The sequence below is a fragment of the Nucisporomicrobium flavum genome (assembly GCF_016464385.1).
Lineage (GTDB): Bacteria > Actinomycetota > Actinomycetes > Mycobacteriales > Micromonosporaceae > Actinoplanes > Actinoplanes flavus_A.
Window position 1 is genome coordinate 169,346 of the sequence record NZ_JADMLH010000007.1, and the last position, 114,729, is coordinate 284,074.

The window sequence follows — 114,729 nt, forward strand, 5'->3', positions numbered from 1 at the left end:
CGCGACCGCTCGCCCCGGTCGGATCTCGCGCATTGGAAACCCGCGGCCGGCCGGGCCGACCCCGTGGCTCAGATCATGGAGGCGCACGAGGGGCGCCTGGAGTGGCTCATTCCCGTACGGGTCGGGCGCATGATCGCTTCGCCGTACGCGTTCCTGCGCGGGTCGGCGAACATCATGGCGGACGACTTCGCGAGCCTGCCGCGTACCGGGATCACGCCGGTCATCTGCGGCGACGCCCACCTGGGGAACTTCGGGTTCTACGCCTCCCCGGAGCGGGAGCTGGTCTTCGACCTGAACGACTTCGACGAGGCGCACCCGGGCGCCTGGGAGTGGGACCTGCGCCGCCTCGTGACCAGCGTGTACGTGGCCGGGCGGCAGAACGGCTTCCGGGAGCACGACTGCGCCGACGCCGTGCAGCACTGCGTGCAGGAGTACCGCGAGCAGATCGGTCACCTCGCCGAGATGCCGCTGCTGGCCCGCTCGTTCGAGACGATCGACGTCGACGACCTGCGCAAGGCCGCCAGCAAGGCGAACTTCAAGGACGAGATCGAACGCGCCGCGCGGCGGGCACGCCGCCGGACCAGCGACCGGGCGCTGCCGCGCTTCACCGAGCAGCGGGACGGGACCGTACGCCTGGTCGAGGAGCCGCCGCTGATCACGCGCCCGACCGACGCCGACCTGGAACACCTGGCCGCGGCGCTGGACGGGTACCTGAACACGCTGCCGCCGCACTGGGCGCGGATCCTCGCCGGTTACCGGATCGTCGACATCGCGCACAAGGTCGTCGGTGTGGGTTCGGTGGGGCTGCGCGCGTACGTTGCCCTGTGCGAGGGCAGCAGCCCCGACGACGTGGTGTTCCTGCAGCTCAAGCAGGCCCGCCGCTCGGTGGTCGCGAAACACCAGCACGGCGCCGCCGCGTGGCACCGGCACCAGGGGCAGCGGGTGGTGGAGTATCAGCAGGCCCTGCAGACGGTCAGCGACCCGCTGCTCGGCTGGACCACGGTGGGTGATGTGCAGTACTACGTCCGGCAGTTCCGCGACATGAAGGGGGCGATCCTCGTCGAGGACATCAACGCCTCGGCGCTCGAGGACTACGCGGGGATCTGCGGCTATCTGCTGGCGAAGAGCCACGCCCGGACCAGCGGCGCGTCGATGATCGCCGGGTACATCGGGGGCAGCGACAAGCTCGACGAGGTGCTGTGCAAGTTCGCCCGCGCGTACGCCGACCAGGTCGAGAGCGACCACCACCGGCTGGTGGCGGCCGTCCGCGCCGGCGTGCTGCCCGCGGAGACGGTCCGATGAGCGCAATCCGGCACCGACGCACGGCGCGGGCGGGCGCGGAGGGAGTTCGATGAGCGGGCCGGTGGATCTGCACTCCCCCGCGCTGCTGGAATTCTGGACCGCGCGGCACCTGTGCACGCTGACCACGCTGCGCAAGGACGGCTCGCCGCACGTCGTGCCGGTCGGCGCGACGCTCGACGTTCCCGCCGGGCTGGTCCGGGTGACGGCGTCGCGCACCTCGGCGAAGGTGCGGCACGTTCTCGCCGGCAGCGGGCGCGTGGCGATCTGCCAGGTCGACGGCCGGCACTGGAGCACGATCGAGGGCGAGGCCGTCGTCCGCGACGATCCCGCGTCGATCGCCGAGGCCGAGCGCCGCTACGCCGAGCGTTACCGGCAGCCGCGCCCCAATCCGGCCCGGGTGGTCCTCGAGGTGACGATCACCAAGGTGCTCGGGTCGATCTCGCTGGGCGGAACCTGACCCAGCGGGCCTCGATCTCGCTCACTGGAAGCTGATCAACTCCGGCACGTTCTTGAACTTCAGCAGGTCCTTGGCGCCGTACCGCTTGATGTCCTCGTCGTAGAACAGCTTGTAGCCGAGGTGGAACTGCTGGGGACGGCGCAGCCTGTTCCAGGTCGCGTCCTTCTCCGAGCGGGTGCCGAAACCGTCGACGTGCTGCACCATCGCCAGGCCGGGCTGCTTCTTGATGCGGGCGACGTCGGGCAGCATCGACGAGCGGAACTGGTGCAGGACGAACAGCTTCTCGGGCAGGTTGTGCCGCTTCACGAGGCCGGCGACGTAGTCGGACACCCGGTTGACCTCGCCGGAGCCGACCTTGCCGATGGTCCTGCCGGGAACCTTGCCCTGGGGCATGCGCCACTCCGGGTCCAGGGCCAGCCCGACGTGCGGCTGGACGAGGAAGCGTTCCAGCTGTCGCGCCTGGGGCAGGAAGTCACCCCGGCCCGGCTGCAGGTCGAGGATCACCAGGACCCTGTTGCGCCTGGCCTGGTCGACGTACTGCTGGATCCTGGCCATCGGGATCATCTGGCTGTAGTCGCCGTCCCTGCCCGGGCCGGCCTGGGCGACGCTGGCGATCAGCTCGTACGCCACCTGCACCTTGCGGCCGCCGGCGAACGGTTTCGCGGCGGCACGCAGCTTGGGGAGCATCTTGTCCGGGGTGCCCTCGCCGAGCACGCCCAGCGTGGCGGTGCCGGCCGTGCCGTAGTACGCGACCACGCGATACGTCGGGAAGATCCTGGTGCCGCCCAGCGGAAGCTCGGGCGTCGATCCCGGAGCGGCGCTCGCCGAAGGCGAGGGACCGGCCGGCGCGGGAGCGGACGCCGAGGGGGACGGCGAGGTGGGAGCCGCCTGCGGGGTGGGTGACTCGTCGGTGCCGCAGGCGGTGAGGGCCGCCACGGCCAGAACGGTGACAGCACGGCGCACCAGCACATCGACCTCCTTGTCCACGGGCTCGGGCCACCCTACTGCGGGGCACCGGCAAGCCCGTCCTGCGTACCCGGGACAAGGTAGGTACTCGGGCTCATCCGCGCAGGTCGGCGCCACGAAAGAGTGGCTGCCATGACCTCCGCCACGCACCTGGCCGCCCGGACGCCGGTCACCCGGGACCGCTACGTCGACCTGCTCAGGGTCGCCTCGCTGGGCACCGTGATCGCCGGTCACTGGCTCATGGCCGTACCGGACGGGGACCGGATCACCAACGTGCTCGCCGTCGTCCCGATCCTGCAGCCGCTCACCTGGCTCCTGCAGGTGATGCCCCTGTTCTTCCTGGTCGGCGGCTTCGCGCACGCGACCGCGTGGAACTCCATCCAGCGTCGCGGCGGCGGCTACGCGGACTTCGTCCGGTCGCGGACCGCCCGGCTGCTGCGTCCCGCCGCGGTGTTCCTCGGCGTCTGGCTGGTCATCGCCCTGGGAGCAGCGCTGGCGGGACAGGACCACGGCATCGTGCGGGTCGCGCTGCGTACGGTCGTACAGCCGTTGTGGTTCCTCGGTGTCTATCTGGGACTTGTGGCACTCGCACCGGTCATGCTGCGGCTGCACCGCGCTTTCGGCGTACGCGTGCCGGTCGCATTGTTCGCCACGGCCGCCGTCGTGGACGTGCTGCGATTCGATGGGTACGCCGGAATCGCCACGCTCAACCTGCTCCTGGTCTGGGCCGCGGTGCACCAGCTGGGCTACCTGTACGCCGACGGCACGCTGCAGCGGTACGGCCTGCCCCTCGCCGTGGGCGGCATGGCGGCGCTGCTGGTGCTGACGACTGCGGGCCCGTACCCGACGTCCATGGTGGGTGTCCCCGGCGAAGCGGTGTCCAACATGTCCCCTCCCACGCTGGCCCTGGCCGCCCACGCGGTGTGGCTGACCGGCCTGGCGATGCTGCTGCGCGGCCCGGCGACGCGCTGGCTGGCGCGCGCCCGCGTGTGGCGTACGGTCGTCGCCGCCAACGGCCTGGCCATGACCGCCTTCCTGTGGCACCTCAGCGCGGCGTTTCTCCTGCTCGCCGTCTTCCGGTCGGGTATCGGCGGCGCGCCCGGCACGACGTCCTGGTGGCTGACCCGGCCCGTGTGGCTGGCGGCGGCCGGCGCGGTCACGGCGGTCCTGGTGTCGGCTTTCCGACGGTTCGACACGCTCGGACCGACGGCGATCTCGCCCGGGGCACCGGCGACGACGGCCGCGTTGGGAACGGCGTTGTGCACGCTCGGGGTGCTGGGAGTGTCCGCAGTGGGGTACGGCGGCCTGCTGACCGGCAAGACCGCGACGTTGCTGGTGGTACCGGTCACCGCGCCGATCACGCTAGCGATGATCGCGTTGGGGGCGGTTCTGCTGCGTCGTGAAAACCGTCGGAGGGCGGCGGTAGCGTCGAACGCATGAGCAACCTGCAGGCGGATCCCGAGGTCGGCGGCCAGGTCACCGAGGTGCATGTCACGACGGAGGTGCTGGAAGGCGCGCCGGTCGCGCTCGGCGGCCCCCGCGGCATGGAAGTCGTGCGCACCCTGCCGAACAAGCATCGGCGCCTGGTGGGCGCGTGGTGCTTCCTGGACGCGTACGGGCCGCACGACCTGACCACGGCCGCCGGGATGCGCGTCGGGCCGCACCCGCACATCGGCCTGCAGACCGTGAGCTGGCTGGTCCGGGGCGAGATCCTGCACCGCGACAGCCTCGGCAACCGGCAGGAGATCCGGCCCGGCAGCCTCAACCTCATGACCGCGGGACGGGGCATCTCGCACTCGGAGGAGACGCCCGGGACCCATGGGCCGGTGCTGCAGGGCGTACAGCTGTGGGTGGCGCTGCCCGCCGCCGACCGCGACGTGGCGCCCTCCTTCGACCACCACGACGACCTGCCGGTCCTGACCGGCCCGGGCCTGACCGCGACGGTCCTGATGGGCGACCTCGCCGGCGCCACGTCGCCGGCCCGCTGCCACACCCCGCTGGTGGGCGCGGAGCTCACCCTCGCCGCCGGGGCGGACACCCGGCTGCCGCTACGACCCGACTTCGAGTACGCGCTGCTCACGCTCGACGGCGAGGCGGCCGTCGCGGGCACGCCGCTGAAGCCCGGCCCGTTGCTGTATCTCGGAGCGGGACGGTCGTCGCTGTCGCTGTCGGCCGGGCCGGAGAGCCGGGTCCTGCTGCTGGGCGGGGAGCCGTTCGAGGAGAAGCTCGTGATGTGGTGGAACTTCGTCGGCAGGGAGCACGACGAGATCGTGGCGGCGCGCGAGGCCTGGGAGAGCGGCGGGGACGGGCGGTTCGGAACGGTCCGCGGGTACGACGGGCCGCCGATCCCCGCGCCGCCGATGCCGATCACCCGGCTGGTGCCGCGGGGGCGGGTCCGGCCGGTCTCCTGAAGCCGGCCGCCGGGCGCTTGCCGCCCGCGACGCGTCATCCCGCTTGCTGCCCGGGGGCGTCGCGTCCTTGCCGTTTGTGGTGGGTGCGGGTCCCGCCCTGAGGTGGGCCGGAAGTTCCACTTCGGGTCGTCGCACCAAGATGGCTTGACGGTCGTGGCGGCGCGGCGGATGGTCGGAGGAGACACCTTTCCCCGGCAGGCCGGAGGAGACGATGAGCCTGCTCGACGTGGGCAAACTCGCCCTCATCACCGTGACACCGACACTGCTCGGCGCGGCCGTGGTCTACGGGCCGCGACTGTGTTCCGCGGTCGCCCGCGCCTGGCCCGACCGCAAAGCGTCAGAGCCGCGCCCGGCCGGCCCGCCGATCGAACAACTCGCGGCCGACCTGCGCCGCCTGCTCCGCCTCCACGAGGCCCTCACCTACTCGGCCCACATCGCGATGCGCGCCCACCGGCTGTGGGCCGTCGAGGCGGCGATCGGCGTCCGCGCGGTCGAGGCCGCGCAGGCCCTCGACGTGCCGCATCGCGACCCGGAGAAACCCGGCGACCTGACCCGGGCGGAGCTTGCGGCGTTGTTGCACGGGCTGGCGGACGCGGGTCTGATGTTGCCGTCCACGGTCGGTCACTTCACGAAGGACGGCCGCCTCTGAGGACAGCTGCCGTTGTGTCTCGCGCGGAGTGCGGAGGACGGGCCGCCGTTGAGGACGGGCCGCCGCTGAGGACAACCGCCGCTGAGGACAACCGCCGCTGAGGACGACCGCCGTTGAGGACGACCGCCGTTGGGGACGGCCGCCTCCGAGCGGGGCGGTTCCGCGTTGTGGCGCGACTGAGATCGACGAGACCGACATGGGCGCGGCCGACGCCGGCCCCCACTGACGCACGCGAGGGCTGGGGTGAAACGGCGGCGGGTGCACCCGCCGCCGTTTCCGGCCCCGGCGGCGGTCAACGGGGGCGGGTTGCGCCTGCCGGGGAGTTCAGGGTGGACAGGGTCCAGGCGTCCAGCCGGCGCAGGGCCGTGCGGACGGTGGCGCGTACGGCGCCGAGGTCGAGGCGCGGCATGATCCGCTCCTTCCGATCCGTGTCGTGTATCCGTCACTTTCCGGGGCTCGATGTCCCCGGGAGGCCGGTACGGACGACCGGCGCAGGGCCGGTACGCGCGTCCGGCATCCGGGCCGGCACAGCGCCGGGCCGGCCCTTCGCCCTCCACGGTGCCACCTTCGCGGCCATGATCCGTACGCGGCCGGGGTGTCCCTCGACACGGTCACCGCGGGTAGCCGGCGACCGGACGTGGAATTCCTCAGTGGGTCATTAAGAATGGCTTAACTTCTGCGGTCGGCTACTCACCGGAAACATTCCGGGCCGTTCCTGGAATGGTCCAGCCCTCCGGCGGCCGTGGTGACTCTGCGTCAAATGCAGTGGACCTTGCGTACGTCACAGCACGGGAAATGAACCGCTCGGCGGCCGCGCCCGTACTGTGTGTCGACGGTGAACTCCCGGCGGGCCGCGGCGCCGGGCCGGCGGGCGGGCGCGAGGGGCGCCGGCCGTCGGGTGAAGCGCCTCCGCGGGCGGTAGCGCCGTACGCAAAACCGTGGTTAACCTTCCAACTCGACCGCGCGGAAGGTGCCAGGGGGCGCCCGGCGCGCGGACGCGTCGGCGAGGACGGGGGGACGGATGCGGCAACGGGCCGGCTCGGCGTACCCCGGGCCGTGGCGCGCCGGGGCGGGCCGATGAGCTACGAGGACGACGAGTACTGGGACTCCGAGTACGACGACGAGCGCCCCGTGCCGTACGCGGACACGACCGCTACGGCGCGTGATCCGTACGCGGATGCCGCCGTTCTCTCCCGCTGGGGTCCCGACACGCGGAAACCCCCGGAACCGCGCCGCGCCGCACCCCGGACGCAATACATCGAAGAAGATGACTTCGACGATTCGCCGGCCCATTCCCGTACGCCAGAACCGCCCGCCGCTGCGGCCGTCGACGAGCTGGCGGAACGCAGGCAGCGACGGCAGGCCGGTATTCAGCGTTCGCCCAACCGCGACAAGCAGATCAAGTCCGCGTTCGACGGCGAACGCCCGAGCTGGCTGGACGACCCGGACTTCGAGGAGGCGGACCTCGACGCCGCCCCCGTCTCGCCCGGCATGGACGGCTGGTCGATCCGCAGCCTCGACTTCGACGAGCTCGAGTACGACGACCGCGAATTCGACGCCTCCGACTGGGAGGCACAGCGCCGCTACGTCTCGGCCCAGCGCGCCCGCCGCATCGAGACGTCGTCGTTCTGGGACGAGGAGCAGCAGGACGAACCGGCCCGCCCCCGCCGCGGCCGCCGCAAGGCCACGCAGCCCGAGGCGCCCGTCACCGGCCGCGCCCGCGTCACCCCGCCGGAACCCGCCGAGGACGACCAGACCGAACCCCCGCGCGACGCTCGCCGCCCGCGGTCGCGCAGGCCCGAGGACATCCCGTACGCGGAAAAGCGCCCGCGCCGCCGCGACGGCTCCCGAGACGAGCACCCGCCGGCCGATCCGCCGCCCGCTCCCGGGCGTGGTACCGGCAGGCCGGCGCCTCCCCGCCGCGACGTTTCGCAGCCGGCCGCCTTCCGCCGCGAGGTGGAGCAGCCGGCCGCGTTCGGGCGCGACGTTTCGCAGCCCGCAGCCTTCCAGCACGAGGTTTCGCAACCCGCAGCTTTTCAGCACGAGGTGGAACAGCCAGCGTTCCCGCGTGAGGTCGAGCAGCCGGCCGCGTTCCGGCGGGACTTCGAGGAGCCGGGTGGGCGCCCTGCTGGTCCGCGTACCGAAGTCTGGTCGGACCTTCCCGACGAGCACGCGCCGTACCGTCCGGCCACTGAGACGCAGCCGGGCGACCGCACCGCGGAGCCCGAGGGCGACGGACCGCGCGTCCTGAGCCGGGCCACTCCCCCGGCGGCGCCGCGGATCATCAGCAAGGCGACCCCGCCCGCGGCTCCCAAGGTCATCAAGAAGGCGGACCCGCCGGCGCAGCCCCGCGTGGTCAACGCGCCGCCGCAGACCGCCCAGCCCCGCGTCGTCACCCCGGCCCAGCCCGCGGCGCCCGACCGGCCGGCCGCGGCACACGACCGCCCGGCTGCGGCGCCCGACCGGCCGGCTGCGGCGCACGACGACCAGGCCCGGCCGCCCCGCCCCGGCCGCGTCGGGTACATCACGTCCGAGGGCCCGATCATCCCGCCGGCTCACGGAGCCCGGGGTACGGCCGGAGTGCAGCCCGTCGTCCCGGAGCACGGCCCGGCCGGCGGCGAGACCTGGCCGCTCAGCCCAGCGGCGTTCACCAGGGGCGCGGACCAGCCCGTCAACCCCGCGGCGTTCGACCGAGGCCCGGGCCAGCCCGTCAACCCCGCGGCGTTCGACCGAGGCCCGGGCCAGCCCGTCAACCCCGCGGCGTTCGATCGTGGAGGCGAAGCGCCGGTCAGCCCGGCGCGGTTCGACGGGGGTGTCGGGCAGCCGGGGCCCGCCGTGCCTGCCGCCTATGCCGCGCCACCGACCGTGCCGGGCCAGCCGGGTACGGCTTGGGATGGCGACCGTTCCGGAGCTGGGCGTCCTACCGGCCCCGCCGCCTATGTGCCGCAGCCTGCCATGCCGGCCGCTGATGCTCCGCCCGTCATGCCGGCCGTTGCGCCGCCGGTCTCGCCAGCCGCCGGGCAGGGACCGGTCACACCGCCCGCCGCAGCTCCGCCCGCCGCCGCGTCGGCACCGGTCACGCCGGCCGCGGGACCGCCGGCGGTCTCTCCGGCCGCCGCGCCTCCGCGGGTCTCCCCGGTCGCCGGGCCGCCGCCGGTCATGCCGGCCTCCGCGCCGCCGGTCATGCCTGCTGCCGCGCCGCAGCCGGTGATGCCCTCGGCTCCTCCGCCCATCCGCCGTCCCGCGGCCGCCGCTCCCCCGCAGAGCCCGGTCGCGGACCGGCCCACGTTCACGCCGCCGCAGGGGTCGCCGGCGTTCAGCCCGTGGGCCGACCAGCAGCCGAGTGGCCCGCAGCCCGAGTACGAGGCGCCGGCCGCTTCAGCCGGAACGCCTTCGCAGCACGGATATGCCGCACCGCCCGCCGCAGCCGGAACGCCTTCGCAGCACGGATATGCCGCACCGCCCGCCGCGGCCGGGACAGCACCGCAGCACGGATATGCCGGGCCGGGCGCACAGCCGGGGCCGCCGGTCGGTGCGCACGGACGGTCGGCGGTCGAGGACGCCACGACGGCGGAGCGACCGATCGTGGGCGGTCCGCGTACGGCGATGATCCTGTCGACCGGCGAGCCGACTCCCGTCCCGCCCCCGCCGCGGCCGCCGTCGCGCATCGCCCCGGTCGGCGGTGCTCCCGGGCACGAGCACCCGGTCAGCGGGATGCCCGCCCACGCACGCCCGACCAGCGGCGCACCCGGCCACCAGCAGCCGGTCAGCGGGATGCCCGGACAGCAGCCGGTCAGCGGGATGCCCGCCCACGCGCGCCCGGCCAGCGGCGTGCCCGGACAGGAGCAGCCGGTCAGCGGGATGCCGGCGCAGGCGCGGCCGACCAGCGACGTACCGGCGCAGGAGCGGGCGCCCGGTCAGCACCGGCCCGTCAGCGGGACACCGGCCGTGGGTTCGGCGCCGCAGGCCGGCATGCCCGCGGTGGCGATGGGGCGGGCGGCCATCGACCCGCGCCTCGTCGGTACGCCGACCGACGAGATGCCGGCCGTCCGTCCGACCGGCCAGGCCCGGCAGGCGGAAGCGGCCCGGCAGGCGGAAGCCGCGCGCCAGGCCGAGGAGGCACGCAGAGCCGAACAAGCACGCCAGGCCGAAGAGGCGCGGCGAGCTGAAGAAGCACGCCGAGCTGCGGAAGCCCGCCAGGCACAAGAGGCACGTCGCGCAGAGGAGGCACGCCAAGCCGAGGAAGCGCGCCGCGTCGAGGAGGCCAGGCGGGCGCAGGCCACGCGCGAAGCCGAGGAAGCACGGCAGGCCGCGCAGCAGGCGGAAGCAGCCCGCCAGGCCGAAGCAGCCCGCCAGACCGAAGCGGCACGGCAGGCAGACGCAGCCCGGCAGGCAGACGCAGCGCGGCAGGCGGAAGGGGCCCGCCGGGCGCAGGAAGCGCGCCAAGCGGAAGAAGCCCGCCGCACTGAGGAAGCGCGCAGGGCCGAGGAAGCGCGGCAGGCCGAAGCGGCCCGGCAGGTGGAGGCGACCCGGGCGCTGCAGCGGGGCGGACCGGCGTCGGTTGCGCACCCCGTTTCGGTTGCTCCGCCCGCTACCCGGCCAGGTCCGAACCCGGCCGCGAACGCAGCGCCGATCGCTCGGCTGGCGACGTCCGGGCCGGACGGTCCGCGGAAGTATGCCGACTCCGATCTGGGGCCGACGTGGTTCGGGGCCCCGGCCAAGGCTCGCGATGAGCAGCCGGTACCGGCGGGCGAACAGGAGGCGGCGGGAGCGGCGGCCCCAGCCGGGGCGCAAGCCGGACCGGCGGCGACAACGCCGGCAGCGGCAGGCGGACCGGCCGGGACGCCGCCGACCGCGGCAGGTGCGCCGACTGGGACGGCGGCAGCGGAGACCGCGGCAGGTGCGCAGACTCAGACGGCGGCAGCCGAGACCGCGGCAGGTGCGCTGACTCAGACGGCGGCAGCGGAGAAGCCGACAGCGGGGACGCAAGCACCGGAAAGACCGACAACACCGCCAGGACCAGCAGCGGAGGCGGCGCCGGTAGAGCAGGCAGGACCGAGAGCCCCGGCAGAGCAGGCAACACCGGATGGGCAGGCAGCGCCGGAAGGCCTAGCAGCGGAGAAGCCGGCCGCACCCGCGGCAGAGCTCGAGACGGACGAATCGGTCGTCCGCCATCGCGAGGTCACGCCGGCGAAGGAAGCGGACCGGGGTGAGGCCGGTAACGGCGTCTCCATCGACCTGGATCTGACCGGGTTGATGAGCGGGCTCATCGGCGCCGCCACCGCCATCGCGCTGCAACCGGGCAAGGCCGCCGAGAACGCGGCTGCCGAGGCCGTACCGGCCCCGGAGGCCGACACGGACAAACGGCCGGCGGACACCCCGCAGCGCCCGAAGCCGGCCTCCAGCCGTGCTCCCGGCGTACCGAAGAAAGCGGAGAAACCGGAGCGCAAGCCGCTCGGACCGGAGGATCTCGCCGCGATCCGGTGGCGCCTGGATGGTGCGACCCTCAAGGAGGTCGTCGACGATCGGGACGCCCTGCGGGAGCTGGGTGAGCGGCTGGACGAGCCGCTGGCCGAGGAGCGGGACAACGTCGCCCGGGCCGGGCTGCTCAGTTTGCGGGCCGAGGTGTACCGGTTGCTGGACGAGCTGGGGATGGCGGCCGCTGCGAGCCGGTTGGCGCTCGCCCATGCCGAGTCCGCCGGGGATGTGCAGGCGATCGTGATCGCTCAGGCCGAGCTGGCGCACGTGCTGCGGTTGCGGGGCGATCATCAGGAGGCGGACCGGCTGTTCGAGCAGGCTGCCAGCGCGGATGTGCCCGACATGTTGCGCAGCGTCGTCCATGAGAATGCCGGGCGGAGCGCTTTCGATCAGGGGCGGCACATGGAGGCGCTCGATCATTTTGCCCGGGCCGTACGGCTGGGGTTGCCCGACGATCAGGAGCTCGTGCAGCGGATCGACGTCGCGCTCGAGGCGGTCTACATCCACGTGCTGCGGGACGGGTGGGGACCCTATCCCCGGCTGCGCCGCGAGATACTGGGGCTCGTCAGCTCGGCGGGGTGACCGGGGCGTACGCGGTCGACGTTGTGCCGGTCCGGTGCGGTGGCCGTACGGCCGCGGCCCGAGGTCTTGGCCTGGTAGAGGGCGGCGTCGGAGGCGGTGACCAGCTCGTCGACCGTGGCCGCGTCGCCGGGCAGGACGGCCACGCCGATGCTCAGCCGCGGCGGGCCGCCCGGGTGGTCCGTGGCGGCCGAGACCATCTCGCGGACCGTCTCCGCCACGCCGATCGCGGACGGGCGGTCCGTACGCAGCAGCATCACGAACTCGTCGCCGCCCAGGCGGGCCGCCACCCCGGTCTCCCCCACGGCGTGGCGCAGGGCGGCGGCGACGGTCTGCAGGGCGCGGTCACCCTCGGTGTGGCCGTACGTGTCGTTGATGGCCTTGAAGTGGTCCAGGTCGACCGTGACCAGCGCCAGGCTGCCGCCGGTGTCCGCCGCCCAGGTGCCGGCGTGGGCGAGGGACTCGGCGAAGAAGCGCCGGTTGGCCAGGCCGGTGAGCGCGTCGGCGTTGGCCTGTTCCTGCAACACCGCGCGGAGCCGGTCGGCGCGGGCGCGGAGGCTCGACACGACGATCGCCGTCATGGTCATCGCCAGGAGCATCGCGAACCAGTCGGCGAGGCCGCGGCTGACGCCGAGCAGGGTGAAGACCACCGCCGCGTGGCCGCCGAACACGAGGGCGAGGTTGAGGTGGATGAGGCGGCGGCCGAGGAAGTTCACCGCATACAGCACGGGCCACAGGTAGAACAGCTGGGAGCCGGTGCTGGCGTCGGCGGTGCCGAGGTTCAGCGCGGAGATCAGGCCGGTGGCGAGCACAGGCGCGGCGAACCAGAACGCGCGGGGCAGGGTCTCGGGGCTGCGCCAGCAGGTGATCCCGGTGACCGCCATGCCGATGGCGACCACGGTCACCGCGGCCGCGACGAACCGGGTGAGGTTCGGCGTCAGCAGGCCGGTGATCAGCGTGTAAGGGGCCGCGGCCAGGGTGAGGTACGCGACCGCGCGGGAGGCTCCGTGCAGGTCGCGCAGCTCGTATCCGGGGCGGTCCTCCCTGAGCAACACACCCCCAGATCGGCGCCCCGGCTCCGGACGTGAGCATTTGCCACCCCGGGCGACAAGATCACTCGGTGCGCAGGGCGACGACCGGGTCGAGGCGTCCGGCGCGCTGGGCGGGCACGACGCCGAAGAGGATGCCGACCGCCGCGGACACGCCGAACGCCAGGGTGAGCGACCACCAGGTCACGGCCGCGGGTACGGGCGTGAGCCGGTCCGCGAGCAGCGCGGTGCCGATCCCCAGCGCCATGCCGAGCACCCCGCCGATCGTGGTGAGCAGAACGGCCTCGAGCAGGAACTGCAGGCCGATGTCGCGGGGGCGGGCACCGACGGCCTTGCGCAGGCCGATCTCCCGGGTGCGTTCGCGTACGGACACCAGCATGATGTTGGAGACGCCGACGCCGCCGACGAGCAGGCTGATGCCGGCGATGGCGGCCAGCACGCCGGTGAGCACGCCGAGGATGTCGCCGAGCACGCCGAGGATCTGCTGCTGGGTGACCGCGCTGAAGTCGGTGTCGGGATGCCGTTCACCGAGCGCGGCCACGACGTCGGCGCCGAGCTTGTCGATGCGGTCGCGGTCGGGGGCGCGGATCGCGAGGGCGTCGATGCGGTCGGTGCCGAGCAGCCGCTGGGCGGCGGTGACCGGTACGTGCACCTCGTTGTCGCGGTCGACGCCGAGGCTCTGCCCGAGCGGCTCGAACGTGCCGATGACCCGGAACCGGACGCCGCCGATGGTGAGCTGCCGCCCGATCGGGTCGCGATCGCCGAACAGCGAGGTGGCGACCCCGGCCCCGAGCACGGCGACGCGCCGGGCGGTGTTGACGTCGGAGCGGGTCAGGTACGCGCCGCGGTCGAGGCGGCGGACGAACACCGTGGGCGTGGTCTCGAGGACGCCCTGCATGCTGGTGAAGGTCTGCCGGCTGCCGGCGCGCACGTTCTCGCCGGAGGCGACGGTGACCGCGACGCGGTTGCGGTCGCCGACGATCCGGCCCACCGCGTCGGCGTCGTCGAGCGACAGATTCGACACCGAGGGGGCGGCACCCGCCTCGAGGCGGCCCGGCACGACGATGAGCAGGTTCGAGCCGAGGCCCTCCACCTGCTGCTCGATCTGCTGCTTGGTGCCGGTGCCGATGGCGACGAGCGCGACGACGGCGGCGACGCCGATGACGACGCCGAGCATGGTGAGCACGCTGCGCAGCCGGTTGGCCCGCAACGCGTCGAGGGCGACGCGCCAGGCCTCCGCGAGCCTCACGAGCCACCGCCGGACAGGGCCGGGACCGCGCCGGGCGGGTCGGCGGAGACGATCAGGCCGTCGCGCATGACGATGCGGCGGCGGGCGCGGCCCGCCACCTCGGCGTCGTGGGTGACCAGCACCACCGCCACCCCCTCGGCGTTGAGCGACTCCAGCAGGTCCAGCACCGACTGGCCGGTGACCGAGTCGAGGTTGCCGGTCGGCTCGTCGGCCAGCAGCACGGACGGGCCGGTCACCAGGGCACGGGCGATCGCGACGCGCTGCTGCTCACCACCGGACATCTGGTTGGGCCGGTGGTCGATCCGGTGCCCGAGGCCGACGCGTTCGAGCAGCTCGGCGGCGCGGGCCCGGCGTTCCCGGCGGCCGACGCCCCGGTACACCAGGGGCAGCGCCACGTTGTCGCGGGCGGTGGTGCGGGCCAGCAGGTGGAACGACTGGAAGACGAAGCCGATGACCTCGTTGCGGAGCTTCGCCATCTCCGGCGGTGAGAGGGTGGCCACGTCGCGGCCGCCGATGACGAGCGTGCCGCCGGTGGGCCGGTCGAGGCCGCCGAGCAGGTGCATCAGCGTGGACTTACCGGAGCCGGACGTGCCGACGATGGCCACGTAGTCGCCCTGATCGACGGTCAGCGACACCCCGCGCAGGGCCGGCACGGAGACGCCGTCGAGGTCGTACGTGCGGCTCACGTCGGTGGCGACGATCGCGGGCGTGCTCACGGCAGGTCTTGCCCGGCGCTGACCTGGTCCGCGCCGGCGACGACGACCCGGTCCCCCGCGGTCAGGCCGGAGACCACCTGGACGGCGTCCTCGCCCTGCACGCCGAGCGTGACCGCGACCCGCTGGGCCTTGCCGTTCCGGACCGCCCACACGGTGTCGCGCCCGTCACTGGTGACGACCGCTCCGGCGGGCACGGTCACGGCGTCGACGGCCTGGCGTACGCGCAGCCGGACGATCGCGCTCATGCCGGGCCGCGGCGTGGGGGCGGCGCTGCCGTCGGCGTACGTGCCCTTGCCGAGCGAGAGGCGTACGCGGTACGAGACGCCGCCGCGCGCCGAGGTGGTGGGCAGCAGATCGGCGGCGCGCACCTTCGCCGGGTACGTGGCCCCGGTGGCGGCGTCGAGCTCGACGGTCCCCGTGCCGCCGGGCTTGACCAGCAGCACGTCCGTCTCGTCGACCTCGGCCGTGACCCCGAGCGCGCCGGTGTCGACCACCGTGAGGATCGGGGTGCCGGCGCTGACCGCTGCGCCCACGGGTACGGCCGCGTCGACGCCGGGCAGCGGTCCCTGGGCGGGGGCGGCGAGCGCGGACGGGTCGGCGTTGTCGATGAGGTCGGTGAGCGAGGGTGCGCTCGCGGACGCGGTGCCGCCGAGCTGGACGACTCCGGACACCGGGGCGCGTAGAGTCAGCGCGTCCACGCCCGCCGCGGCCAGGTCGTACGCCTGCTGCGCCTGGACCCGCTGGGCCGCGGTGAGCGCGTTGACCGCCTGGCTCACCCCGGCGACGCCGCGCTGCAGCGAGTCGACGGCTGCCGCGGCGGCCGAGGAGACGGCGTCGTACTGCTTCTGGGCCGCGGTGACCTGGGCGAGCAGGGCCTTGCGGAGGGTCTCGTCGGTGATCTTGCCGGCGGTCTCCCGCGCGGTGGTGAAGGCCTCGGTGGCGTCCGCGTCGGTGCGGTGGCGTACGGCGGTGAACCCGGCCGTGCCGCCGCCCGTGGGGACACTCCCGCCGGAGGTGGCGTCGAGCGCCTCGGTGGCCGCGTCGAGCCGCTGCTCGGCCGCCGGTGAGTCGACGACGGCCACGACCTGGCCCTTGCGGACCCGGTCGCCGCTCTCCACGCGCAACGCGGCGAGGGTGCCGTCGGCGGGCGAGCCGACCGTGGCGGCCGCGCGGGCGGTGACCGCGCCGGAGGCCTCGACGATCTCGGCGACGGTGCCGCGACCGGCGGAGCCGACGGTGACGCCGGAGGGTTCGTCGCTGCAGGACGCCGCGGTCAGCGGGGGCAGCAGAACGCACGCGAGCAGCAGGACCGTGGCACGCCGGGGGGATCGGGACACGCACGCCACTCTATGCCGGGCGGGCCGCGCGACGGCCGGGCCGGACGGCCGGGACCGGCGGCACCGGACGGCCCCGGCGGACCCGGCCGGGCGGCCGGTGCGGGCGACCCGAACGGCCGCCTGATCGATATCGGTCGTACGGAGCTGATACCCGTTTCGTGTCGGCTATCCGCGCCGGGGCTGGCGGACGCCCGACCGCGCGCACCACCCTGGCGTGCCAGCCTGGACGGAGCCGGAGCCCTCCGGCCGTCGCCGATGACTATCGGCCGTCGGTGTTGAACCGTGAGGCACCTCGCGCCCGTAGTGACCAGCACCGTGCCCGCCACCGTCCGAGGAACGTGACCCATGTCGCTGCATGTTCTGCCCAGCACGGCCGCCATGCTGCGCGCCGACGAACTGACGGTCGTGCACCACGACGACACAGTCAGCCGCTTCACGGACGTCTCGTACTCGCTGAGCCGCGCGGGCCTGCGGGTGCTGACCGCGGACGGCGACGAGAAGGCCTTCCCCGGCCACGACGTGCTGACCACCCACGTCCGCCTCGCCCACGGCGACCTGGCCGCCTGACACAACGACGGCCCGCCGGAGCGGGCCGTCGTTCGTCCGAGCCGGTGGGTCAGGTGCCCGGGCGGCGCCCGATGACCTTGACCCGCATGCCGATCTTGCCGATGCCGTAGTACGCCTTCGCGTCGGAGCCGAGCAGGTTCACGCAGCCGTGCGAGCCGCGCCACGCGTCGTGCAGGTACGTGGTGGTCTGGTGGAAACCGATCCCGCCGACGAAGCGCTGCCAGTACGGCATCCACACCTCGTACGGGTTCGACCACTCCTTGCGCGTCCGCTTGTTGATCTTGTAGCTGCCGGTCGGCGTCCGGTAGCCCTTCATGCCGCTGCGGATCACCGTCGGCTTCCGGTACACCCGGCCGCTGCGCATGACCCACGTGGTCTGGTGCGTGAGGTCCACGCAGAATGTGGTGCCGGTGCGCCGCGCGTGGCACGCCGACGTCTTCGTGGCGGCCAGGCGCTTGGCGACCCCGTACGTCGTGGGGCCCGCGAGCCCGGCGGCCGGCTTGATGCCGTACCGGCTCTGGAACTTCTTGATGGCCTTGCAGTCGGCGGCCGACTGCCTGCCGTCGACCGTGACGGCGCCGAAGCCCCCGAGTTTCTTGAGGTAGCCCTCGACCTGCTTCTGATACCTGCCCGTCGAGCACGAGGCCGCGGCGGCCTTCGTGACGACGACGGCTGCGACCGGCGTCGCGCCGACGGCCCGGGGTACGGCGCCCGCCGTACCCGGGGTCAGCGCGAAGGCGCCGAGGCTGCCGCCGACCGCCGTCGCCACGACGGCGGCGGCGAGGCGCGCGGAGACCCGCTGCACTCCCAAATCGTCCTCCCCAGGAGATGGTGTGACGCACATCGAAGCACACCGGTGCTCCGGGGAGGGTCGGCCGCACGACCCTGGCACGGAACCGGTACGTCGGACCCGGCCGTGCGAGGCTCGTGCGGGCGGTCACTGCGGGGTGGCGAAGTCCTGCACCCAGTACGGCGTCCGGTCGGCGGAGAACGCCAGGCCCACCCCCACCTGGTGCAGCCGGCAGTCGAGGATGTTCTCGCGGTGCTCGGGGCTGTTCATCCAGCCGTCGACGACCTCGTACACGCTGTCCTGACCGCGCGCGATGTTCTCGCCGAAGCGCGACCACTCGTAGCCCGCGGCGGCCACCCGCTCGCCGGCCCGGTCGCCGTTGGGGTCCTCGTGCGCGAAGTAGCCGCGGCGGGCCATGTCGGCCGCGTGCCGGTTGGCGGCGACGATCAGCCGGCGGTCGACCGTGACGTCGTCGCAGCCGGCCCGCCGGCGCTCCCGGTTGACCAGGTCACGGGCCTGCCGCTGCACGTCGCCGTCCGGGTCGGAGGACATCGCCTGGCTCGCCGTGACGTCGCGGTGCGCGCCGGAGACGGAGTCGGGCTGCTTGGCCGGGGTCCGCGTCGGCGACGCGGCGGGCGCGGGGTCGTCCGCGGCCGGGCGCGCCGGCGTCGGGCCGCCGGCCGCCGGCTTGGGGTCCTCGGCCGCCGGCTTCGGGTCGTCGGCCGCCGGCCCGGCGGTCACCGGACCCCCGGGCCGTGCGGGCGCCGGGCCGGTGGCGGGCTCACCCTGGTCATCTGGCTCCGCCGGATCGGGTACGGCCACAGCACCGCTGGGCAGGTCCGGGACGGCGGGACCGTCCGGCACGGCGATCGACGGCACCCCGGGCAGCTCCGGAGTCGTCTCGGCACCGGCGCTCGTGGCGACCATGATGCCGCCGGCCAGCACCGCCGACACCGCCACGGCGACCACAACAGCAGGCTTGCGCATGGGTGTCCCCCGCTCCACGGCGCCGCGCCCGGTGCACGCCGCCCTCGGGGGGTACCAACGCCGGCGTGGCCCGGGCGGTGACACGCGGCGGGTCCGGTACCGGCCGGGCGTATCCTCCCGGAAAGGACTGGGTGACCTGCGGTTTCACCGCCCCGGAGGCGGCGCGGGCGATCGCACAATCGCACGGACAAATGCGACACTTCATTCGTCCGGGGTAATCCGCGCGGGCGTACTTGCCGTCCACGCGGACGGTCCCCGCGCCCCACGGCCGTGGCTACCGTGTCGCGGTGCGCAACCGCTACCTGGATCTCCTCCGGGCCGCCGCCATCGTCCGGGTCGTCATCTACCACCTCTTCGGCTGGCCGTGGCTGTCGATCCTGCTGCCCGCCATGGGCATCATGTTCGCGCTGGCCGGATCGCTGACCGCGGCGTCGCTCGACCGCCGTTCCGCGGGCAGCGTCATCACCTCCCGGCTCCGCCGGCTCCTGCCGCCGCTGTGGCTGCTCGGCGCGATCGCCGTCCCGGCCATGCTGTACGCCGGGTGGGCGCAGCAGGACGGCGGTGACGACCCGTGGAGCTGGAAGCTGGGACTGTGGCTGCTGCCCGTCGGCGACCCACCGGGCAGCCACGCGGGCATCGACGCGTGGGAGCCGCTGTGGTACATCCGGGCGTACCTGTGGTTCGTCCTGCTGTCACCGGCGCTGTACCTGGCGTACAAGAAGGTGGGCTGGGCCGCCGTGATCGCGCCGGTGGCCCTGCTGGCGGCGCTCGACAAGACCGGTTTCTCGCTCCCCTTCGGCCGGGCCGACTCGGCGATGTGGGACTTCGCCACGTACGGCGCCTGCTGGATCGCGGGCTTCGCGCACCACGACGGCCGCCTGCACCGTCTGCGCCCGGGCCTGGTGGGCCTGGCGGCCGTCGTGCTCGGCGGCGCGGCCCTGTACTGGCTGCACGGGCACGCCGGTGACGAGGGCTGGGACCTCAACGACGTCCCGGAGGCGCAGGCACTGTGGTCGCTGGCGTTCGTGCTCGTGGCGCTGCATTGGCGGCCGGACATGACCTGGCTGGCGTACCTGCGGCCGGTCGACCGGGCGGTGAACCTGCTGAACTCCCGCGCTGTCACCGTCTACCTGTGGCACAACATCGCGATCGCGGCGATCTGGCCGGTGCTGACCTTCCTCGCCCTGGACGACCTCGGATCGATGGAGGGGCCGGTCACGCTCGGGGCGACGTTCGCGCTGACCGCGGTCGCGGTGCTGGCGTTCGGCTGGGTGGAGGACCTGGCCGCACGCCGCCGGCCGCGGCTCTGGCCCGCCACCGCCTCGCCAGGCATGCCCGCGAGTGCCGCATTGCCCGAGGCTTCCGCATCGCCAGAGGCTTCTGCGCTGCCCGACGCTTCCGGCCCGCAGCAGGGCTTCGCGTCACAGCAGGGCTTCGCGCCGCAGCAGAGGCCGTTGCGCGCTGAGATGGGGCCGCTTCCGCCGCCCGTACCGCCGCCGCCCATCCCGCCGCCCCCGGTCCCGCCGGCCCGCAGGGCGCCGGCACCGCAGGAGGAGCCGGCCGCGATCTCCTGGTTCGCCGGCGATCCCGACCCGCGCTGAGCCACCGCGGCCCGGCCTCGGCCCGCGCCGGGCCGCGGCCCGGTGGGTCACGCCGCGCCCGGTGGGGACCTTCTCTCCGGGCCGCGGCGAGACTGGAGTGAAAGGTTCTCGCCAACGGGCCCTAAATCGCCGCTAACCTGAGCGAATGGGGCAGGTCGGGCAGGCGGCGGCGGGCACGGCCGCCGGGGAGCCGTCGCTGGTGTTCCGGGCCGGCCCGCTGCTCGGTGCGCTGCGGCTGAGCGAGGTCGTCGAGACGATGCGCCCGCTGCCGGTCCACCATCTGGCCGGTACGCCGCCGTTCATCTCCGGCATCTGCGTCATGCGGGGCCTGCCGACGCTCGTGGTCGACGTCACCCGCCTGCTCAGCGGCGGTGAGACGGCCGCGGAGCGCTACGTCGCCGTACGGACCGGGCGCGGAACCGTCGCCCTCGCCACCGGCGCCGTTCTCGGGATCCACACGCTGGCCGCCGACGGCGAAGGCCGGCACGCGGGGCTGCTCGGCGAGGCACCCGCCCGCCTCATCGCCGCCGTCGGCACGGTCGACGCCCAGCCGGTCCTGCTGCTGCAGAGCCTGCACCTGGTCCCGGACGACGCGTGGGCGGCCGCGGCGGCGACCGCGGCGGCGTCATGATCACGACGGCGGGCGTGGCGAGGTTCCGCGCGGTCCTGGCCGACACCCTGGGGTGGGCCTTCGACGACAAGGACGCCGGCCAGCTCGCCCAGGTGCTGCTGCGGCGCGCCGACGCGACGGGCCTCGAGCGCGGCGAGTACCTCGCGCGGCTCGCCGCCGGGGACTGGGAGCCGGAACTCGGCACGCTCGCCGAGGAGCTCACGATCAACGAGACGTACTTCTTCCGGCACGGCGAGCAGTTCCGGGTGCTCGCCGACGTGGCGCTGCCGGAACGGGTCCGGGCGCGCAGCGCCCAACGGGTCCTGCGCCTGCTCTCGGTCGGGTGCTCGTCCGGCGAGGAGGCTTACACGCTGGCGATCGTCGCGCGGCAGGTGCAGCCGGATCCGGACTGGATCGTGTCGGTGCTCGGCGTCGACGCCAGCCTGGCGGTCCTGCGGCGGGCGCAGACGGCCCGCTACTCGGCGTGGTCGCTACGGGAGACGCCCGACGCCGTACGCGAACGGTGGTTCCACCCCCACGACGGCCAGTACGAGGTCGACGCCCGCATCCGGGCGGCCGTACGGTTCCTCCGGCACAACGTGGCCGGCGACGACGAGGACCTCTGGCGCCCGGGGCAGTACGACGTCGTCTTCTGCCGCAACCTGCTGATGTACCTGACGCCGGAGGCACGCGACACGCTGATCCGGCGCATGACCGGTGCGCTGAGCCCGGGCGGCTACCTGTTCCTCGGGCACACCGACTCGCTGGGCAGCGACCCGGACGGGCTCGAGCCGCAGCAGAGCCGGCACACGTTCTTCTACCGGCGCCAGTCGGGACACCCCGCCCCGGCCACGCCGCCGCGGATCGCCCCGCCCCGGCCCGCGCCCGCCGCCGCCCAGCCGGCTCCGCGCCGGCACGTGGACGGCCCGTACGAGCGGGCGATGCGGCTGTTGCGCGAGGAGCGGTTCGCCGAAGCGCTGACCGTCGTGGAGGCGGGACCGGCCGGCCGGGTCGTACCGCGGGAGCTGCTCCTGCACAGCGTGCTGCTCGCGCAGTCCGGGCGGCTGGAGGACGCGGAGATCGTCTGCCGGCGGCTGCTCGACGTCGACGGCCTGTACGCCGACGCCCACCACCAGCTCGCGGTCTGCCTGGAAGGCGGCGCCGCGGTCGACGTGGCGGTCGGCCACTACCGGCTCGCCGCCCACCTGGACCCCGACTTCGCGATGCCCCGGCTGCGGCTCGGGCTGCTCGCCCGCCGCCGGGGTGAGCGCGAGCGGGCCGCCGACGAGCTGGGCCGGGCGCAGGTGCTGCTCAAGTACGAGCGGGAGGACCGCATCGCGATGTTCGGCGGCGGGTTCGGCCGGGTCGCGCTGACCGCGCTGTGCCGTGCCGAGGGGGCGCCCCGATGAGCCCCGGCCGCCTGCCCGAGCTGCGGGACGCGTTCGACCGCTCGTTCAGCGAGCCCGTACGCCGCCGCAACGCCGACTTCGTGGAGCTGCTGGCCGTCCGCGCGGGCGGGCGCCCGTACGCGTTACGCCTCGCGCAGGCCTCCGGTCTGCACCCGGACCGGGCCGTCACGCCGCTGCCCGGACCCCAGCCGGCCCTGCTCGGGATCGCGGGTTTCGGCGGCGCGATCGTGCCCGTCTACGACCTCGCCGCCCTGCTGGGGCATCCGGTGCCGGAGCGGCCGCGCTGGCTCGTGCCGTGCGCGGGCGCGCCGCCGCTCGCGCTGGCCTTCCACGAGCTCGACGGCCACCTGCGGGTGCCGGCCGACGCGGTCGTGGACGAGCCCGGCGGCAACCCGGGCGAGAAGGTGCTGCGCGGGATGGTGCCGCTGCCCGGCGGCACCCGGCCCATCGTCGACCTGCCCGCGGCCCGGGCGCTGGTGCACCAGCTGACCGGCCGCCTCCAGTACGCCCACGAGGAGCAGTGATGGCCCGACGGACCTTCGGCTACAAACTCACGCTCAGCTTCGGTGTGATCCTGGCACTGGCGCTGGTCATGGGCGCCTCCTCGGTCGCCGCGCTCGCGGTCGTGGTGGACGCCAAGGACGCCGCGATCCGGGTGGCCGCCGACGACCTCGTCTCCGCGGAACACCTGCGCACGAAGGCGGAGAGCCGGATCGCCGACTATCGCGCGTACCTGCTCAACGGCAAGCAGGAGTATCTGGACGCGACGAACGCCGACCGTACGGAATTCCTCGGCCTCGTCACCCAGTTGCGCGGCACCCTGACCGACCCCACCGCGCTCACCCTGCTGCAGGCCGTCTCCGATGCGGAGGCCAAGCACGCGGCGGTGCTGGACCCGGTGGTCGAGCGCCGCAAGTCCATCGACAATCTGCAAGAGATCGGCCAGCTGCAGGCCACGGAGGTGGCGCCGGCCCGGCAGAAGCTGCAGGACTCGATCGCCGCGCTGACCACCCGGGTCCGCGCCGATGTGGAGACCGCGCGGCAGGCGGCCTCGGCCAAGGCCAACCGGGCCATCGCGGTGATCATCGGGCTCGCGGTGCTGGCGATCGTCTTCGGCATGACGGTGGCCGCGAAGCTGAGCCGCGACCTGCGGCGTGAGGTCGGCGCGGCGGTCGGGCACATCCAGAGCTCGTCGGCGCAGCTCGAGGCGGCCGCCGCGCAGCAGGCCGGGGGCAGCCGGGACCAGGCCAGCGCGATGAGCGAGATCACCACGACGATCAGCGAGCTGCTGATCACCTCGCGGCAGATCGCGGACAGCGCGCAGCGGGTGTCGAAGATCGCCGAGGAGACCGCGGAGGCGGCCGAGAGCGGCGACGCCACCATCGACCAGACCCGCGCGTCGATCGCCGCCATCCGCACCCAGGTGGACCAGATCGTGCAGCACATGCTCACCCTCGGGGAGAAGTCGCAGCAGATCGGCGGCGTCGTCGATCTGGTCTCGGAGCTGGCGGAGCAGACGAACATCCTCGCCATCAACGCGACCATCGAGGCGAGCGGGGCGGGCGAGTGGGGGCGCCGGTTCGCCGTGGTGGCCGAGGAGATCCGCAAGCTGGCCGACCGGACCGCCGGCTCGGCGAAGGAGATCCGCGCGCTCATCGACGACGTCCGGGGTGCCGTCAACACCACCGTCATGGCCACCGAGATCGGCGCGAAGTCCGTCGACGCCGGCGCCCGCAAGTTCGACGACGCCACGAGTTCGTTCCGGCGGATCGCCCAGCTGGTGGCCACGACGAACGACGCCACGCGGGAGATCGAGCTGTCCACCAAGCAGCAGACCACGGCGGTGGAACAGGTCAACGTCGCCGCCTCGGACACCGCTCGGGTCACCCGGGAGACCGAGTCGAGCGCGGTGCAGACCCGGCAGACCGCGTCCCACCTGTCCACCCTCTCCGCCGACCTGCTCGACCTGGTCGGCACCGGGCGCCGATGAGCTCGGATCCGCTGCGCTACTTCCGGGTCGAGGCCCGCGAGCTGGTCGACCAGATCAGCGCCGGCGTGCTCGACCTGGAGCAGCGGCACGGCACCGACCTGGTGGCCCGGCTGCTGCGCTTCGCCCACACGCTCAAGGGCGCCGCCCGGGTGGTCCGCCAGCAGGAGATCGCCGACCGCGCGCACGCCTTCGAGGAGGTGCTCGTCCCGCACCGCGGCGACGAGGGGGCGCTGCCCGCCGACGAGATGCGCGAGCTGCTGCGCCTCAACGACGAGATCGAGCGGTACGTGGCCGCGCTCGAGCCCCGGCCGGACCAGGCCGCCGCACCCGCGGACCGGCAGCCGCCCGAGACGGTCCCGCACCCCGAGCAGCTGCCGGCCGCGCGGGCGGCGACCGCCGACGTGGACGACCTGCTCGACGCGGTGGGCGAGACCCACGCCCGGTTCGCGCCGCTGCGGGCCGGGCGTACGTCGCTGGAGCAGTTGCGCCGGTCCGCGGAGTCGCTCGCCGACCAGCTGCGGTCCGGGCGGCCGGGCAGCGCGGACACGGCCCGGACGGCGGCCGTACGCCTCGCCGGCGACATCAGCACCCTGGCCCGGCGCCTGACCGACACGGTGGAACAGGTCGAACGCGAGCTCGACGAGGTCCGCGGCCGCGCCGAGCGGCTGCGCCTGGTGCCGGCGTCGAGCATCTTCACCGTGCTGCACCGCGCCGTACGGGACGCCGCCGACGCCCAGGGCAGACGGGTGCGCTTCGACGGGCGCGGCGGCGACCTGCGCCTCGACCCGCAGGTGCTCGCCTCCGCCACCAACGCGATGCTGCACATCGTGCGCAACGCGGTCGCGCACGGCATCGAGTCCGAACCGGACCGGGCGACGGCGGGAAAGACGCCCGAGGGCTCGGTCGTCGTCACCGTCGAGCGCCGGGGCAGCTACGCCGCCTTCCTCTGCTCCGACGACGGCCGGGGGTTCGACCTGGCCGCGGTGCGCCGGGCCGCCCGCGACCAGGGGCTGCTGGGGCCCGGGGACGCCGAGCCGGACACGCAGAGCCTGCTGGACCTGGTGCTCGCCGGGGGCATCAGCACCTCCCCCACGGTCACCGAGGTCGCCGGGCGCGGCATCGGCCTCAACGTGGCCCGCGACGTCGCCGACCAGCTCGGGGGCGAGGTGTCCGTGCGTACGGAGCCGGGCCGGGGCACCACCATCGAACTGGTGCTGCCGCTGGCGCTGCTGTCGCTGCACGGGCTCGTCGTCGAGGCGGCCGGCAGCGTCGCCACCGTGCCGCTGGACGCGGTGCTGACCTGCGTACGGTTGCCGCCCGAACAGGCCGCGGCGGCCGCGCTGACCGGCCGGCTCGCGCACGACGGCGAGGCCCTTCCGTTCCTCCCCCTGGCCCGGGCCCTGTACGCCGGCACCACCGTCCCGGAGGGCGGCGGATCCGCCGTGGCCGTCGTCGTCCGTGACGGGGACCGCGCGGTGGCGGTCGGCGTCGACCGGCTGGCCGGCACGTCCACGCTCGTGGTGCGTCCCCTGCCGGAGCTGGCCCTGGCCGCGCCGGTGATCGGCGGGGTGTCCATGGACCTCGACGGCAACCCGCAGCTCGTCCTGGACGCGCCGGGCCTGATCGCCGAGGCCGCCGTGCTCGGCGGGGGCGGCGCGGCCCCGCCGGAACCGGCCCGCCGGCTGCCGATCCTGGTCATCGACGACTCGCTGACCACGCGCATGCTGGAGCGCAGCATCCTGGAGTCGGCCGGGTACGAGGTGGACCTCGCTGCCTCCGGCGAAGAGGGCCTGGAGAAGGCGCGGTCCCGGCGGTACGGCCTTTACCTGACCGACATCGATATGCCCGGAATCGACGGATTTACATTCGTCGAGCAGACCCGGGCCGAGGCCGAGCTGGCCGAGGTGCCCGCGATCCTGGTCAGTTCGCGGGCCAGCGCCGAGGACCGGGCCCGGGGCGCGGCGGCGGGGGCGAGCGCGTACGTGGTCAAGGGCCAGTTCAACCAGGAGGAGCTGCTCGCGCACATCCGCCGGCTGGTGAACGCATGATCCGCGTCCTGGTCGTCGAGGACTCCGCGACCATGCGGCACCACCTGCGCGAGTCGCTCGCGAGCGACCCGGAGCTGCAGGTGGTGGGCGAGGCCGTGGACGGGGCCCAGGCCGTCGAGATGGTCGGCCGGCTGCGCCCGGACGTGGTCACGATGGACATGATGCTGCCCACGATGAGCGGCCTCGTCGCCACCGAGCACATCATGGCGGAGTTCCCCACCCCGATCCTCGTGGTGTCCTCGGCCGACCGTCAGGAGCTGTTCAGCACGTACAACGCGCTGGCCGCCGGGGCGGTGGACGTGCTGGAGAAGCCGCGCGGCGACGCGTCCGACGCCGGGTGGGCGCGACGGCTGTGCGCGGCCGTACGCCTGGTGTCGCGGATCCGGGTGATCACCCACCCGCGGGCACGGCTGGACGGGCGGCACCGCACCGACCGGCCGCGGCCCGCGGCGCCGGCATCGCCCGCGACGCCCAGGTCCGGTGACGATGCCGCGCTGCGGCTCGTATCGGTCGGCGCCTCCACCGGCGGACCCGGTGCGCTCACCGAGCTGCTGCGCGCCCTGCCGGCCGACTTCGGCGCCCCGGTGCTGTGCGTCCAGCACATCGCGGCGAGCGAGCCGTTCGCCGTCGCCTTCTCCGACTGGCTCGCCGGGCAGACCGGGCGCGACGTCGCGTACGCCCGGGACGGCATGCGGGTCCGCGGGCTGGCCGGGCGGGTCCTGCTCGCCCCGCCCGACCGCCACATGTACGTGGGCGACGGCCTGGTCCGGCTCAGCACCGCCCCGCCACGCCACTCCTGCCGGCCCTCGGTCGACGTGCTGTTCGAGTCCGTCGCCGCCGAGTACGGCTCGTCCGCCGCCGGCTGCCTGCTCACCGGCATGGGCCGCGACGGCGCCGGCGGGCTGCTGCGGATCCGCACGCAGGGCGGCGTCACCTTCGCCCAGGACGAGGCCAGCTGCATCGTGTACGGAATGCCGCGCGAGGCCGCCCTGCTCGGCGCCGCCGCGTACGTCCTGCCCCCGGCACGGATCGCCGCGCGGCTGGCCGATCTCGCCCGGACGGGGACCCGCCGATGAGCCCCGCCGTGCTGATCGTGGACGACAGCCTCACCGTCCGGATGGACCTGCACGAGGCGTTCGAGGCCGACGGGTTCACCACGGTGCTCTGCGCCACCGGCGAGCAGGCCCGGCGGGCGTTCCGCGAGGCCGCCTTCGACGTCGCGGTGCTCGACGTGATGCTGCCCGACGCCGACGGCGTGGACCTGCTGCGCGAGCTGCGGTCGCTGCCGGGGCGCGAGCACACCCCCACGGTGCTGCTGTCCAGCGAGGCGGACGTCGCCGACCGGCTCCTCGGCCTGCGCACCGGCGCCGACGAGTATGTGGGCAAGCCGTACGACTCCGGGTACGTCGTCGCGCGCTCGCGGCAGCTGCTGGGCGATGTCCGGGACGCGGATCCGCAGACCACGATCCTGGTCATCGACGACAGCATCACGTTCCGGGAGCGGCTGCGGCAGCTGCTGGAGCCCGAGGGGTACGCCGTGCTCACCGCGGCCTCCGGCGAGGAGGGCCTGCGTACGGCGGCGGACCGGCGCCCGCAGGCGGTGATCGTGGACGGGGTCATGCCGGGCATCGACGGCGCGACGGTGATCCGGCGGATGCGGCTGGACCCGGCGCTGCGCGACACCCCGTGCCTGCTGATGACCGCCTCGGACGACTACGCCACCGAGGTGCAGATGCTGGAGGCGGGCGCCGACGCGTTCGTCCGTAAGCAGCAGGACCTCGCCGTGGTGCTGGCCAAGCTGGCCGCGGTGCTGCGGACCAGCGCCGACCAGCTGCCCATCGAGGGGATCGGCAGCCTGCACGGGCCGGGCAAGGTCCTCGCGGTGACGGCGGAGCGGACCCGGCTCGAGGAGTGGGGCGACGTGCTGCGCACCGACGGGTACGACGTCGTCGCGGCAACCGGCCCCGACGAGGCCCTGGACCTGCTCGCCGCCCAGCCGGTCGACTGCATCGTGCTCGGCCTGGGCGACGGCGCCCACGAGACCTGCGCACGGATCAAGGAGGTGCCGCAGATCCGCGACACCCCGCTGGTGATGACCGGGGACCGGGACGACGCGCTGCTGGAGTGCCTGGCGGCGGGCGCCGACGACTACGTCCGCGAGACCGACGGGGCGGAGACGCTGCGGGCCCACGTACGCGCCCAGATCCGCCGCAAGCAGTCGCTGGACGAGAGCCGGCGCATCCGCGAGGAGCTCATGCGCCGGGAGCTGGACGCGGCCGGCGAGCGGGCCGCGCGGCAGCTCGCCGAGACGCGGGCGGCGCTCGTCGAGGAGCTGGAGTGGCGCAACCGCGAGCTGGAGGCGTTCAGCGGCTCGGTGTCGCACGACCTGCGCGGGCCGCTGCAAGTCATCAGCAGCTACGCCGAGACCGTCCTGGACGAGGACGAGCCGCTGGGCGAGCAGACCCGGCACCGGGTCGAGCGCATCCACGCCGCGGCCGGGCGGATGGCGGACCTGGTGGAGTCGCTGCTGATCCTGGCCCGGTCCAGCCGCGGGGAGCTGCGCCGCAACCGCCTCGACCTGACCGAGACGGCGTGGCAGGTGATCCGCGAGGTCGAGGCCCGCGAGCCCGGCCGCAAGATCCGCTTCACGGTCGCCGAGGCGATGACCGCGGACGCCGACGAGGGCCTCGTCCGCGTCATCCTCGAGAACCTCGTCACCAACGCCTGCAAGTTCACCAGCAAGGTCGAGGATCCGGTCGTCGAGGTGGGCTGGACGGTCACCGGCGACGACGTGCGCTACTACATCCGCGACAACGGGGCCGGCTTCCCCGAGGGCAAGGCGGGCGAGCTGTTCCGCCCGTTCGCCCGCCTGCACAGCACCGCCGACTTCCCGGGCACGGGCATCGGCCTGACCACCGTGCACCGGGCGGTGGAACGCCACGGCGGCGAGATCCACGCCGAGGGCCGCGAGGGCGAGGGCGCGATGTTCTGGTTCACCCTCCCGCCGGAGGGGCGGGCCCGCTAGGCAGCGAGGCCCAGGTGGCGTGCCACGAGCTGCTCGCATTCGGCTATCGGACGGGTGGTGTCCACGGTGAGGCGCGGGTCGCGGCGGGGCTCGTAGCCGGCCGCGGCCGCGCGGACCTCGGCCCAGGACGGGTAGCGCCATCCCGGGATGTCGGCCGGCCGTGTCGTCACGCGCCGCTCGTGCTCGGCGGCGTCGGGGCAGGTGGTCTCCACGACGACGTGCCGGGCACCGGACCCGGCTGCGAGATCCTGCCAGCCCTGCCGGGCGGCCGCCACCGGGTTGACCGCGTCCGCGATGACGGTGAGCCCGCGCCGCAGGTGGCTCGCGGCGACGTCGTGGGCGACGCTGTACGCCGTGACGCCCGTCTGTTCCGGCGTCAGCCCGTTGCGCCGCATCGCCGCCTCGATCTCGTCGATGCGCAGCCACACCGCCCCCGTACGCGCCGCCAGCCGGCCCGCCAGCGTCGACTTGCCGGTAGCGGGCAGGCCGCCGAACTCCACGAGGATCCCATTCGCCATACGAGCTGTATAGTGACTCGCTATACGCGCCGTCAAGTGAAAGGGGGTGCCATGCGCCGCGCGGAATCGACCGCCGCGACCCACCGCGCCATCGTGGCCGCCGCCCGCGAACAGCTCGCCGAGGCGCCGTGGCGCGAGTTCACCCTCGACGCCGTCGCCACCCGCGCGGGCGTCACCCGGGTCACCGTCTACAACCAGGTGCGCAACAAGGCGGGGTTGCTCGACGCGGTGCTCACCGACGTCACCGGCCGGGCCGGCATGGACCGGCTGCTCACCGCCGCCCGCGAGCTGAGCGCCGACGACGCGCTGGCGTACGTCGTACGGCAGACCTGCCTGTTCTGGGCGGCCGAGCGGCCGGTGCTGCGCAAGCTGTTCGCACTGGCCACGATGGACGACGACGTGGCGGCCGACCTGGCGCGCCGGGAGGGCTGGCGCCGCGACCAGCTCGCGACGCTGCTCGACCACGACGTCGACGCCGCGGTGGCCGTGACCTCGTTCCCCACCTACGACGCGATGGACACCGACCCGGAACGCGCGGCGACGCTGATCCTCCGCATGGTCACAGCATTACGGTGACGATCCCGGGCAGCGCGGATGCACTGCCCGGGATCGCGGGGTACGGCTCGGTCAGTCGGTGGCGAGCGCCGCGACCGGGCTGACCTTGGCGGCACGCCGGGCCGGCAGCACCCCGGCCAGGGCCGTGAACAGCACCAGCGCGGCGAAGACCGCGATCAGCTGCCCGGCCGGCAGCTCCAGCGGCGCGTTCACCCCGAGCGCCTTGAGGAACAGCCAGGCGTACGGGACGCCGAGCAGCACGCCGATCGTCGCGCCGATGACGCCGTACAGGCTGGACTCGGCCGTGAGCATGGCCCGCAGGCCGCCGCGGGAGAGCCCGACGGCGCGCAGCAGGCCGGACTCGCGGGCCCGCTCGACCACGGACAGCGCGGTCGTGGTCCCGACGCCGACGACGGCGATCAGCACGGTCAGGCCGATCAGCCCGAGGACCACGGCGAGGACGCCGTTGAGCACCGTGTTCGCCTCGTCGCGCTGGTCGGCGAGGACCTCCACGCCCAGGCCCGTACGCCCCTGGGTGAGCTGCTGCATCGCCTTCTGACCGGCCGTACGCCCGTCCTCGCCGGCTTTGGCCGCGTCGGCGAGCAGCCCGGACGCGACGGTGGGGGCACCGAGCTTCGTCAGGTCGCCCGGGTCCGCCACGACGTCCGACTGCAGCGGCCCCGAGTCGGGCAGCGTGGCCACCACCTGGACCTGCACCTTCTTCTTGCCGGCGGTGAGCGTGACGGTGTCGCCGACGCCGAGCCCGGTGCTGTCCGCGGCGAAGCCGCTGAGCGCCACCTTGCCGGGGCCGATGCCGGCCAGCGATCCGGCGTTCACGTCGATCTTGGAGAGGGCGGGCAGCGCGTCCATGTCGAGGTCACTGGCCTGCAGCGGCGTGTCGTTGCCCCCGGCCTTGACGGTGCCCAGCCGACGGTACGGCGTCACGTGCGTGAGGTCGGGGCTCGCCTTGGCCTGCTCCACCACGGCGGCGGGAACCTGCTCGTCGCCGTTGGCGGTGAGCTCGTAGTCCGCCGGCACCGCGGTGGCCATCTCCCGGTCGGCCAGCACCCGCACGGACGCGCCGGTCACCACCACCCCGGCGATCAGCGTGACGCCGAGAGCCACGACGACCGACACCGCGGCCGCCCGCCGGGGAGCCCCGCCGACCCCGCCGACGGCGAGGCGCCCGAGCGGCCCGAGCCGGCGCACCGGCCAGCCCACCGTGGCCAGGACCGGGCGGACCAGCACCGGGCCGAGCGCCATCAGCGCGAAGAACGCGAGCGCGCCCGAGGCGATGGTCGTCAGCAGCATCGGACCGGGGTCGTAGTCCTTCGTGTCCCGTCCCGGCAGGTTCGTCACCACGTACGCCGCGGCCAGGCCGGCGAGGACGGCGAGCAGGATGCCGAACGCGGCGCGCAGCTTGCCGATGTCCTTGCGTCCGGCGGTGGTGCTCGCCGCGCGCAGCGCCTCCAGGGGCGCCACCTTGGCGGCCGTGAACGCCGGGGCGATGACGGCCAGCACCGTGATGACCGTCGAGAGCAGCACGACGCCGAGTGCCGGCAGCAGAGGGAAACCCGGGGAAACGAGGTCGATGTCGAACGCCCGCAGCAGCGGCGGTACGGCGTGCCCGACCGCGAGCGCACCGAGCACCCCGACCGTGCCGACCACGAATCCGATCACGGCGCCCTCGACGGCCAGCGCCCGCCACAGCGCGCCGCGGCCCGCGCCGACCGCCCGCAGCAGGGCGAGCTGGCGCATCCGCTGGGCGAAGATGATGCGGAAGGTGGACGTGGCGACCAGCGCCGCGGCGACCACCGCGATGGCGACGAACATCCCGACCGCGACGAAGATGTCGTCGAGCTCGGAAACGGCGCGCAGCGCCTCGTCGTGGCGGACGTCGGCGCCGGTGAACACCTGGGGCCGCTCCATGCCGTCCTTGGGCGCCGGCCCGGCGGCGAGGATGTTCTCCGCGGCGGTACGCACCGAGTCGAGGTCGGTGCCGGGGTTCAGCCGCAGGTCGATCTGCTGCAGCTGGTCCTGGCCCGAGAGCGGGCTGACCAGGCTCTGCGGCGCGTACGCCAGGAAGCCGTAGTCGGCCGACGCCTCGACGATGCCGACCACCTTGGCCTTCTGGTGCTTGGTGGGCTTGCCGTTGTCGTCCCACTCGGTCGTCATGCTGACCGTGGAGCCCACGGGCAGACCCATCCGGTCCGCGGTCCGCGGGGTGACGGCGACCTCGCCGGGTGCCGACGGGTAGGTGCCCTGGGTGACGTGGACGGTCGACAGCGGGCCGCTGCCGGGGTCGGCGATGACGCTCAGGTACTGCCCGCCGACGTCACCGCCGGCCTCGACCCGACCGACCGCCTCCGCGACGCCGGGCAGGGCCTTGAGCTTCGCGAGATCGGCCGTGGTGATGAGGGCCGAGGGGCCGTCCGGACCGCTGCCCACGGCCAGGTCGACGGCGGCCGGGGTGCCGCTGAGGCCGTCCAGCACGGTGGCCTTGGTGATGTCGCGGGCCAGGACGGTCGCGTAGACGACGAAGGACGCGACGAGCACCGCCAGGCCGGTGAGCAGCAGCCGGGAGGGGCGCCGCGCGGCGCCCGCCAGCTGGGTACGCAGCACGCTCACTGGTGGCTCCCCAGGTGCTGCAGGGCCTCGGTCACGGAGGCGCGGTCCGGGCGGTCGATCTCGCCGGCGATCCGGCCGTCGGCGAGCAGGACCACGCGGTCGGCGTACGCGGCGGCGCCCGGGTCGTGGGTGACCATCACGATCGTCTGGCCGAGGTCGCGCACCGAGTTGCGCAGGAACGACAGCACCTCGGCGCCGGAGCGCGAGTCCAGGTTGCCGGTCGGCTCGTCGGCGAAGACGACCTCCGGCCGGGAGACCAGCGCGCGGGCCAGGGCGACGCGCTGCTGCTGACCGCCGGAGAGCTCGCTGGGGCGGTGGGTGAGCCGCCCGGTGAGGCCGAGCACGTCGGTCAGGTGGGCCAGCAGCCCGCGCTCGGCGGTGCGGCCGGCCAGGTCCAGCGGCAGCGTGATGTTCTGCTCGGCGGTCAGCTGCGGCAGCAGGTTGAACGACTGGAAGACGAAGCCGATCCGCTCCCGGCGCACCTTGGTCAGCACCTTGTCGGGCTGCACGGTCAGGTCGGTGCCGCCGAGCATGGCGTGCCCGGAGGTGGCCTTGTCGAGGCCGGCGAGGCAGTGCATGAGCGTCGACTTGCCGGAGCCGGACGGGCCCATGATCGCGGTGAACTGGGCGCGGGTGAAGCCGACCGTGACGCCGTCGAGGGCGCGGACGGCGGTGTCGCCGGTGCCGTACACCTTGACGAGGTCCACGGCCGCCACGGCGGTCATGCGCTCGTCCGGGCCGGCACCGGCGGGGGTCGTCGGCGCGACGGCCGGGGACTGCGGGTACATCGGATTGCCTCCGGGATGTGGATCTGTGGGAACGCTGAGAATCCTGCGGCAGACCGGGGCACGCCCACATCGGCCCGCAGCGGGGGACGGCGCGCGGCGCGGATCTGCCTTTCGGCCGATGGGAGGCCCGGGAGCAGGCATTACGCTCGAGACACGATGTTGACGCAACGTGACCTGCTGTTCCGCCTCGCCCAGTTCGCCGCCCTGTTCGTCATGGCGTGCATCGGCCTCTTCGACCTCGCCTCCGGCCTGGCGGACAGCGGTGCGCTGGTGCTGCTGCGCGTACCCATGGCGATCGCGACCGCGGCGGTGTGGCTGCCCCGGCACCGCCAGGGCTCCAAACGGCTGCCCCGGACCGCGCTGATCCTCGCCGTCTGCTCCCTGTTCCTGACCGTCGTGGTCGCGGCGTCCGCCTCCGGGTACGGCGGCGGCAGCTGGGGCCTCGCCGAAACGGTCGGGCTGATGGGCGTGCTGTTCGTCGTCTGCCGGCGGGGCGACCCGCAGTGGTCGGTCGGCGCCGTGCTGGCGCTCGGCATGGCGCTGGGCTTCCTCCCGCTGCGCAGCGGCGCCGACTACGGGATGGTCATCGCCGGCCTGGTGCAGGGCCTGGCCGCCACGGCGGTCATCGGCGCCGGCGTCTACCTGCGGATGATCGAGTCGACCCGGCACCGGGCGATGGACGCCGTCCGCGCCGAGCAGCGCGCCGAGTTCGCCCGCGATCTGCACGACTTCATCGCCCACCACGTGACCGGCATCGTCGTGCAGGCCCAGGGCGCCCGGTTCATCGCCGAGCAGGACCCGAAGCGCGCGCTGATCGCGCTGGAGCAGATCGAGGCGGCCGGCGCGGAGACGATGGCCTCGATGCGGCGCATGGTCGGTGTCCTGCGGGACCCGAACGCGTCGCCGGACGCCCCGCTCACCCCGCTGGCCGGCGTGGACGAGCTCGCGCCGCTGCTGGAGCAGTTCACCAACTCCGGCGGCCCGCTCGCCCGGTTGCACGTGGACGGCAGCACCGCGGGGGTGCCCGTCGAGGTGTCCACGTCGGCGTACCGGGTGGTGATGGAGGCGCTGACGAACATCCGGCGGCACGCGCAGGGCGTGCGGGTCGCGGACGTCTGGATCCGGCGTACGCCCGACTGGCTGCTCGTCCGGGTCGCCAACGACGGTTTGCCGCCCAAGGCCGCGGCGCCGCGGGAGGCGCCGGGGTACGGTCTCGTGGGCCTGCAGGAGCGGGTCCGCGCGGTCGGCGGGCGCATCACCGCCGGGCCGGGCATCGACGGCGGCTGGGTGGTCGACGCGGCCCTGCCGCTCGACCAGGAGGTGACGCGGTGATCCGCGTGATGATCGCCGACGATCAGGCGATGGTACGCACCGGCTTCGGCATGATCATCGGTGCGCAGCCCGACATGGAGCTGGTCGGCGAGGCGGCCGACGGCGTCGAGGCGGTCGCGATGGCGCGCAAGCTCAAGCCGGACGTGGCGCTGTTCGACATCCGCATGCCCCGCATGGACGGCCTCGAGGCGTTGCGGCTGCTGGCCGGCCCCGGCGTCGCGGACCCGATGAAGGTGGTCGTGGTGACGACCTTCGACCTCGACGAGTACGTGCACCAGGCGCTGCGCAACGGCGCGGCCGGCTTCCTGCTCAAGGACTCCGGCCCGGCGCTGCTGGTGGAGGCGGTCCGCGCGGCGGTCTCCGGCGACGCGCTGATCAGCCCGTCGATCACCGTCCGCCTGCTCGAGCACCTCTCCCCGCCCGCGCCGAGCGACGACGACGGCGGCCTGTCCCCGCGCGAGCTGGACGTGGTGAAGCTGGCCGCCCGCGGGCTCACCAACGCCGAGATCGCGACGCAGCTGTTCATCTCGGTCGGCACGGTCAAGACGCACCTGGGCAGCGTCCAGACCAAGCTGGGCGCCCGCAACCGGGTGGAGATCGCCGCCTGGGCCTGGGAACGCCGCCTGGTCAGCTGACTCATCCGCCGACGAAGCTGACCGTTTCGCTTAAGGGGCGCGCGCCCGGTGTGCAACCGCCGCGCGCCCTCCCTCTCGAAGCCCACCGCCACCCCGCAGAGCAGCACGAGCCGCGCATCGGCACCGACCGCGTCGCTGACGGTCCGGCGGTACGTCGTCCACATCACCTGCGGGCAGCTGTGCAGACCTTCGGCCCGCAGCAACAGCATGATGGTCTGCAGGTGGATCCCCGCGTCGGCCCACTGCCCCGGCCCCATCGTCCGGTCGACGTAGCAGAACAGCACGACCGGGGCCCCGAACGCCCCGGTGTTCAGCGCGGCGACCTTCCGGCGCCGGTCCGGGTCGTCCGGCTCGATGCCCAGGAAGGCGCGGCGCCGGGCCGTGGCCGCGGCGGCCCGCTCGGCATAGGGCGAGCTCAGGTCGGCCGGGTACATCGGGAATTCCCGCTCGTCGCCGGGATCGTCGGCCAGCGCCCGAGCGGTGGCCCGCCGTTTCAGGCCGGCCAGGGGCTCGCCGGTCACCACGTAAAGATGCCACGGCTGGAGGTTGCCGCTCGACGGGGCCCGCGCCGCGGCGGTCAGCACCCGGTCGAGCACCGCCCTGGGCACCGGTTCGTCGCTGAACGCCCGTACGGCCCGGCGGCTGGCGACCGCTTCGTAGACATCCATGTCGTCGCGCCGCTCAGACGCAGCGCGGCCGGGTACGGATCTGGTACGAGACCGCCGCGACGCCCAGCGCCCAGCCGTAGCCACCGAACGCGACCGACGCCGCGCCGCCCAGACTGACGACGCCGTACTCGGTGAAGAACGCGTACACCAGGCCCCCGGTCCCGTAGAGCGCCAGTGTCGGCGCGATCAGCCACACCGGAGCGAGCGGCGGGAACCGGGGTACGCGGCGACCGGCCAGCCAGAGCGTCCACCGAGGGAACACCATCCCCCACGGACGGACCAGGCCCAGGAGGAGGAAGACGGCGAGACCGACGCCCACCACCCCGGCGGCGATCATGGGCCACGACGGCCGGAAGCCGTCCGGCTCGATCCCCGACACCCCGAGCGCACCGAGGGTGTGCAGGAACAGGTACGGCAGGAAGAGCGCACAACCGGCGTACGCGATCCGGCGCACGGCGATCGGGGCAGCGTGCGGCTCGGGGTACCGCCGACCGGACAAGCCCGGCCCGTGCGCCCTGCCACACCGTACGCAGACGCCGCGGCTGCGCCGTTGCCAGGACAGCGCGGTGGCGGTGAACAACGCACCGACGCCCGCGAGGGCGAGCCGCTCCAGGAAGGCCGCCCAGTCGTGCACCGCGCCGGTCAGCGTCAGCTCGATGAGGCTCAACAGGACCCAGCAGCTGCCGGCCACCGTCAGCGCGGCCACCGTCCACAGTGCGACCGCGATCGTAGGGGCCGACACGGCCCGCTCCCCCGCGACGATGGTGGCCGTGGCGGCGGCCGCTCCGACAAGGAGCACCGCTGCGCCGGGCCACACGGCGAACCGGAAGCCGATGAAATGCTCGCTACCGGCGAACGCTGTCGTCAGCACCACCACGCCGTACAGCAACGCCGAGGCCGCGGCGAGACGCCCCACCCAGGACGGCCATCGGGACATCCATCCACGCACCGAATCGCGCCGTTGCTGTGCGATCTGCTCCATCGGCGCAGCATCCCGCGGCGTGCCTGTGAGTGCGCTGAGCGCGGAACGGGCCGGCCGGCCGGTCCACCGGCAGGCTGACCCCGAACGGGCGAATCTCGCACCGGGTCGGGCAACCCGGCCCGCGCGGGATGATCTTTGCCGACGATCGTGGCCATGCAGCTCACCCGAACCGGCCGCTTCGGCCTCGCCCTGGCGACCGTCCTCGCCGGCCTCGTCCTGCCTTCGTCACCCTCCAACGCCGCAGCGCCGACGGCGAACTGGGCCCAGGACGGCTACGGTCCCGGCCACACGTCGTACAACCCGGCCGAGTCCGTCATCAACTCGTCGACAGTGGGCAAGCTCAAGACCCGCTGGACCGTCACCCCGAAGGCGGGACCGGACAGCTGCCCGCTGGACCCGGTCGCCCCCGTCGTCGTGGGCGGCCGGATGTTCGTGCTGGAGCCCGACGGCAACGGGGTCGGCGCGTACGACACGAAGACCGGCAAGCGGCTGTGGGCGTACACCGCCGGGTATCTGGAGGCCACCGGCCTGGCCGTGGCCGGCGGCACGGTCGTCGTCACGGACATCAACTGTTTCTCGAACAGCAACTACGACAGCAACGTCATCGCGCTCGACGCCGCCACGGGCGCCGAACGGTGGAGCAGCCTCACCTGGTGGACGACCGACACCGTGGTCGTCGACGCCGGCACGGTGGCCGTGTCCGGCTTCTGCGGTACCTGCGACGGCGAGGAGCACGGGGTCGAGGCGTTCCGCCTGTCCGACGGTGCTTCGCTGTGGAGCCGTCCGAACGCCGTCCTCGCCGGGCCGGTCTCGTCGGGCGGGCGGATCCTGCTGGCCGGGACGCGCACCGCGTACACCGAGGCGGTGTCCATCGCCACGGGCACGGGGCCGTGGATGACCGGCCTGCGCTACTCGGCGAGCGCCGCCGATCCGGCTCGCGCCCAGTACTACGTCTCCGGGACGCCGGGCCTGCGCGCGCTGGCCACTGGCAGCGGGAAAACACTGTGGACGGTCAAGCACGAGTCGGGCGACCTGGCCACCGACGGCCGGCGGGTCTACGTCGCCTCGGCCGGGCGGATCAACGCGTACGACCCGAAGAACGGCAAGCTGCTGTGGACGCGGAAGCTGGCCACCCCGGGGAACCTGGTGCGCGCCGGCGGTCTCCTCTACGCCACCAGCGGCACCAAGCTGCTGGTCCTCGCGCCGACCAGCGGGACGACGATCCGCCCCTTCGGCACGGCGACCCGGCACGTCGTGGTCGCGGGCGGCCGCCTGTACGTCACGAACGGCCGGACGGTCCGGGCGTACACGCCGTGATGAGCTCCTCCACCAGCGCCGCGCCGACCGGCTCGCCGGTCACGAGCACCCGGTAGTAGATCGGGCCGACCAGCCGGTCCACCAGCACGTCGAGGTCCGCGTCCGCGGGCAGTTCGCCGCGCGCCACCGCGCGCTCGAGCGGTCTGCGGTCGCGGGCCCGCTGATGGGTCAGGTGCTCCTCGCGCAGCCGCGCGGCCAGCGCCGGGTCGTGCTGCGCCTGACCGGTCAGCGCCCGGAACACCGCACCCGCGTCCGACTCCACCAGGTACGCGGCGAGCCGGGTGAGGTACTCGCGCAGGTCGCCGGCGAGGCTGCCGGTGTCCTGCGGTTCCAGGTCCTCGGCGGAGTCCTGGATGAACGCGTCCATCAGCACGTCGGTCTTGGACGGCCACCAGCGGTAGATGGTCTGCTTCGCCACCCCGGCCCGCGCGGCGATGCCCTCGATGGTCAGCCCGGCGAAGCCCTTCTCCACCAGCAGGTCGTCCGCCGCGAGCAGCACGTTCTGCCGGGCCTGTTCGCTGCGCCCGTGCCGGTTGCCCCGGTGTTCCACTTCGCCTCCCTTGCCTAGACGCAACGTTGCGTCTAGCGTAGCCGCCATGCCGACCACTCTGACACAGTCACCCGCCGCGGCCGTCCTCGACCGGCTCTTCACCGCCGCCTGGCGGGACGACCTCCTCGACCACCCGGACCTCGACTTCGACACGGCCACGGCCCAGGAGCGCGCCGACGCGCTCCACGACGTCTACATGCCGGTCTCGCCGCGCGGCGGAGAGCTGCTCTACTCGCTCGTCCGGACCAGCCGGCCCGGCACGGTCGTCGAGTTCGGCACGTCGTACGGCATCTCCACGCTCTACCTGGCCGCCGCGGTCACCGACAACGGCTTCGGGCACGTCTACACCACCGAGCTCAGCGCGGCGAAGGTGGCCGCGGCCGGCGCCAACCTGGCCGAGGCCGGGCTGGCCGGCGTCGTCACGATCCTGCCCGGCGACGCGCTGCGGACGCTGGCCGAGGTCGCCGGGCCCGTCGACCTCGTGCTGCTCGACGGCTGGAAGGACCTCTGCCTGCCGGTCCTGCGCCTGCTGGAACCCCGGCTGCGCCCGGGCGCCCTCGTCGTCGCCGACGACACCACGTTCGCGAGCATGGCCGGCTATCTGGCGTACGTGCGCGACCCGGCGAACGGCTACGTCAGCGTGGACTTCCCCGTCGCCGACGGCATGGAGCTGAGCTGCTGGTCCCCCGCGACCGCGATCCAGTAACGGCGGACCCGGCCGATCTCCGTGTCGCGGACGTCCTCCAGCACGCCGCCGGTGCGCTCGATCGTGCGGCGGGAGGCCTCGTTCGCCTCGTTGCAGGTCACCAGCACCCGATCCAGACCAAGGTTCTTCGCGTACGGCAGCACGCCCGCGAGCGCCCACGACGCCAGGCCACGCCGGCGTGCACTGGGGCGTACGCCGTACCCGATGTGACCGCCGGCCTCGAGCAGGAAGTCGTTGAGCTCGTGCCGCAGCGCGATCGTGCCCAGCACCTCGTCGCCCTCGGCCATCCACCAGTAGGTGCAGTGCACCCAGCCCGGCACCGGCGGGACGGCCGGATCCGACTCGCGCAGGAGCTTGCGGACGAACGCCGCGAAGCCGTCCGGCGTGTCGACGTCGTCGCCGGGGCGCAGGCCGGAGCCGTCCTGGTGCACGCCGCGCCCCCAGTCGTCGCGGGCGGCGAGCCAGCTGTCGTGCAGGCGGGCGGTGGGGGCGATCAACTCGGGCACGGGGCCAGGTTAGGCGCGACCGTCCGGTCCCGCGACCCGGCCCGCGTCGTCCGCCGCGATGCGGGACATGATGCGCCGGGCCATGTCGCCGAGCCGGGCCAGGTCGTCGTCGCTGAGCGCGTCGAGCACGAGCTCCCGCACGGCCGCGACGTGGCCCGGCGCGCTCTGCCGCACCTTCTCCCAGCCCGCCTCGGTCAGCACGGCGTTGGTGTAGCGGCCGTCCCGCGGGCAGGTCGTCCGCTCGACCCAGCCGCGGCCCTCGAGACGCTTGACCACGTGCGACAGTCGCGACAGCGAGCCGTTGGCCAGCGCCGCCAGCTCGCTCATCCGGCGGGTGCGCTGCGGCGCCTCGGAGAGGTTGGCCAGCACGAGGTATTCGAAGTGGCTCAGGCCGGAGTCGCGCTGCATCTGCGCGTCGAGGGCCGCCGGGAGGCGCAGGAGCAGGCCGCCGACCGGCAGCCAGGACTCGAGCTCGCCGGCGCTCAGCCATCGGGTGGGTTCGGCGCTCACCGCCCCATCGTACGTCGGTTTGAAGCTTCAACTAGGAGGCGGCGAGCGCGAGCAGGCGGCGGATCTGGTCCTGCCGCGCCGCGGTCATCCGCTCGGCGAGCGCCCTGGCCGGTGGGTACTGCCCGCCCGCGAGCTCCATGCGGGCCACCTCGACACAGTTGTGCAGATGACCGAGGAGCAGGCTGACCGCCGTACGGTCGAAAGCCGCACCGTGGGCCGCGGCCAGCTCGCCGATGTCGGCGTCGCGCAGCGAATGCAGGTCGCCGTGGCCGGCATGCACTCCGGTGTCCGGATCGGCCGAGGGCGGCTGCTGCCAGCCGGTCAGCCAGCGCTGCATGGTCTGCACCTCGTCGCGCCACTGGTCACGCAGCTCGGCGGCGAGCGCACGGACCCGGGTGTCGGCGGCGCCCTGAGCGGCCGGCGCCACGACAAGCTCGCCCTGCCGGACGTACTCCACACTCATCTGGAGGAACATCACGTCGGTCGCGTTGTACGCGGGCGGCGGCGCGGCCGGTGCCGCGCCGCACGCGGCGAGCAGCATCAGCACGACCGCGGCCACGACGGGCAGGGCGGATCCACGACCGCGGACCCGCCCCGGGTACGTCGTCAGATCCGTTCCCACAGCGCCGGCACGTTCGGCGGCTCCCACCCGGCCAGCGCGGTGTGCGCCTGCCGGCAGCGGTACGTCGCACCGCCGTAGGTCACCACGCTCCCGGCCGCGTACGCCGTCCCCGCCTGCCACGTCCCGCCGGCGGGCGGCTGGGTGGGCGGCGTGGTCGGCGGCGTGGTCGGCGGGTTCGTCGGAGGCGGCGTGGTGGGCGGCGGCGTGGTCCCGCCACCGCCGATGTTCAGGTCGACGCAGGCGTAGAACGCATTGGCCGTGTCGGCGATGTTCCACCGGGCGAGTACGGTCTGCCGGCCGCGGAAGCTGCCCATGCTGACGGTGTGCGACTTGGTGGCCCCCGGCTGAGCGCCGCCGTCGTTGAAGGAGGCGAGCCGCGTGCCGCCGATGAAGTACTCCCACGTGCTGGTGGCGTGCCGGGCGGTGAGCACCCAGTTGAACGTCACCGACGTGCCGACCGAGGCGGCGGGCCAGTTCCTGCTGTTGTCGTTGAGCACGGCGAAGCGGCTGCCGCCGCCGTTGCACTGCATGGAGCCCTTGGGGGCCTCCACGCTCTGCGGTTCGTAGACGATGTCGCCGCAGTTGGGTACGGCCCCGCTGGCGCAGTTGGCCTGGCGGCTGGGGGGCGAGGAGATGTAGCCGTGCGCCGAGGCGGGGGCCACGGCGACGAACAGGGAGGCGCCGATGGCCGCGACGCTCAGGAGGGGGAGGGTGATTCTGCGTCTCATGAAGGTCTCCTCTTCATGGGGGACGGCAGGCCGGGCGTGGGGGCGGCCGACCCGCCGCGGGGAACCGGGGACGCATGGGGGACCTCCCCGGCTGTTTGCTCAACATAAGTTAAAGCTTGTTAACAGTAAAGGGATCTAATCAAGAATTTCGATGCGTGCGACGCCGCCCCGGCCCGCCGTTAAGGTGCCGCCCGTCGCTGCCGATATCGACAAGGTGCCGGACATCCACGACGTGATCGACTCCCGGGCCATCACTCCCGTCTTCCAGCCGCTGATCTCGCTCGCCACCGGCGACCTCGTCGGCTACGAGGCGCTGAGCCGCGGACCGGTGGGCACCCCGTGGGAATCCCCCGCCGCCCTGTTCGCGGCCGCCCGTACGGCCGGCCGCGACAGCGAGCTCGACTGGGTGTGCCGGGCGGCGGCGTACCGCGCGGCGCTCGCGGCGGACCTGCGGACGGCGCTGTTCGTGAACATGGAGCCGGCGTCCTGGCGTACGCCCTGCCCGCCCGACCTCGCCGGGGTGGTCGACGAGGCGCAGCGGCACCTGCACGTGGTCACCGAGATGACCGAACGCGCGCTCGCCGACGACCCGTCCGGCCTGCTGGCCGCCACGACGAGCTGCCGGGCGGCGGGCTGGGGCGTGGCCCTCGACGACGTCGGCGCGGACCCCATGTCGCTGGCCCTGATGCCGTTCGTCCACCCCGACGTCGTCAAACTCGACATGTCGCTGCTGCACGCGCCCACCGAACGGCACACCGCCGAGGTCGTCGCGGCCGTCGGGGCGTACGCGGAGGCCAGCGGCGCGACCATCCTCGCCGAGGGCGTGGAGACCGTCGAGCACGAGCTCACCGCCCGCACCATGGGCGCCACCGTGGCCCAGGGCTGGTACTACGGCCGGCCCGCACCGCTGCCCGCCACTCCCCCGGCGCGCACCGCTCCCCTGCCACCGGTCTGCGCGCCCGCGGCCGCTTCCGGGACGCCGTACGAGATCGTCGCCGCGCACCGCCCGGTGGTGGAGACCACGAAGTCGGTGCTGATGCCGATCAGCCACCACATCGAGGCCCTCGCCGACGGAGGTCAGGTGCTGCTCGCCTGCTTCCAGGACGCCCGCCACTTCGGCCCGGCGACCGCCCGCCGCTTCGCCCGCATCGCCACCGCCAGCCCGTTCGTCGCCGCCTTCGGCGTCGGACTGGCGGCCGAACCGGCCCCGGGCGTCCGCGGCGCGGGCCTGCAGGGCGACGACCCGCTGCGCGGCGAATGGAACGTCATCGTCGTCGGCCCGCACCGCTCGGTCGCCCTGGTGGCGCGCGACCTGGGCGACACCGGCCCGGAAGCGGAACGCCGCTTCTCGTTCGCGGTCACCCACAACCGCGACCTCGTGGTGGCGGCGGCCCGGTCCCTGCTCCAGTGGATCACCCCGGTCCGCGCGGCGGCCCTCGGCCTCGTTCTGGCGTAGCAGGATCCGCACCGCGGACGCACCTCAGAAAGTCCCGGACCGCACCGAAGAGAAGACTGTGCCGGATCAGGTCTTCCTGCTCGCCAACATGGTCATCACGGTCGCGTACGCGGCGATCACGACGGCGATCGTGGTGCCGGTCGCGCGCGCCGGTCAGCTGCGGACCAACAAGCTGGCCGTCGCCACCTCGATGATCTTCTTCAGCTGCGCGGTGGGGCACGCGTTGCACGGGGTGATGGCGTACGGGACGCTCATCGAGAACGCGGCCATGGGCCACCCGGCGAGCTCGACGGCGGGCTGGTCCTGGGCGTCCGCCGGATGGGACATGCTGACCGCCGCCGTGGGCGTCTACTACTGGACGCTGCGACGCGGGTACGGCGTCCTGCTCGGCAAGGGCGCCATCTACGTCGACCCGTGGGGCCAGAGCCGCCTCGACCAGGCGGCGGAGCGGGAACGCGCCGCCCGTGACGTGGCGGAGGCCCAGCGCGCCACCCTGGCGACCGTGGTGGAGCACAGCGATGACGCGATCGTCGGTTTGACCCCGGAGGGCCTCATCACCGCGTGGAACCACGGCGCGGAGAAGGTCTTCGGCTACGCCGCGGCGGAGATGCTCGGCCGGCCCGCCACGATCCTGACCGACCAGCCGGGCACCGAGCAGCAGTCCGAGGTGCTCTCCCGCATCCGCCACGGGCAGGGCGGTCAGAGCTACGAGGCCCGCCGGCTGCGCAAGGACGGGGCTCCGGTCGACCTCGCCCTGACGGTCACCCCGATCGTCGACCAGACCGGGACCGTGATCGGGGTGTCGGCGATCGCCCGCGACATCACCGCCGCCAAGGAGGCCGCCGAGCGGCAGCGCGCCATCGAGGAGCGCACCAACCGGGCGCAGCGGATGGAGAGCCTCGGCAAGCTGGCCGGCGGGGTGGCCCACGACTTCAACAACCTCCTGGCGATCATCGGCAACTACACCGACTTCGCCATCGACCAGGTCGCCGACCGGCCGGACGTCAGGGACGACCTGCGCCAGGTCCGCACGGCCGTCGACCGCGCCAGCAACCTGACCAGCCAGCTGCTCACCTTCACCCGCGGCGACGCCATCCAGCCGCGGGACATCGACGTCAACGCCTCGATAACCGAGGTCCACGCGATGCTGGAGCGCACGATCGGCGAGCACATCACGCTGATCTCCATACCGGCGCGGCAGCCGCTGATCGTGCACGCCGACCCGGGCCAACTGCAGCAGGTGCTGCTCAACCTCGCCCTCAACGGCCGCGACGCCATGCCGGGCGGGGGCACCCTCGTGGTGGAGGCGAACACCGCCACCCTCGACGGCAACGAGGTCAACATGCAGCCGTCGTTGCCCGCCGGTTCCTATGCCCGGCTCGTGGTCAGCGACACCGGCGAGGGCATGTCACCCGAGACGGCCGCCCGCGTCTTCGAACCCTTCTACACGACCAAGCAGCCCGGCCGCGGCACCGGGCTGGGGCTGGCGACCGTCTACGGCATCGTCACCGAGGCCGGCGGCTGCATCAACGTCTACTCCGAGCCGGGCCTCGGAACCACCTTCCGCGTCTATCTGCCCCTGTCTGCGGCCGTACCGGAGACCGGCTCGGACGCCATCTCGCAGGCACCGCCGCCGCGGGGTGACGGCCGTACGGTGCTGGTGGTGGAGGACGAACCGGCGCTGGCCCGCGTCGTCGCCCGCATCCTGACCGACGGCGGTTACCACGTGGTCGCCGCCACCGACGGCCGCGAGGCGCTGGACCTGTACGACCAGCACGGCTGTGACGCGCTGCTCACCGACGTGATCATGCCCGAGATGTCGGGGCCGCGCCTGGCCGAGATCCTGCACCACCGTGACCCGGGACTGCCCGTCGTCTACATGTCCGGTTACAGCAACGGACTTCTCGGCACGACCCACGTCATCGACGAGGACATCGCCTTCATCGAGAAGCCGTTCAGTGCCGCCGACCTGCTCTACAAGATCGCTTCGACGCACCGGGGCACCAACGCGCCGACCCGTCTCTGACCAGGCCCCGGGCGCCCGTGGCGCGGGCCCGCACAGCCCGGTCGCCCTGGTAGCCCGCGACCGTCTCGGTAGCATCGCGGCCATGCCACGCCCGGTGATCTTCGACCTCTACCACACGCTCGTGCACGGCGCCGACGAGGAACGGGACCGGGTTGTCGCTGAGATGGCGGCCATGGTGGACGTTGCCCCCGACGCGCTGGTTTCGGCGTACCACGGCAGTTGGCGCGAGCGGATCGTGCGGTGGAGCGTGGAGGACACCATCCGCATCCTCTGTGCACGCCTCGGCGTGGACCCGACCGACGAGCAGGTGGCGCGCGCCGGAGAGCATCGGCGCGCCCTCGCCCGCCGGGTCCTGCATGCGGTGCCCTCCTCGACCCTGCGGGTGCTCGACGCGCTGCGCGCCGGCGGGCATCCGTTGGCGCTCGTCAGCAACGCCACCTCGGACACCGCCGAGGCTTGGCCGGGCAGCCCGCTGGCCGGCCGCTTCGACGTCGTCGTGTTCTCCTGCGAGGCCGGGGTGGCCAAGCCCGACCCGGCGATCTACCGGATCGCCATCGACCGGCTCGGCGCCGGCCCGGCGGACTGCCTCTATGTCGGCGACGGCGCCGACGGCGAGCTGGCCGGGGCGGCCGCGGCCGGGCTGCCCGCGCTGCGCATCACCGAGCTCAACGACACCGATCCGCTGTGGCCCGGGCCGACGCTCGCCGCGATCGGCGAGCTGCCGGGACTGCTCAGGACGCGGTAGCCAGCTCCTCGAGGGTGGCCCGCGCGCCCTTGTTGTGCAGCGACGCCAGCACCGATCGGTACGTCGACACGAACCGTTCGTTCTCGGCGAGGGCACCGAACAGCTCGCGGTTGGCGATGAAGGCCAGCGGTTCCTCGCGCTGGCGGCGGGCGAGCGGCACCAGCGTGTCCGCGAACCGGTCCACCACCTCGATCGGCTGCCCGTGCTCGTCGACGCCCTCGGCGTAGCGGGCCCAGGAGGCCACGACCGCGGTCGAGCGCAGGATCTCGCCGCCGGTGTCGAGGTTGTGGCGGATGACCGGGAGCAGCCACTTGGGGATGCGGTCGGAGCTCTCGGCGCACAGCCGGGCGACCGTGTCGCGGACCTGCGCGTTGGAGAAGCGGTCGATGAGCTGGTGCTTGTACTCGTCCAGGTCGATGCCCGGGACCGGCTCCAGCGTGGGCGTGGCCTCGCGGTCCATGTACGCCAGCAGGAAGCCGGCGAACAGCGGGTCCTGCGCGACGTCGTGGACGAGCCGGTAGCCGCTGAGGTAACCGAAGTAGCAGAGCGCCTGGTGGCTGGCGTTGAGCAGGCGCAGCTTCATCAGCTCGTACGGCTCGACGTCCGCGACCACCTGCACCCCGGCGTCCTCGAACGGGGGCCGGCCCTGACCGAAGACGTCCTCGAGCGTCCACTGGGTGAACGGCTCGCACACCACCGGCCAGGCGTCGTCGACGCCGTACCGTTTGCGGACCTCCTCGCGGTCCTCGTCGGTGGTGACCGGCGTGATGCGGTCCACCATGCTGTTGGGGAACGCGACGTGCTGCTCGACGTGCGCGCCGAGCTCGGGGTCGCGCAGCGTGGCGAACGCGACGAAGCTGCGCCGGGCGGCGTGCCCGTTGCCCTGGATGTTGTCGCAGCTCATGATCGTGAAGGGCGGTACGCCCCGCTCGCGGCGGCGGGCCAGCGCCTCGGTGATGAGCCCGAACGTGGTCTTCGGCGCGGCACCCGGGCGCAGGTCGTGCTGCACGTCGGGGTTGTCGGCGACGAACTCCCCGGTGACCGCGTTGAAGTTGTAGCCGCCCTCGGTGACGGTCAGCGAGACGATCCGGGTCTGGGGCGCCGCCATCTTCTCGATGACCGCCTCCGGGTCGTCCGGCGCGTACAGGTATTCCTTGATGGAGCCGATGACCCGCGCGTCGAGGGTGCCGTCGGGGGCCTTGACGACCAGCGTGTAGAGGCCGTCCTGGGCCACGAGCGCGTCGCGCATCCGCCGGTCGGCCGGCATCACCCCGACACCGCAGATCGCCCAGTCCAGCGCCTTGCCGCCGGTCATCAGGCGGTCGAGGTACATGGCCTCGTGGGCTCGGTGGAAGCCGCCGACGCCGAAGTGCACGATCCCCGTCCGCAGGGCCGCCCGGTCGTACGACGGCACGGGCAGGTCGTCCGGCAGGGACGACAGGTTCTGGGCAGTCAGCGGCAACATCGGTGGGTCCTCCCAGCGCTGCTCGACGGGCCTTCCGACCCCAGCATCGCACCCGGAGCGGGCCCCCGCGCGGGCCCGGCGACCAGGATCTTTTCACCGTCGATGAACCCGGGCATCCGCGCCGCGGCAACGGTCACGGCCCGGCGGCGCATCGCCGCCGGGCCGCAGGTATCGCCGCCGGTCAGACCGTCAGGGCCGGCGCCGGCGCCGGCTTGTCACCGGTCATGTGCCGCAGGTACGCGGGCAGGGTGAGAAATTCCGGGCAGGTCCGCTCGGTCAGCAGGACCGTGAGCAGGGTGCGGGCCTGCCCGAAGCAGCGGGCGGCGTCCTCGTCCAGGGCGCCGGTCTCGGCGAGCACGTCGAGTTCCTCGCGCAGCATCCGGGTGACCAGGCCCGCCGTGACCGGCACGCCGTAGTCGGTGGGGGTGCCGTGCGAGATCCACTGCCAGAGCTGGGCCCGGCAGATCTCGGCGGTCGCCGCGTCCTCCATCAGGCCGCCGAGCGCCACCGCGCCCTGGCCGCCGAGCCACGCGGCGACGTACCGCAGCGCCACGCTGACGTTGGTGCGCAGAGCCACCTCGGTGACGGCGACCGCCGTCTCCTTGACGTCCAGCAGCTCCTTGGCCGTGACGCGCACGTCGTCGCGGCGGCGCACGATCTGGTGCGGCTCGAAGCCCAGCCACTGGTCGAAGACCTCCCTGCAGGTCTCCACCAGGCCCGGGTGCGCGACCCAGGAGCCGTCGAAGCCGTCGCCGACCTCGCGCCGCTTGTCCTGCCGGACCTGGTTGAGCGCCCGCTTCGCGGCGACCGGGTCGCGGCTGGGCACGACGGCGGCCATGCCGCCGATCGCGTGGGCCCCGCGCCGGTGGCAGGTCTTGACCAGCAGTTCCGTGTACGCCCGCATGAACGGCGCGGTCATCGTGACCTGCGAGCGCTCGGGCAGCACCACGTCCGGCCGGTTCTTGATCATGCTGAACAGGTAGTCCCACCGGCCCGCGTTGAGCCCCGCCGAGTGCTCGCGCAGCTCGTACAGGATCTCGTCCATCTCGAAGGCCGCGGTGATCGTCTCGATCAGCACCGTCGCCCGGATCGTGCCGCGCGGGATGCCGAGCGCCTGCTGGGCGAAGACGAACACGTCGTTCCACAGCCGCGCCTCGAGGTGGCTCTCGAGCTTCGGCAGGTAGAAGTACGGCCCGCTGTCGCGGTCGATCTGCTTGCGCCCGCAGTGGAACAGGTACATGCCGAAGTCGAACAGCGACGCCGACACCGCGCGCCCGCCGATCCGCAGGTGGCACTCCGGCAGGTGCCAGCCGCGCGGGCGGACCATGATGGTCGGAACGGTGTCGCCGACCTTGTACTCGCGCCCGTCCGGGGCGGTGTAGTCGAGCTTGCCGTCCAGCGCGTCGCGCAGGTTCAGCTGCCCGGTGATCACGTTCTCCCAGGTCGGCGCGGTGGCGTCCTCGAAGTCGGCCATCCACACCTTCGCGCCGGAGTTCAGCGCGTTGATCGTCATCTTGCGCTCGGGCGGCCCGGTGATCTCCACCCGGCGGTCCATCAGGTCCTCGGCCGGGGGCGCGACCGTCCACGAGTCGTCCTTGCGGATCGCCTCGGTCGACGGCAGGAAGTCGAGCTCCGTGGTGCGGGTGGCCCGCCGGCGGCGGCGCCGCTCCAGCAGCTGCACCCGGCGGGCGCCGAACTCCTGGTCCAGCGCCACGACGAAGTCGATCGCCTCGGGGGTGAGGATCTCGGCGTACCGGCCCTGGCTCTCGCCGCAGATCGTGACCTCTTCGCCGCCCATCAGAACTGCTCCTCCTCGGTCGAGCCGGACAGCGCGGTGGTCGAGCTCTCCGGGTTCAGCGCGGTCGAGACGGCGTCGAAGTAGCCGGTGCCGACCTCGGCCTGGTGCTTGGTCGCGGTGTAACCCTCGGACTCGGCCGCGAACTCGGCCTCCTGCAGCTTCACGTACGCGCTCATGCCGGTCGTCGAGTAGCCCTTGGCCAGCTCGAACATCGAGTGGTTGAGGGCGTGGAAGCCGGCCAGCGTGACGAACTGGAACTTGTAGCCCATCGCGCCGAGCTCCTTCTGGAACCGCGCGATCGTGGCGTCGTCGAGGTTGCGCTTCCAGTTGAACGACGGCGAGCAGTTGTACGCGAGCATCTTGTCCGGGTGCACCTTGTGCACGGCCTCGGCGAACTGCTTGGCGAACTCGAGGTCCGGCTTGCCGGTCTCCACCCACAGCAGGTCGGCGTAGTCGGCGTACGCGACGCCGCGGGAGATGGCCGCCTCGGGTCCGCTGCGCACCCGGAAGAAGCCCTCGGCGGTGCGCTCCCCGGTGAGGAACGGCTTGTCCCGCTCGTCCACGTCGGTGGTGAGCAGATCCGCGGCGAGCGCGTCGGTACGGGCGATGACGACGCTCGGCACCCCGGCGACGTCCGCGGCCAGCCGCGCGGCGTTGAGCGTACGGATGTGCTGGCCGGTCGGGATGAGCACCTTCCCGCCGAGGTGGCCGCACTTCTTCTCGGACGCCAGCTGGTCCTCCCAGTGCACGCCCGCGGCACCGGCGGCGATCATCGCCTTCATCAGCTCGAACGCGTTGAGCGGTCCGCCGAAGCCGGCCTCGGCGTCGGCCACGATCGGCGCGAACCAGTCGCGCTCGTGCCGGCCCGCGGCGGTGTCGATCTGGTCGGCGCGCAGCAGCGCGTTGTTGATCCGGCGCACCACGGCCGGCACCGAGTTCGCCGGGTACAGGCTCTGGTCCGGGTACGTGTGCCCGGACAGGTTGGCGTCCGCCGCCACCTGCCAGCCGGAGAGGTAGATGGCCTTGAGGCCCGCGCGGACCATCTGCACCGCCTGGCCGCCGGTGAGGGCGCCGAGCGCGTTGATGTACTCCTCGTCGTGCAGCAGCTCCCACAGCCGCTGGGCCCCGCGCTCGGCGAGGGTGTGCCGCTCCTGCAAAGTCCCGCGCAGTCGCACGACGTCCTGGGCGGTGTAGTCACGCTTCACGCCGAGCCAACGGGGATCGCCGGCCCACGCCCGAGTGAGGTCCGCGGCGGTACCGCCCCTGACTTCGGTCAGCTGATCAGTCATCTCAAGGATTCCTTTCCTACTACCCGGCCTGCTCTCCGGTGGAAGAACTCGACTGTTGCGCAGTCCACAACCCCTGCTGAAGGCAAATGTGAGGAGAAGAAGTGAGAAATTTCTGCTAGCGTCAAATCCCGTGACGGCTTCCCCCACGGACACCTCAGTCGATCTCGTGACGCTCGGGCAGCGGCTGCGCCATCTGCGCCGCGCCAAGAACATGACCCTGGACCAGCTCAGTGCGGCGGTCGGGCGGGCGCCCTCCCAGTTGTCGCTGATCGAGAACGGCAAACGCGAGCCCAAGCTCAGCGTCCTGCAGGCGATCGCGGCGGCTCTCGGCGTACCGATGCAGGATCTGTTGAAGCCCGAGGCGCCGAGCCGGCGCGCCGGGCTGGAGATCGAGCTGGCCCATTTCCAGCGGGAACCCGCCTACCAGGCGCTCGGGCTGCCGGTCGTGCGCGGCGGGCGGCGGCTCCCGGCCGACGCGCTCGAGTCGCTCATCGGCCTGCACCGCGAGCTGACCCGGCTGCTGACCGAGCAGAGCGCCACCCCCGAGGTGGCCCGCCGCGCCAACCAGCAGCTGCGCGAGCGGATGCGCCGGCGCGACAACTACTTCGCCGACGTCGAGCAGGCCGCGGCGAAGGTGCTGCAGTCGGTGAAGCACGCCACCGGCCCGCTGTCGCAGCGCGGCATCCTCGACATCGCCGCGCACCTCGGCTTCACCCTGCACTACGTGCCGGACCTGCCCGGCTCCACCCGCTCGGTCACCGACCTCCGCAACCGCCGCATCTTCCTGCCCCAGGTGGCCAGCAACAAGGGCCACGACCCGCGCGCGGTGGTGCTGCAGACCCTCGGCCACTTCGTGCTCGGCCACAACGACCCGGCCGACTACGGCGACTTCCTGCGCCAGCGCGTCGAGGCCAACTACTTCGCGGCGGCGCTGCTCATGCCGGAGAAGTTCGCCGTCGACTTCCTGCGCGACGCCAAGGCCGACCGGGCCCTGGCCATCGACGACTTCCGCGACGCGTTCGGCGTCTCGTACGAGACCGCCGCGCACCGCTTCACCAACCTGGCGACCCACCACTTCGGCATCCCGGTGCACTTCTGCCGGGTGCACGAGAGCGGCACCGTCTACAAGGCGTACGAGAACGACAACGTCCGCTTCCCGGCCGACGTCACCGGGGCGATCGAGGGCCAGCCGGTGTGCCGCAACTGGGCGTCACGCACGGTCTTCCAGGCGCCCGACCCGTACTCGTCGTTCTACCAGTTCACCGACACGGTCGGCGGCACGTACTGGTGCACCGTCCACGTCGAGGCCACCGGGTCGGGCCTGTTCTCGGTCACGGTCGGCACGCCGTACGAGCACGCCCGCTGGTTCCGCGGTGGCGACACCACCCGGCGTACGGTCTCCCGCTGCCCGGACCCGGACTGCTGCCGACGGCCCCCGGCCGAACTCGTGCGGCAGTGGGAGGGCAACGCGTGGCCGAGCGCCCGGGTCCACTCCCACCTGCTGGCGGCGCTGCCCCCGGGCACGTTCCCGGGCGTCGACCAGCAGGACGTCTACGAATTCCTCCAGCGACGCGCCGGGTCGTGATCGGACCGGCCCGGCGCCGCCGGAAAAGGTGTCAGCGCACGAGAAGCGTGTAATTCGGCGCGATTCCGGTGCGACAGCGGAATGCCGTCCAGACCTTGCGGTCGACGCCGTCGGCGCCCACGCGCTCGCATTCCCCGCTCGGGTCGGCGACCTCGTTGAAGAGCGCCGTGTAGACCTGCGTCTCGGTCTCGGCGGCGGCGCTTCGCGGGCGGTACGTGACGATCAGATCGTCGCCGGCGAACCCGTGACGGACCCGCGCGCCGGTCCACAGACCGGCGGCCTGACCTGCGGCGGCGATGACCTCCGCCCGGCCGAAGCCGTACGTGCCCAGCAGGCCGGTGGTCGGGGCGGGCGCGGCGTGAGCGGCGCCGGGGACGAGCAGGGTGGCGGCGACCGCGGTGGCGGCCAGGACGGTGCTTCGCATTTCTCGGCATCCTCCGGATAACGGCCGCGGGGTTCTTCCCGCAGCACCATGTCCAACCGCGGGAGGGTCATCTCCGCAGCGGCTCGACATCACCGTAAGAGCCGGCGCCGGAATGGGGTGCAAGCAAGCTCACACCAAATGGAGAAGAACCTGTTACACCATTTCGGATGGCGGGCGGACCGCCGGTTCGAGGAGGGACAGCGTGCGCTGCCCGGCGTCGAGGGAGGCGCGGATGCCGACCGGCATCGGCAGGTTCGGGCCGGCGTGGCCCACCTCGACGTTGCCCAGGACGGGGATGTCGCGGTCGCCCAGCACGTCGAGGACGATCTCCCGCAAGGTCGGCGACCCGCCCGGCTCCGCGAGGCCGTCGATCGCGTGCGGGATCCCCACCACCATGCCGGCGATCCGGTCGAGGATGCCGCAGTGCCGCAGCACGTGCAGGTAGCTCCACACGTACGAGGCCTGCCCGCCCATCTCCTCCCAGAACAGCACCGCCCCGTCGAACCGCTCGAGCGGCAACGCGTACGGCGTGGCCTGCGCGAGCACGATGCGGTTGATGACCCCGCCGACGAGCCGGCCTTCCGCCCGGCCGGGACGCCAGCACTCCCACGACGGGCTCGCGGGTAGCACGCCGAGCGGCTCGGTACCCGTCAGCAGCGTCGAGTAGAGCCGCTCGAGCTCCGCCCTGCGCCCGGCGGGCACGCGCTGCCAGGCACCGCCCAGGCCCGGCGTCGCCAGATCGGCGTGGAATCCCACCAGGCCCGTACGCGCATGCAGCACGAGGTGCAGCAGCGAGATGTCGCTGTAGCCGAGGATCGGTTTGGGGTCGGCGAGGATCGCGCCGACGTCGATGAGGTCGAGGTAGCCCAGCGCGGTCTGGCCGCCGTCGTGCGCGATGATCGCGCGGACCTCGGGGTCGCGCAGCAGGCCGTTGAGCTCCTCGGCGATCTCCGCCGGCGGGGCGGCGCTCCACCACCGGCGCCGTCCCGCTTCGAGCAGCGGTGCGCGCCGCACGCGGAAGCCCATCCGCTCGAGCACGGCGACCGCGCGTTCAAGGCCGGGTTCGTACTCGGCGTGCAGCGGCCCGGACAGCGACGCGATGACGACAAGATCCCCGGGTACGAGCGCACGGGGCCGAAGCAGGGGCGGCAGTTCGGCGGCGATCACCGGGGCAGTCTGCCAGTTCAAGCGCCCGGCGGGGTGATGCCCTCCAGGGCGAGGGCGAGCAGCCGCTGCGTCTCGCCGGGCCCGCTGTGCTCGGTGGCCAGCGAGATCGCGTTCACCAGCGTCACCAGGTCCGTCATGGAGACGTCCGCCCGTACCTTGCCGGCGGCGGCCGCCCGCAGCAGCAGCTCCTCACCCGCCGAGGTGAGCATCACGGTGCAGGCGTCGCTGTGGTGCGGTCCGTCCAGCAGCGACGCCGCGAGGCCACGGGTCGTCGTCACGTACGCCCCCAGCTCACGCAGCCAGGCGAGCAGGGCGGCGTACGGGTCGTCGCCGGCCGTCAGCTCACGGGCACGGCCGCAGACGTTCTCGATCCGCTCGTGGAAGACGGCCTCCAACAGGGCCGCACGGTTCGGGAAGTGCCGGTGCAACGTGGCCGAGCCGACCCCGGCGCGGCGGGCGATGTCCTCCAGGGAGGCGTCGGCGCCGTCGTGGGCGATCGCGTCCGCCGCGGCGGTCACGATGCGGTCGTAGTTGCGTTGTGCGTCAGCTCTCACCGCCCGCTCCTCCCCGGTCGTTGCTGAAGTGGGGTGCCCCTCCGTATCGTAGCGCCGAGGAAGTGGGGTGCCACCCCACTTATTTCGGAGGAGGCAGCATGTCCGTACTCGTCGTCGGAGGCACCGGCCAGCAGGGCGGAGCCACCGCCCGCGCCCTGCTCGCCGCCGGGACGCCCGTCCGTGCGCTCGTGCGCGACCCCGGCTCCGCCAAAGCGGCCGCCCTGCGCGAGGCCGGGGCCGAACTGGTCAAGGGCGACCTCGGCGTACCGGAAACGCTTGCCGCGGCCGTGGCCGGGGTACGCGGCGTCTTCTCGGTGCAGACGCCGGACATCGCCGATCCGGAGAGCGACTCGGAACGCGTCCACGGCCGCAACCTGATCGAAGCCGCCCGCGCTGCCGGCGTGGAGCAGTTCGTGCACACCAGCGTCTCGAGCGCCGGGGAGTTCCATCGCACCATGCCCGGCTGGGCCGAAGGCCGATGGAACCGGCAGTACTGGGACAGCAAGGCCGACATCGACGACTGGGTGCGCGCCGCCGGCTTCCGCTCCTGGACCGTGCTCAAGCCCGCGACGTTCATGGACAACCTGCTCGGCTGGTCCCCGATGTTCGGCGACTGGTCGGACGGCACGATCGTGACCAGCCTGGCGGCGGACACCCGGATCGCGCTGATCGCCGTCGACGACATCGGTACGGCCGCGGCCGCGGCCTTCACCGACCGGGAACGCTTCCACGGCCGCGACGTCCAGCTCGCCGGCGATCTCCTGACCATGACCGAGATCGCCGCGGTCCTCTCGGACGTGCTGGGCCGGCGCGTCGAGGCGCCCGTGCTCACCGCGGCCGAGGCGGTGCAGCGCGGCATGCACCCGGCGATGGTGTCGATGATGGAATGGTCGAACGAGGTCGGCAACCCGGCCCGGCCGGAGCACAACCGCGAGCTCGGGCTGCCCACCACCGACTTCCGCACCTGGGCGGCGCGGGCCTTCGGATGAGGGCTCCGGCGCCGGGACTCTCGCCCCGGCGCCGGATCCTGCTCAGTGGCGGCCGGGCGCCGACGCCACGGATGCCACGAACGCCGCGTTCCACGCCAGCGCCGAGTTCCAGTTGATGGCGATCTCGTTCGTCGACCAGGACTGGATGTCGTCGATGTAGCAGAACTGCCCCACGCAGCCGGTCAGTTTGCTCTGCGCGTACGGGTCCTGGATGGACGAGTTCGCGCCGCCCGCGAGCGAGCCCTTGGGCGGGTTGGGCAGGGCCGGGTCGAGCTCGTGGGCGTACCAGCGGCTGTGCTGGTTGTGCGAGCTGACCTCGCCGTAGCCGGTGACGTACGACTGGTTGAGCGCGTTGCGGCCCAGCACGTAGTCCATGCCCTCGAGCACGCCGTCGCGGTACGCCGGGCGCCCGGTCAGGTCGTACGCCGAGGCGAGCACCACCATGTTGTTGAGGATGGCGCTGTTGGAGCCCCAGTCCCACATGTTGTTGGCGGGGGCGTACGGGACGCCGTACGCGTGGGCCTTCTGGATGGCCAGGTACTTGTCCGCGCCGGCGACCACCGAGGCACGCACCTGGGCCAGACCGGGCAGCTTGTTCGGCACGAGGGCCAGGTCGAGGCGGCCGGCGGCCGCGGTGTTGCCCCAGTCGAACGCGCCGGAGCCGAAGAGGTCGGCGGTGTGCACCGGCGAGGCGAGCACCGCATCGGCGTACTGCTTGGCGCCCGTGGTCAGGTACAGCTCGGCGGCGGCCCAGTAGAAGTCGTCGTCGACCTTGTCGTCGTTGTACGCGCCACCGCCGGTGCCGTCCGACACGGAGGCGTAACGGGCCGGGTTCGCCACCGCCGCGGCGTACGCGGTCTTCGCGGCGGCCAGCGCCTTGCTCGCGAAGGCGGGGTCGTAGCGGTGGTAGAGCCGGGCCGCCTGCGCCGCCGTGGCGGCCAGGTTCAGCGTCGCCGCGGTGGAGACCGGGTGCAGCTCACGCGGCTGCGGGTCCTGGTGCGGCAGCAGCGGCAGGCCGGTCCAGTTCTGGTCGTGGATCTTGTGGTGGGCCATGCCGGCGAACGGCTGCCCGGCCGGCACCTGCATCTTCAGCAGGAACTCCAGCTCCCAGCGGGCCTCGTCGAGGATGTCCGGGACACGGTTGCCGCTCTCCGGGATGGCGAGCTGCGGGGTGGTGCCGCGGGTACGCAGGCTGCGCTCGTACTCGCTGAGCAGCTGCCACGTGGAGATGCCGCCGTTGACGACGTACTTGCCGTGGTCGCCGGCGTCGTACCAGCCACCGGTGACGTCGAGGCGGTAGTCGCAGACGCCGGCCTGGCAGGGCACGCTGCCGTCGCCCTGGTTCGGGGACACGTCGACGTGGCCGGCGGGGCGGGCGTACCCGGGCCGCAGGTCCTCGCGGATCTCGATGCCGCTGCGCTGGGTGTAGTAGAACTTCAGCGCGTCGGCGCGCAGCTGCTCGTACGCCTTGCCGCCGAGGTCGAACGGCCGGCTGGTCTCGCCGTCGGCGACCAGCGTGAACCCGGTGCCGGCCTTGCGGTAGCCGCTGAAGTCGATGGTGTGCACGTTCTGCCCGGAGGACGCGTCGACCCCGCGCGGCGCGCTGGTGCCCCGGGCCACGACGGCGCCGGCGGCGTTCTTCAGCTGCCACGGCAGCGCGGTGGTCGCCTCGGTGACGAGCGTGGCGCGCTTCGGGCCGGCGGGCACGTAGCCGACCTGGTTCACACGCACCCGCGGGCCGGTGTCGGGGACGTACACCTCGGGCGGGACGCCGCCGAGCAGCGAGACGTCGTCGACGCAGAAGGTCCACGGGTCGGCGCTGCCGCCGACCTGGAAGGCCACCTGCGCCTGGTTCGTGGTCGCCGGCGCGGCGAACGTGAACGAGTACGCGTCACCCGCGGCGGTCAGGGCGGGCGACGACTCGAAGTACGTGGTGTACGGATCGACGGCGAGCCCCACGACGGCCCGGGCGACGCGGCCCTCGGGGTTGCCGGAGGCGCGGAACGAGAACCGGTAGTTCTCCCCCTCGACCAGGTCGATGTCGTTCTGCCCGACGATGACGTCCCACTTGTTCTGGGTGCCGCCGGGGACCTCGGTGCAGGCCTGCCCGTCGGTCAGGGTGAGCGGGTTGGGGGTGGCCCACCACGGGTCGGTCCCGGTGCTGAACCCCCCGTTGACCACCTGCTCGACCTCGTCGGCCAGAGCGGGCGCGGACGGCGCCACGGTGAAGGCCGCCGCGAGAACCGCGGCGGCGCCTAGAGCACGTATCACGGACAAGTCTCCTTGGGAGCGCTTCCATAGGCGGATGGACACATGTTGATGCGCAGGTCACACACTGTCAACACCTAGGAAACGAACCGTGGCGCCCGGGACACCACCAGATCGAGCCGTTCGACGATGCGAGCGGGTATCTCCGAGGTCGGCCGCCGACACCGAGACCGCCGAGCCCGGCGCCACATCCGCGTGCCGTGGACCATGACCGCGATTCCTCACCGGTGCGCCGGCGTGGGCACCCGCCACAGGTCACCGCGGCGCGCGCCCCGTGCCGTCCGCGCCGCCACCACCATCCACGCCCCGGCGAGCGCCGCATAGAACGCCACCGCCAGGGCGGCCAGCAGGTGCGATCCCGTCCGGGCCGCCATCCCGCTCAGCCCGGTGACCACGGTCCCGACCGGGAACGTGAAGCTCCACCAGGTCAGCGAGAACGGCAGCCCGGCCCGCGCGGTGCGCACGGTGATCGCGGCGGCCAGCGCCGCCCAGAACAGGGCGAAACCGAGCGCGGGTACGCCGTACAGCACCGCCAGCATCTGCGCGCCCGTCGCGTACGGTTCGGGCAGCACCCCGTGCGCGGCCCGGCCGAGGAGGTGGAAGGCCGTCACCGACTGGCCGATCGGGCCGAGCACGATCCACAGTGTGGGTACGGTCCGCGCCGCGCCCGGCGGGTTGGCCACCAGCCGCGACCAGAGCTGGGTGATCACGATGACCGCCGCGAAGAGGCTGAGCCCCGCCATCGCGTAGCAGGCGAGCAGCATGTCCTCGCGGAACGGCACGTGCGGCACCAGCAGCGCGCCGGTCGCCGCGGACACCATCGGCGACACGACCGGCATGAGCCAGCCGCCGAACGCAGCCTCCGGGCCGGCGCCGCGGCCGGTCATCATCCGGTACGGGACCGCGACGGCGACCGCCAGCCCGAGCAGCGTCCCGGCGCCCCACAGCACCGCGTCGACGGTGACCGCCGCGGCGTCGCCGAGCCATCCGCGGCCGAGCAGCAGCGTTCCCGCGCCCACCGTCATCAGCGCCATCGGCGGCGCACCCCAGAAGTGGATCATCACCGGGTCGTCGGCGTGGCTGCGGCCGTGCACCGCCGCCGCCACGATCACCGCGGCGAGCAGCAGCGCGGCCAGCACCCACACCACCGTGGCGAGCTGGCGCAGGCCCGGCACAGGCACCGGCAGGGACGCGGCCGCCGTGGCGACGATGCCGGTACCCATCACGGAGGCGAACCAATTGGGGCCGAACAGGACGGTGGTACGCGGTGCCAGCAGGGCGGTCATGATCCGACTGTGCCGCGGGGCGGGACCGCCCGGTAGCGATCGATCGCCTCTGAGGTCATAGCCTGTGGTTATGCCTCTGCCCCCGGTCGTCGCCGACCTGACCGGCTTCGACCTGCTGCTCAGCGTCGCCAGGCTGGGCAGTGTGGGCCGGGCGGCCGCCGCCCACCGGATCTCCCAGCCCGCCGCCAGCGCGCGGCTGCGGGAGCTGGAACGCCGCCTGGGCCTGACCCTGCTGCGCCGGTCCCCGCGCGGCTCGACGCTGACCGGGACCGGCGCTCTCGTGGCCGACTGGGCCCGCGCCGCGGTGGAGGCCGCCGAGGCGCTGGCCGCCGGGGCCGCCGCGTTGCGGGAGACCCGGGAGAGCCGGCTGGCCGTCGCGGCGAGCCAGACCGTCGCCGAATACCTGCTGCCGCCGTGGCTGGTGGCGTTGCGGGCCGGGCATCCCGGGCTGAGCGTCACGCTGCGGGCGGCGAACTCGGCGGAGGTGGCCGACGCGGTGCGGGCCGGGGAGGTGGAGCTGGGGTTCGTCGAGGGTCCCGGCGTCCCGGCCGGGCTGCGCGGGGAGGTGGTCGCCACCGACCGGCTCACCGTGGTCGTCGCGCCGGGGCATCCGTGGGCGAAGCGGCGGCGCGCCGTCACCGCCGCCGAGCTGGCGGCGACCCCGCTGGTCTCCCGGGAGGCGGGGTCGGGCACCCGGCGGGCCTTCGAGGAGGCGCTGGGCGACCTCGCCGGTGCCGCCCCGGTGCTGGAGCTGTCCTCCACCACCGCGATCAAGCATGCGGTCGCGGCCGGCTCCGGCGTGGCGGTGCTCAGCTCGCTGGCCGTGACCGCGGAGCTGGCCGCGGGCACGCTGGTGGCGGTGCCGGCGTCGATGCCGTCGCAGCGGCAGCTGCGCGCGGTGTGGCCGGCCGGCGCCCAGCTGACCGGCCCCGCCCGGGATTTGTACGCGATCGCCCGCCGCCACCGCTGATCACCCGGTTTCGGCGGCTGACCCGTTCCCGCTGATCGCCCCGGAAATGACGAAACGACCACGGCCCTGAGCTGCACGGACGCTCCTCGCCACTTTCCGACAGCCGGGCCGCGGCGCCCGCGTGCTCGCATGGCCCGATGGGGAACCGTCGTCTGTGGATCGTGGCCGTGACCGTCCTCGCCGCACCGTTCGCCGCCGGGGCGCCCGCGCACGCCGCCGGGCCGCCCGTGGCCAGGGTGAACTTCCAGCCGGCCGGCTCCGCGGTCCCGGCCGGGTACGTCGCCGACACCGGGCAGGCGTACGACCCGGCGCGCGGGTCCGGGTGGGTGGCGCAGGGCACGCAGACGCCGCTGGACCTGACCCGCAACACCCGCGACCGGGCGCGCGCCGGCATCGACCCGCGGCTGAACACGCTGATCCACCTGCAGTACGGCGACACCGGCGGCAGCAGCGGCGTGGCCACCCCGGGCGCCTGGGAGTACGCGCTGCCGGCCGGCACGTACCAGGTCACGGTCGCGGTCGGTGACCAGCCGGCGTACGACAGCTCACACACCGTACGCGTGGAGGGCGTCACCGCGATCGCCGGTTTCGTCTCGACGGCGGCCGCGGAGTACCGCACGGCGACGGTGACCGTGCCGGTGAGCGACGGCCGGCTGACCGTGGACGCGGTCGGCGGCACCAACACCAAGCTCGGCTACCTCGAGATCAGCCCGGCCGCGCTGAAGGTCAACTTCTCCGACGCCGCCACCGCGCCACCCTCGGGTTATGTCCGCGACTCGGGTGAGGCGTACGCCGGCACGCGCGGGTACGGGTGGGTCCAGCCCGGCACGTCGACGCCGCTGAGCCTCGCCGGCAACGGGCGCAACCGGAACCCCGCGGCGGCCCAGCCCGACGTACGGCTGGCGACGTTCGTCCACATGCAACTGCCCAGCGGCTCGACGGGGGTCACCACGCCGGGCTCGTGGGAGGTCGCTGTGCCACCGGGCGCGTACACGGTCACGGTCGCGGTGGGTGATGCCGGGACCGCTGTCAACAGCAGCCACTGGCTGAGCATCGAGGACCAGAACGCGGTGGCGGCGTTCGCGCCGACCGCGTCGGTCAAGCACGCGACGGTGACGCGTACGGTCACCGTCACCGACGGGCGGCTGACGCTGAGCGCCGCCGGCGGCACGAACACGAAGCTGGACTACGCCGACATCGCGAGCGTCGCGGGCGCCGCCGCTCCGGCCGTCCGCACGAGCACCCCGGCGAACGGCGCGACCGGTGTCCCGCTGACGACCAGCGTCGTGGAGGACCTGGTGCTGCCGGGCGGCGGCGTGGACCAGGCCACGCTCACCAGCTCCACGGTGACGCTCACGCGGGTCTCCGACGGGGCCGCCGTACCGGCACACGTGATCACGAGCGGCGGCGGGGACGTGGTGAACCTGTCCCCCACCTCGCCGCTGGCGGCGAACACCGCGTACCGGTTCACCCTGACGTCCGGGGTGCGCGACGTGACCGGGCGCGCGTTCCAGCCGTACTCGATCGTCTTCACCACCGGCGACGGCGGCGGGACCGGCGGCCCGGCGGCCTTCGACAAGGTGGCCGGCGTCGCGACCGGCGCGTCCTTCACGACGGTGGTCAAGGGCCCCGACGGGCGGCTGTACGCGGGCACCCTCGACGGCCGCATCTTCCGCTTCCCGATCAACGCCGACGGCACGCTGGGCACGGCCACCGTCATCACCGCCGTCCGCGACAACGCCGCCGCGCTCGGCCTGCCCGGTGCACCGGCCCGCACGGTCATCGGCATGGCGTTCGACCCGTCGGGCGCGCTGTGGGTCACCGACAACTACGAGTACGTGGGTCCGCTCGACGTGCCGGACTGGTCGGGGCGGATCGGGCGGCTGAGCGGGACGAACCTGGGCACGTACACGCCGATGGTCGTCGGGCTGCCGCGGTCGGTGAAGGACCACGAGACCAACTCGCTGGCCTTCGGCCCGGACGGCGCCCTGTACGCCTCCCAGGGCGCCAACAACGCGATGGGTGCGGCCGACTCCACGTGGGGCAACCGGCCGGAACGGCTGCTGAGCGCGGCGGTGCTGCGGCTCGACACCACCCGGCTGGGCTCGGCACCGCTGGACGTGCGGACCGCGGACGGGGGCGGCACGTACGACCCGTACGCGTCCGGGGCGCCCCTGACGATCCACGCCACCGGGGTCCGCAACGCCTACGACCTGGTCTGGCACCGCAACGGCCACCTGTACGCCCCCACGAACGGCTCGGCGGCGGGCGGGAACACCCCCGCCACCCCGGCCACGCTGCCGGCCTCGTGCGCGCGGCGGGGCTACACCGGGCCGGCGGTTCCGGGGCTGACCGGCGTGCCGGCGGCCGAGACCGACTACGTGTTCGACGTGCGGCCGGGGCGCTACTACGGCCACCCCAACCCGCTGCGCTGCGAGTGGGTGCTCGCCGGCGGCAACCCCACGTCCGGCGCCGACCCGTTCGAGGTCGCCGCATACCCGGCCGGCACCGCCCCGGACCCCAACTTCCACCTCGCGGGCACGTACGACGCGGGCCTGCACGCCTCGGCGAACGGCGCGATCGAGTACCGCGGCGGCGCGCTCGACGGCAAGCTCCTGGTGGTGCGCTACTCGTCGGGCCAGGACATCGAGACGTTCGACGTGGCGGCCGACGGCCGGCTGAGCAACCGGACCACCGGCATCACCGGGTTCACCGGGTTCAGCCAGCCGCTCGACGTCACCGAGGACACCGCCACCGGCAACCTGTACGTGACCGAGCTCGGCGCCTCCCGCATCACCCTGCTCAGGCCGCGTGCGTGACCCTGTTCGCTGACGGCGTGACCGCCGGGGTGGCCGGCCCGCCGCCGGTCCGGGAGGGTCGGGGCATGGATCCCGTCTTCGTGCTCGTGCACAGCCCCTCGGTCGGCCCGTCGACCTGGACCGCCGTCGCGGACCGGCTGCCCGGCTCGGTCGTGCCGGACCTGACCCGGGTCGCGGACGCCGGGCCGCCGTTCTGGCCGGCGGTGGCCGAGCCGGTCCGCCTGGCGATCGCGACGGCTCCGGCGGACGCTCCCGTCGTGCTGGTGCCGCACAGCAACGCCGGGCTGTTCCTGCCGTCGATCGTGGCGGCCGCGCCCCGGCCCGTCGCGGCGGTGGTGTTCGTGGACGCGTCGCTGCCGGAGCGGGACGGGCCGAGCCCGGTGGCCGACGCGGACGGGCTGGCGTTCCTGCGCGTACGGGTCGGGCCGGACGGGCGGCTGCCGCCGTGGACGCACTGGTTCGACGAGGCCGACGTGGCGCCGATGTTCCCGGACGCCGGCACCCGCAAGGTCATCGAGGACGAGCAGCCGCGGCTCCCACTGTCGTACTACGAGCAGCGTCTGCCGGTGCCGGACAGCTGGGATGCCCGGCCGTGTGCGTACCTGAAGTTCAGCGAGCCCTACGACGCGGACGCCGCGGACGCCGCCGCGCGCGGGTGGCCGGTCGACGTCATCCCCGGCGAGCACCTGCACCAGGTCGTGGACCCCGATGCCGTGGCAGCCGCGATCCGCCGCCTCGCGGCTAAGTTGGTGGCGTGAGCGCCTCCACCCATGACGTCGTGAACCAGCCGCCCCCGCTCGTGGGGCACGACATCGCCGCCGATGCCGCCCTGCTGGACGCGGTCGCTCGCGAGGGCGCCGGCTGGGCCGCCGACGACCTGCACCGGCTCGGCAAGCTGGGCGGGCAGCCGGAGCCGCAGCGCTGGGCCGACGAGGCCAACCGCCACGAGCCGCGGCTGCTCACCCACGACCGGTACGGCCACCGCACCGACGAGGTCGAGTTCCACCCGTCGTGGCACCGGCTGATGGACGTGGCGGTGAGCGAAGGGCTGGCCGGGGCGGCGTGGGCCGATCCGCGGCCGGGCGCGCACGTGGCGAGGGCCGCCGCCCTGTACACCTGGAGCCAGGTCGAGGCCGGTCACATCTGCCCGGTGTCGATGACGTACGCCGTGGTGCCCGCGCTGCGCCACGACGGCGGGCTCGCGGCCGCGTACGAGCCGCTGCTGACCAGCCGGGTCTACGATCCCGGGCTGCGCACGCCGCAGGCCAAGCGCGGGCTGCTCGCCGGCATGGGCATGACCGAGAAGCAGGGCGGCTCCGACGTCCGCGCCAACTCCACCACCGCCACCCCGGACCCCGACGGCACCTACCGGCTTCGCGGCCACAAGTGGTTCACCAGCGCGCCGATGTGCGACCTGTTCCTGGTCCTCGCGCAGGCGCCCGGCGGGCTCACCTGCTTCCTCGTGCCGCGCGTGCTGCCCGACGGCACCCGCAACACGTTCCGCATCCAGCGGCTCAAGGACAAGCTCGGCAACCGCAGCAACGCGAGCAGCGAGCCGGAGTTCGACGGGACCGTGGCGTGGCGGATCGGCGACGAGGGCCACGGCGTACGCACGATCATCGACATGGTCGCGATGACCCGCCTCGACTGCGTGACCGGGTCGGCGTCCGGGATGCGCGCCGCGCTGGTGCAGGCCGTGCACCACGCCCGGCACCGCTCCGCCTTCGGCGGCCCGCTGATCGCCAAGCCGCTGATGCGCAACGTCCTGGCGGACCTGGCGGTGGAGACCGAGGCCGCGACCGCGCTGGCCCTGCGGCTGGCCGGGGCCGTCGATCGAGGCGTACGCGGTGACGCGGCCGAGCGCGCGTTCGGGCGCCTGGCGATCGCGGTGGGCAAGTTCTGGGTGTGCAAACGCCAACCCGCGGTGGTGGGCGAGGCGCTGGAGTGCCTGGGCGGCAACGGTTACGTCGAGGACTCCGGGCTGCCTCGGCTCTACCGCGACGCCCCGCTGAACTCGATCTGGGAGGGCTCGGGCAACGTGCAGGCGCTCGACGTGCTGCGGGCGCTGCGCCGCGAGCCGGCCGCGCTGGCGGCGTTCCGGGCGGAGGTGGCCACGGCGGCGGGCGCGGACCGGCGCCTCGACACCGCCGCCGCGGAGCTGGTCGCGCTGCTGTCCGGCGACGACCTGGAGGCGCAGGCCCGGCGGGTGGTGGAACGGATGGCCGTCGTGCTGCAGGGCGCGCTGCTCGTCCGGCACGCCCCGGCAGCGGTCGCGGATGCGTTCTGCGCGACCCGGCTCGGCGGCGACTGGGGTCACACGTTCGGCACGCTGCCGCCCGCCGCCGACACCACGGCCCTGGTCGAGCGCGCCCTGCCCGCGTGAGCCGCATCCATACCCGCCCGGGGTGACAGGCGGCGGGAGCGCTACGGCACGATCAACCCCGTGGGTGTGAGCACCGGCACAGTGGCCGCGGACGCGTCGCCGGCCCGCGCCCCTGCCCCGCCCCTGTGGCCACGGTCTCCCGAGCGTGCCGAGGACTCAACTGCGCCGCCCGGCGGCCGATGGCAGGACGTGCAGCGCGATCGCTACTGGTGGTGGTGGCTGGCGGCGGGAATCCTCGCCACGGCCGGCTACTACGTGCTGCCCACCGGCGGGCTGGCCGCCAACCTCGCGTACAACCTCGTCGGGCTCGGGTCCAGCCTGCTGATCGTCATCGGCGTCCGGCTGCACCGGCCCGCCCGCCCGGCGATGTGGTACTGGTTCGCCGCGGGTCAGGTCACCTGGGTCGTCGGCGACCTCGTCTGGGAGTACTACAAGTACGGGCTGGACCAGGAGCCGTACCCGTCGGCCGCCGACATCTTCTACCTCAGCGCGTACCCGATGTTCGTGGTCGGCATGTACCTGCTGATGCGCGGGCGCAGCCTGCCGGGGCGCAACGTCGCGGCGCTGGTGGACGCCGCGATCGTCGCCATCGGCGTGGGACTGATCTTCTGGGTGTTCGTCATGCATCCGGTGGCCGCCGACTCCACCGCCTCGACGCTGGAACGGTCCATCGGGGTGGCGTACCCCGCCGGCGACGCGCTGCTGATCGCGATGCTGGCGCGGTTCTACACCGGCACCGGACGCCGCTCGGCGAGCATCCGGCTGCTCGGCGTGGCCGCGCTGCTGCTGCTCTGCGCCGACATCGCGTACTCGCTGGTGTCGCTCTACTCGGACTCCGACGGCGGCGTGCTGGACGCCGGCTGGCTGCTGTCGTACGTGTTCTGGGGCGCCTCCGCCCTGCACCCCTCGATGCGCCTGGCCGGTACGGTCGCCGAGCGCTCCGGCGACGGCCGGGTCACCCGCGCCCGGCTGGTGCTGCTCGCGGTCTGCTCACTGGTGGCCCCCGGCCTGCTGTTCCTGCCCGGCATCGGCGGCGACGCCGTGGACCGGCTCACCATCGCCGCCGGCGCGGCCATGCTGTTCCTGCTCGTCGTCGCGCGCATGTCCGGTTTCGTCGCGCAGGTCCAGTACCAGGCCGACCAGCTCGAGGACCTCGCGATGGCCGACGAGCTGACCGGGCTGGCGAACCGGCGGCGCTTCGAGAACGGCGTCCGCGCCGCCCTCGCCGCCGGGCCGACCCAGGTCGCGCTGCTCGACCTCGACGACTTCAAGGGCGTCAACGACCGCCTCGGCCACGGCGTCGGCGACCGGCTGCTGGAGGTGCTCGCCGGCCGGCTGCGCAGCGTGATGCGCGGCGACATCCTGGTCGCCAGGATGGGCGGCGACGAGTTCGCGATCCTCATGCCCGACGCCGGCGACGCCGAGGCCGACGCGATCGTGGGGCGGCTCGCCGACACGCTGCGCCGGCCCATCGCCGCCGGCGACCACGAGCTGCTCGTCGGCGCCAGCATCGGCGTCGCCGACGGCACCGGCACGACCGACCCGTACGAGGTGCTGCGCCGCGCCGACGTCGCCATGTACGCCGCCAAGTCCGCCCGCGACGGGCACCGCCGCTACACCGTGGCGCTGGACCGTCGCTCCGACGAGCAGGCGATGCTGGGGGCGGAGCTGCGGCACGCCCTGGACTCCGGGCAGTTCCGGGTGGTCTACCAGCCGATCGTGGAGCTGCCGACCGGCCGTACGGTCGCCGTCGAGGCGCTCGTCCGCTGGCAGCACCCGGAGCGCGGGCTGGTGCCGCCCGAGCGGTTCATCCCGGCCGCCGAGCGCAACGGGCTGATCGTCGAGCTCGGCGAGTGGATCCTGCGGACCGCCTGCACGCAGGCGGTGGCGTGGCGCGCTCAGTACGGCGACCTGGCTCCCGAGCGGATCAGCGTCAACGTGTCGGCACGGCAGCTCGGCGAGCCGGGTCTCGCCCGCATGGTGGCGGGCGTGCTCGAGGAGACCGGGCTGAGCGCCGCCCGCCTCACCGTCGAGGTCACCGAGACCGCGGTCTTCGGCGGCGGCCAGGCGGTCCAGGCCGTCCAGGACCTCAAGGACCTGGGCGTGCGCATCGCCCTGGACGACTTCGGCACCGGGCACTCGTCGCTCGGGCTGCTGCAGACCGTACCTGTGGACGTGCTCAAGGTGGACAAGTCGTTCGTCGACGGGATCACCATGGCCGGCCGGCACGCGGTCATCGCCACCGCGCTCATCCAGGTCAGCGCGGGCCTCGGGCTGACCGCGGTGGCCGAGGGCGTGGAGACCGCCGAGCAGGCCGCCGAGCTGTACCGCCTCGGGTACCGCCTCGCGCAGGGCTACCACTTCGGCCGTCCGTCCGCCGAGCCGCAGTTCCTGGTCCCCGGGTTTGTCGGAGGCCACCGCTAGGGTCCCCCCCGTGACGCTGGGACCTGACTTCCGCCGCCTCTGGTCGGCGTACGCGGTGAGCGAGCTGGGCACCGCGCTGAGCCTCGGCGCCCTGCCGCTGGTCGCCACGCTGGTCCTGCACGCGAGCGTGCTGCAGGTGTCGCTGCTCACGGCGCTGGGCGGGCTGGCCGGGGCGGCGCTGGCCCTCCCGCTCGGCCCGTGGATCGAGTTCCGTCCCAAGCGGCCCGTGATGGCCGGCGCCGACCTGGTCCGCGGCGCGGCGCTGGCGAGCGTGCCCGTCGCGGCGGCCGCCGGCGTGCTGACGTACGCGCAGCTCTGCCTCGTCGCCGTGGCCCAGTCGGTGGGGGTCATCGCGTTCCAGGCCGCGAGCGGCGCGCACCTCAAGAGGCTGGTGCCCGCCGCGGAGCTGACCACCGCCACCGGCCGGTTCGAGGCGACGTTCTGGACGGTCAACACGGTGGGGCCGCCGCTGGGCGGAGGGCTGATCTCGTGGCTAGGCCCGACCACGACGATGGCGGCGGACGCGGTGTCGTTCCTGCTGTCGGCGGTGGGCGTGCGCCGCCTGCGCTCCCCCGAGCCGGCCCCGCCCGCACGGTCGCCGGCGCCGGACCGCCGGGCCGCGATCACGGCGGGCTGGCGGTACATCCTGGGCCACCCGGAGCTGCGCGCCCTGTACGCCAACTCGCTGATCTTCAACGGCGGCGTGATGGCCACGCTGCCGCTGATCACCGTGTTCATGCTGCGCGAGCTGGGCTTCGCCGCCTGGGCGTACGGCCTGGTGTTCGGCGTCTCCTGCCTCGGCGGGCTGGCCGGTTCGCTGGCCGCGCGCCCGCTCATCCTCCGATGGGGCCGCCGGCGGGTGCTGCTGGTCGCGGGCGTGGCGAAGACGCTGCCGCTGGCGCTGGTGCCGCTCGCTCCGGCCGGCACCGCCGGGCTGGTTCTGATCACGGCCGGGGAGCTGCTCATCACCGGCTTCGCGGGGCTGTTCAACCCGGCGTTCGCGGCGTGGCGGCTGACCGCGGTCGCGGACGGGCACGTGTCGCGCGTGCTCGCCGCCTGGTCGATCAGCAACCGGGTCGCCCAGCCGGTGTGCGTCACCGCGGGCGGCCTGCTCGCCGCCGCCACGAGCGTGCGTGCCGCGCTGCTGCTGATCGCGGTGGGCCTGGCCGCCAGCGCCGCGCTGCTGCCCTGGCGGCCGGCCCCGGTCAGTGCTGTCCCAGCAGCTCCGCCACGCTCTCCCGCAGGTCCTGCTGGCTGATCGGCTCGACCATGCCGCCGGTCCGGGCGTCCTGCATGGCCTTGGTCAGCTGCACCCGGCGCAGCACCTCCTTGATGTCCGCGCCGGTCATACCGTGGCTGAGCCGGCCCAGCTCGGCCATGTCCAGCCCGTCGGCGAACATCGTGAAGCCGGGCTCCTCGTGGGCCGCCGCGAGCTGGGCGATCATCTTGCGGAAGATCTCCGCGCGGCTGGCCTCGTCCGGCTTCGGGATGGACAGCTTCACGTCGAAGCGTCCGGACCGGATCAGCGAGTCGTCGACGCGGTGCGGGAAGTTCGTCGTGGCCACCACGATCACGTTCGGGTTGGCCTCGATGAGGTCGTTCATCTCCTGCTTGAAGATGCCGGCCACCGCGTTGATCGCCTGGCTGGCCGCGTCGCCGCCGGAGCCCGCGTAGCTGATGATCGAGTCGAACTCGTCGAACAGGATCAGCGTCGGCACCCGGTAGCGGCGGGCGTCGCGGAACACCTGCTTGATGTTGCGCTCCGAGCCGCCCAGCCACTTGTCGAGGATCTCGGGGGTACGGATCTCGCGGAAGTCGGCACCGATCTCGTTGGCCAGCGCGCGCGACAGCATGGTCTTGCCGGTGCCGGGCGGGCCGTACATGAGGATGCCCTGCGGCCGCCGCGCGCCCCACCGGGCCATCGCCTCGGGGTGGCGGAACGACACCGCGATCTGCCGCAGCTCGGCGACCACCGGCGCGAGCCCGCCGACCTGGTCGAGCGTGACCTCCTGGGTGGTGGTGGCCACCCGCGGGATGGTCTCGCGGCTGACCACGTACCGGCGGCCGGTCAGCGGCTCGGTCGACGGCGGCAGCAGCTCGACGACCGCCTGCAGCACCAGCCGCACCATGGCCGCCAGGTGCTCGGGCTGCACCTCGTCGCGCGGGACCTCGGCGCGCAGGCGCAGCACGCCGGCGGCCGGGTCGTGGGTCATGGTCGCCTGCAGGCCGCCGGCGGCGTCGGCGAGGTAGCCGGTCTCCGGCTCGGCGGACGTGACGGGCCGGTCCAGGCCCAGTTTCCGGTACGCCGCGACGGCCGCGGTCCCCACCCCGTCGACGATGCGCGTGGCGATGGGGTCGCCGGCCGCGATCCGCTTCGCCAGCAGGATGCCCACCGGGTCGTTGCCCAGCACCACGGCGCGGATGCGCTCCTTGTGCGGCAGGTCGTTGACCGTGGTGCCGATCTCCGCGGCGAACACGTGCATCGGCCCCTCGGGCGTGTCGGCGCTGGAGACGGTCAGCTCGGCGCGCCGTACCGGCGACGGGAACGTGGCTCGGCGCAGCAGCTCGACGGGGTTGACCCGGGCGGCGGCGAGGATGGTGCCGGCGTCGACGATCTCGACGGTGGCTCCGGCGTACTGGAAGGACTCGGTCATGGCGGCCCCCTCTCCGGTACCAAGAGTGACACGCCGGACGCAGCGGGGCCCGCTCCCGCGATCGGGAGCGGGCCCCTAGAGCCGTACGGTCAGCAGCCGATGCGGCTGGTGGACGCGGCCACGTCGTCGTACCAGAGGGTGTCGGAGCCCTCGCCGTAGCTCTCCCAGCCCAGCTTCAGGTCGGCCAGGCGGGGCCGGTACGTCTTGTTGAGCCACTGCCCGTCGACGTCGTGGGTCGGTACGCCGTCCTCCAGCAGCCCGGGCACGGAGGTCCCGTTGAGCCAGGTCTGCATGGTGCCGTCCGTACCGTTGACCTTGAACTCCACGCAGTTCCAGCTTCCCGTGGGCAGCGGGGCCGACTGGGCGACGCCGGCCGGGCTCTGCTCGGGCAGCGTGGCGTCGTCGGACGCGCGGTTCCACTGCAGCGCGCCGTTCTGGCCGCCGAAGCGCAGGTCACGGTTGCCGTCGGCGGTGTCCTGCAGGGCGACGGTGGTGATGTGCGAGGCCGGCAGCGCCGTGGTGTGCCGGACCCAGTAGCGCACGAACCAGACGTTCCCGGCCGGCAGGAGCGACGTATTGCGGACGAACACGTGGTTGCAGTAGCCGGCCGCGCCGTCGATGCGCAGCGACTTGCTGCCGCTGTGCGCCACCGAGCCGTCGAACGTGGCCTTGCCGGCGCCGGAGCAGTCCGGGTACGTCGTGGTCCAGTTCGCCGTGGAGCCCTCGAAGCCCTCGGTGCCCGACGGTGTGCCGGGCGGCGGGCTGGTCGGCGGATCGGTCGGCGGCGGATTGCTAGGCGGCGGGTCCGACGGCGGCGGGCTGCTGGGTGGCGTGGTGGTGTCCTCGCCGCAGCGCACCCCGTTCAGCGAGAACGACGCGGGCGCGGTGTTGGCGCCCGAGTACGTCCCCTGGAAGCCGAACGACGCCGAGGCGCCCGTACCGAGCGACGGTGCCCAGCTCGGCGCCGCGGCGGTGACCGCGCTGCCGGACTGGGTGACCGTGGCGCTCCAGCCCGAGGTGACCCGCTGGTCGCCCGGGAAGGTCCAGGTCAGCGTCCACGGGCTGACCGCCGCCGACCGGTTGGTGACCTTCACGTCGGCGGTGAACCCGTTGCTCCACGAGTTGACCGTGTACGTGACGTCGCAGGCGCTCGCCGCGGAGGCCATCGTGGGCACGACCAGGACGGCCGCGCCGAGGGCGACCGCGGCCGCGAGCCGGGTCAGCACGGCGTGCCGTTCAGGGCGAAGCCGGTGGGGTTCGCCGGCGTCGACCCGGTGAAGCTCGCCTGGAAGCCGGTGCTGGTGGTGGCCCCGGTGGCGAGGGTGCCGTTGTACGACGCGTTGCGCACGGTGACCGTGGTCCCGGACTGCGACCAGGTCCCGTTCCAGCCGTTGCTCACCGACACCGTCGCCGGCACCGTGAAGGTCAGCGTCCAGGAGCTGAGCGCCGGGCCGTTGTTGGTGATCCGGACGTCCGCGGTGAAGCCGGTCGACCAGGCGTTCGCCGAGTACGCGACCGAGCATCCACCCGCCGGCGGCGTGGTCGGCGGCGTCGTGGGCGGGGTGGTCGGAGGCGTGGTGGGCGGCGTGGTCGGAGGCGTGGTGGGCGGCGTCGTCGGCGGCTGGGTCGCACCCGCCGCGATCGCCAGGTCGTACGCCCGCTGCGGCACGAACTGGCCGGCCCCGGCGATGCAGCCGTCGGCCTCGCCGGGCAGCTTGATCCACAGGTACGCGTCAAGAATCGAGTCGCTGACCGCGGTGGTACTCGGCGTGCCGATGGCGCGCCCGGCCGGGTCGCACCACTCGGTGCCCAGCGGGCCGTTGCCGTTGCGGCTCGTGTCGATGACACCCTTGAGCCGGCTCACCCCGGTGGCCGCGATGACGTTCCTGATGTACGAGGTCGACTCGGCGGTCGACCGGTAGTTGGAGACGTTGACCGAGATGCCGTCCGCGCTGTTGGCAACGTCCGCGCGGACCAGCCGGGCGGCCATCTCGGCGGGGGCCAGCCACGCCGAGTTGCCCGCGTCGAAGTAGACCTTGGCGGCGGACGAGGCGGCCTTGAGCTTCTTGCCGGCGTACGCCATCGAGGCGTACACCTCCTCCTGCTGGGAGCTGCTGAGGCAGTTCGTCATGATCGGGAGCACGTCGGGCTCCAGGATGATCGCGGCGGCCCGGCCCTTGAGCCCGGCGGCCACCTGGTCGATCCACTGCCGGTACGCGCTGTGGTTCGCCAGCCCGCCGGAGCTCGCGCCGCTGCAGTCGCGGTTGGGGATGTTGTAGACGACCATGATCGGCGTCTTGCCGGCCGCCGCGGCCGCGCCGACGTACGCGTCGACCTCCGAGGCCACCGTGCCGGGGTTGTTCTGGGTGAACCAGCGACCCTGCGGCACGTTCGCGATCCGGTCCCGGATCACCGCCGTCCGGGAATCGTTGGGGTTGGCCGCGACCCAGCGAGCGGCGCTGGACTGCGGATCGACGTAGAACGGGGACTCGGCGGCCGAGGCGGTGCCGGGCCACACGAGAGCGGCACCGGCGACCAGGCTGGCGGCCGCGAGCAGGCGAAGACGCATCGGGCTACTCCAGGGGGACGGGGTAGGGGCGTGGGAGCGCTCCCATATATCGACCACCGTAGGTGTAACACCCCCGGAACATCAAGCGTCAGCCTTCCGGCAGCGCATCTCCCTGCCGGACCAGCCCGTTCTGGTACGCCAGCACCACCAGCTGAGCCCGGTCCCGCGCGTTGAGCTTGGTCATCGCCCGGTTCACATGCGTCTTCGCGGTCAGCGGCGACAGGTGCAGCCGCTCGGCGATGTCGTCGTTGGACAACCCGTGGGCGACCAGCACCAGGATCTCCCGCTCCCGCTCGGTCAGCAGGTCCAGCGCCCGCGACGAGCCGCCCGGCTCCGGCCGCAGGCTGGTCAGGAACCGGCTGACCAGACCCCGCGTGGCCTTCGGCGACAGCAGCGCCTCCCCGCCGGCCACCACCCGGATCGCGTGCAACAGATCCTCCGGCTCCACGCTCTTGCCGAGGAACCCGCTCGCGCCCGCCTGCAGGGCCAGCACCACGTTGTCGTCATTCTCGAACGTGGTCAGCACCAGCACCCGCACCCCGGCGAGATTGTCGTCCGCACCGATCCGGCGGGTCGCCTCGAGACCGTCCATCCGCGGCATCCGGATGTCCATGAGCACCACGTCGGCCCGGGCGGTCCGCGCCAGATCGACCGCCTCCCGCCCATCCGCCGCCTCGGCGACGACCTGGAACCCCGGCTCCGAATCAATGATCATCTTGAAGCCGGCCCGGATCAGCGCCTGATCATCCGCCAGCAACACCCGAATGCTCACGCTGTGCCTTCCATCGGCGTGCCCTCCCGGCCCTCGCCCCCACGGCCATCGCCCACCCACGCTGAGCGAAGCTCGGTGCAGTCCGTCACGCTGTGCCTTCCATCGGCGTGCCCTCCCGGCCCTCGCCCCCACGGCCATCGCCCACCCACGCTGAGCGAAGCTCGGTGCAGTCCGTCACGCCGGCTCCTCGCGGGGGACGACGCAGCCGCGCAGGCCCGGGCGGAGCACAGGCGACGTGCGGGCCGGGGCAGTCACCTCTTCGGAGGCCGGAGCGGGGGCCGACGTCTCGGTCGGCAGCACCGCGTGCACACGGAACCGGCCGTCCCCGACGTAGCCCGCCGTGACCTCGCCGCCCGCCGACGCCGCCCGCTCCCGCATGCCGAGCAGCCCGTACCCGGAACCCGGGCCCGCGATCGACGGCTCCGGCGGCACGTCGTTGGCGACCTCGATGATCACGCCGCTGGGGGCGTACTCGACGAGGAGGGCGGCTGAGCCGGTGCCGTAGCGGTGCGCGTTGGTCAGCGCCTCCTGCACGATCCGGTAGGCCGCCAGGTCCACCAGGGCCGGCAGGCCCCGCGGCACACCACGCTGCTGATGGCGTACGCGGAAACCGGTCGCCTCCAGGGCGCCCAGCAGCTCCGGCAGGCGAGCGAGGCCCGGCGTGGGTTCGTGGCTGTCCGGCTCGTCGCCGCTGCGCAGCACCCCGACCACCGACTGGATCTCCTTGAGCACGGTGTCGGAGGCGTCGCGGATGTGCGCGAGCACCGGGCCGACCTGGTCCGGCTGGCGCTGCAGGATGTGGGCGGCCGCGCCGGCCTGCACGCTGATCACGGCGATGTGGTGGGCGACGACGTCGTGCAGCTCGCGGGCGATGCGGACGCGCTCGTCCATGACCCGGCGCCGCGCCACCTCCTCACGCGTCTCCTCGGCGCGGCGGGCGCGTTCCTCCACCTCACGGATGTACGCCCGGTGCATGCGCGCCGCGTCCCCGGCGGCCGCCGCCATGAAGATCCACGCGAACACGCCCAGCGTCTCGAAGCGCCACCAGTCCCCCACCGCCACGACGAGGCCGGTCGCATAGACCAGCGAGGACGCGGTCAGCGCGCAGATCCACCCTCGGCGGCGGTTGGTGTGCGCCGCGATGGAGTACGTGATTACGCCCAGCGCGACGATCAGCCCGGGGTTGCTGACGCCCCGCAGCACCGCGCCGACCGTGGCGGCGGTCGCCACGCCCAGCGCCGCATATGGCCGCATCCGCCGCAGCAGCACCGCGACGAACGCCACCAGCGCCACGAGGACGTCGCTGGGCGTCACCCGGTCGTCGACCGTCGCCTTGAAGACGGCCCATGCCAGCACGAACGCGAGCAGCACGTCGAGCAGCATCGGCTTCTCCGCCGCTGCTTCCTTCCACGCCCTCATCCGGGCGAAGTGCCTGGTCTCCATCACCCTGCACCGTACGCGGAACCGGCCGGCCGGGCGTCGTCCCGGCGTAGTAAAGGGCACCGCCGCGGATACCACGATCATGGTAGGCAGCTGCCTGCACCGGGACGACGACGCGGCGGCCGTTTCCCGGGACCGTGGGTGAGTCCCTGACGAAGGCTCACCTGGAGACACGATGGCTACCTATCTCTATCGGCTCGGCCGGTTCAGTTTCCGCCGCCGCACGCTGGTGCTGTCCCTGTGGCTCGCCGTGCTCGCGATACTCGGGGTCGGCGCGGCCACCCTGTCCGGGCCGACCTCCGACACGTTCAACATCCCGGGCACCGAGGCGCAGCAGGCCCAGGATCTGCTCCAGGAGCGCTTCCCGCAGTCCGGCGCCGGCGGGGCCCAGGCCCGCGTCGTGTTCGCCGCGCCGCAGGGCGAGAAGGTCACCGACGCCGCCAACCGCGCCGCGATCGAGCGGACGGTCGCCCAGGTCCGCACGGGAGCCCAGGTCGCGGACGTCACCGACCCGCTCAAGGGCACCGTCAACCAGGCCGGGACCGTCGCGTACGCGCAGGTCACGTTCAAGGTGCCGGCGGACGAGCTGACGAACGCGGACCGCGACGCGCTGACCGGCGCCGCCGGGATCGGCCGCGACGCCGGGCTGAGCGTCGAGGCGGGCGGCGACGCCATGCAGGAGCCGGGCGAGCAGGGACCGGGCGAGGTGATCGGCCTGCTGGTCGCCGCCGTCGTCCTCGTGATCACCTTCGGCTCGCTGGTCGCGGCCGGGCTGCCACTGCTCACCGCCATCCTCGGGGTGGGCGCGGCGATGGCCGGCATCCAGATCGTGTCGGGCTTCACCGACCTCAGCAGCAACACGCCGACCCTGGCGCTCATGCTCGGCATCGCCGTGGCGGTCGACTACGCGCTGTTCATCGTCTCCCGCTACCGGCACGAGGTGGCCTTGGGCCGTACGGGCATCGAGGCCGCCGGGCGCGCGGTCGGCACGGCCGGCTCGGCGGTCACCTTCGCCGGCCTGACCGTGGTCATCGCGCTGTCCGCGCTCGCCGTGGTGAACCTGCCGGTGCTCACCCAGATGGGCCTGGCCGCCGCCGGGGCTGTCGCGGTCGCGGTCCTGATCGCGCTGACGCTGCTCCCCGCGCTGCTCGGCTTCGTGGGCGGCCGGATCAGCGGCAGCCGCCGGGCCCGCGACCCCGAGGGCGACGCCGGGCGGCCCACGGCGGGCCGGCGCTGGGCCCAGCTGGTGTCCCGCCGTCCGGTGCTGACGCTCGCCGCTGCGACGCTGGGCCTGCTGGTGATCGCGATCCCCGCGCTCAGCCTGCGGCTCGGCCTGCCCGGCGACAACATGGCCGCGCCGGACACCACCCAGCGCAAGGCGTACGAGCTGCTCACCGACGGCTTCGGTCCGGGCTTCAACGGTCCCCTGCTCGTCGTCGTGGACGCCGCCGGCAGCGCCGAGCCGCAGCGGGCCGCCGAGGACGCCGCCGCCGCGATCAAGAAGCTGCCGGACGTGGTCACGGTCAGCCCGGCCACCTTCAACCCGGCCGGCGACACGGCGATCCTCCAGGTGATCCCGGCCAGCGCGCCGGACAGCCAGGAGACGACCGATCTGGTGCACGCGATCCGCGACCTCGACGACGGCGTGGGCGGGCGTACGGGGGCGGCGCTGGCGGTCACCGGCACGACGGCCGTCAACATCGACATGTCCGCGAAGATGGGCGAGGCGCTGGTGCCGTACCTCGCGGTGATCGTGGCGCTGGCGTTCCTGCTGCTGACCGTGCTGTTCCGCTCGATCCTGGTGCCGCTCAAGGCGATCGGCGGCTTCCTGCTCAGCGTCGTGGCCACGTTCGGCGCGGTCGTCGCGGTCTTCCAGTGGGGCTGGCTCGCCGACGTCTTCGGCGTCGAGCAGACCGGCCCGGTGGTCAGCCTGATGCCGGTGCTGCTCATCGGCATCGTGTTCGGCCTGGCGATGGACTACGAGGTGTTCCTGGTCAGCCGGATGCGCGAGGAGCACGTGCACGGCGCGGCGCCGAAGGACGCGGTCGTGGACGGCTTCAGCCACGGCGCACGGGTGGTCACCGCGGCCGCGATCATCATGATCAGCGTCTTCTCCGGCTTCATCCTCTCCCCCGACTCGATCATCAAGTCGATCGGCTTCGCGCTGGCCGCGGCGATCCTCTTCGACGCGTTCGTGGTCCGGATGACGATCGTGCCGGCGGTGATGACGCTGCTCGGGCGCCGCGCCTGGGCGCTGCCCCGCTGGCTCGACCGGATCCTGCCGGACGTGGACGTCGAGGGCGACAAGCTGCGCCCCGCCGAGCCGGAGCCGGCCCCGCCCGCCCCGGAACTGGTCGGCGCGGGACGCTGACCGCCGGCCGGGCCGCCGCCCGGGCGCTGAGGACCGGCCGGGCCACGCGATGAAGCGGCGGCCCGGCCGTGCCATGCCCGGTCGCCCTTGAGTGGCCGCGCCCGGCGTCAGGCCGGCCGGTGCTCGCCGGCGACCATGCCGACGAGGATGTCGACGAGCTCCTCCGCGGAGACGCCGCCCCACTTCTCGTGCGGCAGCTGACCGCTGACCTCCATACCGGCGATCCCGCTCGCGCTGCCGATCAGCAGGGCCGCGTACCGCCGGGCGTCCCGTTCCCCGACCAGGTCGGCGACGATCGCCAGGAACTCGGTCTGGGTGGGTTCCGCGGCCCGGGCCAGCGCCGCCGGATCCCCGGGCGGATTGCTGAACATCACCTTGTAGAGATGCGGCTGCGTACGCCCGACGCCGATGAGCGCGGTGAGCGCGCCGCGCAGCTTCCCGGCGGCGGACAGCTCCGGATCCGCGCGCAGGGTCCGCGTCCGCTCCCCGAGCCGCTCCCAGGCCTGCGTGCCGACCGCGATGAGAAGGCTCTCCTTGTCGGGGAAGTGCCGGTACGGCGCCCCGCGGGTGACCCCGGCGCGGGCACCGACCGCCCGGAGCGTCACCGCCTCGAGGCCACCCTCGTCCAGCAGCTCCGCCGCCGACGTGAGCAGGGCACGGCGGGTGGCGGCGGCGGATTCGGCGCGGGTGGTCACCCCGCGATCGTACCGACGCCGCGGTGACATCGTCATCCCAACCAGTTGACAATGTCATCTCGAGCCGGGACAGTGAAGAGATGACAACGTCATCCGAAATTCAGGGCCTTCTCGTCGTGACCGGCGCCTCGACAGGCATGGGAGCGGCCACCGCGCGGGAGATGGCCCGCCGCGGGTTCCACGTGCTCGCCGGCGTACGCCGCGACAGCGACGGCGTGGCCCTGCGCGCCGCCGGCATCGAGCCGGTGATCCTCGACATCACCGACGCCGGCCACATCGCGGCTTTGGCGGCCCGCGTCGACCGGGACCCGCAGCGGCGTCCGCTGCGGGCGCTGGTCAACAACGCCGGGATACCCGGAGCCGGGCCCGTCGAGGTCACCCCGCTCGACGACTGGCGGCGCCTCTTCGAGGTGAACCTCTTCGGCCACGTCGCGATCACCCAGGCCCTGCTGCCCGCGCTGGTCCGCGGCGGGGGCCGCATCGTCAACATCACCTCGCTGAACGGCCGGATCGCCATGGCCGGCTACGGACCGTACGCCGCCAGCAAGTTCGCGATGGAGGCCGTGAGCGACGCCCTGCGCAACGAGGTCGGCCCGTACGGCGTCCGTGTCGTGGTGGTCGAACCCGGCGGCGTCAAGACGGAGATGGCCGGCCACGGCACCGCCGCCCTCCGGGAGCTCGGCGCGCGGATGACCCCGGAGCAGACCGACCGCTACGGCGCGCTGGTGCAGGCGCTGCCCGCTCACGTCGCCGCGTTCACCGAGGCCGGCGCGACGGCCGAGGTCGCGGCGCGGACCATCGCGAGGGCCGTGACGGCCCGCAGGCCACGGACCCGCTACACGATCGGGGCGACGGCCTCGTTCCTGACCCGGGCCGCACGGGTCCTCCCCGACCGGATGCTCGACCGGCTGACGACCGCCGACCTGCGCAAGCACTATCCGGACGAGCCCCGCGGCCGCGCCACGGCGGCGGCCTGAAGGGTCAGCGGGTGAGGGCGAGGCGGGCGCCGAGGCCGAGCAGGGCCAGCCCGCTGAGCCCGTCCAGCCCGCGCCGCACGGCCGTCCGCGCGAACAGCCGCCGTAGCGCCGCGACCAGCACCGCCACCGTGCTGAACCACACCAGCGTGATCGCCACCGCGAGCAGCGAGAGGGTCAGCGTGTCGGACACGCCGGGCCGGGCGGGCAGGAACTGCGGCAGCAACGCCAGGAAGAAGACCGCGGCCTTCGGGTTCAGGGCGTTGCACAGCAGCCCGTCCCGGAAGGCGCCGCCCGCCGAGCCGGTCCCCACCGCCTGCGGGGCCGGCGCCGGCCGGGCGGCGGCGATCAGCGCGCGGGCCCCCAGGTACGCCAGGTACGCCGCGCCCGCCCAGCGGATGGCCGCCAGGACCGCCGGGGCCGTCGCCACCAGGGCCGCCACCCCCGCGGCCGCCGCCACCGACCACAGAAAGACGCCCGAGGCGACACCGGTCGCCGCGGCCACGCCGGAGGCCCGCCCGTCCAGCGCGGCGCGGCGTACCACCACCGCGAAGTCCGGGCCGGGTGACATCGCCCCGATCGCGATCACGCCGGTGAACGCCAGTGCCTGAGTCGCCGTCGTCACGCCGGCCACCCTAACTAAGGTTGACCGGTGACATCGGTACGGGAAACGGTCGCGGCCGTGGTCGGCGGGCGGCTCGGCTACGAGGACGGGCTGGACCTGCTGACCGTCGCGCCCGCCGCCGAGGTCGATCCGGTGCTCGCGGGGGCGCTGTTCGACGCCACCGCGCGCCTGTTCCGCGCCGGGTGGCAACCGGCGGAGGTGCATCGGGTCGTCGCCCGGCGCGGCGATCCCGCCCACGCTCACCTGATCGCCGACGCGGTCGCCGCGTACCTGCGCGGGTTCAAGCCTCGCACCGTCGATCCGCGCTGGCGGGCCCAGGCCGACGGGCTCGACGCCCGCGCCTGGTGGGGCGCCGACGAGCAGTACGTCGGCCAGGTCACTCGGCGGCGCCGGGCCGACCGGGTGAGCCTGATCGACGCGTTCCTCAGCGTGCTGACCGTGCTCGCGACCCTGCCGCCGCTGGACGTGCTCATCCCGCCGCCGGGGCAGGTCGCCCGGCCCGCGCCGAGGAACGCCAACGCGGCGCTCCTCGATCGCGTACGCGCCCTGCTGGCCAAGGCCGAGTCGACCACGTTCCCCGCCGAGGCTGAGGCGTACAGCGCCAAGGCCCAGGAGCTCATCTCGCGGCACAGCCTCGAGGAGGCACTCGTCGAGGCCGGGGACGCACGGGTCACCCCGTACGCCCGGCGCGTCGGCATCGACCACCCCTACGAGAGCGAGAAAGCCGCCCTGCTCGCCTCGGTGGCCGGCGCCAACCGCTGCCAGGTGGTGTGGTCGCCGGAGTTCGGTTTCGCCACGCTGTTCGGGTTCGATGCCGACATGGACGCGGTGGAGCTGCTGCACACCTCCCTGCTCGTGCAGGCGCACCGGGCCATGGCGCGCGACGAGCCGCCCGGCGGCAAGGCGGGCCGGGCGCGGCTCAAGACCTTCCGGCAGTCCTTCCTGGTCGGGTACGCGGTCCGCATCGGCGAGCGGCTCGCGGAGGCCGACCGGGCCGCGCTGGCCGGCACCGCTGACGCCGCGGCGCTGCTGCCGGTGCTGGCATCGCGCGAGGTGCAGGTCCGCGAGGCCCGGGAGCGGGCGTTCCCGCGGACGGTACGCGGGCGCGGGCTGCGCGTGGACAGCGAGGAGGGCTGGGAGTCGGGCCGGACGGCCGCCGACGAGGCCACCCTCGCCTGATCCGGCACCCGCGCGCTGGCCGACCAGCCGACCCGGGCCCCAGGGCAGATGACCGCCCCGGGCCCGGGTCCCGGATCAGCGCCCGTGCAGCAGCTCGTGGGTGCGCTTGATCTGCGCCCACGACTTCGGCGCCTTGACGGCCTTCTTCGCGGCCAGGGCCCGCGCCTGGCTCGCGGTCAGGACGGGCTTCGACGGGGTGTAGAGCCACGTCTGGAACAGCTCGTCGAGCTGCAGGCCGGAGATCTTCTCCGACAGCGCGATGAACTCCTCGGTCGTGGCGTCGCCGTAGCGGTGCTCCGCCGTCCAGGTACGCAGGATCTCGAAGAAGTCGTCGTCGCCGACGGTGCGGCGCAGCTGGTGCAGGGTCATCGCGCCCCGGTCGTACACGGCGTTGTCGAACAGCAGCGGTGCGGTGGGGTCACCGGGCTTCACCGTCCAGAAATCGGCCGGCTCCGTCGCGTACAGGTAATCGAAGATCTCGTCGGTCGTGCCCTCGCCCTGCGCCTCGGACCACAGCCACTCGGCGTAGCTGGCGAAGCCCTCGTTGAGCCAGATCTCCTTCCACTGCGCGACCGACACCGAGTCGCCGAACCACTGGTGGGCGTTCTCGTGGACGATGACCGAGGTGTTGGAGCCACCCCGGAAGAACGCGGCCGAGTAGTTGGGGCGGGTCTGGTTCTCCAACGCGAAGCCGAGCGTGCCGGGCGGGGCGACGACGCCGCCGCGCGCCTCGAACGGCCACGGCCCGAAGACGGTGGCCTCCCAGTCGGTGATCTCCGCGGTGCGCTCCACGCTGGACCGGGCGGCCGCGTCGAACGCCTCGGGCAGCAGCTTCGAGTACGCGTTGATCACCGGCTGGCCGTCCGCCGTCACGTCCCGGACGATGTCGTACTGTCCGATCGCGAGCGACGCCAGATAGGTGGCCTGCGGCTTCTCGGAGCGCCAGTACCACCGGGTCCAGCCGAGGATCTCCGGCGTGGGGTTACGCGGCTGCACGCCGTTGCTGATCACCTCGACGCCGTCCGGCACCATCACGGACACGTCGAAGGTGGCCTTGTCGGAGGGGTGGTCGTTGCTCGGGAACCACCACCAGGCCTCCTCCGGCTCCCCGACCGCGAGCGCGCCGTCCGGGGTACGGATCCAGGCGGTGTACCCGGCCGCCACCTTGTTCGACGGCACGCCCGAGTACTGGACCACCACGGTCATCGCCTGCCCGTCGGCGAGCGTGCGCGCCGGGGTGACGACCAGTTCGTGATCGCCCTGCCGGACGAACGTGGCCGGCCGGTTGTTCACCTTGACCGAGGCGACGTCGAGGATGAAGTCCAGGTTGAACGAGCTGAGATCCTGCTCGGCGGTGGCCAGGATCGTGGTGGTGCCGGTGAGCCGGTCCTGATCCGGGTAGTAGCGCAACCGGATGTCGTAGTGGGAGACGTCGTAGCCGCTGTTGCCGTAGTCGGGGAAGTACTCGTCCCCGAGCCCCGCGCCACCGGGTGCGGGCGCGGCGGCGGCGGGGACGGCGGTCCCGGCGAGGGTCAACACGGTGGCGGCGGTCGCCACCAGGAGTCGTCGCACGGTCGGGCATCCTTCCGTCGGCGGACCGGGTCGGCGGTCCGGCGTGGATGAGTCACCCGCAACCTATCGAAGAATGTCGACATCACGCAGCCGGTGCCCTCAGACCCCCCGGCGGCTTGCTTTCCGGGCGCGCCAGACGAACAGCAGCGAGCGCAGCAGGCCCATCGGGCGCAGGTCGTCGAGGTCGCTGCCGAAGCCGGGCGGGAGCTCGTCCGACGGCTCGGGCAGGGGCGGCAGAGGACCTAGGTCCAGCTTGACCCGTACGGCGTCGAGGAGCCGGGTGACGTCCGCGGCCGCCGCCTGCGGGCCACCGAGCGACGCCACGGCGCGCGCCTCCACCCGGGTGGCACCGGCCCGCACCCCCGTCTCGTCCCCGACCTCCGGGTCCGTCAGCTGGAGTTCGCAGTACGCGATGCCGGAGGCGTCCCACCAGGCGGCCCACTCCGGGTCCTGGGCGATGGCATGCCCGAGACGGTGGACGTGCTCGCCGTAGCCGTGGTCGGTCAGGACCACCGCACTCGCGGTCAGCCAGACACCCGGGAGGGCCTCTCGCGCGGGAACCTCGGGCGGCGGGTCGCCCCACGCCGCCGTGTTGCTGCCCGACTCGTAGCTGAGCGGCGTCTCGTGTTCCCAGAGGCGGCCGGTGCTGCGCTCGTACGCGGTCTGCGCCACCGTCAGCAGGTGCTCGGCCTCCCCGCGGGCGAAGCGGCGCAGCTTGGCGGGCTCGGCGAGCACCCGCTCGTACTCCTCCCGCCCGGCGGCGACGGCGGCGCACCGCACGTACAGGAACCAGTCGTTGCGGGCGCGGGCGGCCTTGGCGTGGGCGGGCGTGTCCAGCGCGTACAGGAGCTCGGCGAGCCGATCCTCGAACGCGGTGATGGTCGCGGTGTCTCGGGTGGCAAGCTCGTCGGCGAGCGCGGCGAGGTCGTCGTCGGTGCGTCGTACGCCGATCAGCGCCCAGAACTCGTCGGCCTCCACGGCCGGAATTGTGCCATATGAGCGGGTTACGCGAGCTCGGCGCGCAGCCGGTCGAGCACCTCGTCCACGATGCCGCTCAGCCGGCGGCCGTCGTCGCGGTCGAGCCATTCGGCGATGGAGACGCTCACCAGCGTCACGCAGGTCTCGGCGAGCAGGGCGGCCCGGGTGGCGTCGAGGCCGCGGGCCAGGAAGCCTTCCCGGACGGCCTCGGCCAGGGCCGCCCGTTTGCGCAGGTCCCGCTCGCGCAGACCCTCGTCGGAGCGGACCAGGTCGCGGCGGTGGCACAGTGCGGCCCGGCGCCCCTCGAAGCGGGTCTCGGCCATGGTGCGCAGCCCCTGCACGATCAGCTCCATGGGCTCCGCGGTGTCGGGCGCCTCGGCCATCAGCTTCGCGACCATCGCCGGCATCTCGGCGTCGTCGGCGAAGAGCACCTCGCGCTTGTCGGCGAAGTGGCGGAAGAACGTCCGGGTGGTGAGACCGGCTCGGGCGGCGATCTCGGGCACCGTGGTCGCCGCGAAGCCCTGCTCGGCGAAGAGGTCGAGGGCCGCCGCCTGGAGGCGCTCCCGTGCGCCCGGTTCCCATCTGCTCACGGCAGCCAGTCTAGTGATGACATGCCGTGTCATCGGGCGTACGGTGATGACACGGCATGTCGTCACTCGGGCGGCGCCGGACGAGGGCGGAGCTCTGCGATGAGCGTGTGGATCCTGGGCGGCACCGGCCGCAGCGGGCGGGCGATCGCGACGGCACTGCGGGAACGGGACATCGCCCCGGTGCTGGTCGGACGGGACGCCAGGCGGCTGATCGCGGCGGCCGGCGGTGACCGTACGGTCGTGGCCGCGTCGGTCGCGGAGATGGCGGCCGAGATCCGGCGGCAACGGCCCGCGGTGGTCGTCAACACGATCGGCCCGTTCACCACGACGGCGCCGGAGCTCATCCGGGCGTGCCTGCCGGCGAGCCACTACATCGACCTGGCGAACGATCTCGCCGCCGTCTCGGCCACGCTCGGCGGGAGCAACGCTGCCGGCCGTACGGTCGTGACGGGTGCGGGTTTCGGGGTGACGGCGACCGAGAGCGTCGTCGTGAAGCTCTGCGCAGGACAGGCCGCGCCGCAGCGCGTCCGCGTGGACATGATCCCGTCCCTCGCGATGGAGGCGGGCGCGGTGGGCGAGGCGCTGGCCGGCACCCTGCTCGAAGGGCTGCCCGGCGTCGAGGGCGGCCGCCGCTTCCAGGGCCGCGCCTACCGCGGCGGGCGGCTGGTCGCGGCCCGGCTCGGGGGCGACGCCACCCGGCTCACGCTGCCCGACGGCACGGCGGTCACCACGGCGAGCATGCCGCTCGGCGAGCTGATCGCGGCCCAGCGCGCCAGCGGCGCCCCCGAAGTCGTCGCCGCGTCCAGCGAAGCCCCGTCGTCGCCGCTCGTGCGAGCCGTCCTGCCGCTGGCGACCGCGCTGCTCGCCGCCGGACCCGTACGGTCCTTCGCGAGGCGACGGCTGGCCGGGGTCACGGTCGCGGCCCGCCCGCGCCCGCGGGAACACTCGTGGGGGCACGCGGTCGCGCGGTGGGCGGACGGCACGACGCGCGAGGGCTGGTTACGGCTCGGCGAGGCACAGGCCTGGACCGGCGCAGTGCCGGCCGAGATCGCCCGCCGCCTGCTGGCCGGCGAGGACCGGCCCGGCGCGTACACACCGGCCGCACTGTTCGGCCCGTCCCTCGCGGAGTCCTGCGGCGGCGAGTACCTGCTCGCGAGCTGACCGCCGGTCTACGGTCGGGGCATGGACAGCACAGCCACCGAACGCCTCACCCTGCGCCGGGTGCTCCCCAGCGACCTGGACGAGTTCGTCGCGCTGGAGACCGCCCTGCGTGCCACGGAGCAGCCGCCGCGCCCGGCGCCCGATCCCGCTGCCTCCGCCCGCTACCTGGCGGCGTTCTGCCGGGTGTGGGACGAGGGTGAGCTGGGCTACTGGGCGCTCGAGCTCGAGGGGCGGGTCGCGGGTTTCGGCGGCGTCCAGCCCAAACTGTGGCGCGGCGTCCGGTGCTGGAACCTGTACTACCGGCTGTATCCCGTCCACTGGGGACAGGGACTGGCGACCGAGATGGCCGTGGCGGCGATTGCGGCGGCTGCGGACGTACACCCGGACTGGCCCGTGCTGGTGGAGACGGACCCCGGCAACGTCGCCGCGATCCGGGTGGCGGAGCGCGCCGGGTTGCGGCGGGAGCCCGAGCGGCCGGGCGACGAGTACGCCGTCCTGCTGCTCACCGCTGCGGAACGTACCCGGTAGCCACGCCCGCGAGCCGCAGCTTCGTCTCGTCCTCCGTACCCGGGGCCGCGCTGAGGACCACGATCTTGAGCTCGCCGTCGCTGAGCACGTCGCAGTCCACCTCGATCGGTCCCACCGCCGGATGCTGAACGACCTTGTGGTCCTCCCGGTGCTCGCCCACCGCCCCGGCCGCCCACAGCTCGGCGAACCGGGCGTTGCCGGCCAGGACCCGGATGAGCGCGGCGAGGCGCTCGTCCGCCGGGAAGCGCCCGGTGGCCCGGCGCAGGTCGGACACGACGGCGGCCTCGACCGCGTCGCCGGCCACGGAGATCACCGGCCAGTGCGAGAGCCGGGGCCCGGCCCCGCCGACCGGGAAGGTGTCGCGGGCGAAGTTGCGCAGCGCCGGCGGCACCGGCGACGGGTCGCCCAGCAGCGCCGCCCAGCACGGGCTCCACCAGATCAGCTGCCAGTCCGCGGCGAAGACCGCGACGGCGGTGTCCCGCAGCCGGTGCAGCACCCGGTGCACGCCGGGCGGGATGTGGTCGGAGATCTGACCGTCACCCGGCGGCAGGAGCCCGGCCAGCCGATACAGGTGGTCGCGTTCGGCGCCGGTCAGCTGCAATGCCCGGGCGAGCGCGGCGATCACCTGCGCGGACGGCGTGCTGAACCGGCCCTGCTCGAGGCGGACGACGTAGTCGACCGAGATGCCGGCGAGTTCGGCCAGCTCCTCCCGGCGCAGCCCCTTCGCACGGCGCGCGCGCCCGCTCGGCAGTCCCACGGCCGCCGGGGTGAGGCGGTCACGCCAGGCCCGCAGGGTGGCGCCGAGCTCGGCCACGGAAGTCGTCACCCCCCGATTGTGCCGCGCGGCCGTACGCCCAGCCTGGTAACGCTTTTCCTACCGCCCCGGCGTCCCTGGCGCACCGCGCCTGCCCGCCCGACCGTGGGTGCATGACGATCACCTTCATCACCGGGGCCAACAAGGGCCTCGGCTACGAAACCGCCCGCCGCCTCGTCGAGCGCGGCCACACCGTGCTGCTCGGCGCCCGCGACGCCACGGCCGGTGCCGCTGCAGCCGAGCGGCTCGGCGCCCGCTTCGTCGCCGTCGACGTCACCGACGACGCGTCGGTCGCCGCCGCAGCCGCCGATGTGGAACGCCACGAGGGTGCGGTCGACGTACTGATCAACAACGCCGGGGTGGCCGGCCCGCACGGCGACCCGAGCTCCCTGACCGGCGCCGAGGTCCTCGCGGTTCTCGACGTCAACGTCGCGGGCGTCGTCCGCACCACGACGGCGTTCCTGCCGTTGCTGCGGCGCTCGGCCGACCCGGTCGTCATCAACGTCAGCAGCGGGATGGGGTCGCTCGCGGCCACCCACGACCCGTCCCGGCCCGAGTCCGGGGCGATCGCCCCCGCCTACACGGCCTCGAAGGCGGCGCTCACGATGCTCACCACCCAGTACGCGAAGGCGCTGCCCGGCATCCGCATCAACGCGGCGGACCCGGGCTACACGGCCACCGACTTCAACGGCCACTCGGGCCCGCAGACGGTCACCGAGGGCACGGACGCGGTGGTCGCGCTGGCCACCGAGGGCCCGGGCCACGGCTCCGGCCGCTTCGTCGACCGCCACGGCGAGATCGCCTGGTCCTGAAGCACGCCGGAGGGTGGATGCGGGCGGGCCGGTTGACGGCAACCATCCGGCCCGCCCGCGATCACAGTGGCCGGCCACGCCGGGGCGGCGGCGGGCACGGCCGGTATCAGGCCGATCGGGGGTCACGAACTGGCCACGACCCCGCGCTCCCCGCAGTCTCCACCCGTCGTGTTACGACTCGGATAACGTGCGGGCCATGACGTTCTCGATCGTGGCCCGCTCCGCCGACGGCGGCGCGCTGGGAGTGGCCGTGGCCAGCAAGTTCCTCGGGGTCGGCGCGGCGGTGCCGGCCGCCCTGGCCGGGGTCGGCGCGGTGGCCACCCAGTCGTACGCCAACCTCGCGTACCGGCCGCAGGCGCTGGCGCTGCTGGGCACGGGCGTGGCCGCGACGCAGACGGTGGCCGCGCTGATCGCCGCCGACGCCGGACCGGTGGACCACCGGCAGGTCGGGGTGGTCGGCGCCGACGGCGACGGGGCCACGTTCACGGGTACGGCCTGCCACGCGTGGGCGGGCGGCACGGCCGGCGACGGCTTCGCGATCCAGGGGAACATGCTGGCCGGCCCGCGCGTGGTCGACGACATGCGGGCGGCCTGGCTGGCGGGCGGCGCGCAGGAGCGGCTGGCGTACCGGCTGCTGGCGGCGCTGCGCGCGGGTGATCGGGCGGGCGGTGACCGGCGCGGGCGGCAGAGCGCGGCGCTGCTGGTGGTCGCGAAGGGCATGGGGTACGGCGGCACCAGCGACGTGGTGGCCGACCTGCGCGTGGACGACCACCCGGACCCGGTGACCGAGCTGGGCCGGCTGCTGGAGATGCACACGCTGTACTTCGAGCGCCCGGACCCGGCGACGCTGCTGGAGCTGACCGGCCCGCTCGCCACCGAGGTACGCGACCGCCTTGCCGCCGCGGGCCACGAGGCAGGGCCGGCCGCGGCGGACCTGGACGAGGCGCTCGCGTCCTGGGCCGGTGTCGAGAACCTCGAGGAACGCGTCGTGGCCGGCCACATCGACCCGATGGTCCTCGCGCACCTGCGGGCGGCTTCGTGAATTCGGCCGCCGGCCGGCCGCGTACCTGACAAGATCGGTTTGTCCGGTTCGGCGGGGAACGGGGAAGCGCATGCAGCAGGTCGAGCGGGTGGCCGAGGCGGAGGCGCCCGGCGAGGCACGGGACATGTCGCTGGGCGTGCTCGGCCTGGCAGCGGTGATGGCGGCCGTCGAGCGGCCCGCGCCGCGCCCGGCGCCCAAGGCGGAGGCCGAACCCGGTCAGCCGCGCAGGTAGGCAAGCACGGCCCGGACCCGCCGGTGGTCGTCGGCGTCCGGCGGCAGGTCCAGCTTGGCCAGCAGGCTGCCGATGTGCTTGGCCACGGCCGCCTCGGTGACCACGAGCGTCCGGGCGATCGCGGTGTTGGAGCGCCCCTCGGCCATGAGCGCCAGGACCTCCCGTTCGCGCGGGGTGAGGCGCAGCAGCGGGTCGCGGCGGCGGCCGAGGAGCTGCCGGACCACCTCCGGGTCGACGACCGTACGCCCGGCCGCCACCTGTTCGAGCGCGTCGACGAACTCCGTCACCTCGCCGATGCGGTCCTTGAGCAGGTAGCCGACGCCCGCGGACCGGCCGGAGTCGAGCAGCTCGGCGGCGTACGTCTGTTCCACGTACTGGCTGAGCACCAGCACCGGCAGCTCGGGGTCGGCGGCGCGCAGGGCGATCGCGGCCTGCAGGCCCTCGTCGCTGAACCCGGGCGGCATCCGGACGTCCGTCACCACGATGTCCGGCTTCCCGGCGGCGACCGCGGCGTGCAGCGCGGGCGCGTCGGCGACGGCCGCGACCACCTCGTGGCCGAAGCGCCGCAGCATGCCGGCGATGCCCTCGCGCACGATCAGGCCGTCCTCGGCGATCACGACTCGCACGGGATCTCCACGTGCACGAGCGTAGGGCCGCCGGGCGGGCTGGACAGCGCCACGGTCCCGCCGACCGCCGCCACCCGGTCGGCCAGGCCGACGAGCCCGCTGCCCCGGCCGGGGTCCGCGCCGCCGCGTCCGTCGTCGCGCACGTCGAGGTACAACCGGCCACCGTGGACGTTCGCGGTCACCGCGGCCCGCGTGGCCTGGCTGTGTTTCGCGACGTTGGCCAGCGTCTCGACCACGACGAAGTACGCCGCCACCTCCACCGCCTCGGGAAGCCGGCGGTCGATGCGCAGGTCCAGGTCCACCGGTACGGGCGCGTGCCCGGCCGCATCCCCCACGGCGGCGGCCAGCCCCCGGTCGGTGAGCACCTTGGGGTGCACGCCGCGGATCAGCTCGCGCAGCTCGGCGAGGGCCTGCCGGGCGAGGTCCTGCGCGGCCACCAGCGGCGCCTCCGCCGGTGAGCCGGACGTGACTTCCAGGCGGGCCAGCCCGAGCTGCATGCTGAGCGCCACGAGCCGCTGCTGGGCGCCGTCGTGCAGGTCGCGTTCGATGCGCCGGCGTTCCACCTCGAACGCGTCGACGAGGCGGGCCCGGGAGCGGGTGAGCTCGACCAGCTTCGCGTCGGTGTCGTCGCTGCGGGGCGCCAGGATGGCCCGGGCCATGGCCGCCCGCGCGCCGGCCCAGGCCGTCACCGGGTACGCGGCGATGACCCACCCGATCGGCGCGAGCAGGGTCTGCGGCAGCGTGTACGCCAGCGGCCGGTCGGTCATGTACACCGGCGCGAACAGGAACGTCGTGGGCACGACCGCCGCGGCGAAGACCACGGCCGCGTCGATCCAGCACAGCACCGCCGCGGAGACCATCGCGTAGCCCAGCTCGCGCCACGTGGCCTGTTCCCGCAGCCGGCACATCAGCCAGGCGCGCAGGCCCGGCCGGTCCGGCCGCCGGTGCGGGTCGGGCAGCGCGTCGCGGTCGATGAGCCGCATCCGCCACCGCTCGAGCCGGCCGACCGCCACCCCGGACAGGATCGTGGCCAGGTAGCCGGCCACGCCGATCACCACCACCGAGAGCACCAGCCCGGCACCCAGCAGGCCCAGCACCACGAAGATCGTGGCGAAGCCGAGCAGCGCGCCGCCGGTCAGGTATGCCAGTGAGCGCCACGGCCAGGACGAGGCCAGGAAGCGCGTCGGGCGCATCGTCAGCGCGTCGAGGGCGTTGCGGACCGGCATGGTCAGTGACGCTACCGGCGAGATGCACCGCGGACGGTAGTGCCAGGTATACCTTCGATCCTCTCCGCTGCGTGACTGTGCGCGGCCCCGGCGGGCGGAAAGCTCGTCACCATGACCATCACGACCATCGGTACGGCCGTCGAGCTGCGGGCCGTCACCAGGATCTACGGTACGGGCACAGCCGCCGTGACCGCCCTCGACGCGGTGGACGTGGCGATCCCGCCGGCCACCTTCACCGCGGTGATGGGCCCGTCCGGGTCCGGCAAGTCCACCCTGCTGCACTGCGCCGCCGGCCTCGACCGGGCGACCCGCGGCGAGGTGATGATCGACGGCGTGCCGCTCGGCGGGCTGTCCGAGCGGGCGGTCACGAAGCTGCGCCGGGAGCGGGTCGGCTTCGTGTTCCAGTCCTTCAACCTGATACCGGCCCTGAGCGCCGAGCAGAACGTGTCGCTGCCGCTGCGCCTGGCCGGCCGCCGCCCGGCGCCCGGGGACGTCCGCGCGATGCTCGCCGAGGTGGGCCTGGCCGACCGGGCGGGGCACCGGCCCAGCGAGCTGTCCGGCGGCCAGCAGCAGCGGGTGGCGATCGCGCGGGCTCTGGTGACCCGCCCGGCGGTGGTGTTCGCCGACGAGCCCACCGGCGCGCTCGACACGAAGGCGTCCCGGGAGGTGCTGCACCTGTTGCGGGCCGCGGTGGACCGGCACGCGCAGACGATCGTGATGGTCACGCACGACCCGTACGCGGCCGCCTTCGCCGATCGGGTGCTGTTCCTCGCCGACGGCCGGGTCGTCGACGAGCTGCCGCGCCCGTCCGGCGCGTCCGAGATCGCCCTGCGCATGGCCCGGCTGGAGGAGCGATGAGCCTCGCGTGGACCATGGTCCGGCACCGGTTCGCCGCGTTCGCCGGCACGTTCGTCGCGATCGCCCTGGGCGTGGCCGTGGTCGCGGGGGCCACGACCCTGTGGGCGTCCTCGCGTCCCGAGGCACCGGCCCGCTACGGCGCGTCCCCCGTGCTCGTGCACTCCCCCAGCGTCGGCACCGGCCGCGACGGTTACCCCGATCACCGCTCGTGGACGGCGGCGCACGCCCGGGAGCTGGCCGCCCGGCTGGCGGCCCTGCCGGGCGTCACGGCGGCGGTGGCCGATCCCGCCTTCTATGTGCAGCGGGTCGTCGGCGGCCGGGCGACCGGTGATCCGGACACCGCCCGCTCGGACGGGCACGCGTGGTCGTCGGCGGTGCTCGGCGGCTACCGGCTCACCGCGGGCGAAGCGCCACGGCGGGCCGGGGAGGTGGCGCTCGGCGGGGTGGCGCCGGGTGCCCGCATCGACGTGCTGACCGGGCGCGGGCCGGCGACGTGGACGGTCACCGGGACCGTGGACGGGCCCGGCTTCTACGTCGCCGACGAGGCCGCGCGGGCGCTCGCCGCGGGGGTACGGGTGATCGGCCTGACCGTGACCGGCGACGCGGAGGCGGTCGCGGCCGCCGCGGAGTCCACGGTGGGCGGTGACGGGCTCGTGTTCAGCGGGGAGCGGCGGAACGAGCTCGAGGACGAGGCGGTGACGCGTACGCGGTGGCTGGGCGCGCAGTTGCTGATCGCGATGGTGACGCTCGGCGGGTTCGTGGCGGTGTTCGTGGTGGCGTCGACGTGTGCGCTCAGCGCCGCCCAGCGCCGGCGCGAGATCGGCCTGCTGCGGGCCGTCGGCGCGACACCGGGACAGGTCGTGCGGCTCATGTACGCCGAGACCCTCGTCGTCGCGGTGCTCGGCGGTGCGGTGGGCGTACCGCTGGGGGCGCTGACCGCTCCCCTGCTCGCGCCGCCGCTCGTGGCCGCCGGGCTGGAACCGGCCGGGTTCTCCGTGTCGGTGCAGCCGCTCGCGCTGACGGGATCGTTCCTGCTGGGCGTCGTCGTGGCGCTGGCCGGGGTGTGGGTGGCCGCCCGCCGCTCGAGCCGCATCCCCGCCCTCGACGCCCTGCGCGACGCCGCGATCGACCGCCGCGCGATGACCGCGCCGCGCTGGATCGCCGGCCTGGTGACCGCGGCGGCGGGCGGCGGGCTGATGGCCGCGCTGCCGGCCCTGCCCGTGATGACGCGGACGTCGGCGGCGCTGGGCGCGGCGATGCTGCTGCTCGTCGGGGCCGCGCTGCTGGCGCCCGTGGTCATCGTGCCGCTGGTGCGCCTGGTGACGTGGCCGTTCCGGCGCGGCGCGACCGGGATGCTGCTGCGCGAGAGCACGCTGACCGGCGTACGGCGGCTCGCCTCGACGGCCGCCCCGGTGATGCTGACCGTGGGCTTCGCGGCGCTGATGACCGGCATGGTCGCCACCATCGAGGAGGCGGCCGGCATCGACGAGGCCGCCGAGCTACCGGCCACGCTCGTGGCGGCCCCGGACGGGACCCCGGGGCTGGCGCCGTCCGTCGCGGAGAGGCAGCCGGGCGACTACAAGCTGACCACCGAGGTGCTGGTCACCATCGGCGCGACGACCGGCGGCCGGGACGCGAGTGGCGAGGCCGGGGTCAGCGGTATCCGGCTCTCCGCGGAGCTGAGGAACCGGCCGGAGTCGGTGGCCGTCGGTTTCCCCGACGGGACCACCACGACGCTGAAGGTGACCGGCACGCACGAGGGCCCCGAGGACCTCGTCGTCCTGCCTCGCGATCTGGTCCGCGAGCACGATCCGGCGGCGCTGGCCGGCGTCGTGCTGCTCGACGGTCCGGCCGTGCCGGTCGCCGGGATGAAGGTGCTGCCGGTCCGCGCGTACGTACAGGAGCTGATCGACGTCGAGGGCCGGATCATCCGGATCTTCCTCGTCGTGCTGATCGGCCTGTCGGCCGGCTACACCGGGCTGGCTGTGGCGAACACCCTGCTCATGGCCACCTCGGCGCGGCGCGGCGAGTTCACCGCCCTGCGGCTGGCCGGCGGCGGCACCGGACACGTCCTGCGGCTGACCACCGGGGAGGCGCTGCTGAGCGTGGCGGTGGGTAGCGTCCTGGGTGGCGCGGTCGCGGCCGCCGCGCTGCTGGGCATGCGCAACGCGGTCGAGGAGGAGCTGCAGCAGGCGGTCCGGCTGGTCGTGCCGTGGGGCCAGAGCGGCCTCGTCGTGCTGGTCTGCGCGGCCGTCGCGGTGGCGGCGGCGAGCCTGCCGGTGCTGCGGACGCGGCCGCGGTGAAACACGACCGAAACGGAGGGTTCTTCCCGCGCGCCCGGCATGCTGAGCTGGAGCCCGACGTCGAAGCGGATCTGCGCAAGGAGTCCCACGCATGCTCAACCTCTCCGTGTTCCTGGAGGACAGCGCCCGGCACTACCCCGAGCGCGCGGCGGTCGTGCTGGGCGACCAGCGGATGTCGTACGCACAGGTCGACGCGGCCGCGAACCAGATCGCCAACCTGCTCGTGTCCCGCGGCATCCGGCCGGGCGACAAGGTGGCCCTGTCCTGCCCGAACGTGCCGTACTTCCCGGTGGTCTACTACGGCATCCTCAAGGCGGGCGCGGTGGTGGTGCCGCTGAACGTGCTGCTCAAGGGCCGCGAGATCGCGTACCACCTGGCCGACTCGCAGGCGAAGGCGTACTTCTGCTTCCAGGGCACCGCGGAGCTGCCGATGGGCGCCGAGGGGCACGCGGGCTTCGGCCGGACGGACGGCTGCGAGCACTTCTTCCTGATCACCGCCGACCCGGCCGCCGCGTCGCCGATCGAGGGCGCCGAGACCCTCGGGCAGGCCCTCGCGGGGCAGTCGCCGGTCTTCGAGACCGTCCTCGCCGCCGAGACCGACCCGGCCGTCATCCTCTACACCAGCGGCACGACCGGGCAGGCCAAGGGCGCCGAGCTGAGCCACTCCAACCTGGTCCTCAACGCGCTGACCTGCAACCGGCTGTTCCAGTCGCGCCCGGGCACCGACACCCACCTGCTGGTGCTGCCGCTGTTCCACTCGTTCGGCTCCACCGTCAACATGAACGCCGGATTCTCCTCGGCCGCCACGCTGGTGCTCATGCCGCGGTTCGAGGCGGCCGGGGCGGTCAAGCTGCTGGAGAGCGAGGACGTGACGTTCTTCGCGGGCGTACCGACGATGTACTGGGGCCTGCTCAACGCGCTCTCCGAGGGCGTGGACGTGGAGCGGATCGCCCGGAACATGCGCATCGCGGTCAGCGGCGGCTCGAGCCTGCCCGTCGAGATCATCAAGGAGGTCCGGACCCGGCTCGGCGTCCAGATCCTCGAGGGGTACGGCCTCAGCGAGACCTCGCCGGTGGCCACGTTCAGCGACCCGGACAGCGAGCCGCGGCCGGGCTCCATCGGCATCCCGATCTGGGGCGTCGAGGTGAAGCTGATCGACCCGGAGTGGAACACCGTCGAGGGCGAGGACGAGATCGGCGAGATCGCCATCCGCGGCCACAACATCATGCGGGGCTACTACAACCGCCCCGAGGCCACCGCCGAGGTGATGAACAACGGCTGGTTCCGTACCGGCGACCTCGGCCGGCGCGACAAGGACGGCTTCTACTACATCGTCGACCGCGCCAAGGACATGATCATCCGGGGCGGCTTCAACGTGTACCCGCGGGAGATCGAGGAGGTGCTGATGACCCACGAGGGCGTGTCGCTCGCCGCGGTCATCGGCGTACCGCACCCCAGCCACGGCGAGGAGATCAAGGCGTACGTGATCCGCAAGGCGGGCGCCACGGTCACCGAGGAGGAACTGGTCGCCTGGTCCCGCGAGCAGATGGCCAGCTACAAGTACCCGCGCATCGTGGCGTTCGTCGACGCACTGCCGATGACCGCCACCGGCAAGCTGCTCAAGCGCGAGCTGTCCTGACCCCGTCCGCGCGTCCGGTGCCGCTGATGATCGTTTGCGTGGGTACGGCACAGTGAGCGGTGTCGACCGGCACCACGGAGGAAGTTTGAGCACAGCGCAGCTCGACCGGGTGGCGCCCGTCCCGGGCCCGGTGGCGGACCCGGCACCGGGCGGGCTCCTGTGGCGCGTCCGGGCCCTGCGCCACACCTCCCCGGGCCGCCTGCAGCTGCTGCTCACGGCGCTGCTCGTGTTCGGGGTGCTCACCGGCCTGGTCGCCGGCCTGACCGCCGCCTCGGCGCGGGCCGGCACCGACGACCTCGGCGACCGGGCGCAGCCGCTGCTGGTCGAGGCGGAGACGATCTACTCGGCGCTCGCCGACGCCGACACCACCGCCGCGCAGGCGTTCCTCGCCGGCGGCCTGGAGCCGGCCGAGCTGACCCGCCGCTACGAGGGCGACCTCGACCGGGCCACCACCGCGCTGATGTCGGCGGCCCGGCGCACCCCGCCGGAAGGGCCGGCCGCGGAGGCGATCCGTGCGCTGTCGTCCGGCATCCCCCGGTACGCGGCCCTCGTGGCCAGCGCGCGGGCCAACAACCGCCAGGGGCTGCCGGTCGGTGCGTCGTACCTGTCGACCGCCTCGCAGCTCAGCCGCGACTCGCTGCAGCCACAGGCCCAGGTGCTGTTCCGCAGTGCCCGCGACGAGGTGGACGAGGGCTACGGCGGCGCGCGCAGCTCGTGGTGGTCCGCGCTGCTGGTGATCCTGCTCGTGGCGCTGCTCGGCACGCTGCTCGTCACCCAGGTCCACCTGAGCCGCTCGACCCGCCGTACGTTCAACGTTCCGCTGCTCGTGGCCACCGCCGTGACGCTCGCGCTGACCCTGACCACCGCGGTCGTCCTCGCCGGGCAGCGCTCGCACCTGACCGACGCCGCCCGCGACGGCTCGGCGCCCGTGGCGCTGCTGGCCGAGGCCCGCATCTACGCCCTGCGCGAGCGGGGCGACGACGCGCTCACCCTCGTCGCCCGGCAGGGCCCGCCGGAGCCGGGCAAGGACCCGTACGAGGTGAACAGCCGGGAGCTGACCCGCCGCCTCGACCAGGCCGGACGCGGCGCCGCCGGCCCGGCCCGCACGGCCGTGGAGTCCGCCGCCCGCAACCGCCGGGACTGGGAGAACGCCCACAAGCGGATCCGCGCGCTCGACGAGAGCGGCCGCTACGACGAAGCGGTGAAGCTTGCGGTCGGCGAACCGACGACGCGCACCTTCACCGCGCTCACCGGCGACCTGGGTCGCGCGCTGGAGGACCGCAAGGCCGCCTTCACCCGCGAGATCGACGCCGCCGGGCGCGGGCTGGGCCTGCTCACCGTCCTCGGGCCGCTGCTCGCGCTGGCGGTCTGCGCCCTCGCCGCCACCGGCCTGCGGGCCCGCCTCGAGGAGTACCGCTGATGCGTGCCCGTGCCGCCACCGCCGTGGCCGTCCTGCTGGTGAGCCTCGCCGGCGGCTGCTCCGGGGACTCCTCGCGGCCACGGGCCGGGGCCTCCGCCGCGCCGTCGGCGCCGCCCGCCACGTCGGGGCCCGGCGCGCCGGCCGACACGTCCTGCAAGCCGCGGGCCAGCCTGCGCCCGGCCGGGCCGCTGCCGAAGCCCGGCGCGATGCCCGCGGGCACGTACATGCGCACGATCCAGGACCGGGGCCGGCTCATCCTCGGCACCAGCCAGGACACGCTGCTGTTCAGCTCGCGCAACCCGTTCACCGGCGCGATCGAGGGCTTCGACGTGGACATGGGCCGGCAGATCGCCGCCGCCATCTTCGGCGACCCCGACAAGATCCAGATCAGGGTCATCGGGTACGACGACCGCGTCGAGGCCGTGGACGCCGCGGAGCCGGTGGACCTGGTCGCCGACACGATGACGGCCAACTGCGACCGGTGGGGCGACGTCGACTTCTCCACCATCTACTACGACGCCGGGCAGAAGGTGCTGGTGTCGTCCACCTCGGACGCCCGCGGCATCGGCGACCTCGGCGGCCGGAAGGTGTGCGCCGCGCAGGGCTCGACCTCCTACGACAACATCGCGGCCGCCGCCTCGCGCCCCGTCCCGGTCGCCCGGGCCGGGTTCGCCGACTGCCTGGTCGCGTTTCAGCAGAACGAGGTCGACGCCATCTCCACCGACGACACCATCCTCGTGGGGCTGGCCGCGCAGGACCCGTACGCGAAGGTCGTCGGGCCGCGCATGTCGCAGGAGCCGTACGGCATGGCGATCTCGCAGAAGCACCACGAGTTCACCCGCTTCGTCAACGCGGTGCTGGAACGCAACCGGGCGAACGGCACCTGGAAGAAGACGTACGAGCGCTGGCTCGGCGACCTCGGACCCGCCCCGCGCCCGCCCGCCGCGCAGTACCGGGACTGACGCCGGCGATGAGCGCACCCTTCACCGACCTGCTCGCCCGCGCCGACGCCGAACTGGCCCGGCTCGAGGCCGCCGCCGCGGCGATCGCCACGAACCTGGTCGACCTCGACGACTCCGGCGCCCGCAAGGACCTGGACCGCACCGCGCTGACCGGGGAGACGGCCGCCGCGTGGGCGGACGCCACCGCCGCGCTGACCCAGCTGTGGGACGGCTACGGCCAGCTCACCGCACTGATCACCGCGGCCCGCTCGGCGCGGCAGCAGCGGCGCTTCGGCGACCGGGAGCGGTCGGCGTACATCGATCAGGTGCTCGGCCGCTCGATCACGCTGTCCACGACGACCGTGCCGCTGGCCGCTCGCGGGCTGCTGGGCGCCGGCAAGGTCACCACGTCCTGCTCCCCCGCCGAGCTGCTGTCCGCGATGGAGGCCGCGTTCCAGGTCGCGGTGGGCGTGGCGACCCGGGCCGGCGAGGTGTGGCACCGGCTGCTGCCCGCGGCCGCGGACGCCGCCGCCCGCATCGCCACGCTGCGGACGCTCACCCGCTCGGCGCTGCTCGACGAGGCGGACCGGCGCCTCGGGGAGCTCACCGCACGGCTGGCCGGCGACCCGCTCGGCTGCGACGAGAGAGCGCTTGCCGAGATCCGTACGCTGATCGACCGCGCCGACGCGGAACGCACCTCCGCCGACGAGCTGCGCGAGGCCCTGGCCCAGCGCCTCGCCGACGCGCACGACCTGGCGACCCGGCTGGCGGCGGCCGCGCACACCGCCGCCGCCGCCGAGGAGCGGGCGGCGGGCCGGTTCCCGGACACCGCCCTGGCCACGGTGGCCGGGCCGGACCTGGGACCCGACCTCGCCGCGATCGACGCGCTCGCCGCCGCCGGGCACTGGGCGCTGATCAGCCCGCGCCTGGCCGCGTGGACCAGGCGGGCGCGCGAACGCCTCGCCGGGCTGGAAGCGGCCGCCGCGCGCAACGCCCGGCTGCTGGCCGCGCGGGACGAGCTACGGGGGCGGCTGGGGGCGTACGAGGCCAAGGCGGGCAGCCGCGGGGTCGCCGAGGATCCCGTGCTCGCGCCGCTCGCCGAGCGCGCCCGCGGGCTGCTCTACACCGCGCCGTGCGATCTCGAGGCCGCGCGCGGTGCCGTGGCCGCGTACCAGGACGCGGTGTCCGCGCTGACGACCGCGAGGGAGGGCCGCCGATGACGTGCCAGCGCAACTGCCCCGGGACCATTCAGGACGGTTACTGCGACACCTGCGGCATGGCCCCCGTGAAAACGCCCGTTCCTGCGCCGCAGCAGCGGGCGGCCACCGCCCCTTCGGTCCGCACGGCCGCCGTGTCCACCGCCCCTTCGGTCCGCACGGCCGCCGTGTCCACGCGGACCGGCAGTTCGGCGCGCACCGGCAGCGCACGGACGGGAACCCGCAGGCGTCGCTTCGGCGGTGGCCTGGTCGACGTCGCCCCGCTGGAGCCCCGCGACCCGGCGACCGCCGTGATGACCCTGGCAGAGGTCCCGGAGGACAAGCGCTACTGCGGCAAGTGCGGCAACCCTGTCGGCCGTACCCGCGGTGACCGTCCGGGGCGCACGTCCGGGTTCTGCCCCTCGTGCGGCGAGCCGTTCAACTTCACCCCCAAGCTCGGCAAGGGCGACCTGGTCGCCGGCCAGTACGAGGTGGTCGGCCCGCTGGCGCACGGCGGCCTCGGCTGGATCTACCTGGCGGTCGACAAGAACGTCTCGGACCGCTGGGTGGTGCTCAAGGGCCTGCTCAACTCCGGCGACGAGGACGCGCTCGCCGCGGCGGTGGCCGAGCGGCGCTTCCTGGCCGAGGTCGAGCACCCCGGCATCGTGCGGATCTACAACTTCGTCGAGCACGACGGCGCCGGCTACATCGTCATGGAGTACGTCGGCGGCGAGTCCCTCAAGGACATCCTCAAGCAGCGCCGGGAACGCGCCGGCGGCCCGGATCCGCTGCCGGTGGAGCAGGCGCTCGCGTACGCGCTGGAGATCATGCCGGCGTTCGGCTACCTGCACGACCGGGGCCTGATCTTCTGCGACTTCAAGCCGGACAACGTCATCCAGAGCGGCGACCAGGTCCGGCTCATCGACCTGGGCGGCGTGGTGCACGTCGACGACCTGGACGCCGCCCTGTACGGCACGGTCGGCTACCAGGCGCCGGAGATGGCCCGGACCGGCCCGTCGGTGCAGAGCGACCTCTACACGATCGGCCGCACCCTGGCCGTGCTCACAACGGACTTCCGCGGCTACCAGAGCACGTACAAGGAGAGCCTGCCGGACCCCGGCGAGGTCGAGGTGTACCGGCGGCACGACTCGTTCCACCGGCTGCTCGTCCGCGCCACCCGCCCCGACCCGGCCGAGCGGTTCGAGGATGCCGCCGAGATGGCCGAGCAGATGCTGGGCGTGCTGCGCGAGGTGCTCGCCGCCGGCGACGGCGAACCGCGGCCGGCGACGTCCCGGCTGTTCACCGGCGAGCTGCGGACCGACCCGCGCGGCGACGAGCCGCAGTGGCGGCACCTGCCCGCGCCGATGATCGACCTCGCCGACCCGGCCGCCGGTTTCCTCGCGTCGGTCACCCTCACCGACCCCCGCGAGGTGCTCGCGCTGCTCGGCAAGGCACCCGAGCACACCGTCGAGGTGCAGTTGCGGGCACTGCGGGCGTACATCGACATCGGGCCCGACGCGTTCGGCCAGGCCGCGAAGCTGCGCGACGCCATCGCCGCGACGTTCGGGTCGGACTGGCGCATCGCCTGGTACGACGGCGTGCTCGCGCTCGCCGCCGGGGACTTCGGGCGCGCCGCGGAACGCTTCGACGCCGTCTACTCGGCGCTGCCCGGCGAGCTCGCGCCGAAGCTGGCCCTGGCGCTGAGCCTGGAGCTGGCCGGGCGGCACGCGGACGCGGCGCGGCACTACGACGTCGTCAGCCGGACCGACCCGGCGTACACCACCGCCGCGACCGGGCTGGCCCGGTGCCGGCTCGCGCTCGGTGACCGCGACGGGGCGGTCGAGGCGTACAACCGGGTTCCGGGCACGTCGGCGGCCCACCGCAGCTCCCAGGTCGGTGCGGTGCGCGCCCTCGTCCGCGCCCACCCCTCCGCGCGGGCCGATGTGGCCGCGCTGACCGCCGCCGCCGCGCTGATCGAGCGCCTGGAGATGGAGGCCGCCCAGCTGGCCGCCCTGCGCGCCGAGCTGCTGGAGCAGGCGCTGCGGGCGCTGGCCACGGGCGTCCCGGTGCCGGCCGCGGTGCTGGGTACGCCCGGCGACGGCACCGCCGGGGAACGTGACGTCCGGTTCGCGCTCGAGGCCGCGTACCGGGAGATGGCCCGGGCCGCGCACGGCCCGGAGCGGATCCGCCTCGTCGATCTCGCCAACGCCTCCCGACCGAGGACCCGCACATGACCGTTTCCCTGGAGTGCGCCGCGTGCGCCGACGAGCGGGCCGCCGGCGCCGCCTTCTGTGAGAGCTGCGGCCGCACGCTGGCCACCGGCTCCCCGGCCGGCGCGGGTCCGCAGTGCCAGGCCTGCGGGCCGGCCGGGGCGGTCGACGCCGACGGGTACTGCGGCACCTGCGGGATGCTCGCCGCGCGTCCCCGCGACCACGCCGAGGCCGACAGCTCGCCGGTGGCGGCCGCCGTCACCGACCGCGGGCTGCGCCACCACCGCAACGAGGACGCGATGTGGCTGGCCGTTCGGGGCGCCGACGCAGACGCCGTGGTCTGCGACGGGGTGTCCGCGTCGTACGACCCCGACGTGGCCTCCGCGGTCGCGGCGGAGGCGGCCGGCAAGGTGCTCGCCGCGGGTGGCGACGACCTCGCCGGCCGGATCGCCGAGGCGATCACCGCCGCCGGCGCCGCGGTGGCGGAGCTGGCCCGCACCGACCCCCGCCGTGCCGCGTCCAACCCGGCCTGCACGATCGTGGCGGCGTGCGTGCGCGGCACGGAGGTCGGGTACGGCTGGGTCGGCGACAGCCGCGCGTACTGGGTGCCGGAACAGGGCGAGGCCCGGCAGCTGACCGAGGACGACTCGTGGGCCACGCACGCGATCGCACTCGGCGTGGACCCGCAGTCGGCGTGGAACGACCCGAAGGCGCACGCCATCACCGCCTGGCTCGGCGCGGATGCCGGGCCCGTACGGCCGCGCACCGACACCCTGCGCCCCGGCGAGGCGGGCATTCTGGTGCTCTGCAGCGACGGGCTGTGGAACTACCTCACCGAGCCCGCCGAGCTCGCGTCGACCGTGCGTGCCGCCGTACGCGAGGCACCTGATCTGATATCTGCGGCCCGGTCCCTGGTCACCTTCGCGAACGACGCCGGCGGGGCCGACAACATCACCGTGGTCCTGGTACCGATCCACACGTAGGGAGAGCCCGTGGCATACACCGCCGAGGCGTTCCAGAACGAGTTCCTCGCCCTGGGCGCGACCGAGGTCAACGCGATCGTCACCGTCACGTCGTCCGGCGCGGAGGGCGGACGGCGCACGGCCGGCGCGACCGAGATCATCATCGTGGACTGCTCCGGCTCGATGCAGGCCGAGGGCCGCATGATCGCCGCCCGGCAGGCCGCCAAGGCCGCCGTGAACTGCATCGACGACGGCGTACGCTTCGCCATCGTCGCGGGCGTCAGCACCGCGCAGCAGCTCTTCCCGGCGCCCGGGCAGCTGGCCGTGGCGACGCCGGAGACCCGCGCCCAGGCGGTGCACGCGATCGACCGGCTGCAGGCCAACGGCGGCACCGCGATGGGCGCCTGGCTGAAGCTGGCCCACCAGCTGTTCGCGCAGCGCCCCGGTGACATCCAGCACGCGATCCTGCTGACCGACGGCGAGAACGGCGAGTACAAGGGCTACCTGGAGAGCGTGCTGCAGGAGATCGGCGGCTCGTTCACCTGCGACTGCCGTGGCGTGGGCACCAACTGGACGGTCTCCGAGCTGCGCAAGATCGCCACCGCCATGCTCGGTACGGTCGACATCGTGGCCCGCCCGCAGGACCTGGCCGCGGCCTTCGAGCAGATGATGACGGCCGCGATGGGCAAGACCAGCGCCGACGTGCAGCTCAAGGTCTGGACGCCGGTGAACTCCACGATCCGCTTCGTCAAGCAGGTCGAGCCGCAGATGGTGGATCTGACCGGCAAGCGCATCGAGGACGGGCCGCGGGCCGGCCGCTACCCGCTCGGTTCGTGGGGCTCGGAGAGCCGCGACTACCACGTCTGCGTGGACGTGACCGCGGGTGCGGCCGGCGACGAGATGCTCGCCGCGCGGGTGTCCGTCGTGGAGGGTGACGTCGTGCACGCCCAGAGCCTGGTCCGCGCGGTGTGGACGGACGACAGCGCCCTGTCGGCGCGGATCAACCGCCAGGTCGCCCACTACACCGGCCAGGCCGAGCTCGCGGAGGTCATCCAGGCCGGCATCGAGGCCCGCAAGGCCGGGGACGACCGTACGGCGACCCTCAAGTTCGGCCGGGCGGCGCAGCTGGCGCACCAGAGCGGCAACAAGGCTACCGAGGAGCTGCTGTCCACGGTGGTGGAGATCGAGGACGCCGAGACGGGTACGGTCCGGCTGCGGCGCAGGATCGAGGCGGCCGACGAGATGGCCCTCGACACCCGCTCGACGAAGACCGTACGGGTGGGGCGCGGCCAGTGACCACGTACGCCTGCCCCAAGGGTCACGTCTCGGCCACCGACGACTTCTGCGACACGTGCGGCGCCCGCATGTCCGGCGCCGCCCCGGCCGCGCCCGCGACGGCCGGCGCGCCCGCGGGGCCGGCGTGCCCGCATTGCGGAGCGCCCCGGGCCGGCAGCGGGCGCTTCTGCGAGGACTGCGGCTTCGACCACCACACGGGCAAGATCCCGGCGCTGGGCGGGTCCGGCGAGCCCGCACCGGCCTGGACGGCGACGATCACCGCGGACCGCGAGTACTTCGAGGCCAACGCGATCGAGGGGGTCGACTTCCCGGCCGAGACCCGGACCCGCACGATCACCCTGCCGTCCCCGCAGGCCCGCATCGGCCGGCACAGCACCTCCAAGGGGACCAGCCCGGAGATCGACCTCGCCGACGACGACCCGGGCGTCTCGCACGCCCACGCGCTGCTGACGCTGAGCGTCGACGGGGTGTGGCTGCTGACCGACCTCGGCTCGACCAACGGCACGTACGTCAACGACGAGCAGAAGCCCCTCGCGGCGGGGCACAGCCGCGGGCTGGCCGACGGCGACCGGGTGCACGTGGGCGCCTGGACGACGATCACCCTGCACGCCCCGGCCTGACCCGCGCGCCGGTCAGCCACTGCGGGCGGTCAGCGCGGCGCCGATGCAGTCGAGGACGCGGTCCAGCCCGTACCGGAACTGCTCGTCGCGGTCCAGGTGCAGCTGGCGGGCCTCCCCCACGATCCTGGCGAACATCGGGTACTGCCCGCTGTCCAGGATCTGCTGGATGCGAGGGCCGCTGCGCGCCATCCATTCCGCCTCGCTGACACCGCTGCGGCGTGCCTCCTCGGCCCGCGTGATCTCCTCGCGCACGGCGCCCTCGACGTAGCCGTTGAGGATCGCCATGAGGCTGAGGTTCTCGTCGATGGACACGTACGCGTCGAGCGCACCCATCGTCCCCTCGATCACGCGCAGCTGGTGCGGGCCGAAGCTGGGCAGCGACCGGTGCACGGTGGCGATCCAGGGATGTCGCAGCCACATGGCCCGCATGCCGTCGGCGTACCGCGTCAGGTCCGCGCGCCAGTCGCCGGAGGGCAGGCCGTCGACGTCGATCTCGCCCATCAGCCGGTCGGCCATGAGCTCGATGAGGTCGTCGCGGCTGGGCACGTACCGGTAGAGCGACATCGCGCCGGCGCCGATCTCCGTGGCGATGCGCCGCATGGTGGCGGCCTCCAGCCCTTCGGCGTCGGCGATCCGGATGGCCGCCTCGGTGATCTGCGCGCGGCTGTAGGCGGGCCTGGGCCCCCGGGCCGGGCGCTCGGGACGCATCCAGATGTTCACCCTCGCACCTCCTGGTTGCGTACATCGTACCCAGTGGCGTAGCGTCCGTGCCGTTACTGCGTACGACGTACCCAGTGGAGGGATCATGGCGGATCCGATGGTGGTCGCCGAGGGGCTGCACAGGCACTTCGGCGCCACCCATGCGCTGCGCGGCCTCGACCTGAGCGTCCCGGCCGGCACGGTCTGCGGCGTTCTGGGACCCAACGGCGCCGGGAAGACGACCGCCGTGCGCATCCTGGCGACCCTGTGCCGCCCCGACGCCGGTCACGCCCGGGTCGCCGGGCACGACGTCGTCCGCGAGGCGGACAAGGTGCGTCCGAGGATCGGGCTCGCGGGCCAGTACGCCGCCGTGGACGACATGCTGACCGGCCGGGCCAATCTGCGCATGTTCGGGCGGCTCTCGCACCTGACCCGGCGCGTGGCCCACCGGCGGGCTGACGAGCTGCTCGACCGTTTCGGCCTGGCCGAGGCCGCCGACCGCCCGGTCGGCGGCTGGTCCGGCGGCATGCGGCGCCGCCTCGACCTGATCAGCTGTCTCCTGGTGCGCCCCGACGTGCTGTTCCTGGACGAGCCCACAACCGGCCTGGACCCCCGCAGCCGCGGCCAGATCTGGGACCACGTCCGCGAGCTGGTGGCCGACGGCACCACGGTGCTGCTGACCACGCAGCACCTCGACGAGGCCGATCAGCTGGCCGACACCGTCACCGTCATCGACCACGGGCGGGCCATCGCCACGGGCACGCCGGACGAGCTGAAGGCCACCATCGGGGACCGCCTGGACGTCACGGTGGCGGATCCCGCCGCGCTGGACCGGGCGGTCACCGTGCTGGAGGCCCTGACCGGCGCCGAACCCGCCCCGGGCGACGAGCGGCTCAGCGTGCCCGTACCCGGAGGCGGCCTGCGGCTCGCCGACGTCGTCCGCGCGCTCGACCACGCCGGGGTTGCCGCGGCCGACGTACGGCTGCGCCGGCCCACCCTCGACGAGGTGTTCCTGCGCCTCACCGACCGGAAGGAGGCAGTCCGATGACAGCACTGCGCTGGACCGTGAGCGACGGGCTGACCCTGGTCGGCCGCGAGCTCGCGCGGCTGCGCGGGGCGCCCGGGCAGATCGTCACCCTGCTGCTCTTCCCGGCGGTCATGGTCCTGCTGTTCGGGTACGTCTTCGGCAGCGCGATCCGGGTGCCGGGCGGCGGCGACTACCGCGAGTACCTCATGCCGGGCCTGTTCGCGATGGTGACGTTCACGGCCGTCCACGGCGTCATGGTGCGGATGGCCGGCGACGCCTCGCGCGGGGTGATGGACCGGTTCCGCTCCATGCCCACGGCCCGGCTCGCGGTGCCGTTCGGGCAGACCGGCGCCGACGCGCTGGGCGGCCTGATCTTCGTCGCCGTCATGGCGGCGGCCGGCCTGGCCGTGGGCTGGCGGCCGCACCGCGGGCTGCTGCCCACGCTCGGGGCGTTCGCCCTGATCATGCTGCTGAGGTACGCCCTGAGCTGGGCCGGCGTCCACGTCGGCCTGGCGGTCGGCGACGAGCGCGCCGTCGACAACCTGGCGCCGCTGATGCTGCCCGTCACCATGATCTCCAACGCGTTCGTCCCGACCGACGGCATGCCGGCGTGGCTCCGGTTCGTCGCCGACTGGAACCCGGTCAGCGCTCTGACCGCGGCGTGCCGTCAGCTGTTCGGAAACCCGGGCGGGCCGGCCGGGAACGGGCCCTGGCCGCTGGAGCATCCGGTGACCGCCGTCCTGCTCTGGTCGGCGGCGCTGCTGGCGGTGTTCGTCCCGCTGTCGGTCCGCACGTTTCTGCGCCGGGGACGCTGATCGATTTATCCTCGCCGCCCGGCCGGGCCGCGATACGGTCAGCCCGCGATGAGGGACGAGCGCATCGGTACGGTGCACCGCACCCAGGTGATCGACCTGCTGAACCAGGCGCTCACCGAGGGCAGCCTGCCCGAGCCCGACTACGACGCCCGGATCGTCGCGGTGGGCTCGGCGACGTACGCCTCCGACCTGCTCGCCCAGGTCCAGGACCTGCCGCCGCGCCTGCAGTGGGACCCGCGCGCCGCGGCGCCCCCCACACCGCCGGACCGCAACGCCGGGCGGGGCGCGCTGATCCTCGGCCTGCTGGCGGTGCCGCTGTCGTTCTGCCTGATCGGCGGCCTCCTCGGCGTTGCGGCGATCGTGCTGAGCACGCGCGGCCGCGGGGCGCACGGGGTCGGGCCGGCGCTGATCGGCCGGGTGCTGGGCATCGTCAGCGTGGTCCTCACCATCGGCGCGGTGGCCGCCCTGGTCGTGGCCGCCCGCTCGTGACCGGCCCGCCAGGGCGAGGCGCCCGGCTCAGCCGCGCGGGCGGCGCCTCGCGCAGCGGCGAGCAGCTCAGAGCGTGAGCAGGGCGAAGAAGCCGCCCACCACCGGACGCGCCTGGAAGCCCTGCTGCCGGTTCGCCACCACGTCGTACCAGTCGGTCAACGGCACCCGCTGCCCCGTGGTGTTCGCGAACTTGTACAGCCCCGCGATGAGCGCGTCCCGCACCTCCGCGTGGTCCTTGAGCCACGCCGCGGTCCACATCTCCCAGTCCGCCTTCGTGTACGTGTGCCGGATGTCGAGCGGGATCCCGTCCGTGGCCACCCGCTGCAGGTACCACTCCGCCTCGAGCTGCTGCACCGACGCCGGCACGAGCCCGAGCTTCAGCAGCGAGTCGGCGTACCCGTTGTACTTCAGGCTCCACGTGCCGTCCCGGTCGTACGCGAGCTTGAGGTGCTTGCCCGAGGGGTCGAGCGCCATCCGTTCCCATTCGGTGATGTAGCCGCGGGCGGTGGACAGGTAGCGCATCGCGTCCGAGGTCCTGCCGGCCGCCGTTGCGATGGTGCTCATGGCGCCGATCCCGACGATGCCTTTGAGCGCGAGGTTGACGCTGTGCGCGATGAAGCCCGTGAAGTCGTCGGTCTGGTTCTGCAGGTCCGGGTCGAGCGCGTTGCCGACCAGGTAGTCGGCCCACTGCTTCAGGATCGGGTAGTGCGCGGTCGCGTACGCCTCGCGCTCGGCCTTCGGGACCCGGGCGAGGTATCCCGCCACCATGATGAGCATGTTGGCCGACTCCTCGACCGGCATGTCCTCCTCGCCCTCGCCGGAGAGGTGCCCGTCCGCGTTCGGGTAGTGGGCGCCGAGGTCGTGCGGGGCGAAGACCTTCGGGAAGCCGCGCTTCTCCACGTAGTCGAGGACCGGCGCGAGGATCAGGCGCAGGTACTGCGGGTCGGCGTACAGCCACACCGGCATCGACGGGTACGTGACGTCGACGGTCTGCATGTTGCCGTTGCTGGAAATTTCCTTGAGGAACGCCCACGGCTCGCCGTTGCGGCTGACCAGATCCGTGGCCGCGTACGCCTGCCGGAAGGCGAGCGCGCACAGGGCGGCGTACTCGGGACCGCCGGCCCGGACGGCGTCGCGTTCCACCTTCTCGTCGAGGCGGGCGCAGCGGGTGACGGCGGCCGCGTGGTCGCGGTGGAACTCGGCCACCATGTCCGTCCACTTCGGCCAGTACGTCTTCCACAGCGGCGGCAGCTGCTCGCCGAGGTAGCTGACGGTGGGCTCGCGCAGGTGCCCGATGCTCACCACGAACGGCTCGGAGGCGCGGCGGGTGACCGTACCCAGCGACTGGTTGAACGCGAAGACCGGGTAGCGGTCGTTGATCCGCCGCGGCTTGTCCTGGTCGACGGTGTTGGCGAGGGTGTGCTGGGTGGCGATCTGGCGGCGCACGTCGCCGTCCGCGCCGATCTGCCAGGTGAGGCCGGAGCGGGCCGGGCTGGAAAGCACGATCGTGCCCCACTCGGCGGTGTCGCCCCGCTCGCGCAGAACGTCCGGTGTGGACTGCTGGTACGACAGCGTGACCACGTCCGCGGCGGTCTGCTGGTCCCAGGTGATCGAGCGGCCGGCGTCGCCCGAGGCCCACTCGCCGGAGATGTCGACGTACACCGACACGTCGTGCGGCTTGCCGTCGAGGCTGCGCGCGCTGACCGCGAGGTAACTCAGTGGCTGCGACTGCCGGCGCAGGTCGCCGGGGGTCACCGGGGACAGGAACGTCACGGTCAGCTCGACGCCGGCCTGCTCGAGCACGAACTCGGACTTCGTCGCGGTGACGGTCAGCGAGGTCTGCCGCATCGTCGCGAACGGATAGTCGCCAGGCGCGGACGGCGATCCCAGGAACAGGTACGGCGTGCCGTCCACTGTGGCCAGTCCGGTCATGGCCGTCACCCGGCCGGTCCAGAACGCAGGCCAGCTGCCGGGCAGGTTGTCCGCGGCGAGCCAGGTGCTCAGGTACGGCGACCGCACGGCGAGCGGCACGGCGGGCGGGCGGATCGCCGCGGCCCGGCGCCCGGCACCCGCCGCGCCCGACGCACCGGCGGCGACGGGGCTCGCGGCCGCGGCCGGGGTGGCGCTCGACAGGACCGGGCCCAGCGCGAGTCCCGCCCCTGCCGTGCCGCCGAGCTGGAGCAGACGCCTTCGAGATGCCATGTCCGGACCTCCCCGCCGAGTCATTCAACACCGTGAATCTAGTGCAGGTGTGTCCGAACAGGAAGGTCCCGCGTACGGAAATGTTCATCCATGTTCGGGCCAGAGGGCAGCGTGGGCCTGGTGCCACAGGTCCGCGCTGCGGGCGAAGAGCGACGTGCCCGCCCGGGGGCCACGGATGCCGTCCACGCCGCCGTACGCGCCGCCCGCCTCGGTGACGATCAGCGAGGTGGCGGCGAAGTCCCAGATCTGCCCGCGGGTCTGCACCGCCAGGTCGAGGCCGCCGCTGGCGACGAGCAGCGGGGCGTGGACGTCCCAGTCGGCCACGGCGGCCCGGGCGGCCAGCGGCGCGGCGATGCGGCGGTCGGTGTCGAGGTAGTTGGGCGGCGCCGGGACCACGCCCAGCCGGCTGCCGTCGAGGACGTCCGGGCGGCCCGTGGCGACGGCGATGCGCTGTTCCGCCGTACCGTCGAGCCGGGAGCGGTAGGCGCCGCCGCCGCGACGCGCCCACCACAGCGTGCCCTGCGCCGGGACCGCGGCGACCGCGGCGACGACGACGCCGTCCTCCTCGAGGGCGACCAGCACGAGCCACCGGTCGTCCCCGGCGACGAACTGGGCGGTACCGTCGATCGGGTCGACGATCCACCGGCGCGCGCCCGCGCCGGCCGCGCCGCCCTCCTCACCGAGGATCGCGTCGCCGGGCCGTTCCGCGGCCAGCACCGCGCGGATCGCCGCCTCCGTCTCCCGGTCCGCGACGGTGACCACGCTGCCGTCGGGCTTCACCTCCCGCCGCAGGCCGGCGAGGGCCGCGAAGTGCCGCAACGCGACGGCCGCCCCCGCGAGGGCGGCCGTCCGGGCCAGATCAAGATCGCTCTGCACGGACCTCATCCTGCCGCGCCCCGGCCCCACGGGCGACGCGGCGCGCCTCCCAGGCGAGCAGCGCGACCGCGCACAGGGCGAAGAACACGTGGCTGACGGGCGTGACGACCGCGCCGCCGCCGGCGAGCGGCTGCGTGGTGAAGCTGTGCCACGCGTACGTGAGCAGTCCGCCCGCCGCCGCCGCGAGCCGGTGCCGGCCGTCCCAGCCGTCCCGCCGCGACCAGCCCAGGATCGTCGCGATCACCACGACGAACGCCGGCAGCATCGCCGGTACGCCGGCCGCGTCGGGCAGCCACTTGGTGCTCATGAACAGCGCGCCGCCACCCAGCGTCACCGCGAGCACGACCAGCGGACTCGGCGCGGCGCCCGGCCGGCGGATCGGCGCGGGCACCCGGAACGCCGCGACGACCAGGAGGGCCACGATCACGAGGACGGTGGCCAGCTTCGGCCACGGCGCGAGGTACTGGTCCATCCCGTACGAGGCCATCGTCGTGCCGAACGCCCCGAGGGCGAACAGCGCGCACCCGGTGACCAGGCCGGGCGTCCGCAGCCACGGCGTCGTACGGCGGCCGCTGACCTCCTCGACCAGCGCGATGGGCACCGTGATGCTCCAGACGGTGTGCAGGGCGAGCACGTACAGCGTCCACGGGACGGCGATCCCCAGCGCCGGAACGAACCCCTGGTCGAGCAGGTGCGCGCCGGCGTAGTCCGGGTTGAACAGCGACTGGGTGGTGATGCCCTCCTCGAACAGCCCGTACGCGAGTGCCAGCAGGACGATCGTGGGCCAGCCGCGCCCGGTGCGGCGGGCGACCTCGCGGATGACCAGGGCGGCGCCGCCGTACATCGGGGCCAGCAGCAGCAGGAACGGCAGCATCGTGACGGTGAAGTCGCCGAGGAGGAACTCGGCGACCAGCGGCGACAGGAAGAACAACGCGACGGCGGGAGCTCTCATGGAATCCATCGTGGAGCGGTTCGTACGCCCGACCCTGAACCGTCCGTCATCGACGTCCCGTGACAGATGTCAGCCGGGATAGCCCCACGCGGCCGGGTCCTCGTCGAGATACGTCGAGATGCCGGTGACCCGCCCGCCCGCCACCTCGAAATGCTGCAGGGCGAACGGCGCGTACGCACCATCCGGCCCGGCCGGCCGCTCCTGCCAGAACGCCGTGGTGCCGTTCGCGGCGACCGGGACCAGGCGGGCACCCCGGCACGGCCCGCCTCCGACCTCCAGAACGAGCCGGATCTGCTCGCGTCCCCGCAGCCACCAGGCGAAGGGCGGCATGGACATCGTCGCGTCCTCGTGCAGCAGGGCCACCATCGCGGCCACGTCGTACCGTTCGAAGGCCCAGCAGTAGCGCTCCAGCAGCTCCCGCCCGGCGTCGTCGAGGGGCGTGCCGGTGTCCTCCCGGCGGATCGTGGCGCGGGCCCGCTGCAGCGCGCTGGTCACCGACGGGACGCTCGTGTCCAGCAGCCCGGCGACCTCGTCGGCGTGCCACCCCAGCACGTCCCGCAGGATCAGCACGGCCCGCTGCCGGGGCGACAGCCGCTGCAACGCCGCGACGAAGGCGAGCCGCACCGACTCGCGGCGGACGATCTGCTCGGCCGGGTCGGCGCCGGGTGACAGCACCCGCGCGTCGGCGACCGGCCGGACGAAAGCGGACCGCGGCAGCGCGTCGCCGAGCGGGGCGCCCGCCTCCGCGGCGGGTCCGAGGTCGACCGCGTGAGCCCGGCGCCCGGCGCTGCGCAGCATGTCCAGGCAGACGTTCGTGGCGATCCGGTACAGCCAGGTGCGCAGCGAGCCCCGGCCGGCGTCGAACCGGTCGGCGTGGCGCCAGGCCCGCAGCAGCGTCTCCTGCACGGCGTCCTCCGCCTCGCCGGGACACCCCAGCATCCGGTACGCGTACCCGGTGAGCTCGACCCGGAAGATCTCCGCCTGCACGCGGCCGAGACTACAGTCGCCGGATGCATCGAAGCCGCCTCTACGGCCTGTTCATCGACACGCCGGACGCCGAGCCGGCCGCGGACTTCTGGTCGGCGGCGCTGGGCGTACCGGCCCGTACGGACCCGGGAGAGGAACAGTTCCTCATGCTCCGGGGCGCTTTCCCGGCCCTCGAGGTGGGCGTGCAGCGGGTGGACGACGCGCCGCGCTATCACGTCGACATCGAGACCGACGACGTGGACGCGGAAACCGCCCGGCTGCTCGCCCTGGGGGCCGTGGAGGTGAACCGCTGGCTCGGCTGCCGCATCCTGCGGGCGCCCGGCGGTCACCTGCTGTGCGTGATCCCCGTGCACAGCATGCCGGAGCTGTTCGACGCCGAGGCCCGCACGTGGCCGTGAGCGCGACGTCCACCTTGCTGTTCGTCGTCGGGCCGCCGGCGGTCGGCAAGATGGCCGTCGGGCACGAGATCGCCGTCAGTACGGGCCTGCGGCTGTTCCACAATCACATGGCGATCGAGCCGGTGCTGCGTTTCTTCGAGCCCGGCACGCCGCCCTTCGGCCGCCTGGTCGACGGCTTCCGCACCGCGCTCGTCGAGGAGGTGGCGGCGAGCGACCTGCCGGGCCTGGTCTTCACGTACGTCTGGGCGTTCGACCTCCCGGAGGACGAGGCCGCGGATCGGGCCGTCGCCCACTTCGGGCTCGCGGCCGCCGGGTGATCGGGGCGGGGCTCACGCCTCGCCCATCACCAGGCCCTCGATGGTGTGCTTCTGGGTGATCGGCGTCAGCACGTCCACGACCGGGCAGTGCAGGTGGTCCTTGACCTGCTGCGGCAGCGTCTCCCAGTACGCCCGGGTCACCGCCGTGTCGTGCTTCTCGCCGTTGATCCCGCCTGGCGCGTCCACGCCGAGCACCAGCACCGGCCGGGACTTCTGCGACTCGTTGCGGGTGCCGCGGTGGATGGTCAGCGCCGAGCGGGCGGAGATGTCGCCCCGCTTCGGGTACTTGCGGACGGCGCGCTCCTCGTAGCGGGGGTAGTGCGACTTCGGCGGGAACATGCCGTGGCCGAACTCGGGCGAGTCGTCGAACTGGGTGCCCGGCGCGATCTCGAACGGCCCCATGTCCTCCTCGGTGTCGACCGCGGTGAGGTTGAACGCCAGCGAGTCCAGCGTGCGCTGCGTACGGGTGATGTCCGGCATCGGGAAGTCCCGGTGCCACGGCTGGTTGACCGCGCCGGCGAACGGGATGTCGAAGCCGAGCTCGACGATCTCGTACCGCGGGCCGAGCACCGCCTCGCACACCGCGGTGACCCACGGGTGCGTGACGAGGTCGACGAAGCCGCGCAGCTGCTCGGGGTGGATCTCGACGTAGTAGCGCTTGGGGCCGCGGCCGACGGCGCCGCCCGGCCGCTCGATCGCCTCGGCGAAGGCCTTCTCGATGTCCTCGCGCATGGTGTCGGCCCACTCGGCGCTGAACGCGCCCTTGCACGCGGTGATGCCGTCCTCGTAGATCGCGGCCCGGGCCGCTGCTCCTGCATCGCTCATGCGGACCACTATTGCAACGTTGCATGCCACGTTGCAAGGAGAGCCGGTAAGGTTTTCACCATGAGCGCGAGCCTGCGGCAGGTGGCCGAACGAGCCGGCGTGTCCATCCGTACGGTGTCCAACGTGGTCAGCGGCTTCGCGCTGGTCGCCCCCGAGACCCGGGCCCGCGTGCAGGCCGCGATCGACGAGCTGCAGTACCGTCCCAACGCGGCGGCCCGGCACCTGCGCGGCGGCCGCTCCGGGCTGGTGGCGCTGGCCATCCCGGAGATCGCCTCACCGTACTTCGGGGAGCTCGCGGGCCTGCTCGTCGACGAGGCACAGAAGCGATCGTGGATGCTGCTCGTCCAGCAGACGGGCGGGGACGCCGGCCACGAGCGGAGCCTGCTCGACGGCGTACGCGGCCAGGTCGTCGACGGCCTCGTGCTCAGCCCGTGGGCACTGGCACCGCGCGACCTGCGCCGCCGGCCGGACGCCGTCCCGCTGGTGCTGCTCGGCGAGCAGGACGCCGACGGCCTCCTCGACCACGTCGCCGTCGACAGCGTGGCCGCGGCCCGCGACGCCACCGCGCACCTGCTCGCCCAGGGCCGCACCCGCATCGCCGCGATCGGCCCGCAACCCCACCTGGAGAACGGTACGGCGGCCCGCCGTGTCGAGGGCTACCGCAAGGCCCTTGCCGAGGCGGGCCTGCCCGCCGACCCGCGCCTCGAGATCCCGGTGGACCGCCTGCACCGCGCGGACGGTGCCGACGCGATGCGCCGCCTGATCGCCGACGGCCTCGAGGTCGACGCGCTTTTCTGCTTCAGCGACCAGCTCGCCCTCGGCGCGATGCAGACCGCCCTGCGGCACGGCCGCACCATCCCGGCCGACCTCGCGGTGGCCGGCTTCGACGACATCGAGGACGGCCGGTACGCGACCCCGGCGCTC

General features: G+C 73.7%; 98 protein-coding genes and 1 pseudogene (2 of these 99 only partly in view). 55 read left to right on the forward strand and 44 right to left on the reverse strand.

Going from position 1 to position 114,729, the window contains the following annotated elements:
* Together IT780_RS18820 and IT780_RS18825 are read left to right on the forward strand one after the other, a co-directional pair.
* Window positions 1-1,302 carry the 3' portion of a DUF2252 domain-containing protein gene (locus IT780_RS18820; RefSeq protein WP_199512901.1) on the forward strand. The gene continues 225 nt to the left of window position 1, outside the view, so the window shows 1,302 of its 1,527 coding nt (coding positions 226-1,527); its start codon lies off the left edge, out of view; the stop codon is at window positions 1,300-1,302.
* A gap of 49 nt (window positions 1,303-1,351) precedes the next feature.
* Window positions 1,352-1,759: a pyridoxamine 5'-phosphate oxidase family protein gene (locus IT780_RS18825; RefSeq protein WP_199512902.1), complete on the forward strand. Its 408-nt coding sequence runs from the start codon at window positions 1,352-1,354 to the stop codon at window positions 1,757-1,759.
* Between the two features lie 21 nt (window positions 1,760-1,780).
* Here the strand turns inward: IT780_RS18825 and IT780_RS18830 are convergent, their stop codons facing one another.
* Window positions 1,781-2,746 (reverse strand): hypothetical protein, encoded by a 966-nt coding sequence (locus tag IT780_RS18830; RefSeq protein ID WP_199512903.1) that lies wholly within the window; start codon window positions 2,744-2,746, stop codon window positions 1,781-1,783.
* Between the two features lie 111 nt (window positions 2,747-2,857).
* On the opposite strand from IT780_RS18830, the gene IT780_RS18835 reads away from it, so the two are divergent.
* The 4 genes from IT780_RS18835 (at window position 2,858) to IT780_RS18850 (ending at window position 11,845) form a co-directional block, all read left to right on the forward strand.
* Window positions 2,858-4,165: an acyltransferase family protein gene (locus tag IT780_RS18835; RefSeq protein ID WP_199512904.1), complete on the forward strand. Its 1,308-nt coding sequence runs from the start codon at window positions 2,858-2,860 to the stop codon at window positions 4,163-4,165.
* Window positions 4,162-5,136, forward strand: coding sequence for a pirin family protein (locus IT780_RS18840; protein ID WP_199512905.1), 975 nt, complete (start codon window positions 4,162-4,164; stop codon window positions 5,134-5,136). Before IT780_RS18835 ends, IT780_RS18840 begins: the two co-directional genes overlap by 4 nt.
* A 211-nt stretch (window positions 5,137-5,347) precedes the next feature.
* Entirely contained in the window at window positions 5,348-5,785 is a 438-nt protein-coding gene (locus IT780_RS18845) for a hypothetical protein (RefSeq protein ID WP_199512906.1), read from the forward strand.
* Window positions 5,786-6,505: 720 nt separating this feature from the next.
* Window positions 6,506-11,845 (forward strand): hypothetical protein, encoded by a 5,340-nt coding sequence (locus IT780_RS18850; protein ID WP_199512907.1) that lies wholly within the window; start codon window positions 6,506-6,508, stop codon window positions 11,843-11,845.
* Here the strand turns inward: IT780_RS18850 and IT780_RS18855 are convergent.
* The 4 genes from IT780_RS18855 to IT780_RS18870 are packed head-to-tail and all read right to left on the reverse strand — an operon-like array spanning window position 11,794 to window position 16,193.
* Window positions 11,794-12,897, reverse strand: a complete 1,104-nt coding sequence (locus IT780_RS18855) for a GGDEF domain-containing protein (protein ID WP_307831249.1) — start codon at window positions 12,895-12,897, stop codon at window positions 11,794-11,796. The genes IT780_RS18850 and IT780_RS18855 overlap by 52 nt on opposite strands.
* Window positions 12,898-12,955: 58 nt before the next feature.
* On the reverse strand, window positions 12,956-14,140 hold the full coding sequence (locus IT780_RS18860) for an ABC transporter permease (RefSeq protein ID WP_199512908.1): 1,185 nt from the start codon (window positions 14,138-14,140) through the stop codon (window positions 12,956-12,958).
* The gene (locus tag IT780_RS18865; protein ID WP_199512909.1) at window positions 14,137-14,856 is read right to left on the reverse strand and encodes an ABC transporter ATP-binding protein; all 720 of its coding nucleotides are present in this window, start codon (window positions 14,854-14,856) and stop codon (window positions 14,137-14,139) included. The genes IT780_RS18860 and IT780_RS18865 overlap by 4 nt, the downstream gene beginning before the upstream one ends.
* The gene (locus tag IT780_RS18870) at window positions 14,853-16,193 is read right to left on the reverse strand and encodes an efflux RND transporter periplasmic adaptor subunit (RefSeq protein ID WP_199512910.1); all 1,341 of its coding nucleotides are present in this window, start codon (window positions 16,191-16,193) and stop codon (window positions 14,853-14,855) included. The genes IT780_RS18865 and IT780_RS18870 overlap by 4 nt, the downstream gene beginning before the upstream one ends.
* A gap of 345 nt (window positions 16,194-16,538) precedes the next feature.
* Between IT780_RS18870 and IT780_RS18875 the strand changes: the two genes are divergently transcribed.
* Window positions 16,539-16,760, forward strand: a complete 222-nt coding sequence (locus IT780_RS18875; protein WP_233413073.1) for a hypothetical protein — start codon at window positions 16,539-16,541, stop codon at window positions 16,758-16,760.
* Window positions 16,761-16,809: 49 nt separating this feature from the next.
* Here the strand turns inward: IT780_RS18875 and IT780_RS18880 are convergent, their stop codons facing one another.
* Window positions 16,810-17,565 carry a L,D-transpeptidase family protein gene (locus IT780_RS18880; RefSeq protein ID WP_307831250.1) on the reverse strand — a complete coding sequence of 252 codons (756 nt, stop codon included), beginning with the start codon at window positions 17,563-17,565 and terminating at the stop codon, window positions 16,810-16,812.
* Between the two features lie 132 nt (window positions 17,566-17,697).
* On the reverse strand, window positions 17,698-18,537 hold the full coding sequence (locus IT780_RS18885) for a CAP domain-containing protein (protein WP_199512912.1): 840 nt from the start codon (window positions 18,535-18,537) through the stop codon (window positions 17,698-17,700).
* A gap of 287 nt (window positions 18,538-18,824) precedes the next feature.
* On the opposite strand from IT780_RS18885, the gene IT780_RS18890 reads away from it, so the two are divergent.
* The 8 genes from IT780_RS18890 to IT780_RS18925 all read left to right on the forward strand — a co-directional run bounded on the left by IT780_RS18890 (window position 18,825) and on the right by IT780_RS18925 (window position 29,220).
* The gene (locus IT780_RS18890) at window positions 18,825-20,138 is read left to right on the forward strand and encodes an acyltransferase family protein (RefSeq protein WP_307831252.1); all 1,314 of its coding nucleotides are present in this window, start codon (window positions 18,825-18,827) and stop codon (window positions 20,136-20,138) included.
* Between the two features lie 145 nt (window positions 20,139-20,283).
* Window positions 20,284-20,769 (forward strand): chemotaxis protein CheW, encoded by a 486-nt coding sequence (locus IT780_RS18895; RefSeq protein ID WP_233413075.1) that lies wholly within the window; start codon window positions 20,284-20,286, stop codon window positions 20,767-20,769.
* On the forward strand, window positions 20,766-22,157 hold the full coding sequence (locus IT780_RS18900; RefSeq protein WP_199512913.1) for a CheR family methyltransferase: 1,392 nt from the start codon (window positions 20,766-20,768) through the stop codon (window positions 22,155-22,157). Before IT780_RS18895 ends, IT780_RS18900 begins: the two co-directional genes overlap by 4 nt.
* Window positions 22,154-22,681 (forward strand): chemotaxis protein CheW, encoded by a 528-nt coding sequence (locus tag IT780_RS18905; protein ID WP_199512914.1) that lies wholly within the window; start codon window positions 22,154-22,156, stop codon window positions 22,679-22,681. The genes IT780_RS18900 and IT780_RS18905 overlap by 4 nt, the downstream gene beginning before the upstream one ends.
* Window positions 22,681-24,147 carry a methyl-accepting chemotaxis protein gene (locus IT780_RS18910; protein WP_199512915.1) on the forward strand — a complete coding sequence of 489 codons (1,467 nt, stop codon included), beginning with the start codon at window positions 22,681-22,683 and terminating at the stop codon, window positions 24,145-24,147. Before IT780_RS18905 ends, IT780_RS18910 begins: the two co-directional genes overlap by 1 nt.
* Window positions 24,144-26,195 carry a hybrid sensor histidine kinase/response regulator gene (locus tag IT780_RS18915; protein ID WP_199512916.1) on the forward strand — a complete coding sequence of 684 codons (2,052 nt, stop codon included), beginning with the start codon at window positions 24,144-24,146 and terminating at the stop codon, window positions 26,193-26,195. The genes IT780_RS18910 and IT780_RS18915 overlap by 4 nt, the downstream gene beginning before the upstream one ends.
* Window positions 26,192-27,271 carry a chemotaxis-specific protein-glutamate methyltransferase CheB gene (gene cheB / locus IT780_RS18920; RefSeq protein WP_199512917.1) on the forward strand — a complete coding sequence of 360 codons (1,080 nt, stop codon included), beginning with the start codon at window positions 26,192-26,194 and terminating at the stop codon, window positions 27,269-27,271. Before IT780_RS18915 ends, cheB begins: the two co-directional genes overlap by 4 nt.
* Entirely contained in the window at window positions 27,268-29,220 is a 1,953-nt protein-coding gene (locus tag IT780_RS18925) for a response regulator (RefSeq protein WP_199512918.1), read from the forward strand. The genes cheB and IT780_RS18925 overlap by 4 nt, the downstream gene beginning before the upstream one ends.
* Here IT780_RS18925 and IT780_RS18930 read toward each other — a convergent pair.
* On the reverse strand, window positions 29,217-29,738 hold the full coding sequence (locus IT780_RS18930; RefSeq protein ID WP_233413076.1) for a P-loop nucleotide/nucleoside kinase family protein: 522 nt from the start codon (window positions 29,736-29,738) through the stop codon (window positions 29,217-29,219). The genes IT780_RS18925 and IT780_RS18930 overlap by 4 nt on opposite strands.
* Before the next feature lie 51 nt (window positions 29,739-29,789).
* Here IT780_RS18930 and IT780_RS18935 point away from each other — a divergent pair, with 51 nt between their 5' ends.
* Window positions 29,790-30,314, forward strand: coding sequence for a TetR/AcrR family transcriptional regulator (locus IT780_RS18935; protein WP_199512919.1), 525 nt, complete (start codon window positions 29,790-29,792; stop codon window positions 30,312-30,314).
* Between the two features lie 51 nt (window positions 30,315-30,365).
* Here IT780_RS18935 and IT780_RS18940 read toward each other — a convergent pair whose 3' ends face one another.
* Together IT780_RS18940 and IT780_RS18945 are read right to left on the reverse strand one after the other, a co-directional pair.
* On the reverse strand, window positions 30,366-32,921 hold the full coding sequence (locus IT780_RS18940; RefSeq protein ID WP_199512920.1) for an ABC transporter permease: 2,556 nt from the start codon (window positions 32,919-32,921) through the stop codon (window positions 30,366-30,368).
* Window positions 32,918-33,646, reverse strand: a complete 729-nt coding sequence (locus IT780_RS18945) for an ABC transporter ATP-binding protein (protein ID WP_233413134.1) — start codon at window positions 33,644-33,646, stop codon at window positions 32,918-32,920. The genes IT780_RS18940 and IT780_RS18945 overlap by 4 nt, the downstream gene beginning before the upstream one ends.
* Before the next feature lie 219 nt (window positions 33,647-33,865).
* On the opposite strand from IT780_RS18945, the gene IT780_RS18950 reads away from it, so the two are divergent.
* Window positions 33,866-35,041, forward strand: a complete 1,176-nt coding sequence (locus IT780_RS18950) for a sensor histidine kinase (protein WP_199512922.1) — start codon at window positions 33,866-33,868, stop codon at window positions 35,039-35,041.
* The gene (locus IT780_RS18955) at window positions 35,038-35,676 is read left to right on the forward strand and encodes a response regulator (protein ID WP_199512923.1); all 639 of its coding nucleotides are present in this window, start codon (window positions 35,038-35,040) and stop codon (window positions 35,674-35,676) included. The genes IT780_RS18950 and IT780_RS18955 overlap by 4 nt, the downstream gene beginning before the upstream one ends.
* Window positions 35,677-35,768: 92 nt before the next feature.
* Here the strand turns inward: IT780_RS18955 and IT780_RS41985 are convergent.
* Together IT780_RS41985 and IT780_RS18965 are read right to left on the reverse strand one after the other, a co-directional pair.
* Window positions 35,769-36,344, reverse strand: a pseudogene (locus IT780_RS41985) (nitroreductase); the annotation flags it as partial.
* A 13-nt stretch (window positions 36,345-36,357) separates the two neighbouring features.
* Window positions 36,358-37,326 carry a hypothetical protein gene (locus IT780_RS18965; RefSeq protein WP_199512924.1) on the reverse strand — a complete coding sequence of 323 codons (969 nt, stop codon included), beginning with the start codon at window positions 37,324-37,326 and terminating at the stop codon, window positions 36,358-36,360.
* 153 nt (window positions 37,327-37,479) lie between these two features.
* Here IT780_RS18965 and IT780_RS18970 point away from each other — a divergent pair, with 153 nt between their 5' ends.
* Window positions 37,480-38,643 carry an outer membrane protein assembly factor BamB family protein gene (locus IT780_RS18970; RefSeq protein ID WP_199512925.1) on the forward strand — a complete coding sequence of 388 codons (1,164 nt, stop codon included), beginning with the start codon at window positions 37,480-37,482 and terminating at the stop codon, window positions 38,641-38,643.
* Here IT780_RS18970 and IT780_RS18975 read toward each other — a convergent pair.
* Window positions 38,606-39,193 (reverse strand): TetR/AcrR family transcriptional regulator, encoded by a 588-nt coding sequence (locus IT780_RS18975; RefSeq protein WP_307831253.1) that lies wholly within the window; start codon window positions 39,191-39,193, stop codon window positions 38,606-38,608. The two genes, IT780_RS18970 and IT780_RS18975, sit on opposite strands and share 38 nt — an antisense overlap.
* 46 nt (window positions 39,194-39,239) lie before the next feature.
* On the opposite strand from IT780_RS18975, the gene IT780_RS18980 reads away from it, so the two are divergent.
* Complete coding sequence (locus IT780_RS18980) at window positions 39,240-39,899, forward strand: O-methyltransferase (protein WP_199512927.1); 660 nt, start codon at window positions 39,240-39,242, stop codon at window positions 39,897-39,899.
* Here the strand turns inward: IT780_RS18980 and IT780_RS18985 are convergent.
* The 4 genes from IT780_RS18985 to IT780_RS19000 are packed head-to-tail and all read right to left on the reverse strand — an operon-like array spanning window position 39,824 to window position 42,265.
* Window positions 39,824-40,405, reverse strand: coding sequence for a GNAT family N-acetyltransferase (locus IT780_RS18985; protein ID WP_199512928.1), 582 nt, complete (start codon window positions 40,403-40,405; stop codon window positions 39,824-39,826). The genes IT780_RS18980 and IT780_RS18985 overlap by 76 nt on opposite strands.
* A gap of 9 nt (window positions 40,406-40,414) precedes the next feature.
* Window positions 40,415-40,915: a MarR family winged helix-turn-helix transcriptional regulator gene (locus tag IT780_RS18990; protein ID WP_199512929.1), complete on the reverse strand. Its 501-nt coding sequence runs from the start codon at window positions 40,913-40,915 to the stop codon at window positions 40,415-40,417.
* 31 nt (window positions 40,916-40,946) lie between these two features.
* Entirely contained in the window at window positions 40,947-41,537 is a 591-nt protein-coding gene (locus IT780_RS18995; protein ID WP_307831254.1) for a DUF305 domain-containing protein, read from the reverse strand.
* Window positions 41,522-42,265, reverse strand: coding sequence for a lytic polysaccharide monooxygenase (locus IT780_RS19000; protein WP_199512930.1), 744 nt, complete (start codon window positions 42,263-42,265; stop codon window positions 41,522-41,524). Before IT780_RS19000 ends, IT780_RS18995 begins: the two co-directional genes overlap by 16 nt.
* 151 nt (window positions 42,266-42,416) lie before the next feature.
* On the opposite strand from IT780_RS19000, the gene IT780_RS19005 reads away from it, so the two are divergent.
* The 3 genes from IT780_RS19005 (at window position 42,417) to IT780_RS19015 (ending at window position 46,492) form a co-directional block, all read left to right on the forward strand.
* Window positions 42,417-43,721 (forward strand): sensor domain-containing phosphodiesterase, encoded by a 1,305-nt coding sequence (locus IT780_RS19005; protein WP_233413077.1) that lies wholly within the window; start codon window positions 42,417-42,419, stop codon window positions 43,719-43,721.
* A gap of 58 nt (window positions 43,722-43,779) precedes the next feature.
* Complete coding sequence (locus IT780_RS19010) at window positions 43,780-45,747, forward strand: PAS domain S-box protein (protein ID WP_307831255.1); 1,968 nt, start codon at window positions 43,780-43,782, stop codon at window positions 45,745-45,747.
* Window positions 45,748-45,829: 82 nt separating this feature from the next.
* Window positions 45,830-46,492, forward strand: coding sequence for an HAD family hydrolase (locus IT780_RS19015; RefSeq protein WP_199512931.1), 663 nt, complete (start codon window positions 45,830-45,832; stop codon window positions 46,490-46,492).
* Here IT780_RS19015 and IT780_RS19020 read toward each other — a convergent pair.
* The 3 genes from IT780_RS19020 to aceA form a co-directional block, all read right to left on the reverse strand.
* The gene (locus IT780_RS19020) at window positions 46,479-47,957 is read right to left on the reverse strand and encodes a mannitol dehydrogenase family protein (RefSeq protein ID WP_199512932.1); all 1,479 of its coding nucleotides are present in this window, start codon (window positions 47,955-47,957) and stop codon (window positions 46,479-46,481) included. The genes IT780_RS19015 and IT780_RS19020 overlap by 14 nt on opposite strands.
* A 181-nt stretch (window positions 47,958-48,138) precedes the next feature.
* Window positions 48,139-49,755, reverse strand: a complete 1,617-nt coding sequence (gene aceB, locus IT780_RS19025) for a malate synthase A (RefSeq protein WP_199512933.1) — start codon at window positions 49,753-49,755, stop codon at window positions 48,139-48,141.
* The gene (gene aceA, locus IT780_RS19030) at window positions 49,755-51,044 is read right to left on the reverse strand and encodes an isocitrate lyase (protein WP_199512934.1); all 1,290 of its coding nucleotides are present in this window, start codon (window positions 51,042-51,044) and stop codon (window positions 49,755-49,757) included. The genes aceB and aceA overlap by 1 nt, the downstream gene beginning before the upstream one ends.
* A gap of 130 nt (window positions 51,045-51,174) precedes the next feature.
* Between aceA and IT780_RS19035 the strand changes: the two genes are divergently transcribed.
* The gene (locus IT780_RS19035) at window positions 51,175-52,629 is read left to right on the forward strand and encodes a helix-turn-helix domain-containing protein (RefSeq protein WP_199512935.1); all 1,455 of its coding nucleotides are present in this window, start codon (window positions 51,175-51,177) and stop codon (window positions 52,627-52,629) included.
* Between the two features lie 31 nt (window positions 52,630-52,660).
* Here IT780_RS19035 and IT780_RS19040 read toward each other — a convergent pair whose 3' ends face one another.
* From IT780_RS19040 to IT780_RS19050, 3 genes are all read right to left on the reverse strand, one after another.
* Window positions 52,661-53,053 carry a hypothetical protein gene (locus IT780_RS19040; protein WP_199512936.1) on the reverse strand — a complete coding sequence of 131 codons (393 nt, stop codon included), beginning with the start codon at window positions 53,051-53,053 and terminating at the stop codon, window positions 52,661-52,663.
* A gap of 153 nt (window positions 53,054-53,206) precedes the next feature.
* Window positions 53,207-54,220: a S66 peptidase family protein gene (locus IT780_RS19045; RefSeq protein WP_199512937.1), complete on the reverse strand. Its 1,014-nt coding sequence runs from the start codon at window positions 54,218-54,220 to the stop codon at window positions 53,207-53,209.
* 17 nt (window positions 54,221-54,237) lie between these two features.
* On the reverse strand, window positions 54,238-54,774 hold the full coding sequence (locus tag IT780_RS19050; RefSeq protein WP_199512938.1) for a TetR/AcrR family transcriptional regulator: 537 nt from the start codon (window positions 54,772-54,774) through the stop codon (window positions 54,238-54,240).
* A gap of 98 nt (window positions 54,775-54,872) precedes the next feature.
* Here IT780_RS19050 and IT780_RS19055 point away from each other — a divergent pair, with 98 nt between their 5' ends.
* The gene (locus tag IT780_RS19055; protein ID WP_199512939.1) at window positions 54,873-55,763 is read left to right on the forward strand and encodes an NmrA/HSCARG family protein; all 891 of its coding nucleotides are present in this window, start codon (window positions 54,873-54,875) and stop codon (window positions 55,761-55,763) included.
* 42 nt (window positions 55,764-55,805) lie between these two features.
* Here IT780_RS19055 and IT780_RS19060 read toward each other — a convergent pair whose 3' ends face one another.
* Entirely contained in the window at window positions 55,806-58,034 is a 2,229-nt protein-coding gene (locus IT780_RS19060) for a glycoside hydrolase family 9 protein (protein WP_372443726.1), read from the reverse strand.
* A 218-nt stretch (window positions 58,035-58,252) separates the two neighbouring features.
* Complete coding sequence (locus tag IT780_RS19065) at window positions 58,253-59,317, reverse strand: TDT family transporter (RefSeq protein WP_199512940.1); 1,065 nt, start codon at window positions 59,315-59,317, stop codon at window positions 58,253-58,255.
* Window positions 59,318-59,387: 70 nt separating this feature from the next.
* On the opposite strand from IT780_RS19065, the gene IT780_RS19070 reads away from it, so the two are divergent.
* The 6 genes from IT780_RS19070 to IT780_RS19095 all read left to right on the forward strand — a co-directional run bounded on the left by IT780_RS19070 (window position 59,388) and on the right by IT780_RS19095 (window position 69,171).
* Complete coding sequence (locus IT780_RS19070; protein ID WP_199512941.1) at window positions 59,388-60,287, forward strand: LysR family transcriptional regulator; 900 nt, start codon at window positions 59,388-59,390, stop codon at window positions 60,285-60,287.
* A 137-nt stretch (window positions 60,288-60,424) separates the two neighbouring features.
* A complete protein-coding gene (locus IT780_RS19075; RefSeq protein WP_199512942.1) occupies window positions 60,425-63,106 on the forward strand; it encodes a PQQ-dependent sugar dehydrogenase in 2,682 nt (893 codons plus the stop codon).
* Window positions 63,103-63,864 carry an alpha/beta hydrolase gene (locus IT780_RS19080; protein ID WP_307831257.1) on the forward strand — a complete coding sequence of 254 codons (762 nt, stop codon included), beginning with the start codon at window positions 63,103-63,105 and terminating at the stop codon, window positions 63,862-63,864. Before IT780_RS19075 ends, IT780_RS19080 begins: the two co-directional genes overlap by 4 nt.
* Complete coding sequence (locus IT780_RS19085; RefSeq protein WP_199512943.1) at window positions 63,861-65,489, forward strand: acyl-CoA dehydrogenase family protein; 1,629 nt, start codon at window positions 63,861-63,863, stop codon at window positions 65,487-65,489. The genes IT780_RS19080 and IT780_RS19085 overlap by 4 nt, the downstream gene beginning before the upstream one ends.
* 60 nt (window positions 65,490-65,549) lie before the next feature.
* Window positions 65,550-67,913 carry a putative bifunctional diguanylate cyclase/phosphodiesterase gene (locus tag IT780_RS19090; RefSeq protein ID WP_307831258.1) on the forward strand — a complete coding sequence of 788 codons (2,364 nt, stop codon included), beginning with the start codon at window positions 65,550-65,552 and terminating at the stop codon, window positions 67,911-67,913.
* A 10-nt stretch (window positions 67,914-67,923) separates the two neighbouring features.
* A complete protein-coding gene (locus tag IT780_RS19095) occupies window positions 67,924-69,171 on the forward strand; it encodes an MFS transporter (protein WP_307831259.1) in 1,248 nt (415 codons plus the stop codon).
* Here the strand turns inward: IT780_RS19095 and IT780_RS19100 are convergent.
* The 5 genes from IT780_RS19100 to IT780_RS19120 all read right to left on the reverse strand — a co-directional run bounded on the left by IT780_RS19100 (window position 69,119) and on the right by IT780_RS19120 (window position 75,351).
* Window positions 69,119-70,567 carry an ATP-binding protein gene (locus IT780_RS19100; RefSeq protein WP_199512944.1) on the reverse strand — a complete coding sequence of 483 codons (1,449 nt, stop codon included), beginning with the start codon at window positions 70,565-70,567 and terminating at the stop codon, window positions 69,119-69,121. The two genes, IT780_RS19095 and IT780_RS19100, sit on opposite strands and share 53 nt — an antisense overlap.
* 89 nt (window positions 70,568-70,656) lie before the next feature.
* Complete coding sequence (locus IT780_RS19105) at window positions 70,657-71,793, reverse strand: cellulose-binding domain-containing protein (protein WP_307831260.1); 1,137 nt, start codon at window positions 71,791-71,793, stop codon at window positions 70,657-70,659.
* Complete coding sequence (locus IT780_RS19110) at window positions 71,787-73,136, reverse strand: glycoside hydrolase family 6 protein (RefSeq protein WP_199512945.1); 1,350 nt, start codon at window positions 73,134-73,136, stop codon at window positions 71,787-71,789. The genes IT780_RS19105 and IT780_RS19110 overlap by 7 nt, the downstream gene beginning before the upstream one ends.
* 88 nt (window positions 73,137-73,224) lie before the next feature.
* Window positions 73,225-73,908: a response regulator gene (locus IT780_RS19115; protein ID WP_199512946.1), complete on the reverse strand. Its 684-nt coding sequence runs from the start codon at window positions 73,906-73,908 to the stop codon at window positions 73,225-73,227.
* Between the two features lie 174 nt (window positions 73,909-74,082).
* Window positions 74,083-75,351: a sensor histidine kinase gene (locus IT780_RS19120; protein ID WP_199512947.1), complete on the reverse strand. Its 1,269-nt coding sequence runs from the start codon at window positions 75,349-75,351 to the stop codon at window positions 74,083-74,085.
* A gap of 172 nt (window positions 75,352-75,523) precedes the next feature.
* Between IT780_RS19120 and IT780_RS19125 the strand changes: the two genes are divergently transcribed.
* Complete coding sequence (locus IT780_RS19125) at window positions 75,524-77,719, forward strand: MMPL family transporter (protein WP_199512948.1); 2,196 nt, start codon at window positions 75,524-75,526, stop codon at window positions 77,717-77,719.
* 107 nt (window positions 77,720-77,826) lie between these two features.
* Here IT780_RS19125 and IT780_RS19130 read toward each other — a convergent pair whose 3' ends face one another.
* Entirely contained in the window at window positions 77,827-78,414 is a 588-nt protein-coding gene (locus tag IT780_RS19130) for a TetR/AcrR family transcriptional regulator (protein WP_307831261.1), read from the reverse strand.
* 80 nt (window positions 78,415-78,494) lie between these two features.
* Here IT780_RS19130 and IT780_RS19135 point away from each other — a divergent pair, with 80 nt between their 5' ends.
* Window positions 78,495-79,391 (forward strand): SDR family oxidoreductase, encoded by an 897-nt coding sequence (locus tag IT780_RS19135; protein ID WP_199512949.1) that lies wholly within the window; start codon window positions 78,495-78,497, stop codon window positions 79,389-79,391.
* A gap of 4 nt (window positions 79,392-79,395) precedes the next feature.
* On the opposite strand, the gene IT780_RS19140 is transcribed toward IT780_RS19135, so the two are convergent.
* Entirely contained in the window at window positions 79,396-80,013 is a 618-nt protein-coding gene (locus IT780_RS19140; protein ID WP_199512950.1) for a LysE family translocator, read from the reverse strand.
* A gap of 27 nt (window positions 80,014-80,040) precedes the next feature.
* Between IT780_RS19140 and IT780_RS19145 the strand changes: the two genes are divergently transcribed.
* A complete protein-coding gene (locus tag IT780_RS19145; RefSeq protein WP_199512951.1) occupies window positions 80,041-81,192 on the forward strand; it encodes a DUF2786 domain-containing protein in 1,152 nt (383 codons plus the stop codon).
* A gap of 75 nt (window positions 81,193-81,267) precedes the next feature.
* Here IT780_RS19145 and IT780_RS19150 read toward each other — a convergent pair whose 3' ends face one another.
* From IT780_RS19150 to IT780_RS19160, 3 genes are all read right to left on the reverse strand, one after another.
* The gene (locus IT780_RS19150) at window positions 81,268-82,764 is read right to left on the reverse strand and encodes a M1 family metallopeptidase (RefSeq protein ID WP_199512952.1); all 1,497 of its coding nucleotides are present in this window, start codon (window positions 82,762-82,764) and stop codon (window positions 81,268-81,270) included.
* A gap of 99 nt (window positions 82,765-82,863) precedes the next feature.
* Window positions 82,864-83,742, reverse strand: coding sequence for a DUF4240 domain-containing protein (locus IT780_RS19155; RefSeq protein ID WP_199512953.1), 879 nt, complete (start codon window positions 83,740-83,742; stop codon window positions 82,864-82,866).
* Window positions 83,743-83,768: 26 nt separating this feature from the next.
* Window positions 83,769-84,332 carry a TetR/AcrR family transcriptional regulator gene (locus IT780_RS19160; protein WP_199512954.1) on the reverse strand — a complete coding sequence of 188 codons (564 nt, stop codon included), beginning with the start codon at window positions 84,330-84,332 and terminating at the stop codon, window positions 83,769-83,771.
* A 99-nt stretch (window positions 84,333-84,431) separates the two neighbouring features.
* Here IT780_RS19160 and IT780_RS19165 point away from each other — a divergent pair, with 99 nt between their 5' ends.
* A complete protein-coding gene (locus tag IT780_RS19165) occupies window positions 84,432-85,493 on the forward strand; it encodes a saccharopine dehydrogenase family protein (protein WP_199512955.1) in 1,062 nt (353 codons plus the stop codon).
* 21 nt (window positions 85,494-85,514) lie between these two features.
* Window positions 85,515-86,021, forward strand: coding sequence for a GNAT family N-acetyltransferase (locus tag IT780_RS19170; protein WP_199512956.1), 507 nt, complete (start codon window positions 85,515-85,517; stop codon window positions 86,019-86,021).
* Here the strand turns inward: IT780_RS19170 and IT780_RS19175 are convergent.
* Window positions 85,996-86,847, reverse strand: a complete 852-nt coding sequence (locus IT780_RS19175) for a helix-turn-helix domain-containing protein (protein ID WP_199512957.1) — start codon at window positions 86,845-86,847, stop codon at window positions 85,996-85,998. The genes IT780_RS19170 and IT780_RS19175 overlap by 26 nt on opposite strands.
* A 101-nt stretch (window positions 86,848-86,948) precedes the next feature.
* On the opposite strand from IT780_RS19175, the gene IT780_RS19180 reads away from it, so the two are divergent.
* From IT780_RS19180 to IT780_RS19190, 3 genes are all read left to right on the forward strand, one after another.
* Window positions 86,949-87,647, forward strand: a complete 699-nt coding sequence (locus IT780_RS19180) for an SDR family NAD(P)-dependent oxidoreductase (RefSeq protein WP_199512958.1) — start codon at window positions 86,949-86,951, stop codon at window positions 87,645-87,647.
* A 196-nt stretch (window positions 87,648-87,843) separates the two neighbouring features.
* The gene (locus IT780_RS19185; protein ID WP_199512959.1) at window positions 87,844-88,689 is read left to right on the forward strand and encodes a DUF1028 domain-containing protein; all 846 of its coding nucleotides are present in this window, start codon (window positions 87,844-87,846) and stop codon (window positions 88,687-88,689) included.
* Between the two features lie 70 nt (window positions 88,690-88,759).
* Window positions 88,760-88,921, forward strand: coding sequence for a hypothetical protein (locus IT780_RS19190; RefSeq protein WP_199512960.1), 162 nt, complete (start codon window positions 88,760-88,762; stop codon window positions 88,919-88,921).
* Here the strand turns inward: IT780_RS19190 and IT780_RS19195 are convergent.
* Both IT780_RS19195 and IT780_RS19200 read right to left on the reverse strand, forming a co-directional pair.
* Window positions 88,906-89,493 (reverse strand): LuxR C-terminal-related transcriptional regulator, encoded by a 588-nt coding sequence (locus IT780_RS19195; protein WP_233413149.1) that lies wholly within the window; start codon window positions 89,491-89,493, stop codon window positions 88,906-88,908. The genes IT780_RS19190 and IT780_RS19195 overlap by 16 nt on opposite strands.
* 41 nt (window positions 89,494-89,534) lie before the next feature.
* Window positions 89,535-90,773 (reverse strand): sensor histidine kinase, encoded by a 1,239-nt coding sequence (locus IT780_RS19200; protein ID WP_199512962.1) that lies wholly within the window; start codon window positions 90,771-90,773, stop codon window positions 89,535-89,537.
* Between the two features lie 111 nt (window positions 90,774-90,884).
* Here IT780_RS19200 and IT780_RS19205 point away from each other — a divergent pair, with 111 nt between their 5' ends.
* From IT780_RS19205 to IT780_RS19250, 10 genes are all read left to right on the forward strand, one after another.
* Entirely contained in the window at window positions 90,885-91,631 is a 747-nt protein-coding gene (locus IT780_RS19205; protein WP_199512963.1) for an ABC transporter ATP-binding protein, read from the forward strand.
* Window positions 91,628-93,934 carry an ABC transporter permease gene (locus IT780_RS19210; RefSeq protein ID WP_199512964.1) on the forward strand — a complete coding sequence of 769 codons (2,307 nt, stop codon included), beginning with the start codon at window positions 91,628-91,630 and terminating at the stop codon, window positions 93,932-93,934. Before IT780_RS19205 ends, IT780_RS19210 begins: the two co-directional genes overlap by 4 nt.
* Before the next feature lie 91 nt (window positions 93,935-94,025).
* Entirely contained in the window at window positions 94,026-95,573 is a 1,548-nt protein-coding gene (locus tag IT780_RS19215; protein WP_199512965.1) for a long-chain-fatty-acid--CoA ligase, read from the forward strand.
* 85 nt (window positions 95,574-95,658) lie between these two features.
* Window positions 95,659-96,993, forward strand: coding sequence for a GlnX family signal transduction membrane protein (locus IT780_RS19220; RefSeq protein WP_233413082.1), 1,335 nt, complete (start codon window positions 95,659-95,661; stop codon window positions 96,991-96,993).
* On the forward strand, window positions 96,993-97,955 hold the full coding sequence (locus IT780_RS19225) for a glutamate ABC transporter substrate-binding protein (protein WP_199512966.1): 963 nt from the start codon (window positions 96,993-96,995) through the stop codon (window positions 97,953-97,955). The genes IT780_RS19220 and IT780_RS19225 overlap by 1 nt, the downstream gene beginning before the upstream one ends.
* 8 nt (window positions 97,956-97,963) lie before the next feature.
* The gene (locus IT780_RS19230; RefSeq protein WP_199512967.1) at window positions 97,964-99,154 is read left to right on the forward strand and encodes a hypothetical protein; all 1,191 of its coding nucleotides are present in this window, start codon (window positions 97,964-97,966) and stop codon (window positions 99,152-99,154) included.
* A gap of 56 nt (window positions 99,155-99,210) precedes the next feature.
* Window positions 99,211-101,364, forward strand: coding sequence for a serine/threonine-protein kinase (locus IT780_RS19235; RefSeq protein ID WP_233413083.1), 2,154 nt, complete (start codon window positions 99,211-99,213; stop codon window positions 101,362-101,364).
* Entirely contained in the window at window positions 101,361-102,323 is a 963-nt protein-coding gene (locus IT780_RS19240; RefSeq protein ID WP_199512969.1) for a PP2C family protein-serine/threonine phosphatase, read from the forward strand. The genes IT780_RS19235 and IT780_RS19240 overlap by 4 nt, the downstream gene beginning before the upstream one ends.
* A gap of 9 nt (window positions 102,324-102,332) precedes the next feature.
* Window positions 102,333-103,598, forward strand: coding sequence for a vWA domain-containing protein (locus tag IT780_RS19245; RefSeq protein WP_199512970.1), 1,266 nt, complete (start codon window positions 102,333-102,335; stop codon window positions 103,596-103,598).
* The gene (locus IT780_RS19250; RefSeq protein WP_199512971.1) at window positions 103,595-104,218 is read left to right on the forward strand and encodes an FHA domain-containing protein; all 624 of its coding nucleotides are present in this window, start codon (window positions 103,595-103,597) and stop codon (window positions 104,216-104,218) included. The genes IT780_RS19245 and IT780_RS19250 overlap by 4 nt, the downstream gene beginning before the upstream one ends.
* Window positions 104,219-104,230: 12 nt before the next feature.
* Here IT780_RS19250 and IT780_RS19255 read toward each other — a convergent pair whose 3' ends face one another.
* Window positions 104,231-104,938 (reverse strand): TetR/AcrR family transcriptional regulator, encoded by a 708-nt coding sequence (locus IT780_RS19255; protein ID WP_307831262.1) that lies wholly within the window; start codon window positions 104,936-104,938, stop codon window positions 104,231-104,233.
* 85 nt (window positions 104,939-105,023) lie between these two features.
* Here IT780_RS19255 and IT780_RS19260 point away from each other — a divergent pair, with 85 nt between their 5' ends.
* Genes IT780_RS19260 through IT780_RS19270 form a run of 3 tightly spaced genes read left to right on the forward strand, consistent with a single transcriptional unit; the run spans window position 105,024 to window position 107,248 of the window.
* Window positions 105,024-105,965, forward strand: a complete 942-nt coding sequence (locus IT780_RS19260) for an ATP-binding cassette domain-containing protein (protein WP_233413084.1) — start codon at window positions 105,024-105,026, stop codon at window positions 105,963-105,965.
* Entirely contained in the window at window positions 105,962-106,759 is a 798-nt protein-coding gene (locus IT780_RS19265) for an ABC transporter permease (RefSeq protein WP_199512973.1), read from the forward strand. Before IT780_RS19260 ends, IT780_RS19265 begins: the two co-directional genes overlap by 4 nt.
* Before the next feature lie 48 nt (window positions 106,760-106,807).
* Entirely contained in the window at window positions 106,808-107,248 is a 441-nt protein-coding gene (locus IT780_RS19270; RefSeq protein WP_199512974.1) for a DUF1707 SHOCT-like domain-containing protein, read from the forward strand.
* A gap of 66 nt (window positions 107,249-107,314) precedes the next feature.
* On the opposite strand, the gene IT780_RS19275 is transcribed toward IT780_RS19270, so the two are convergent.
* The 4 genes from IT780_RS19275 to IT780_RS19290 form a co-directional block, all read right to left on the reverse strand.
* Window positions 107,315-109,450 (reverse strand): glutaminase family protein, encoded by a 2,136-nt coding sequence (locus IT780_RS19275; RefSeq protein WP_199512975.1) that lies wholly within the window; start codon window positions 109,448-109,450, stop codon window positions 107,315-107,317.
* A gap of 84 nt (window positions 109,451-109,534) precedes the next feature.
* Window positions 109,535-110,326: an inositol monophosphatase family protein gene (locus IT780_RS19280; protein WP_307831263.1), complete on the reverse strand. Its 792-nt coding sequence runs from the start codon at window positions 110,324-110,326 to the stop codon at window positions 109,535-109,537.
* Window positions 110,310-111,278, reverse strand: a complete 969-nt coding sequence (locus IT780_RS19285; RefSeq protein WP_199512977.1) for an AF_0692 family protein — start codon at window positions 111,276-111,278, stop codon at window positions 110,310-110,312. The genes IT780_RS19280 and IT780_RS19285 overlap by 17 nt, the downstream gene beginning before the upstream one ends.
* Window positions 111,279-111,347: 69 nt before the next feature.
* Window positions 111,348-112,265, reverse strand: coding sequence for an RNA polymerase subunit sigma-70 (locus IT780_RS19290; protein ID WP_199512978.1), 918 nt, complete (start codon window positions 112,263-112,265; stop codon window positions 111,348-111,350).
* Between the two features lie 23 nt (window positions 112,266-112,288).
* Between IT780_RS19290 and IT780_RS19295 the strand changes: the two genes are divergently transcribed.
* Window positions 112,289-112,663, forward strand: coding sequence for a VOC family protein (locus IT780_RS19295; RefSeq protein ID WP_199512979.1), 375 nt, complete (start codon window positions 112,289-112,291; stop codon window positions 112,661-112,663).
* A complete protein-coding gene (locus IT780_RS19300; protein ID WP_199512980.1) occupies window positions 112,660-112,980 on the forward strand; it encodes a DEAD/DEAH box helicase family protein in 321 nt (106 codons plus the stop codon). Before IT780_RS19295 ends, IT780_RS19300 begins: the two co-directional genes overlap by 4 nt.
* 12 nt (window positions 112,981-112,992) lie before the next feature.
* Here the strand turns inward: IT780_RS19300 and IT780_RS19305 are convergent, their stop codons facing one another.
* Complete coding sequence (locus IT780_RS19305; RefSeq protein WP_199512981.1) at window positions 112,993-113,805, reverse strand: phytanoyl-CoA dioxygenase family protein; 813 nt, start codon at window positions 113,803-113,805, stop codon at window positions 112,993-112,995.
* Between the two features lie 60 nt (window positions 113,806-113,865).
* On the opposite strand from IT780_RS19305, the gene IT780_RS19310 reads away from it, so the two are divergent.
* On the forward strand, window positions 113,866-114,729 hold the 5' portion of the coding sequence (locus IT780_RS19310; RefSeq protein WP_199512982.1) for a LacI family DNA-binding transcriptional regulator. The gene runs 138 nt beyond the window's last position; 864 of the gene's 1,002 nt are visible here — the first part of the coding sequence; it begins with the start codon at window positions 113,866-113,868; the stop codon falls past the right edge of the window.

Bases quoted from the DNA above. Each gene is read 5' to 3' on its own strand.
- IT780_RS19195 (WP_233413149.1), bottom strand. From the start codon at position 89,493: ATGCTGCGGCGCTTCGGCCACGAGGTGGTCGCGGCCGTCGCCGACGCG.
- IT780_RS19110 (WP_199512945.1), bottom strand. From the start codon at position 73,136: ATGCGTCTTCGCCTGCTCGCGGCCGCCAGCCTGGTCGCCGGTGCCGCT.
- IT780_RS18825 (WP_199512902.1), top strand. From the start codon at position 1,352: ATGAGCGGGCCGGTGGATCTGCACTCCCCCGCGCTGCTGGAATTCTGG.
- IT780_RS19235 (WP_233413083.1), top strand. From the start codon at position 99,211: ATGGCCCCCGTGAAAACGCCCGTTCCTGCGCCGCAGCAGCGGGCGGCC.
- IT780_RS19275 (WP_199512975.1), bottom strand. From the start codon at position 109,450: ATGGCATCTCGAAGGCGTCTGCTCCAGCTCGGCGGCACGGCAGGGGCG.
- IT780_RS19000 (WP_199512930.1), bottom strand. From the start codon at position 42,265: ATGAGACGCAGAATCACCCTCCCCCTCCTGAGCGTCGCGGCCATCGGC.
- IT780_RS18930 (WP_233413076.1), bottom strand. From the start codon at position 29,738: ATGGCGAATGGGATCCTCGTGGAGTTCGGCGGCCTGCCCGCTACCGGC.
- IT780_RS19005 (WP_233413077.1), top strand. From the start codon at position 42,417: ATGCGTGCGACGCCGCCCCGGCCCGCCGTTAAGGTGCCGCCCGTCGCT.
- IT780_RS18945 (WP_233413134.1), bottom strand. From the start codon at position 33,646: ATGACCGCCGTGGCGGCCGTGGACCTCGTCAAGGTGTACGGCACCGGC.
- IT780_RS19070 (WP_199512941.1), top strand. From the start codon at position 59,388: ATGCCTCTGCCCCCGGTCGTCGCCGACCTGACCGGCTTCGACCTGCTG.
- IT780_RS18900 (WP_199512913.1), top strand. From the start codon at position 20,766: ATGATCACGACGGCGGGCGTGGCGAGGTTCCGCGCGGTCCTGGCCGAC.
- IT780_RS19215 (WP_199512965.1), top strand. From the start codon at position 94,026: ATGCTCAACCTCTCCGTGTTCCTGGAGGACAGCGCCCGGCACTACCCC.
- IT780_RS19200 (WP_199512962.1), bottom strand. From the start codon at position 90,773: ATGCCGGTCCGCAACGCCCTCGACGCGCTGACGATGCGCCCGACGCGC.
- aceB (WP_199512933.1), bottom strand. From the start codon at position 49,755: ATGGGCGGCGAAGAGGTCACGATCTGCGGCGAGAGCCAGGGCCGGTAC.
- IT780_RS18835 (WP_199512904.1), top strand. From the start codon at position 2,858: ATGACCTCCGCCACGCACCTGGCCGCCCGGACGCCGGTCACCCGGGAC.
- cheB (WP_199512917.1), top strand. From the start codon at position 26,192: ATGATCCGCGTCCTGGTCGTCGAGGACTCCGCGACCATGCGGCACCAC.
- aceA (WP_199512934.1), bottom strand. From the start codon at position 51,044: ATGACTGATCAGCTGACCGAAGTCAGGGGCGGTACCGCCGCGGACCTC.
- IT780_RS18910 (WP_199512915.1), top strand. From the start codon at position 22,681: ATGGCCCGACGGACCTTCGGCTACAAACTCACGCTCAGCTTCGGTGTG.
- IT780_RS19075 (WP_199512942.1), top strand. From the start codon at position 60,425: ATGGGGAACCGTCGTCTGTGGATCGTGGCCGTGACCGTCCTCGCCGCA.
- IT780_RS19270 (WP_199512974.1), top strand. From the start codon at position 106,808: ATGAGGGACGAGCGCATCGGTACGGTGCACCGCACCCAGGTGATCGAC.
- IT780_RS19015 (WP_199512931.1), top strand. From the start codon at position 45,830: ATGCCACGCCCGGTGATCTTCGACCTCTACCACACGCTCGTGCACGGC.
- IT780_RS19100 (WP_199512944.1), bottom strand. From the start codon at position 70,567: ATGACCGAGTCCTTCCAGTACGCCGGAGCCACCGTCGAGATCGTCGAC.
- IT780_RS19055 (WP_199512939.1), top strand. From the start codon at position 54,873: ATGTCCGTACTCGTCGTCGGAGGCACCGGCCAGCAGGGCGGAGCCACC.
- IT780_RS18970 (WP_199512925.1), top strand. From the start codon at position 37,480: ATGCAGCTCACCCGAACCGGCCGCTTCGGCCTCGCCCTGGCGACCGTC.
- IT780_RS19020 (WP_199512932.1), bottom strand. From the start codon at position 47,957: ATGTTGCCGCTGACTGCCCAGAACCTGTCGTCCCTGCCGGACGACCTG.
- IT780_RS19265 (WP_199512973.1), top strand. From the start codon at position 105,962: ATGACAGCACTGCGCTGGACCGTGAGCGACGGGCTGACCCTGGTCGGC.
- IT780_RS19230 (WP_199512967.1), top strand. From the start codon at position 97,964: ATGAGCGCACCCTTCACCGACCTGCTCGCCCGCGCCGACGCCGAACTG.
- IT780_RS18875 (WP_233413073.1), top strand. From the start codon at position 16,539: ATGTCGCTGCATGTTCTGCCCAGCACGGCCGCCATGCTGCGCGCCGAC.
- IT780_RS18925 (WP_199512918.1), top strand. From the start codon at position 27,268: ATGAGCCCCGCCGTGCTGATCGTGGACGACAGCCTCACCGTCCGGATG.
- IT780_RS18935 (WP_199512919.1), top strand. From the start codon at position 29,790: ATGCGCCGCGCGGAATCGACCGCCGCGACCCACCGCGCCATCGTGGCC.
- IT780_RS19125 (WP_199512948.1), top strand. From the start codon at position 75,524: ATGGCTACCTATCTCTATCGGCTCGGCCGGTTCAGTTTCCGCCGCCGC.
- IT780_RS18950 (WP_199512922.1), top strand. From the start codon at position 33,866: ATGTTGACGCAACGTGACCTGCTGTTCCGCCTCGCCCAGTTCGCCGCC.
- IT780_RS19210 (WP_199512964.1), top strand. From the start codon at position 91,628: ATGAGCCTCGCGTGGACCATGGTCCGGCACCGGTTCGCCGCGTTCGCC.
- IT780_RS19135 (WP_199512949.1), top strand. From the start codon at position 78,495: ATGACAACGTCATCCGAAATTCAGGGCCTTCTCGTCGTGACCGGCGCC.
- IT780_RS19260 (WP_233413084.1), top strand. From the start codon at position 105,024: ATGGCGGATCCGATGGTGGTCGCCGAGGGGCTGCACAGGCACTTCGGC.
- IT780_RS19240 (WP_199512969.1), top strand. From the start codon at position 101,361: ATGACCGTTTCCCTGGAGTGCGCCGCGTGCGCCGACGAGCGGGCCGCC.
- IT780_RS19295 (WP_199512979.1), top strand. From the start codon at position 112,289: ATGCATCGAAGCCGCCTCTACGGCCTGTTCATCGACACGCCGGACGCC.
- IT780_RS19190 (WP_199512960.1), top strand. From the start codon at position 88,760: ATGCAGCAGGTCGAGCGGGTGGCCGAGGCGGAGGCGCCCGGCGAGGCA.
- IT780_RS19065 (WP_199512940.1), bottom strand. From the start codon at position 59,317: ATGACCGCCCTGCTGGCACCGCGTACCACCGTCCTGTTCGGCCCCAAT.
- IT780_RS18915 (WP_199512916.1), top strand. From the start codon at position 24,144: ATGAGCTCGGATCCGCTGCGCTACTTCCGGGTCGAGGCCCGCGAGCTG.
- IT780_RS19225 (WP_199512966.1), top strand. From the start codon at position 96,993: ATGCGTGCCCGTGCCGCCACCGCCGTGGCCGTCCTGCTGGTGAGCCTC.
- IT780_RS18885 (WP_199512912.1), bottom strand. From the start codon at position 18,537: ATGCGCAAGCCTGCTGTTGTGGTCGCCGTGGCGGTGTCGGCGGTGCTG.
- IT780_RS18850 (WP_199512907.1), top strand. From the start codon at position 6,506: ATGGTCCAGCCCTCCGGCGGCCGTGGTGACTCTGCGTCAAATGCAGTG.
- IT780_RS19285 (WP_199512977.1), bottom strand. From the start codon at position 111,278: ATGAGAGCTCCCGCCGTCGCGTTGTTCTTCCTGTCGCCGCTGGTCGCC.
- IT780_RS18965 (WP_199512924.1), bottom strand. From the start codon at position 37,326: ATGGAGCAGATCGCACAGCAACGGCGCGATTCGGTGCGTGGATGGATG.
- IT780_RS19205 (WP_199512963.1), top strand. From the start codon at position 90,885: ATGACCATCACGACCATCGGTACGGCCGTCGAGCTGCGGGCCGTCACC.
- IT780_RS18980 (WP_199512927.1), top strand. From the start codon at position 39,240: ATGCCGACCACTCTGACACAGTCACCCGCCGCGGCCGTCCTCGACCGG.
- IT780_RS19165 (WP_199512955.1), top strand. From the start codon at position 84,432: ATGAGCGTGTGGATCCTGGGCGGCACCGGCCGCAGCGGGCGGGCGATC.
- IT780_RS19305 (WP_199512981.1), bottom strand. From the start codon at position 113,805: ATGAGCGATGCAGGAGCAGCGGCCCGGGCCGCGATCTACGAGGACGGC.
- IT780_RS19040 (WP_199512936.1), bottom strand. From the start codon at position 53,053: ATGCGAAGCACCGTCCTGGCCGCCACCGCGGTCGCCGCCACCCTGCTC.
- IT780_RS18905 (WP_199512914.1), top strand. From the start codon at position 22,154: ATGAGCCCCGGCCGCCTGCCCGAGCTGCGGGACGCGTTCGACCGCTCG.
- IT780_RS19120 (WP_199512947.1), bottom strand. From the start codon at position 75,351: ATGGAGACCAGGCACTTCGCCCGGATGAGGGCGTGGAAGGAAGCAGCG.
- IT780_RS18845 (WP_199512906.1), top strand. From the start codon at position 5,348: ATGAGCCTGCTCGACGTGGGCAAACTCGCCCTCATCACCGTGACACCG.
- IT780_RS18895 (WP_233413075.1), top strand. From the start codon at position 20,284: ATGGGGCAGGTCGGGCAGGCGGCGGCGGGCACGGCCGCCGGGGAGCCG.
- IT780_RS19170 (WP_199512956.1), top strand. From the start codon at position 85,515: ATGGACAGCACAGCCACCGAACGCCTCACCCTGCGCCGGGTGCTCCCC.
- IT780_RS18840 (WP_199512905.1), top strand. From the start codon at position 4,162: ATGAGCAACCTGCAGGCGGATCCCGAGGTCGGCGGCCAGGTCACCGAG.
- IT780_RS19185 (WP_199512959.1), top strand. From the start codon at position 87,844: ATGACGTTCTCGATCGTGGCCCGCTCCGCCGACGGCGGCGCGCTGGGA.
- IT780_RS19180 (WP_199512958.1), top strand. From the start codon at position 86,949: ATGACGATCACCTTCATCACCGGGGCCAACAAGGGCCTCGGCTACGAA.